This is a genomic window from Saccharothrix luteola (genome assembly GCF_020859565.1).
GTDB lineage: Bacteria > Actinomycetota > Actinomycetes > Mycobacteriales > Pseudonocardiaceae > Actinosynnema > Actinosynnema luteola.
The window spans coordinates 1-114,806 of sequence record NZ_JAJHUO010000025.1 but is presented as its reverse complement, the minus strand read 5'-3'; the positions used below and the strand labels follow the sequence as shown (position 1 = coordinate 114,806).

103 protein-coding genes and 1 riboswitch (1 of these 104 running past the window's edge) are annotated in these 114,806 nt (G+C 72.1%); of the genes, 37 read left to right on the top strand and 66 right to left on the bottom strand.

What is annotated here, in order from left to right; genetic code table 11:
• Positions 1-32: the final stretch of an ROK family transcriptional regulator gene (locus tag LNK82_RS31910; RefSeq protein ID WP_230570606.1), read on the top strand. The gene continues 1,141 nt to the left of window position 1, outside the view; 32 of the gene's 1,173 nt are visible here — the last part of the coding sequence; its start codon lies off the left edge, out of view; its stop codon occupies positions 30-32.
• Positions 33-104: 72 nt separating this feature from the next.
• Here the strand turns inward: LNK82_RS31910 and LNK82_RS31905 are convergent, their stop codons facing one another.
• The gene (locus LNK82_RS31905; protein ID WP_230570605.1) at positions 105-635 is read right to left on the bottom strand and encodes an AAA family ATPase; all 531 of its coding nucleotides are present in this window, start codon (positions 633-635) and stop codon (positions 105-107) included.
• Positions 636-841: 206 nt separating this feature from the next.
• On the opposite strand from LNK82_RS31905, the gene LNK82_RS31900 reads away from it, so the two are divergent.
• Together LNK82_RS31900 and LNK82_RS31895 are read left to right on the top strand one after the other, a co-directional pair.
• On the top strand, positions 842-3,484 hold the full coding sequence (locus tag LNK82_RS31900) for an nSTAND1 domain-containing NTPase (RefSeq protein ID WP_230570604.1): 2,643 nt from the start codon (positions 842-844) through the stop codon (positions 3,482-3,484).
• A 36-nt stretch (positions 3,485-3,520) separates the two neighbouring features.
• Entirely contained in the window at positions 3,521-3,919 is a 399-nt protein-coding gene (locus LNK82_RS31895; protein ID WP_443706266.1) for a LapA family protein, read from the top strand.
• A gap of 10 nt (positions 3,920-3,929) precedes the next feature.
• Here the strand turns inward: LNK82_RS31895 and LNK82_RS31890 are convergent, their stop codons facing one another.
• From LNK82_RS31890 to cobN, 7 genes are all read right to left on the bottom strand, one after another.
• Positions 3,930-6,650 carry a cellulose binding domain-containing protein gene (locus tag LNK82_RS31890; protein WP_230570603.1) on the bottom strand — a complete coding sequence of 907 codons (2,721 nt, stop codon included), beginning with the start codon at positions 6,648-6,650 and terminating at the stop codon, positions 3,930-3,932.
• Between the two features lie 543 nt (positions 6,651-7,193).
• Positions 7,194-8,225 carry a LacI family DNA-binding transcriptional regulator gene (locus tag LNK82_RS31885; RefSeq protein WP_230570602.1) on the bottom strand — a complete coding sequence of 344 codons (1,032 nt, stop codon included), beginning with the start codon at positions 8,223-8,225 and terminating at the stop codon, positions 7,194-7,196.
• Entirely contained in the window at positions 8,222-9,622 is a 1,401-nt protein-coding gene (locus LNK82_RS31880; protein WP_230570678.1) for a GH1 family beta-glucosidase, read from the bottom strand. The genes LNK82_RS31885 and LNK82_RS31880 overlap by 4 nt, the downstream gene beginning before the upstream one ends.
• An 11-nt stretch (positions 9,623-9,633) precedes the next feature.
• The gene (locus LNK82_RS31875) at positions 9,634-10,533 is read right to left on the bottom strand and encodes a carbohydrate ABC transporter permease (protein WP_230570601.1); all 900 of its coding nucleotides are present in this window, start codon (positions 10,531-10,533) and stop codon (positions 9,634-9,636) included.
• Positions 10,533-11,537 carry a carbohydrate ABC transporter permease gene (locus LNK82_RS31870; protein ID WP_230570600.1) on the bottom strand — a complete coding sequence of 335 codons (1,005 nt, stop codon included), beginning with the start codon at positions 11,535-11,537 and terminating at the stop codon, positions 10,533-10,535. The genes LNK82_RS31875 and LNK82_RS31870 overlap by 1 nt, the downstream gene beginning before the upstream one ends.
• Positions 11,537-12,832 (bottom strand): ABC transporter substrate-binding protein, encoded by a 1,296-nt coding sequence (locus tag LNK82_RS31865; protein ID WP_230570599.1) that lies wholly within the window; start codon positions 12,830-12,832, stop codon positions 11,537-11,539. The genes LNK82_RS31870 and LNK82_RS31865 overlap by 1 nt, the downstream gene beginning before the upstream one ends.
• Positions 12,833-13,386: 554 nt before the next feature.
• Positions 13,387-16,953 carry a cobaltochelatase subunit CobN gene (gene cobN / locus LNK82_RS31860; protein ID WP_230570598.1) on the bottom strand — a complete coding sequence of 1,189 codons (3,567 nt, stop codon included), beginning with the start codon at positions 16,951-16,953 and terminating at the stop codon, positions 13,387-13,389.
• Positions 16,954-16,987: 34 nt separating this feature from the next.
• Positions 16,988-17,117, bottom strand: a riboswitch (cobalamin riboswitch).
• Between the two features lie 11 nt (positions 17,118-17,128).
• On the opposite strand from cobN, the gene LNK82_RS31855 reads away from it, so the two are divergent.
• Genes LNK82_RS31855 through LNK82_RS31845 form a run of 3 tightly spaced genes read left to right on the top strand, consistent with a single transcriptional unit; the run spans position 17,129 to position 20,216 of the window.
• Positions 17,129-18,139 (top strand): ferredoxin-like domain-containing protein, encoded by a 1,011-nt coding sequence (locus LNK82_RS31855; protein ID WP_230570597.1) that lies wholly within the window; start codon positions 17,129-17,131, stop codon positions 18,137-18,139.
• Complete coding sequence (locus LNK82_RS31850; protein ID WP_230570596.1) at positions 18,136-18,762, top strand: precorrin-8X methylmutase; 627 nt, start codon at positions 18,136-18,138, stop codon at positions 18,760-18,762. Before LNK82_RS31855 ends, LNK82_RS31850 begins: the two co-directional genes overlap by 4 nt.
• A complete protein-coding gene (locus LNK82_RS31845; protein ID WP_230570595.1) occupies positions 18,759-20,216 on the top strand; it encodes a precorrin-2 C(20)-methyltransferase in 1,458 nt (485 codons plus the stop codon). The genes LNK82_RS31850 and LNK82_RS31845 overlap by 4 nt, the downstream gene beginning before the upstream one ends.
• Here the strand turns inward: LNK82_RS31845 and LNK82_RS31840 are convergent.
• Positions 20,191-20,898: a cobalt-precorrin-6A reductase gene (locus tag LNK82_RS31840; RefSeq protein WP_230570594.1), complete on the bottom strand. Its 708-nt coding sequence runs from the start codon at positions 20,896-20,898 to the stop codon at positions 20,191-20,193. The two genes, LNK82_RS31845 and LNK82_RS31840, sit on opposite strands and share 26 nt — an antisense overlap.
• A gap of 20 nt (positions 20,899-20,918) precedes the next feature.
• Here LNK82_RS31840 and LNK82_RS31835 point away from each other — a divergent pair, with 20 nt between their 5' ends.
• Positions 20,919-21,977, top strand: coding sequence for a cobalt-precorrin-5B (C(1))-methyltransferase (locus LNK82_RS31835; protein WP_230570593.1), 1,059 nt, complete (start codon positions 20,919-20,921; stop codon positions 21,975-21,977).
• Positions 21,978-21,981: 4 nt separating this feature from the next.
• Here LNK82_RS31835 and LNK82_RS31830 read toward each other — a convergent pair whose 3' ends face one another.
• Positions 21,982-22,371, bottom strand: a complete 390-nt coding sequence (locus LNK82_RS31830) for a nuclear transport factor 2 family protein (protein ID WP_230570592.1) — start codon at positions 22,369-22,371, stop codon at positions 21,982-21,984.
• Between the two features lie 98 nt (positions 22,372-22,469).
• Between LNK82_RS31830 and LNK82_RS31825 the strand changes: the two genes are divergently transcribed.
• A complete protein-coding gene (locus LNK82_RS31825; protein WP_230570591.1) occupies positions 22,470-23,237 on the top strand; it encodes a helix-turn-helix domain-containing protein in 768 nt (255 codons plus the stop codon).
• On the opposite strand, the gene cobM is transcribed toward LNK82_RS31825, so the two are convergent.
• The 3 genes from cobM to LNK82_RS31810 are packed head-to-tail and all read right to left on the bottom strand — an operon-like array spanning position 23,232 to position 25,503.
• On the bottom strand, positions 23,232-23,975 hold the full coding sequence (gene cobM / locus LNK82_RS31820; RefSeq protein ID WP_230570590.1) for a precorrin-4 C(11)-methyltransferase: 744 nt from the start codon (positions 23,973-23,975) through the stop codon (positions 23,232-23,234). The genes LNK82_RS31825 and cobM overlap by 6 nt on opposite strands.
• On the bottom strand, positions 23,972-25,120 hold the full coding sequence (gene cbiE, locus LNK82_RS31815; RefSeq protein ID WP_230570589.1) for a precorrin-6y C5,15-methyltransferase (decarboxylating) subunit CbiE: 1,149 nt from the start codon (positions 25,118-25,120) through the stop codon (positions 23,972-23,974). Before cbiE ends, cobM begins: the two co-directional genes overlap by 4 nt.
• Positions 25,117-25,503, bottom strand: a complete 387-nt coding sequence (locus LNK82_RS31810) for a pyridoxamine 5'-phosphate oxidase family protein (RefSeq protein WP_230570588.1) — start codon at positions 25,501-25,503, stop codon at positions 25,117-25,119. Before LNK82_RS31810 ends, cbiE begins: the two co-directional genes overlap by 4 nt.
• Positions 25,504-25,687: 184 nt before the next feature.
• Between LNK82_RS31810 and srmL the strand changes: the two genes are divergently transcribed.
• Positions 25,688-26,722 carry a PheS-related mystery ligase SrmL gene (gene srmL, locus LNK82_RS31805; RefSeq protein WP_230570587.1) on the top strand — a complete coding sequence of 345 codons (1,035 nt, stop codon included), beginning with the start codon at positions 25,688-25,690 and terminating at the stop codon, positions 26,720-26,722.
• Here the strand turns inward: srmL and LNK82_RS31800 are convergent.
• The 4 genes from LNK82_RS31800 to LNK82_RS31785 are packed head-to-tail and all read right to left on the bottom strand — an operon-like array spanning position 26,698 to position 30,909.
• Entirely contained in the window at positions 26,698-28,419 is a 1,722-nt protein-coding gene (locus LNK82_RS31800; protein WP_230570677.1) for an aminotransferase class V-fold PLP-dependent enzyme, read from the bottom strand. The genes srmL and LNK82_RS31800 overlap by 25 nt on opposite strands.
• Before the next feature lie 6 nt (positions 28,420-28,425).
• A complete protein-coding gene (locus LNK82_RS31795; protein ID WP_230570586.1) occupies positions 28,426-29,184 on the bottom strand; it encodes an amino acid ABC transporter ATP-binding protein in 759 nt (252 codons plus the stop codon).
• Positions 29,181-30,017 carry an amino acid ABC transporter permease gene (locus tag LNK82_RS31790; protein WP_268997376.1) on the bottom strand — a complete coding sequence of 279 codons (837 nt, stop codon included), beginning with the start codon at positions 30,015-30,017 and terminating at the stop codon, positions 29,181-29,183. Before LNK82_RS31790 ends, LNK82_RS31795 begins: the two co-directional genes overlap by 4 nt.
• Entirely contained in the window at positions 30,007-30,909 is a 903-nt protein-coding gene (locus tag LNK82_RS31785) for an ABC transporter substrate-binding protein (protein ID WP_372470698.1), read from the bottom strand. Before LNK82_RS31785 ends, LNK82_RS31790 begins: the two co-directional genes overlap by 11 nt.
• Positions 30,910-31,055: 146 nt before the next feature.
• On the opposite strand from LNK82_RS31785, the gene trxA reads away from it, so the two are divergent.
• Positions 31,056-31,418: a thioredoxin gene (gene trxA, locus LNK82_RS31780; RefSeq protein ID WP_230570585.1), complete on the top strand. Its 363-nt coding sequence runs from the start codon at positions 31,056-31,058 to the stop codon at positions 31,416-31,418.
• Between the two features lie 81 nt (positions 31,419-31,499).
• On the opposite strand, the gene LNK82_RS31775 is transcribed toward trxA, so the two are convergent.
• A complete protein-coding gene (locus LNK82_RS31775; RefSeq protein ID WP_230570584.1) occupies positions 31,500-32,426 on the bottom strand; it encodes a YihY/virulence factor BrkB family protein in 927 nt (308 codons plus the stop codon).
• Between the two features lie 83 nt (positions 32,427-32,509).
• Between LNK82_RS31775 and LNK82_RS31770 the strand changes: the two genes are divergently transcribed.
• From LNK82_RS31770 to LNK82_RS31760, 3 genes are read left to right on the top strand one after another with little or no spacing between them, the layout of a single operon-like run.
• On the top strand, positions 32,510-32,998 hold the full coding sequence (locus tag LNK82_RS31770) for a phage holin family protein (protein ID WP_230570583.1): 489 nt from the start codon (positions 32,510-32,512) through the stop codon (positions 32,996-32,998).
• Complete coding sequence (locus LNK82_RS31765) at positions 32,995-33,636, top strand: DUF3618 domain-containing protein (protein ID WP_230570582.1); 642 nt, start codon at positions 32,995-32,997, stop codon at positions 33,634-33,636. Before LNK82_RS31770 ends, LNK82_RS31765 begins: the two co-directional genes overlap by 4 nt.
• Entirely contained in the window at positions 33,633-33,920 is a 288-nt protein-coding gene (locus tag LNK82_RS31760; protein ID WP_372470697.1) for a DUF4235 domain-containing protein, read from the top strand. The genes LNK82_RS31765 and LNK82_RS31760 overlap by 4 nt, the downstream gene beginning before the upstream one ends.
• A gap of 77 nt (positions 33,921-33,997) precedes the next feature.
• On the opposite strand, the gene LNK82_RS31755 is transcribed toward LNK82_RS31760, so the two are convergent.
• The 5 genes from LNK82_RS31755 to LNK82_RS31735 form a co-directional block, all read right to left on the bottom strand.
• Positions 33,998-34,165 (bottom strand): hypothetical protein, encoded by a 168-nt coding sequence (locus tag LNK82_RS31755; RefSeq protein ID WP_230570581.1) that lies wholly within the window; start codon positions 34,163-34,165, stop codon positions 33,998-34,000.
• 28 nt (positions 34,166-34,193) lie between these two features.
• Positions 34,194-34,955, bottom strand: a complete 762-nt coding sequence (locus LNK82_RS31750) for an enoyl-CoA hydratase/isomerase family protein (protein ID WP_230570580.1) — start codon at positions 34,953-34,955, stop codon at positions 34,194-34,196.
• 225 nt (positions 34,956-35,180) lie between these two features.
• A complete protein-coding gene (locus tag LNK82_RS31745; protein WP_230570579.1) occupies positions 35,181-36,113 on the bottom strand; it encodes a hypothetical protein in 933 nt (310 codons plus the stop codon).
• A 289-nt stretch (positions 36,114-36,402) separates the two neighbouring features.
• Positions 36,403-36,867, bottom strand: coding sequence for a GNAT family N-acetyltransferase (locus LNK82_RS31740; RefSeq protein ID WP_230570578.1), 465 nt, complete (start codon positions 36,865-36,867; stop codon positions 36,403-36,405).
• Positions 36,864-37,976: an LLM class flavin-dependent oxidoreductase gene (locus LNK82_RS31735; RefSeq protein ID WP_230570577.1), complete on the bottom strand. Its 1,113-nt coding sequence runs from the start codon at positions 37,974-37,976 to the stop codon at positions 36,864-36,866. The genes LNK82_RS31740 and LNK82_RS31735 overlap by 4 nt, the downstream gene beginning before the upstream one ends.
• Positions 37,977-38,239: 263 nt before the next feature.
• Between LNK82_RS31735 and LNK82_RS31730 the strand changes: the two genes are divergently transcribed.
• Positions 38,240-40,108, top strand: a complete 1,869-nt coding sequence (locus LNK82_RS31730) for an FAD/NAD(P)-binding protein (protein ID WP_230570576.1) — start codon at positions 38,240-38,242, stop codon at positions 40,106-40,108.
• Here the strand turns inward: LNK82_RS31730 and LNK82_RS31725 are convergent.
• The 4 genes from LNK82_RS31725 to LNK82_RS31710 form a co-directional block, all read right to left on the bottom strand.
• Positions 40,080-41,033, bottom strand: a complete 954-nt coding sequence (locus LNK82_RS31725; protein ID WP_230570575.1) for an ABC transporter substrate-binding protein — start codon at positions 41,031-41,033, stop codon at positions 40,080-40,082. The two genes, LNK82_RS31730 and LNK82_RS31725, sit on opposite strands and share 29 nt — an antisense overlap.
• 12 nt (positions 41,034-41,045) lie before the next feature.
• Positions 41,046-41,810, bottom strand: coding sequence for an amino acid ABC transporter ATP-binding protein (locus LNK82_RS31720; protein ID WP_308257348.1), 765 nt, complete (start codon positions 41,808-41,810; stop codon positions 41,046-41,048).
• Positions 41,798-42,691 (bottom strand): amino acid ABC transporter permease, encoded by an 894-nt coding sequence (locus LNK82_RS31715; RefSeq protein ID WP_230570574.1) that lies wholly within the window; start codon positions 42,689-42,691, stop codon positions 41,798-41,800. The genes LNK82_RS31720 and LNK82_RS31715 overlap by 13 nt, the downstream gene beginning before the upstream one ends.
• A gap of 354 nt (positions 42,692-43,045) precedes the next feature.
• Positions 43,046-43,855 (bottom strand): lipase family alpha/beta hydrolase, encoded by an 810-nt coding sequence (locus LNK82_RS31710; protein ID WP_230570573.1) that lies wholly within the window; start codon positions 43,853-43,855, stop codon positions 43,046-43,048.
• Between the two features lie 145 nt (positions 43,856-44,000).
• On the opposite strand from LNK82_RS31710, the gene LNK82_RS31705 reads away from it, so the two are divergent.
• The gene (locus tag LNK82_RS31705; RefSeq protein WP_230570572.1) at positions 44,001-45,389 is read left to right on the top strand and encodes a WS/DGAT/MGAT family O-acyltransferase; all 1,389 of its coding nucleotides are present in this window, start codon (positions 44,001-44,003) and stop codon (positions 45,387-45,389) included.
• Here LNK82_RS31705 and LNK82_RS31700 read toward each other — a convergent pair.
• Positions 45,370-45,591 (bottom strand): hypothetical protein, encoded by a 222-nt coding sequence (locus LNK82_RS31700; RefSeq protein WP_230570571.1) that lies wholly within the window; start codon positions 45,589-45,591, stop codon positions 45,370-45,372. The genes LNK82_RS31705 and LNK82_RS31700 overlap by 20 nt on opposite strands.
• A gap of 89 nt (positions 45,592-45,680) precedes the next feature.
• On the opposite strand from LNK82_RS31700, the gene LNK82_RS31695 reads away from it, so the two are divergent.
• Together LNK82_RS31695 and LNK82_RS31690 are read left to right on the top strand one after the other, a co-directional pair.
• Positions 45,681-46,544: a helix-turn-helix domain-containing protein gene (locus tag LNK82_RS31695; RefSeq protein ID WP_230570570.1), complete on the top strand. Its 864-nt coding sequence runs from the start codon at positions 45,681-45,683 to the stop codon at positions 46,542-46,544.
• On the top strand, positions 46,541-46,729 hold the full coding sequence (locus LNK82_RS31690) for a DUF397 domain-containing protein (RefSeq protein ID WP_230570569.1): 189 nt from the start codon (positions 46,541-46,543) through the stop codon (positions 46,727-46,729). The genes LNK82_RS31695 and LNK82_RS31690 overlap by 4 nt, the downstream gene beginning before the upstream one ends.
• On the opposite strand, the gene LNK82_RS31685 is transcribed toward LNK82_RS31690, so the two are convergent.
• Positions 46,698-47,597 carry an alpha/beta fold hydrolase gene (locus tag LNK82_RS31685; RefSeq protein ID WP_230570568.1) on the bottom strand — a complete coding sequence of 300 codons (900 nt, stop codon included), beginning with the start codon at positions 47,595-47,597 and terminating at the stop codon, positions 46,698-46,700. The genes LNK82_RS31690 and LNK82_RS31685 overlap by 32 nt on opposite strands.
• A 68-nt stretch (positions 47,598-47,665) precedes the next feature.
• On the opposite strand from LNK82_RS31685, the gene LNK82_RS31680 reads away from it, so the two are divergent.
• Positions 47,666-48,199 carry a P-loop nucleotide/nucleoside kinase family protein gene (locus LNK82_RS31680; protein ID WP_230570567.1) on the top strand — a complete coding sequence of 178 codons (534 nt, stop codon included), beginning with the start codon at positions 47,666-47,668 and terminating at the stop codon, positions 48,197-48,199.
• On the opposite strand, the gene LNK82_RS31675 is transcribed toward LNK82_RS31680, so the two are convergent.
• The 10 genes from LNK82_RS31675 to LNK82_RS31630 form a co-directional block, all read right to left on the bottom strand.
• The gene (locus LNK82_RS31675) at positions 48,196-48,996 is read right to left on the bottom strand and encodes an LLM class flavin-dependent oxidoreductase (protein WP_230570566.1); all 801 of its coding nucleotides are present in this window, start codon (positions 48,994-48,996) and stop codon (positions 48,196-48,198) included. The genes LNK82_RS31680 and LNK82_RS31675 overlap by 4 nt on opposite strands.
• Positions 48,997-49,018: 22 nt before the next feature.
• Entirely contained in the window at positions 49,019-50,086 is a 1,068-nt protein-coding gene (locus LNK82_RS31670) for a type III polyketide synthase (RefSeq protein ID WP_230570565.1), read from the bottom strand.
• 10 nt (positions 50,087-50,096) lie between these two features.
• Positions 50,097-50,378 (bottom strand): hypothetical protein, encoded by a 282-nt coding sequence (locus LNK82_RS31665; RefSeq protein WP_230570564.1) that lies wholly within the window; start codon positions 50,376-50,378, stop codon positions 50,097-50,099.
• Positions 50,379-50,718: 340 nt separating this feature from the next.
• Positions 50,719-51,156, bottom strand: a complete 438-nt coding sequence (locus LNK82_RS31660) for a MerR family transcriptional regulator (RefSeq protein ID WP_230570563.1) — start codon at positions 51,154-51,156, stop codon at positions 50,719-50,721.
• Positions 51,153-51,476: a hypothetical protein gene (locus tag LNK82_RS31655; RefSeq protein WP_230570562.1), complete on the bottom strand. Its 324-nt coding sequence runs from the start codon at positions 51,474-51,476 to the stop codon at positions 51,153-51,155. The genes LNK82_RS31660 and LNK82_RS31655 overlap by 4 nt, the downstream gene beginning before the upstream one ends.
• Positions 51,477-51,516: 40 nt before the next feature.
• On the bottom strand, positions 51,517-51,912 hold the full coding sequence (locus LNK82_RS31650) for a hypothetical protein (RefSeq protein ID WP_230570561.1): 396 nt from the start codon (positions 51,910-51,912) through the stop codon (positions 51,517-51,519).
• 41 nt (positions 51,913-51,953) lie between these two features.
• Complete coding sequence (locus tag LNK82_RS31645) at positions 51,954-53,165, bottom strand: CHAT domain-containing protein (RefSeq protein WP_230570560.1); 1,212 nt, start codon at positions 53,163-53,165, stop codon at positions 51,954-51,956.
• Positions 53,162-55,444 carry a hypothetical protein gene (locus LNK82_RS31640; RefSeq protein WP_230570559.1) on the bottom strand — a complete coding sequence of 761 codons (2,283 nt, stop codon included), beginning with the start codon at positions 55,442-55,444 and terminating at the stop codon, positions 53,162-53,164. Before LNK82_RS31640 ends, LNK82_RS31645 begins: the two co-directional genes overlap by 4 nt.
• Complete coding sequence (locus tag LNK82_RS31635; protein ID WP_230570558.1) at positions 55,441-56,439, bottom strand: hypothetical protein; 999 nt, start codon at positions 56,437-56,439, stop codon at positions 55,441-55,443. Before LNK82_RS31635 ends, LNK82_RS31640 begins: the two co-directional genes overlap by 4 nt.
• On the bottom strand, positions 56,436-57,677 hold the full coding sequence (locus LNK82_RS31630; protein WP_230570557.1) for a hypothetical protein: 1,242 nt from the start codon (positions 57,675-57,677) through the stop codon (positions 56,436-56,438). The genes LNK82_RS31635 and LNK82_RS31630 overlap by 4 nt, the downstream gene beginning before the upstream one ends.
• A 120-nt stretch (positions 57,678-57,797) precedes the next feature.
• Between LNK82_RS31630 and LNK82_RS31625 the strand changes: the two genes are divergently transcribed.
• The 5 genes from LNK82_RS31625 to LNK82_RS31605 all read left to right on the top strand — a co-directional run bounded on the left by LNK82_RS31625 (position 57,798) and on the right by LNK82_RS31605 (position 64,751).
• Positions 57,798-58,892, top strand: coding sequence for a PA2928 family protein (locus LNK82_RS31625; protein WP_230570556.1), 1,095 nt, complete (start codon positions 57,798-57,800; stop codon positions 58,890-58,892).
• Positions 58,893-58,917: 25 nt separating this feature from the next.
• Positions 58,918-59,694 (top strand): hypothetical protein, encoded by a 777-nt coding sequence (locus tag LNK82_RS31620; protein ID WP_230570555.1) that lies wholly within the window; start codon positions 58,918-58,920, stop codon positions 59,692-59,694.
• Between the two features lie 120 nt (positions 59,695-59,814).
• Positions 59,815-62,136, top strand: a complete 2,322-nt coding sequence (locus LNK82_RS31615) for a Tex family protein (RefSeq protein WP_230570554.1) — start codon at positions 59,815-59,817, stop codon at positions 62,134-62,136.
• A 15-nt stretch (positions 62,137-62,151) separates the two neighbouring features.
• On the top strand, positions 62,152-63,177 hold the full coding sequence (locus LNK82_RS31610; RefSeq protein ID WP_230570553.1) for an NAD-dependent epimerase/dehydratase family protein: 1,026 nt from the start codon (positions 62,152-62,154) through the stop codon (positions 63,175-63,177).
• Positions 63,174-64,751: a phytoene desaturase family protein gene (locus LNK82_RS31605; protein ID WP_230570552.1), complete on the top strand. Its 1,578-nt coding sequence runs from the start codon at positions 63,174-63,176 to the stop codon at positions 64,749-64,751. The genes LNK82_RS31610 and LNK82_RS31605 overlap by 4 nt, the downstream gene beginning before the upstream one ends.
• 170 nt (positions 64,752-64,921) lie before the next feature.
• On the opposite strand, the gene LNK82_RS31600 is transcribed toward LNK82_RS31605, so the two are convergent.
• The 4 genes from LNK82_RS31600 to LNK82_RS31585 all read right to left on the bottom strand — a co-directional run bounded on the left by LNK82_RS31600 (position 64,922) and on the right by LNK82_RS31585 (position 68,039).
• Positions 64,922-65,359 (bottom strand): SRPBCC family protein, encoded by a 438-nt coding sequence (locus LNK82_RS31600; RefSeq protein WP_230570551.1) that lies wholly within the window; start codon positions 65,357-65,359, stop codon positions 64,922-64,924.
• A 46-nt stretch (positions 65,360-65,405) separates the two neighbouring features.
• Complete coding sequence (locus LNK82_RS31595) at positions 65,406-66,626, bottom strand: ABC transporter substrate-binding protein (protein ID WP_230570550.1); 1,221 nt, start codon at positions 66,624-66,626, stop codon at positions 65,406-65,408.
• Between the two features lie 298 nt (positions 66,627-66,924).
• Positions 66,925-67,473, bottom strand: coding sequence for a LuxR C-terminal-related transcriptional regulator (locus tag LNK82_RS31590; protein WP_053715935.1), 549 nt, complete (start codon positions 67,471-67,473; stop codon positions 66,925-66,927).
• Between the two features lie 98 nt (positions 67,474-67,571).
• Positions 67,572-68,039 carry a GNAT family N-acetyltransferase gene (locus LNK82_RS31585; RefSeq protein WP_230570549.1) on the bottom strand — a complete coding sequence of 156 codons (468 nt, stop codon included), beginning with the start codon at positions 68,037-68,039 and terminating at the stop codon, positions 67,572-67,574.
• Positions 68,040-68,115: 76 nt separating this feature from the next.
• On the opposite strand from LNK82_RS31585, the gene LNK82_RS31580 reads away from it, so the two are divergent.
• Positions 68,116-68,901 (top strand): enoyl-CoA hydratase/isomerase family protein, encoded by a 786-nt coding sequence (locus LNK82_RS31580; RefSeq protein WP_230570548.1) that lies wholly within the window; start codon positions 68,116-68,118, stop codon positions 68,899-68,901.
• On the opposite strand, the gene LNK82_RS31575 is transcribed toward LNK82_RS31580, so the two are convergent.
• The 4 genes from LNK82_RS31575 to LNK82_RS31560 all read right to left on the bottom strand — a co-directional run bounded on the left by LNK82_RS31575 (position 68,888) and on the right by LNK82_RS31560 (position 73,968).
• Positions 68,888-69,364, bottom strand: coding sequence for an SLATT domain-containing protein (locus tag LNK82_RS31575; RefSeq protein ID WP_230570547.1), 477 nt, complete (start codon positions 69,362-69,364; stop codon positions 68,888-68,890). The two genes, LNK82_RS31580 and LNK82_RS31575, sit on opposite strands and share 14 nt — an antisense overlap.
• A gap of 10 nt (positions 69,365-69,374) precedes the next feature.
• Entirely contained in the window at positions 69,375-70,883 is a 1,509-nt protein-coding gene (locus LNK82_RS31570; RefSeq protein WP_230570546.1) for a serine/threonine-protein kinase, read from the bottom strand.
• A gap of 230 nt (positions 70,884-71,113) precedes the next feature.
• Positions 71,114-73,156 (bottom strand): glycosyltransferase, encoded by a 2,043-nt coding sequence (locus LNK82_RS47945; protein ID WP_230570545.1) that lies wholly within the window; start codon positions 73,154-73,156, stop codon positions 71,114-71,116.
• 2 nt (positions 73,157-73,158) lie between these two features.
• Positions 73,159-73,968 (bottom strand): WecB/TagA/CpsF family glycosyltransferase, encoded by an 810-nt coding sequence (locus tag LNK82_RS31560; RefSeq protein ID WP_230570544.1) that lies wholly within the window; start codon positions 73,966-73,968, stop codon positions 73,159-73,161.
• Positions 73,969-74,054: 86 nt separating this feature from the next.
• Between LNK82_RS31560 and LNK82_RS31555 the strand changes: the two genes are divergently transcribed.
• Complete coding sequence (locus LNK82_RS31555; RefSeq protein ID WP_230570543.1) at positions 74,055-75,293, top strand: MFS transporter; 1,239 nt, start codon at positions 74,055-74,057, stop codon at positions 75,291-75,293.
• Here the strand turns inward: LNK82_RS31555 and LNK82_RS31550 are convergent.
• The 3 genes from LNK82_RS31550 to LNK82_RS31540 all read right to left on the bottom strand — a co-directional run bounded on the left by LNK82_RS31550 (position 75,290) and on the right by LNK82_RS31540 (position 78,790).
• Entirely contained in the window at positions 75,290-76,603 is a 1,314-nt protein-coding gene (locus LNK82_RS31550; protein ID WP_230570542.1) for a cytochrome D1 domain-containing protein, read from the bottom strand. The genes LNK82_RS31555 and LNK82_RS31550 overlap by 4 nt on opposite strands.
• Before the next feature lie 67 nt (positions 76,604-76,670).
• Positions 76,671-77,945: a hypothetical protein gene (locus tag LNK82_RS31545; RefSeq protein ID WP_230570541.1), complete on the bottom strand. Its 1,275-nt coding sequence runs from the start codon at positions 77,943-77,945 to the stop codon at positions 76,671-76,673.
• Complete coding sequence (locus LNK82_RS31540) at positions 77,942-78,790, bottom strand: glycosyltransferase (RefSeq protein ID WP_230570540.1); 849 nt, start codon at positions 78,788-78,790, stop codon at positions 77,942-77,944. The genes LNK82_RS31545 and LNK82_RS31540 overlap by 4 nt, the downstream gene beginning before the upstream one ends.
• An 82-nt stretch (positions 78,791-78,872) precedes the next feature.
• Between LNK82_RS31540 and LNK82_RS31535 the strand changes: the two genes are divergently transcribed.
• Genes LNK82_RS31535 through LNK82_RS31525 form a run of 3 tightly spaced genes read left to right on the top strand, consistent with a single transcriptional unit; the run spans position 78,873 to position 82,593 of the window.
• Positions 78,873-79,922 (top strand): glycosyltransferase, encoded by a 1,050-nt coding sequence (locus tag LNK82_RS31535; RefSeq protein ID WP_230570539.1) that lies wholly within the window; start codon positions 78,873-78,875, stop codon positions 79,920-79,922.
• Positions 79,907-81,379 carry a lipopolysaccharide biosynthesis protein gene (locus LNK82_RS31530; RefSeq protein WP_230570538.1) on the top strand — a complete coding sequence of 491 codons (1,473 nt, stop codon included), beginning with the start codon at positions 79,907-79,909 and terminating at the stop codon, positions 81,377-81,379. Before LNK82_RS31535 ends, LNK82_RS31530 begins: the two co-directional genes overlap by 16 nt.
• Positions 81,376-82,593 (top strand): rhamnosyltransferase WsaF family glycosyltransferase, encoded by a 1,218-nt coding sequence (locus LNK82_RS31525; protein ID WP_230570537.1) that lies wholly within the window; start codon positions 81,376-81,378, stop codon positions 82,591-82,593. Before LNK82_RS31530 ends, LNK82_RS31525 begins: the two co-directional genes overlap by 4 nt.
• Here the strand turns inward: LNK82_RS31525 and LNK82_RS31520 are convergent.
• Together LNK82_RS31520 and LNK82_RS31515 are read right to left on the bottom strand one after the other, a co-directional pair.
• A complete protein-coding gene (locus LNK82_RS31520) occupies positions 82,571-83,668 on the bottom strand; it encodes an acyltransferase family protein (protein WP_230570536.1) in 1,098 nt (365 codons plus the stop codon). The genes LNK82_RS31525 and LNK82_RS31520 overlap by 23 nt on opposite strands.
• 170 nt (positions 83,669-83,838) lie before the next feature.
• Positions 83,839-84,798 (bottom strand): TolB family protein, encoded by a 960-nt coding sequence (locus LNK82_RS31515; RefSeq protein WP_230570535.1) that lies wholly within the window; start codon positions 84,796-84,798, stop codon positions 83,839-83,841.
• A gap of 93 nt (positions 84,799-84,891) precedes the next feature.
• Between LNK82_RS31515 and LNK82_RS31510 the strand changes: the two genes are divergently transcribed.
• Positions 84,892-85,797 (top strand): GumC domain-containing protein, encoded by a 906-nt coding sequence (locus tag LNK82_RS31510; RefSeq protein ID WP_230570534.1) that lies wholly within the window; start codon positions 84,892-84,894, stop codon positions 85,795-85,797.
• A 2-nt stretch (positions 85,798-85,799) separates the two neighbouring features.
• Positions 85,800-87,137: an O-antigen ligase family protein gene (locus LNK82_RS47940; protein ID WP_230570533.1), complete on the top strand. Its 1,338-nt coding sequence runs from the start codon at positions 85,800-85,802 to the stop codon at positions 87,135-87,137.
• Positions 87,138-87,578: 441 nt separating this feature from the next.
• On the opposite strand, the gene LNK82_RS31500 is transcribed toward LNK82_RS47940, so the two are convergent.
• The 8 genes from LNK82_RS31500 to LNK82_RS31465 all read right to left on the bottom strand — a co-directional run bounded on the left by LNK82_RS31500 (position 87,579) and on the right by LNK82_RS31465 (position 99,637).
• Positions 87,579-88,139: an acyltransferase gene (locus tag LNK82_RS31500; protein ID WP_230570532.1), complete on the bottom strand. Its 561-nt coding sequence runs from the start codon at positions 88,137-88,139 to the stop codon at positions 87,579-87,581.
• The gene (locus LNK82_RS31495; protein WP_372470696.1) at positions 88,136-89,230 is read right to left on the bottom strand and encodes a DegT/DnrJ/EryC1/StrS family aminotransferase; all 1,095 of its coding nucleotides are present in this window, start codon (positions 89,228-89,230) and stop codon (positions 88,136-88,138) included. Before LNK82_RS31495 ends, LNK82_RS31500 begins: the two co-directional genes overlap by 4 nt.
• On the bottom strand, positions 89,227-89,880 hold the full coding sequence (locus tag LNK82_RS31490; RefSeq protein ID WP_230570531.1) for a NeuD/PglB/VioB family sugar acetyltransferase: 654 nt from the start codon (positions 89,878-89,880) through the stop codon (positions 89,227-89,229). The genes LNK82_RS31495 and LNK82_RS31490 overlap by 4 nt, the downstream gene beginning before the upstream one ends.
• An 11-nt stretch (positions 89,881-89,891) precedes the next feature.
• A complete protein-coding gene (locus LNK82_RS31485) occupies positions 89,892-94,733 on the bottom strand; it encodes a DUF4082 domain-containing protein (RefSeq protein WP_230570530.1) in 4,842 nt (1,613 codons plus the stop codon).
• A gap of 165 nt (positions 94,734-94,898) precedes the next feature.
• Complete coding sequence (locus LNK82_RS31480) at positions 94,899-96,041, bottom strand: DegT/DnrJ/EryC1/StrS family aminotransferase (RefSeq protein WP_230570529.1); 1,143 nt, start codon at positions 96,039-96,041, stop codon at positions 94,899-94,901.
• On the bottom strand, positions 96,038-97,030 hold the full coding sequence (locus tag LNK82_RS31475; protein ID WP_230570528.1) for an NAD-dependent epimerase/dehydratase family protein: 993 nt from the start codon (positions 97,028-97,030) through the stop codon (positions 96,038-96,040). Before LNK82_RS31475 ends, LNK82_RS31480 begins: the two co-directional genes overlap by 4 nt.
• Before the next feature lie 26 nt (positions 97,031-97,056).
• Positions 97,057-98,121: a Gfo/Idh/MocA family protein gene (locus LNK82_RS31470; RefSeq protein WP_230570527.1), complete on the bottom strand. Its 1,065-nt coding sequence runs from the start codon at positions 98,119-98,121 to the stop codon at positions 97,057-97,059.
• A 13-nt stretch (positions 98,122-98,134) separates the two neighbouring features.
• Positions 98,135-99,637 (bottom strand): sugar transferase, encoded by a 1,503-nt coding sequence (locus LNK82_RS31465; protein ID WP_230570526.1) that lies wholly within the window; start codon positions 99,635-99,637, stop codon positions 98,135-98,137.
• 576 nt (positions 99,638-100,213) lie between these two features.
• Between LNK82_RS31465 and LNK82_RS31460 the strand changes: the two genes are divergently transcribed.
• Positions 100,214-100,741, top strand: coding sequence for a hypothetical protein (locus tag LNK82_RS31460; protein WP_230570525.1), 528 nt, complete (start codon positions 100,214-100,216; stop codon positions 100,739-100,741).
• Here LNK82_RS31460 and LNK82_RS31455 read toward each other — a convergent pair whose 3' ends face one another.
• Together LNK82_RS31455 and LNK82_RS31450 are read right to left on the bottom strand one after the other, a co-directional pair.
• Positions 100,742-102,658, bottom strand: coding sequence for a tetratricopeptide repeat protein (locus LNK82_RS31455; RefSeq protein ID WP_230570524.1), 1,917 nt, complete (start codon positions 102,656-102,658; stop codon positions 100,742-100,744).
• A gap of 75 nt (positions 102,659-102,733) precedes the next feature.
• Entirely contained in the window at positions 102,734-102,955 is a 222-nt protein-coding gene (locus LNK82_RS31450; RefSeq protein WP_230570523.1) for an RNA-binding S4 domain-containing protein, read from the bottom strand.
• A 119-nt stretch (positions 102,956-103,074) separates the two neighbouring features.
• Here LNK82_RS31450 and LNK82_RS31445 point away from each other — a divergent pair, with 119 nt between their 5' ends.
• Entirely contained in the window at positions 103,075-103,815 is a 741-nt protein-coding gene (locus LNK82_RS31445; protein WP_230570522.1) for a DUF742 domain-containing protein, read from the top strand.
• Here the strand turns inward: LNK82_RS31445 and mug are convergent.
• The 4 genes from mug to LNK82_RS31425 are packed head-to-tail and all read right to left on the bottom strand — an operon-like array spanning position 103,792 to position 107,440.
• A complete protein-coding gene (mug, locus tag LNK82_RS31440) occupies positions 103,792-104,325 on the bottom strand; it encodes a G/U mismatch-specific DNA glycosylase (protein WP_230570521.1) in 534 nt (177 codons plus the stop codon). The genes LNK82_RS31445 and mug overlap by 24 nt on opposite strands.
• A 37-nt stretch (positions 104,326-104,362) precedes the next feature.
• Positions 104,363-106,162, bottom strand: coding sequence for a bifunctional metallophosphatase/5'-nucleotidase (locus LNK82_RS31435; protein ID WP_230570520.1), 1,800 nt, complete (start codon positions 106,160-106,162; stop codon positions 104,363-104,365).
• 27 nt (positions 106,163-106,189) lie between these two features.
• Positions 106,190-106,846 carry a copper resistance CopC family protein gene (locus tag LNK82_RS31430; RefSeq protein WP_230570519.1) on the bottom strand — a complete coding sequence of 219 codons (657 nt, stop codon included), beginning with the start codon at positions 106,844-106,846 and terminating at the stop codon, positions 106,190-106,192.
• Between the two features lie 9 nt (positions 106,847-106,855).
• Positions 106,856-107,440: a hypothetical protein gene (locus tag LNK82_RS31425; protein ID WP_230570518.1), complete on the bottom strand. Its 585-nt coding sequence runs from the start codon at positions 107,438-107,440 to the stop codon at positions 106,856-106,858.
• Positions 107,441-107,588: 148 nt separating this feature from the next.
• Here LNK82_RS31425 and LNK82_RS31420 point away from each other — a divergent pair, with 148 nt between their 5' ends.
• The 5 genes from LNK82_RS31420 (at position 107,589) to LNK82_RS31400 (ending at position 114,723) form a co-directional block, all read left to right on the top strand.
• Positions 107,589-108,329 (top strand): response regulator transcription factor, encoded by a 741-nt coding sequence (locus LNK82_RS31420; RefSeq protein ID WP_230570517.1) that lies wholly within the window; start codon positions 107,589-107,591, stop codon positions 108,327-108,329.
• A complete protein-coding gene (locus tag LNK82_RS31415; protein ID WP_230570516.1) occupies positions 108,307-109,764 on the top strand; it encodes a sensor histidine kinase in 1,458 nt (485 codons plus the stop codon). Before LNK82_RS31420 ends, LNK82_RS31415 begins: the two co-directional genes overlap by 23 nt.
• An 89-nt stretch (positions 109,765-109,853) precedes the next feature.
• Positions 109,854-111,641, top strand: a complete 1,788-nt coding sequence (locus LNK82_RS31410; protein WP_230570515.1) for an ArnT family glycosyltransferase — start codon at positions 109,854-109,856, stop codon at positions 111,639-111,641.
• A gap of 38 nt (positions 111,642-111,679) precedes the next feature.
• Entirely contained in the window at positions 111,680-112,888 is a 1,209-nt protein-coding gene (locus LNK82_RS31405; protein ID WP_230570514.1) for a bifunctional glycosyltransferase family 2/GtrA family protein, read from the top strand.
• A gap of 29 nt (positions 112,889-112,917) precedes the next feature.
• The gene (locus tag LNK82_RS31400) at positions 112,918-114,723 is read left to right on the top strand and encodes a glycosyltransferase family 39 protein (protein WP_230570513.1); all 1,806 of its coding nucleotides are present in this window, start codon (positions 112,918-112,920) and stop codon (positions 114,721-114,723) included.
• Positions 114,724-114,806: the final 83 nt, after the last annotated feature.

Genomic DNA, 114,806 nt, shown 5'->3' with positions numbered 1-114,806 from the left:
CCGACCCCTACGTCACCACCGCCCTGTCCTGAGCGTTGAACTCACCTGTTCCGAACGTAGGACACGCGCACCCTGAACGTAGGACTCTCGCGCGTGTCCTACGTTCAGGTCCCGCGTGTCGAACGCTCAGGTACCCCGAGTTCTACGTTCAGGACGGCCAGGAGCGCCTGATAGGTGTGAGCTGGGTCACCTTCCACCGAGCGGATGAGGGTGGGGTGGCGCGTGGCGATGATGGTTTGCAGGTTGTCGTACATCGCCGAGAGCTCGGCCGGGGTGGCCTGGATCGTGCCACGCTCGGTGAACCGGCGGATCGCGTTGTCCTTGGTGTCGATCAGGACGACCTCGTGGTAGGCCGCGCCCACGTCGACCGCCAGGGCGGACAGGCGGTCCAGGAACTCCGGTCGGCCGAGGAACTGGGGCACGACCACGTCGTGGCCGGACGTCAGGTGCACGCGGGCAGCGGCGACGGCGATGTCGCGCGCCAGGCGACCGGCCTCGCCGAGGTCGCCCGCGATCAGGTCGCGCACCCGGTCGACGTCCAACGCCAACGCAGGTGGGTGGTCGTCCGCGTAACGGCGCGCGATGGTCGACTTGCCGCACCCTGGCGGACCGTTCAGAGCGATCAGGCGAGGCACTCCCCCGAGCTTAGCCGCGGTGAACGGCGCCTCCGCGCACCGCAAGCACGGCCGAAGTGCTCTGGACCGCTTCACCCGAATGCAGTCACCCGAAGCGGGCCCACCGCGGACCGTCGTCTGACAGCCTGGACGGCACGTTTGTCACTGCGGACAATCGTCGTGAGACTGCCAGGGGGGTGGACCGGTTGCCGCGCGGAGAACGCCCGTTGGACGTCGGTGACAGCCCGCTGCTGAAGTTCGCCGCCGACCTGAGGTCGTTGCGGGACAAGGCGGGCGGGCAGAGCTACCGGCAGTTGGGCGCGCGCGCCCACTATTCGGCGACGACGTTGTCCGACGCGGCCGGCGGGCGCAGGCTGCCCACGCTCGCGGTGACGCTGGCCTACGTGCGCGCCTGCGAGGGCGACGTGGCCGAGTGGGAGGACCGGTGGCGGCAGGTCGCCGCCGAGGTGCTGCCCAGCGCCGACCCGCCCCCGGACGAGGGCCACCCGCCGTACGCGGGCCTGGCGGCCTACGGCACCGAGGACGCCGAGTGGTTCTTCGGCCGCGACCACCTGCTGGACGACCTGGAGCAACGGCTGGCGCACCGCCGGTTCATCGCGGTGTTCGGCGCCTCGGGCGCGGGCAAGTCGTCCCTGCTGCGCGCCGGCCTGGTGCCGCGGGTGGCGGGCCGCGTCGTGGTCACCGCGCCGAGCGAGACCGCCGACCCCGACCTGGACGCCGACCTGCTCATCGTGGACCAGTTCGAAGAGGTCTTCACGCTCTGGCCGGACACCGACCGGCGCACCGCCTACGTCGACACCCTGCTGACCGCCCGGTGCAAGGTCGTGGTCGGCGTGCGGGCCGACTTCTACGGTCACTGCGCGCAGCACCCGCGGCTGGTCGAGGCCTTGACCGACGCCCAGCTGCTGCTCGGGCCGATGGGCGCCGAGGAACTGCGCCAGGTGATCATGCAGCCCGCCGTGAAGGCGTCGTGCACGGTGGAGACGGCGCTGGTGTCCCGGCTCATCGCGGACGCCACCGGTCAGGCGGGCGTGCTGCCGCTGATGTCGCACGCGCTGCTGGAGACCTGGCGGCGACGGCGCGGCACCACGTTGACGCTGGCCGGGTACGAGGCCGCGGGCGGCGTCCAGCACGCCATCGCGCAGACCGCCGAACGCACCTACACGTCGCTGGAACGGCACCAGCGCGCGGTGGCGCGGCAGGTGTTCCTGCGGCTCACCGCGCTCGGCGACGGCACCGAGGACACCAAGCGCCGGCTGCCGCGCGCCGAGCTCGACCACGACGTGGACGTGGACGTGGTGCTCGACCGGCTCGCCCACGCCCGGCTGCTCACCCTGGACCGCGACAGCGTGGAGATCGCGCACGAGGCGCTGATCCGCTCCTGGCCGCGGCTGCGCGGCTGGCTGGCCGAGGACCGGGAGGGTCTGCGCACCATGCGCAGGCTCACCGAGGCCGCCGCCACCTGGGAATCGCTCGGCCGCGACCCGGACGCGCTGTACCGGGGCACGCGGCTGGACACCGCGGTCGAGTGGACGCGGCGCGACGGCGTGCGCACCAGCGCGCAGGAGCGCGACTTCCTGGCCGAGAGCCTTCAGGCGCGGGACCGGGAACGGCTGGTCACGCTGCGGCACACCCGCAGGCTGCGCCAGCTCGTGGCGCTGCTGGCCGTGCTGCTCCTGCTCGCCGGCACCGCCGTGGTGATCGCGATCAGCGCGCAGAAGGAGGCCGCGGCGGGCTGGAACTCGTCGGCCGGCTGGTACGTGGCCAACCAGTCGCAGAGCCTGCGCAGCAGCGCCCCGGAGCTCGCCGACCAGCTCGCCATCGTCGCCCACCGCCTCAACCCGAACGACGAGACGCGTGACGGCGTGCTCAGCGCGCGGGCGAGGAGCGAGCTCAACGAGGCCGCGCGCGCCGCCTTCGCCTCAGCCCTGGCCCGAAGCCCGGACGGCGACCGGCAGACGCCGACGCGGGTGTTCGGGCCCGCGAACGAGACCGTGACCTCGATCGCCGTGAACAAGGACGGCCAGGCGTTCGCCACGACGTTGGTGGACGGGCCCGCGAAGGTCTGGGACGTGACCGACCTGACTCCCGAGGTCATCCACGACTTCGGCTCCCCCGTCGACCTGATCGCGTTCGACCCGGCCCGCGCCCGCACGCTGGTCACCGTGTCGGAGCCGGCCGGTGTCGCGGTGTGGGACACGACCGACCCGGCCGAGCCGGTCGAGGTGGCGCGCCTGACCGACCACCCGCACCAGGTCGTCGGCGTCGCCTACAGCCCGGACGGCCGCGACGTCATCACCTTCGACGTCATGGGCGTGATCCGGCTGTGGGACGTGTCCGACCCCAAGAGCCCGAAGCCGGTCACGCGGCTGGACACCGCGCGGGACGTCACCGCGGTCGCCGTGTCGCACGACCACCGCACGCTGGCGTTCGGCACCGCGAAGGGCGAGGTCCGGCTGTACGACGTGACCGACCGGGCCAAGCCCGCGGAGCTGTGGTCCGGCCGCGCGCACCGGGGAGCGGTGCAGGCGCTCGGCTTCGACCGGTCCGGTGTCGCGCTCGCCACGGTCGGCGCGCAGGACATGGTCGCGCTGTGGGACGTGTCGGACCCGCGGCGGACCTCGGCGCGCGGCCGGATCAACGGGGTCACCGAAGGCGTCTACGCGGTGGCGTTCGACGACACCGCGACCAAGGTGGTGACCTCGAAGTCGAACGGCACGACGCGCGCGTGGGAGTTCGACTTCGACACGGCGGTGCGCGAGATGTGCGCCGGCGTCACCGCCCCCATCACCCAGGAGGAGTGGACGCTCTACGTCGGCGCGTTGGAGTACCGCCGCCCGTGCGGTTGATTGGCGGGCCGGCGCGGACGGGCAGATAATCACCGCGTGACCAGTCCGCGTGACGACGACCGCACCCAGGCGTTGCCGACGAGCCCCATCCCCGACGGTCCACCGGCGGTGGGTCTCGGCGGACCCGGCGCGGTCGAGCCCTCGGTCACCGACGTGCCGGAGCGGAAGGCCGGGCCGCAGGCCAAGCTGAAGCCGACCAGGATCAGCGGCACGTGGGTCGCCGTGCTCGCGTCGATCGTGGTGCTGATCGTGCTGCTGGTGTTCATCCTGCAGAACCTCGCCGACGCCACGATCCACTTCCTCGGCGCGGCGGGCACGCTGCCGCTGGGCGTGGCACTGCTGTTCGCGGCGATCGCCGGCGCGATCCTGGTGGCCCTGGTCGGCGCAGCCCGGATAATGCAGCTGCGCCGCCAGGCCAAACGAGGGCTGCGGTAGTCGACGGCAGTCAGCCTGCGAGGCAGGTCCTGCCGTTCAGCGTGAAGCCGGTGGGTGCGACGTTGCTGCCCTGCCAGCTCGCCTGGAATCCGAATTCCACCGTGCTCCCCGCCGCGATGGTCCCGTTCCAGCCCTCGTTGCTCACGGTCACGGCGGCGCCGGTCTGCGACGCCTTGCCGTTCCAACTGTTGGTGATCTTCTGGCCGTTCGCGAACGACCAGCCCAGGTTCCAGCCCGTGACGGCCCTGGTGTCCCGGTTGGTGATCTTCACCGAGCCGGTGAAGCCACCTCCCCACTGGGAAGCGACCCGGTACTGCACCGAGCAGCCGGGTGGCGGCTGGTCGGTGACCGTGGTCGTCCCGGAGGTGCTCGTGGTGGTGCTGCTCGACGTGGTGGTCGGGATCGTGGTGGTCGTGGTGGGGAACGGCTCGGTGGTCGAGATGTTCCCGGCCGGGTCGGCGACGAGGATGCCCCGGCCGTTGGTGCCCAGGTAGACGCGCCCGTAGACGCGCGGGTCGCCGGTGATCGCCTCGCCCATGTTGCCGTACTGCTGGTTCACCCCGGTGTTGATGTGCACGAAGCCCGCCGCCAGGCCGTCGAAGCCGAAGCCCTCCATCCGGTAGACGCCCAGGCGGCCGTCCTCGAAGGCCAGCACGGTGTACATGGCCGGGTAGGTCTTGCCCTCGGCGGCCTTGCCGAACCCGACGCTGACGGCCTTGGTGACCCACTTGTTCTTCCGGACGGTGGCGCCGGAGTCGGTGGACCGGAACAAGCCGTCACCGGTCAGCCAGAGGTCGCCCTCGTGGCCCGGCACGGCCTTGAGCTTGGTCGCCGCCACCTCGGGGCCCGCGGTGAACGTCGCCCCGCCGTCGGTGCTGGTGTAGAGCCGGCCGCCGGCCAGGCCGTAGAACTTGTTCGGGTTCACCCGGTCGGACTCCACGACGGCCCCCACCGGGATGCCGGTGGACGGCGTCCAGGTGTTGCCGAAGCCCACCGAGTGGTGCACGGCCGCGCCGGCCGGGCTCCACACGAACCGTGAGCCGTCCGCCGACGCCGCGACCGTGCCGCCGCCGGTGACGCCGCCCGGTTCCGAGCCCGCGAACCAGTTCGCGCCGCCGTCGGTGGAGAACGCCACGTGCGGCGAGCCGTCCACGTTGCCGGAGCGGACGATCACCGACGGGTTCTTCTCGGCGTAGTCCAGGCTGGTGGTCGTGGTGAAGTTGGGCTGCTGGAACATCAGCGGCGGCACCTTGGTGATGTCGGTGTGCCGGAACCCGCCGATGTCGCCGAGGCCGCTGATCAGCGGCGCGCCCGTGGGCGGGCTGATCAGGTCGAGCACCGCGGTCTCCTCCAGCCCCGCGGCGGTCGGCTTGATCGTGATCCGGCCGCCGTCGTCCCACTTGAGCAGGTCCGTCGTGCCGTAGATGGTGGCGCCGGTGCCGTACATCATCCGGTTGGAGTCGAACGGGTCGATCTCCAGCGACTCCACCATCCAGCCGAGCTTCGGCGAGGTCTCCGGCGGCTGCGGGTTCGCGCCCCAGCTCAGCCACGGCGAGGAGCTGATGTCCATGGTGTAGCGGAAGCTGCGCTCGGGGTAGCTGGTGAAGTCCCACGCCCGCGTCCACGTCGCGCCGCCGTCGGTGCTGCGGAAGATGATGACGTCCGGCCACCAGGAGATCTGGGTGGCGACCATCAGCGTGCCCGGGTCCTGCCGGTCGATCGTCAGGCCGCTGTAGCCGAAGTAGGCGTCGGAGCTGCTGGACGGGACGGGGCTGATCTGCGTCCACGCGCCGGTGGCGGTGTCGTACTTCCACACGTCGCCCTTGCCGCCGTCGTACGGGCCGCCGGTGTCGCTGGTGGCCAGGTAGAGGAAGCCGCCCTCGGCGTCCAGCTCGCCCTGGTGGGCGATGTAGCCGGTGGGCTGGCCGGCCAGCCGGGTCCAGGTCGCGCCCGCGTCCGTGCTGCGGTAGACCGTGTTCTCCTTGTCGGCCACGCCGACGTAGATCGTCTTGGAAGGGCCGCCTGCGGTCGCGGAGCGCGGGTCGTAGGTCACCCAGACCACGCCCTGGATGTCGTTGGCGTAGCCGTTGGGGTCGTTCGGGTCGGCGACGTAGTTGCCCGGGTTGGGGAAGCTCGCCACCTGCGACCACGTCACGCCGCTGTCCGTGCTGCGCCACAGGCCCTTGCCGCTGGGCGCGCCGAAGTACAGCACCCGCCCGTCGTTCGGGTCGACCGACAGCCGCTCCCCCATGCCGCGGCCCGGCATGTTGCCGCCCACCTTGAACGGCAGCTCGGTGCGCTGCCACGTGGCGCCGCGGTCGGAGGAGCGCAGGATCGCGCCGTTGTTCGGGTCCCAGCTGTTGGTGTACATGCCCACGGCCGCGTACACCTTGTCGGCGTTCTTCGGGTCCGGCGCGATGCTCGCCACGCCGTTGTAGCCCCACTTGTCCCAGCCGACCCAGTCCAGCAGCGGGATCCAGCGGCCGGTGGCCTGGTTCCACCGGTACGCGCCGCCGATGTCGGTGCGGGCGTAGATCAGGTCCTTCTCCGCCGGGCTGAACACGATACCCGGCACGAACCCGCCGCCCGCGATCTCCACGTTGCGCCAGTTGTGCGGCTGCACGATGCCCGAGGCGGACAGCGGCGGCGACGCGGGACTCGCCGCGGCGGTCACCAGCACCACACCGAGCGCGGCGACCGCCGCGGCGGTCAACGCGAGAAGCCGCTTCATGACTCCACCCCCACCTTCATGACTGGCACATCCGTGACTGGCGCGCTCGCGACTCGCCACACCCGTGGCCGGACCTGCCCGGACGCACCGGTCCCGGCCGGGTTCGCGGTCGAGGTGGCGTCCGGGTGGCCCTCGGCTCGACGGCCCGCGACTCCCACCGGGCCCGGCAGGGCCGCTGCCGCCGTGGACGGGGTGCGTCGGGCCATCGGTGCTGCGCTCCTTCGCGCGGGGTGGGAGGAGGCGGTGGGCGAGAGGGATCCGCCTCCTCCCTGGCTTGAGGAAGTCAGGGTCTGGAGGTCGTGCGTTCCGGACGCGGTGGTGGCCGTCCGTTACCAGTTCTGGGAGCGCTCCCAGAACAGGCAGGATTGGACCGTAGCCAGGCTGATCGACTGACGGCAAGGGTCGGAGCTACGCCATCCGAGTGAACTGTGGGCTCAGGCCGACCGACGTGCGTCGAACGCGTCGAACGCGACGTCGAATCGCTTCGAAATGCCGCGACCCGGACCGAGAGGCCCGGGTCGCGACACGTTCTTCGAGATCGGCTCAGGCGCTCGAACGAGTGACCATCGCGGTGGGCAGGAGCAGGAACGGCGGGAGGTTCTCCTCGCCGGCCAGCTCCGCCATGAGCCGCCAGGTCATGGTGCGCCCCAACTGCTCCACGTCCTGCCGGATCGTGGTCAGCGGCGGCACCGCGGTCGAGGCGATCATCAGGTCGTCGAACCCGACCACGGCGACGTCGTCGGGCACCTTCTTGCCGTGCGCGTGCAGGGTCTGCAACGCGCCCAGCGCCATGATGTCCGCGCCGACGAACACCGCGTCCAGGTCCGGGGCCTGCTCGAGCAGGTCGGCCATGGCCGCCGCGCCGCTCTCCGGCGTGAAGTCGCCGTACGCGACCAGGCCGGTGTCGACCCTGGCCTGGCTCAGACCGCGCTTCCAGCCCGAGAGGCGGTCCATGCCCACCGCCATGTCCCGGGGGCCGGCGATGGTGCCGATGCGCTTGTGACCCCGCGCGACCAGGTAACGAGCCGCTTCCATGGCGCCGTTGAAGTTGTCCGAGTCCACATAGGGCACCCCACCGGCGCCGAGGGGCCTGCCGCAGACCACGGTCGGCAGGCCCGCATCGGCGAGCGTGCGGGGCAGCGGGTCCTGGCCGTGGAGGCTGATGACCAGCACGCCGTCCACGTGACCGCCGCAGAGGTAGTTCACCAGGTCCTGCTCGTCGCCCTCCTTGCTCATCATGAGGACGAGCTGGACCCGCTTGCCCGCGAGCTCGGCGTGCACACCGCGGAGCACACCGGCGAAGAACGGGTCGTTCAGCACCCGGCTGCCCTGCTCGGACACGACCATGGCGATGCAGTTGGCCCGGCTGCCCGCGAGCGTCCGGGCCGCCTGGTTCGGGCTGTACCCGAGCTTGCCGATGGCCTGGTGGACGGCTTCCCGCGCTCTGGAGCTGACGTACGGCTCGCCGTTGATCACCCGGGAGACGGTCGACTTCGACACCCCGGCTGCCCGAGCGACCTCCTCGAGCCGGGTGTTGGGTCGTCGCGCCTTGGGCGGGTCAACGGCATCTGTCACGGAGCGACCGTCGCCGCGAGAACGTTGCCACGGGCAACCTGCGAGTACCACATGGCACTCATCTTAGGCGTCCGCACCTGGGTCTCGTAGTCGACATGCACGATCCCGAACCGCTTGGCGTAGCCCTCGGCCCATTCGAAGTTGTCCATGAGCGACCACGCGAAGTAACCGCGGAGGTCGACACCCGCCTCGATGGCCGCGTGCGCGGCCCTGAGGTGCGACTCGATGTAACCGAGGCGCTCGGTGTCGTTGATCGATCCATCGTCGCTGATGGAGTCGACGTAGGCCGCGCCGTTCTCCGTGACGTACAGCGGGATGCTGGGGTAGTCCTGGTGCACCCGCATGAGGACCTTGAAGAGGCCGTCCGGCTGCACCTCCCAGTCCATGTCGGTGCGCGGCAGGCCGCGGCTGGGGAACGACACGTGCTCGGCGCCCACCCACGGTGACCCGGTCGGGCGACGCCCGTTGGTCTGGACCGGTGCTTCGGGTTCTGGCGTGCCGCTCACGAAGTGCTCGGCGTAGTAGTTGACGCCGAGCTGGTCCAGCGGCGCGGAGATGATCTCCAGGTCGTTCTCGCGGATGTGCTTCGAGAAGCCGTACGGCTCCAGGTCCTCCACGATGTCCGCCGGGTACTCGCCCTTGAACAGCGGGTCCAGGAAGATCCGGTTCTGCAGGCCGTCGAGCCGGCGGGCGGCGTCGAGGTCGGCCGGGTCGTCCGGGTCCGCCGGGATGATCGGGTACATGTTGAGCGTGATGCCGATCTTGGCGTTCGGCGCCTGCTCGCGGATCGCCGAGGTGGCCAGGCCGTGCGCCAGCAGCAGGTGGTGCACGGCCGCGACGGCGGCCTCCGGCTCCTGGCGGCCGGGCGCGTGCACGCCCGCGGCGTAGCTGAGCAGCGACGAGCACCACGGCTCGTTGAGCGTGGTCCAGTTGTCCACCCGGTCGCCGAGCGCGCCGACGACCGACTCGGCGTACTCCGCGAAGCGGTACGCGGTGTCGCGGTTGGCCCAGCCGCCCTCGTCCTCCAGCGTCTGCGGGAGGTCCCAGTGGTAGAGCGTCAGCCACGGGGTGATGTTGTTCTCGAGCAGCTTGTCGACCAGCCGGGAGTAGAAGTCCAGGCCGGGCTGGTTGACGGGACCCGCGTCCGGGCGGATGCGCGGCCACGCGGTGGAGAACCGGTAGGCGTGCAGCCCGAGGTCGACCATCAGCTGGACGTCCTCGTCCACGCGGTAGTAGTGGTCGGCCGCGGGATCACCCGTGTCACCGCCCACCACCGCGCCCGGAAGCTGGCAGAACGTGTCCCAGATGGACGCGGTGCGACCGTCCGCGGTGGTCGCGCCTTCGATCTGGAACGCCGCTGTCGCGGCGCCCCACACGAATCCCTCGGGAAAGGAAATCGACTCCACAGCTACCCCTTCACAGCACCCTGCATGATCCCGGCGACGATCTGCCGACCGAGTACGAGGAAGACGATTAGAATCGGGACCGTGGCCATCGTGGTCCCGGCGAGCACGAGCGTTTTGTCGACGTAGTAGCCGCTCTGCAACTTCTCGAGGGCGACCTGCATCGTCGGGTTGTCCGCGTTGAGCACGATCAGCGGCCAGAGGAAGTCGTTCCACGACATCATGAACGTGAAGATGCCCAGCATGGCGGCGGCCGGGCGCACCGCGGGCAGGCACACGTGCCAGAACGTGCGGATCATGCTGCACCCGTCCATGCGGGCCGCCTCGATCAGCTCGTCGGGCACGGCGTCGGCGATGTACTGGCGCATCCAGAACACGCCGAACGCGGTCACCAGGTTGGGGACGATGACCGCGCCGAGGGTGCCGGACCAGCCGTACTCCGCCATCACCATGTACAGCGGGATGATGCCGAGCTGCGTGGGCACGGCGAGCGTGGCGACCACGAACACCATCAGCGGGCCGCGGCCCTTGAACCGCAGCTTGGCGAACGCGAACCCGGCCAGCGTCGAGAGCACCACCACGGAGATCGTGACCGTGCCGGAGACGATGATGCTGTTGCCCAGCGCCTTCCAGAACGGGATCGTGTCCAGCACGCGGCTCGCGTTCTGGAAAAAGTTCCCGCCCGGCAGCATCGGCGCGTCCTTGGTGAACGTCGCGTCGTCGTGGCTGGCCACCAGGAAGGACCAGTAGAACGGGAACGCCGAGCCCAGGATGAAGGCGATCAGGATTCCGTAGACGACGAAGCTCGGGCGCCGCTCGGAGAGCGACACCGCCTTCGAGCGCTTCCGCTTGACGGGCTTGGACCCGGTCGCGCTCGGCGCCGGGCGATCGGTGATGGTGGCCATCACGCCTCCCCACTGGACGCGAGCCTGCGGGTGAGCAGGAAGTTGATCCCCGCGATCGCGATGATGACGATGAACAGGACCCAGGCCATCGCCGAGGCGTAGCCGAGGTCCTGGCTCTGGAAGCCTGCTTGGTACATGTAGAGCACCACCGTCTGGTACTGGTGGGTGGCGCCGCCGTTGGCGCCCGCGGAGGGCGAGAACAGCAACGGCTCGGTGAAGATCTGCAGACCGCCGATGGTCGACGTGACGATCACGAAGATCAGGGTGGGGCGCAGCATCGGCAGCGTGATGCTGACGAACTGGCGCACCTTGCTCGCGCCGTCGACCCAGGCCGCCTCGTAGACGTCGCGCGGGATGGCCTGCATCGCGGCCAGCACGATCAGGGCGTTGTAGCCGGTCCAGCGCCAGTTCACCATCGTGGCGATGGCCACGTGGCTCCACCAGCGGTCGGCCTGCCAGTCGATCCGGTCGAAGCCGAACAGCTCGATGACGTCGTTGATGCTGCCGTACTGCACGCCGAACAGGTCGCCGAAGATGATGGTCAGGGCGACGAGGCTGGCCACGTAGGGCAGCAGCACGCCCATCCGCCAGCCGGTGCGACCGCGCAGGGCGGTGTTGAGCAGCGCGGCCAGCAGCACCGCGATGATGACCTGCGGGATCGTCGAGATCGCGAAGATGCTGAACGTGTTGACCATCGCGTTCCAGAACTGCGAGTCGGCCAACAGGGTGGTGTAGTTCTCGACGCCGATGAACGGCTGCTCGTCCGCGCCCAGCTCCCACTCGAACAGGGAGATGTAGGCCGTGTAGAGCAGCGGGAACAGGCCCACCACCGCGAACAGGACGAAGAACGGGGCGATGTACAGGTACGGCGAGAACTTCACGTCCAGGCGGGTCAACCGGTAGCGCCAGCTCAGCTTGCCCGGACCGATGTCATCGTTGTCGTCGCGCCGCGGCGGGCGGGGCTCGGCGCCCCGCCCGCGCGCGACCGAAAGCTCGGTCGTCATTACTTGGCAGCCTTCTTGGCTCCCTCGATGACCTTCGCCCACGCCTCGTCAGGCGACGTGCCCTGCTCGACCGACGCGAGCGCCGGGGAGACCACGTTGTCCTGGATCTCGCCGTCCTGCGGGCCCTTGTACTGGGCCGCCGCGACCTTGTTGGCCTGCTCGGCGAACAGCATGCCGACCTTCTCGCCGCCGAAGTACTCGCTGGTCTGGTTGAGCAGCTCCGGGGAGATCAGGGCCTCGGTCTGGCTCGGGAAGGTGCCCTTGGCCTTGAACGCCTTGATCTGCTGCTCCGGCGCGGTCAGCCACGCGGCCAGCTTGGCGGCCTCGGCCTTGTTCTTGCCCTGCTTCGGGACGGTCAGGTACGAGCCGCCCCAGTTGCCGCCGCCGCCGGGGAACGCCGCCGTGACGGCCCACTTGCCCTTGTGGTCGGGACCGGCGTTGCCCTCGATGACACCCAGCATCCAGGACGGGCAGGTCTTGGTGGCGAACGCCGACTCCTTGAAGCCGGTCTGCCACTCCGGGCTCCACGCGGCGAGCTTGGCCGACTGGCCGCGCGCGACGGCGCTGGTGACCTGGTCCCAGATCTTCTTGTCGTTGTTGCCGTTGCCGCCCTCGATCACGAGCTTGTCGTCGCGGTCGAAGTAGCCGGTCTTCTCCTGGTTGTGCATCGGGTTGAAGATCTGCGCGGCCGAGTCGAACCACGGCTTGCCGGTCTTCTGCACGTAGGTGTCACCGGCCTGGAAGTACGAGTCCCAGGTCGCGAACAGGGCCTTCACGCCCTCGGCGTCGGACGGCAGGCCGGCGGCCTCCAGCATGTCCTTGCGGTAGCACATGGCCAGCGGGCCGATGTCGGTGCCGTAGCCGATGAGCTTGCCGTCCTTGGTCGTGACGGCGTCGACCTTCCACTGCAGCCAGCGGTCCTCGCGGACGTCCTTCGGACCGATCTCCTTCAGGTCCTCGAACTGGCCCGACTTGGCCATGACCTGGCTGAGGAAGCCCTCTTCGACGGCCTCGACGTCGGCCAGGCCGGAGCCCGCGCCCAGCTTGGTGAACAGGTTCTGGTGGTGCGGCGCGCCCTGGCCGGTCTTGCGCTGCGTGACCTTGACGTTCGGGTTCGCGGCCTCGTACTCCTTGAGGAGCTCCTCGTAGCCGAACTCGTTGAAGGTCGCGATGGTCAGCTCGACCTTGCCATCTGACGACGTGCCGGACCCTCCCGAGCCACAGGCCGTGGCGACTGCGGCAAGCACTGCGGTGCAGGCCAGGACTTTGGCCAAGCCTGCTCGACGGTAGCGCACGAGAACTCCTCAGTTGATCGGCGGTGAACGTTCTGGGAGCGCTCCCAGGTTTTGGGGGAGTGTGGTTCGCGCCACGGAGTTGTGTCAAGCTCCCGTGTCCGCGCTGTTACCGACGTTGCGTCATTTGCCTTGCTGGACCGATTCTGCTAGCCGTGCGTGCAGTGGTCCGTTCAGGCACTGTTCGTAGACCGGTCGGACACGCTCGGTTCATCTCCGCGCCGAACGGCCCGAAAAGATTCCCGAGTCGCGAACCCGCTCACCCGCCACCAGTCTGCACCGGAAGTGTGCGCGTGTCCGGCAGCGCCACACCGCGAGTCGCGGACAGTCGCGCGCCGAGTCGTCCGGACGGGTAGCGCGAGTCGGCCGACCGGGTGGCGTCACCGGCCGGCCGAGTCACCGCCGGACGGCCCGCGCCGCGTGACGGGACGTCCATTCAGGACCAATGTTTCACCGAAGTGTTTCGTCACGCGCGCGGCGTCCCGGGATATAGGGGTACCCCTCATGATCGACGCGTTTCCGCGACGTTATAGACCGCGAACGGGCGGTGTGACGGCTCAGCCGCCGTCCTCCAGATCGCCCTCGGTTTCGAGGTAGGCCTTTCGCAGCGCTTCCAGCGTCTCCGGCTCCGGGTGCTCCCACATACCCCGTTCGGCCGCCTCCAGGAGCCGTTCGGAGATGCCGTGCAGCGCCCACGGGTTGGACCGGGCCAGGAACTCCCGGTTCACCGGGTCCAGCACGTAGCTCGCCACGAGCTGCTCGTACATCCAGTCCGCGACCACGCCGGTGGTGGCGTCGTAGCCGAACAGGTAGTCGACGGTGGCCGCGAGTTCGAACGCCCCCTTGTACCCGTGCTTGCGCATCGCGGCCAACCACCTCGGGTTGACCACGCGGGCGCGGAAGATCCGGTTCGTCTCCTCGTTCAGCGTTCTGGTGCGCACCGCATCGGGCCGCGTGCTGTCGCCGACATAAGCGGCGGGCGCTTGACCGGTGAGCGCGCGCACGGTCGCGATCATTCCGCCGTGGTATTGGAAGTAGTCGTCGGAATCGGCGATGTCGTGTTCACGCGTGTCGATGTTCTTCGCCGCCACCGCGATGCGCTTGTAGGCGCTCTCCATCGCCGGCCGGGCTTCGACTCCGTCGAGTTCGCGGCCGTAGGCGTAGCCGCCCCACACCGCGTACACCTCGGCCAAGTCGGCGTCGTCGCGCCAGTTGCGGCTGTCGATGAGCGGGAGCAGGCCGGCGCCGTACGCGCCGGGTTTGCTGCCGAAGATCCGCATTGTCGCCCGGCGCGGGTCGTTGTGCTGCGCCAGATCGGCTTGGGCGTGCGCCCGGACGTAGTTGTCCGAGGCCGACTCGTCCAAGTTCGCGACCAGTCGCACGGCGTCGTCGAGCAGTGACACGACGTGGGGGAATGCGTCGCGGAAGAAGCCGCTGATCCGGACCGTGACGTCGATTCGCGGCCGGTTCAACTCGGCGAGCGGGATCACTTCCAGTCCGCTCACCCGGCGCGACTGGTCGTCCCATTCGGGCCGCACGCCGAGCAGGGCCAGCACCTCGGCGATGTCGTCACCCGCCGTGCGCATCGCGCTCGTGCCCCAGACCGACAGGCCGACCGACGGTGGCCACTCCCCCGTCTCGGCGCGGTAGCGCTCCAGCAGCGAGTCGGCCATGGCCTGGCCGGTCTCCCAGGCCAGGCGGGACGGCACCGCCTTGGGGTCGACCGAGTAGAAGTTGCGGCCGGTGGGCAGCACGTTCACCAGGCCGCGCAGCGGCGAGCCGCTCGGACCGGCGGGCACGTAGCCGCCGTCCAGGGCGTGCAGCACGTTCGTCAGCTCGTCCGTGGTGCGGGCCAGCCGGGGCACGACCTCCAGCGCGGCGAACTCCAGGATCCGCGCCACGTCCTCCCGGTCGGTGAGCGTCCGGGCGGCGTTCACGTCCCAATTGGCGTCTTCCATCGCTTGGACGAGCGCGCGGGCCTGTGCCTCGACCCGGTCGGTGGCGGTCCGGTCGTCGCCGGACTCGGTCAGGCCCAGCGCCTCGCGCAGGCCGGGCAGCGCGGCGACCTGGCCGGCCCACATCTGCTTGGCCTGCAGGATCGACAGCACCAGGTTCACCCTGGTCTCGCCGGTGGGCGCCTGCCCGAGCACGTGCAGGCCGTCGCGGATCTGGACGTCCTTGACCTCGCAAAGCCAGCCGTCGACGTGCAGGATCAGCTCGTCGAACCCGTCGTCGTGCGGCCGATCGGACAGGCCCAGGTCGTGGTCGAGCTTGGCGGCCTGGATGAGGGTCCAGATCTGGGCCCGGATCGCCGGCAGCTTCGCCGGGTCCATCGCGGCGATGGTGCCGTGCTCGTCGAGCAGCTGCTCCAGCCGGGCGATGTCGCCGTAGCTGTCGGCCCGGGCCATGGGCGGCACGAGGTGGTCGACCAGGGTGGCGTGCGCCCGGCGTTTCGCCTGGGTGCCCTCGCCCGGGTCGTTGACCAGGAACGGGTAGATCAGCGGCAGGTCGCCCAGCGCCGCGTCGGGGCCGCAGCCGGCCGACATGCCGACGGTCTTGCCGGGCAGCCACTCCAGGTTGCCGTGCTTGCCCACGTGCACCACGGCGTCCGCGCCGAACTCGTCCTCCAGCCAGCGGTAGGCGGCGAGGTAGTGGTGGCTCGGCGGCAGGTCCGGGTCGTGGTAGATGGCGATGGGGTTCTCGCCGAAGCCGCGCGGCGGCTGGACCATGACCACGACGTTGCCGGAGCGCAGGGCGGCCAGCACGATCTCGCCGTCGGGGTCCTTCGACCGGTCGACGAACAGCTCGCCGGGCGCCTCGCCCCAGTGCCGCTCCATCCCGTGGCGCGTGTCCTCGGGCAGGGTGGCGTACCACTGCCGGTAGCGGGCCGCGGGCAGCCGGACGGGGTTGCCCTGGAGCTGCTCCTCGGTGAGCCAGTTCGCGTCCTGGCCGCCGGCGGCGATGAGGGCGTGGATCAACGCGTCGCCGTCGAGGTCGGCCACGCCGGGCAGCTCGTCGCCGATGTCGTAGCCGTGCTCCGCCATGGCGGTGAGCAGCCGCACGACGCTGGCCGGCGTGTCGAGGCCGACCGCGTTGCCGATGCGGGAGTGCTTGGTCGGGTAGGCCGACAGCATCACCGCGATGCGCCGTTCGGCCGGCGGGACGTGCCGCAGCCGGCCGTGGCGCACGGCGATGCCCGCGACCCGCGCCGCGCGTTCCTCGTCGGCGACGTAGACCGTGAGGCCGTCCTCGTCGACCTCCTTGAACGAGAACGGCACCGTGATGATCCGGCCGTCGAACTCCGGGATCGCGACCTGGGTGGCGGTGTCCAAAGGGGACAGCCCGTCGTCGTTCTCGTCCCAGGCGGCACGGCTGCTGGTCAAGCACAGGGCCTGGAGGATCGGCACGTCGAGGGCGGCCAGGGCGCCCACGTCCCACGCGTCGTCGTCACCGCCGGCGGACGCGGAGGCGGGCTTGGTGCCGCCGGCCGCGAGCACGGTCACCACCAGGGCGTCGGCCGTGCCGAGCACGGCCAGCAGCTCCTGCTCCGCCGTGCGGAGGGAGGCGCAGTAGACCGGCAGCGGACGGCCGCCCTTGGCCACGATCGCGTCGCACAGCGCGTGCACGAACGCCGTGTTCCCGGCCACGTGGTGGGCCCGGTAGTACAGCACGGCGATGGTCGGGCCCTCGCCCGCGTCCTGCCGTTCGAGCAGGCCCCAGGTGGGCGTCGGCGCGGGCGGCGCGAAGCCGTGGCCGGTGAGCAGCACCGTGTCGGACAGGAAGTGGTGCAGCTGCGCGAGGTTCGCCGCGCCGCCGTGCGCCAGGTAGGCGTGCGCCTCGGCGCAGACGCCGCCGGGCACGGTCGACAGCTCCATCAGCGGCGCGTCGGGGTTCTGCTCACCGCCCAGCACGACGACCGGCAGGCCCGAGGCGAGCAGCCAGTCCAGCCCTTCCTCCCACATCCGGCGTCCGCCGAGGATGCGCACGACCACCAGGTCGACGCCCTCCACCAGCGCCGGGAGGTCGTCCACGGCGGTGCGGGCGGGGTTGGCCAGGCGGTAGTCGGCGCCACTCGCGCGGGCGGACAGCAGGTCGGTGTCGGAGGTCGACAACAGCAGGATCACGTGCGGGCTCCATCCCTCGGGGGTCCTCGCCCCGGTCGTAGGGGACGGCGAGCGGAGTTCCTGACTCCCGGGGACTCCCCCGGTCACAGTGGCGGGACCGCGCCGGATTCACACCGGCTTCCTCCTGCTGCTTCGCCGTTCGGAGGTCACCCTAACGGCAGTTAGCATCCAGTCCATGCCCGCGGATCGAACTCACCCGGACGCCTGCCCCGGCGCCATCGACGTGCACCAGGCCGCCGACGGCGGGTTGGCGCGCGTGCGGGTGCCCGGCGGGACGCTGAACGCCGTGCAGGTCGACGCGCTCCGGTCCGCCGCGATCGAGCTGGGCGACGGGTTCCTCGAACTGACCTCGCGAGCGAACGTGCAGATCAGGGGCCTGGCGCCGGGTGCGGAGCACGAGCTGGGCGCACGGGTGGCCGAGGTCGGCCTGCTGCCCTCGATGACGCACGAGCGGATGCGGAACATCGTCGCCGCGCCGCTGGAGGACAACCAGGCGCTGGTCGACGCGATCGACGCGGCGTTGTGCGGCGTGCCCGAGCTGGCGTCCCTGCCAGGGCGATTCCTGGTCACGGTGGGTGGCGCGGTGAGCGGCCTGTCGGGTGACGTCGGGCTCGTCGGTGACGCGTTGTTCCTGGCAGGCCACGATTCAGGGCTGCGCGTGGCCGATCCGGTCGCGGCGGTGGTGACCGCCGCACGGCTGTTCGGCGAGCTCCGCGGCGACGCGTGGCGGCTGTCCGAAGTGGACGGCGGTGTGCGGAAGATCACGGCGGCGTTGGGCGTTCCGGGTGACGCCCGGATCGAGCAGGGTGTGACGCCCGTCGCACCGGGGACGCGCGGTTCCGTCGTCGTGGCGGGCGTGCCGTTCGGGCGATGGGACGCGCGGCTCCTGGCCGGCGTGCCGGTCCGGCTCACGCCGTGGCGCAGCGTGGTGCTGCCGGCCGGGAGCGATACCAGCGGCCTGTTCACCTCGCCGGACTCCCCGTGGCACGGCGTCAGCGCGTGCACCGGGCGACCGGGCTGCGCCAAGTCGCTGGCCGACGTGCGCGCCGACGCGACCCGCTGGCTCGACACCCGGACCACATCGGGCCGGGTGCACTGGTCGGGCTGCGCACGCCGGTGCGGCAGGCCGGCCGGCGACGTGGTGGAGTTCGTCGCGACCGGCGACGGGTACGAGGAGATCAAGTGACCAGCTACGTCAAGGACGGCGCGGAGATCTACCGCCGCTCCTTCGCCACCATCCGCGCCGAGGCGGACCTCGCGCGGTTCCCGTCGGACGTGTCCCGGGTGGTGGTGCGCATGATCCACGCCTGCGGGATGGTCGACCTGGTCGCGGACGTCGACTTCTCAGCCGACGTCGTGCGTGACGCGCGGGCGGCGCTGGTGGCCGGCGCGCCGATCCTCTGCGACGCGCAGATGGTCGCGGCGGGCGTGACGCGGCGACGGCTGCCCGCGGACAACGAGGTCGTCTGCACGTTGGGCGACCCGCGCGTGCCGGAGTTGGCGGCCGAGCTGAGCACCACCCGCAGCGCGGCGGCGTTGGAGCTGTGGCGCGACCGGCTGGCCGGCGCGGTGGTCGCCATCGGCAACGCGCCGACCGCGTTGTTCCACCTGCTGGACATGATCGCGGCGGGGGCGCCCCGGCCCGCCGCCGTGCTGGGCGTGCCGGTCGGGTTCATCGGCGCGGCGGAGTCGAAGGACGCGTTGGCGGACAACGGTCTGGGCTTGGAGTACCTGGTCGTGCGCGGTCGGCGGGGCGGCAGCGCCATGACCGCGGCGGCGCTCAACGCGATCGCGAGCGAGGAAGAATGACGGGCAAGCTGTACGGGGTCGGTGTCGGTCCGGGCGACCCGGAGCTGGTGACCGTCAAGGCGGCGCGGCTGATCGGCGAGGCGGACGTGGTCGTCTTCCACAGCGCCCGGCACGGGCGGAGCGTGGCGCGCAGGATCGCCGCGCCCTACCTGCGGGACGGGCAGGTCGAGGAGCAGCTGGTCTACCCCGTCACGACCGAGGACTCCGACGACTACCAGGGCGAGATCGACGCGTTCTACGAGGAGTGCGCGGCACGGTTGGCCGCGCACCTGGACGCCGGGCGCACGGTGGTGGTGCTGGCGGCCGGCGACCCGTTCTTCTACGGCTCCTACATGCACCTGCACAAGCGGCTGGCGCACCGGTACGAGGCCGAGGTCGTGCCCGGCGTGACGTCGGTGAGCGCGGGCGCGGCGGTGATCGGCCGGCCGCTGGTGGAGCGGGACGAGGTGCTGACCGTGCTGCCGGGGACGTTGTCGGCGGACGCGCTGGTGGAGCACCTGGCCGGCGGCGACCCGGTGGCGATCATGAAGCTGGGGCGGACGTTCCCGCAGGTGCGGGAGGCGTTGGCACGCGCGGGGCGGTTGGCCGAGGCCTGGTACGTGGAGCGGGCGACGACCGGCGCGCAGCGGACCGCGCCGCTGTCCGAAGTGGACGCCGACGGCGTGCCGTACTTCTCGTTGGCGTTGCTGCCGAGCAAGCCCGCGGCTCGTCCGGAATCCGAGGGCCGGGTGGTGGTGGTCGGGCTCGGCCCGGCCGGGCCCGAGTGGTTGACGCCGGAGGCGCGGCGGGCGTTGGCGGAGGCCGACGACCTGGTCGGGTACGTGACCTACCTGAACCGGGTGCCGGTGAACCCGCGGCAGCGGAGGCACGCGTCGGACAACAAGGTGGAGGCCGAGCGGGCGGCGTTCGCGCTGGACCTGGCCAAGCGCGGGCGGCGGGTCGCGGTGGTGTCGTCGGGCGACCCGGGGGTGTTCGCGATGGCCAGCGCGGTGCTGGAGGTGGCGACGGACGAGCAGTTCGCGGACGTGCCGGTGACGGTGCTGCCGGGGTTGACCGCGGCGCACGCGGTGGCGAGCCGGGTCGGCGCGCCGCTGGGGCACGACTACTGCGTGGTGTCGTTGTCCGACCGGCTCAAGCCGTGGGACGTGATCGAGGAGCGGCTGGAGGCGGCGGCGAAGGCCGACCTCGTGCTGGCGATCTACAACCCGGCCTCGCGCAGCCGCACGTGGCAGGTGGACAAGGCGCGCGACCTACTGCTGCGGCACCGCTCCCCCGACACGCCGGTGGTCGTCGGGCGTGACGTCGGCGGACCGGAGGAATCCGTGCGGGTGGTGCGGTTGGCGGACCTGGACGCGTCCACCGTGGACATGCGGTGCCTGCTGCTGGTCGGGTCCTCGCAGACGCGGGTCAGCGCCCGTGGCACGGTCTTCACGCCGCGCCGCTACCCCGGGTGAGCCAGTCGACGGCCTCGGCCACCGTCTCCACCAGCGGCGCCCGTGGTGGCGGTGGCCGGCGCACGACGACGACGGGGATGCCGAGGTGACGGGCCGCGGTCAACTTGGCCGCCGTCATCGGGCCGCCGCTGTCCTTGGTCACCAGGACTTCGATCCGGTGTTCGCGCAGGAGCCGGCTTTCACCGTCCACTGTGTACGGGCCACGGTCCAGGACGACGTGCAGGCGCGGGTTCGGCGGGTCGGGCGGGTCGACGGTGCGCGCCACACCGCTGGTGAACGCGGCCAGCTCCCGGCGGCCGGTGGTGATGAACGCCCGGCGGCCGGCGACGAGCGCGGCGGCTTCGGCGACGCCGTCCACGTACACCCAGTCGTCCTCGGGCGGCCAGCCGGGGCGGCGCAGCACGAGGAACGGCGTGCCGGTCGCGGCGGTGGCGGCGAGGGCGTTGGCGGTGATGCGGTCGGCGAACGGGTGGGTGGCGTCCACGACGGCGTCCACGCGTTCGGCCCCCAGGTAGGCCACGAGCCCTTCCACGCCGCCGAAGCCGCCGATCCGGACCTCGCCGTCGGGCAGCTTGGGGTCGGCCACCCGGCCGGCCAGCGACGAGATCACGCGGACGTCGGTGAGCTGCCGGGCCAGGTCACGGGCCTCGCCCGTGCCACCCAGCACCAGCACGGTCTTCACGGCTGTTGCATCCTTTTGTCGTGAGCACGAACCTGCGCTTCGGCTGGACCACCGGCGCCTGCGCCACCGCCGCGACCACGGCGGCGTACACGGCGTTGCTCACCGGCGAGTTCCCCGACCCGGTCGGGATCGTGCTGCCGAAGGGCCAGACGCCGTCGTTCGCGCTGGCCCGCGAGGAGTTGGGCGACGACCGGGCGTTCGCCGCGATCGTGAAGGACGCGGGAGACGACCCGGACGTCACGCACCTCGCGCTGGTCGGGTCCACCGTCCGGCACGGCGCGCCGGGCAGCGGCGTGGTGTTCGAGGCCGGGCCCGGTGTGGGCACGGTGACGAAGCCCGGCCTGCCGCTGGCGGTCGGCGAGCCGGCGATCAACCCCGTGCCGCGGCAGCTGATGCGCGAGCACGTCGCGCGCGTGGCCTCCGCGCACGGCGGCAGCGGCGACGTGGTCGTGTCGATCTCGGTCGAGCACGGCGAGGAGTTGGCGCGCAAGACGTGGAACCCCCGGCTGGGGATCCTGGGCGGGCTCTCGATCCTGGGCACGACGGGGATCGTGGTGCCGTACTCCTGCTCGGCGTGGATCGACAGCATCCGGCGCGGCATCGACGTGGCGCGGGCGCAGGGGTACGAGCACGTGGCCGGGTGCACCGGGAGCACGTCGGAGAAGGTCGCGGCGGCGCTGCACGGGCTGCCGGAGGACGCCTTGCTCGACATGGGCGACTTCGCCGGCGCGGTGTTGAAGTACCTGCGCCGTCACCCCGTGCCCCGGCTGACCGTCGCGGGCGGGATCGGGAAGCTGTCCAAGCTCGCGGACGGGCACCTGGACCTGCACTCGGGCCGTTCGCAGGTGAACCTGGGCTTCCTGGCGTCCCTCGTGGACGACCCGGCGCTGGCCGCGGCCGTCACCGAGGCCAACACCGCGCTCGGCGCGTTGCAGGTGTGCCAGGCGGCGGGGGTGCCGCTGGGCGACCTGGTGGCGGAACGCGCCAAGGCGACGGCGGACGACGTGCTGCGCGGCGCCCCGGTCACCGTGGACGTGATCGTGATCGACCGCGCGGGCACGGTCGTCGGCCGCGCCTGACGCCTCAGAACATCCCGTGGGGCAGCTCGGCGTCGTCCGGCACCGGCTGGACCACGTCCCAGTGCTCGGTGATGAGGCCGTCGGCGATCCGCCAGATGTCGACCACGGCCGCGCCACGTGCGCCCTCCTCCTCGACCAAGTGGTAGTGCACCACGACGTGCTCATCATCGGCGATGACGCGCTTGAGCTCCAGCCGCGCCCTGGCCACCGGGGACTCCTTGATGAACTCCACGAACGCGTCGCGACCGGACGGGTTGCCGGGGCTGTGCTCGACGAAGTCCTCCCGCAGCACGGTGCGCAGCACGTCGTGGTCGCCGGCGGCGAACCGCGCGAACGCGGTGAGGAACAGGGCCTTGTTGGCTTCGGCGGGGCTCTGGGCGGTGATGTCGGTCATGGCCCCACCGTGGCAGCGGGTGATCACCCCGTCGATTACCCGGCGGGTAATGGCGGTCCCGACGGGCCGGGACGTACCGTGGCGACGAGGTGGAACGCATGTCCCAGACCGGCACGGTCGGTGAGCTGCTCCGCGCGTGGCGGCGACGGCGACGGGTGAGCCAGCTCGAGCTCTCCGTCCAGTCGGGCGTGTCGAGCCGGCACATCAGCTTCGTGGAGACCGGCCGCACGGCGCCGAGCCGTCGCATGGTGCTGCACCTGGCCGAGCACCTCGCCGTGCCGCTGCGCGAGCGCAACCACCTGCTCGTGGCGGCCGGGTACGCGCCCGTCTACCGGGAGCGGGCGCTGGACGCGCCGGACATGGCCGCCGCCCGTGACGCCGTCCGCCAGGTCCTCGACGGGCACGAGCCGTACCCGGCCCTGGTCGTCGACCGCCGCTGGAACCTCGTCGCCACGAACTCCGCGGCCGACGTCTTCCTCGACGGCGTCGACCCGGAGCTGCTGGAACCACCGGTCAACATGATGCGCCTCGGGTTGCACCCGAACGGGTTCGCGCCCAGGGTCGTCAACCTGCCGGAGGTGCGCGCGCGGCTGATGGCCCGCCTCGCGCGCCAGGCGGGCGACCCGCAGCTGGCCGCGCTCCACGAGGAGCTGCTGTCCTACGGCCCGCCGGGCGACTACCCGCCGCCCGGCGCGCACGACATCGCCCTGCCCATCCGCATCCGCCACCGCGGGCACGTGCTGAGCTTCATCAACACGGTCGCCACCTTCGGCACCGCCGTCGACATCACCCTCGAGGAGATCGCGATCGAGTCGTACTTCCCGGCGGACCGGGCCACCGCGGAGGCGCTGGGCGCCCGGTCATGAACGGCTGCGGGCGGTCGAGTAGAGGTGGCTGTCCGGGAAGCCCTCGGCGGTGAGGACCTTGCCGACGACGATGACGGCCGTGCGCTTCACCCCGGCGGCGCGCACCTGCTCGGCGATGTCGGCGAGCGTGCCGCGCAGCACCAGTTCGTCCTCCCGGCTGGCGCGCGCGACCACGGCGACCGGGCACCCGGGGCCGTAGTTCGGCAGCAGCTCGGCCACCACCTCCTCGATCCGCTGCACGGCCAGGTGCAGCACGAGCGTCGCCCCGGACCGGCCGAGCGTCGCCAGGTCCTCACCCGGTGGCATGGGCGTGGCGCGGGCCGACGTGCGGGTCAGGACCACGGTCTGGCCGACGCCCGGGACGGTCAGCTCGCGGTTCAGCGACGCGGCGGCGGCGGCGAAGGCGGGCACGCCCGGCGTCACGTCGTACGGGATGCCCAGGGCGTCCAGGCGGCGCATCTGCTCGGCCATCGCGCTGAACACCGACGGGTCACCGGAGTGCAGGCGGGCCACGTCCCGGCCGGCGGCGTGCGCGGCGGCGAGCTCGGTGGTGATCTGGTCCAGGTCCAGGTTCGCGGTGTCCACCAGGCGGACGTCCGGCGGGCAGTGCCCGAGGACCTCGACCGGGACCAGCGCCCCCGCGTAGAGGCAGACCGGCGACTCGGCGATGAGCCGCGCCGCCCGCAGGGTCAGCAGGTCGGCCGCGCCGGGCCCGGCGCCGATGAAGTGGACGGTCACGCGTTCTCCTTGGTCACGATCCAGGTCGTCACGGGCAGCTGCGGTCGCCAGCCGGTGAAACCGCCGATCGCGGTCGCCCGGCTCACCTCCAGCCGGGTCAGGTCGCCGCCCAGCCGGCCGCGCCAGCGCGTCAGCACGGCCTCCGACTCGAGCGTGACGGCGTTGGCCACCAGCCGCCCGCCCGGTTTCACCGCGTCCCAGCAGCGCTCGACCACGCCTTCTGCGGTCAGGCCGCCGCCGATGAACACGGCGTCCGGCGCCTCAAGGTCGAGCGCCCCCGGCGACGTGCCGACGACGACCTCGATCCCCGGCACGCCCGATCTCGTCGCGTTGCGGGTGATGCGCGCGGCGCGCTCGGGGTGCTGCTCGACCGCGATGGCCCGGCAGCTCGGGTGGGTCCGGCACCACTCGACGGCGATGCTGCCCGCACCCGCACCCACGTCCCACAGCAGCTCGCCGGGGCGGGGCGCGAGCAGCGCCAACGTCACCGCGCGCACCTCGCGCTTGGTCAACTGCCCGTCGTGCTCGTACTCCTCGTCCGGCCGACCCGGCGTCGACGACGTGCCGTCCGCGCCGCACTCGATCGCGAGCACGTGCAGCGGGTCGGCGTCGTCGAGCGCGTGGTGCACCCGCTCCCCCGGCCCGCCCAGCTGCTCCAGCACGGTCAGCCGCGCGTGCGGTGCCAAGGCGGCGACCTCGCGCGGGTTCGCGCCGAGCACGAGCACGCGCCGTCCCGGGTGCAGGTGCGGTACGACGAGCGCGGCGGGCTTGCCGACCAGGCTCACCACCTCCACGTCGTGCAACGCCCACCCCAGGCGGGCGCACGCCAGCGACACCGACGACGGGTGCGGCAGGACCCGGACCCGGTCGGCGCCCAGCAGCCGCACCAGCGTGGCGCCGATGCCGTGGAACATCGGGTCGCCGCTGGCCAGCACGCCGACCCGCCGCCCGGCGTGGCGGGCCAGCAAGCCGGGCAGCGCGGGCGCCAGCGGCGACGGCCACGGCACCCGGTCGAACTCCCCCGGCACCAGGTCGAGCTGCCGGGCGCTGCCCATCAGCACCTCGCACGACGCGAGCTCGTGCCGCGACGCGTCCGGCAGGCCGGCCCAGCCGTCGGCGCCGATGCCGATGACCGTGACGCTCACACCGTCCCCAGCACGCGGGTGACGGCGATCTCGATCACCACGCGCCGCGGGTTGGGCCGGGGCGTGCGGTAGCGGTCGGCGTACCGCCGCTCGGCGTCCTCGACCACCTCCGGCTCGCGGCGGACGACCGCGCGCCCCTCCAGGGTCGACCACCGACGTCCGTCCACTTGGCACACGGCCGCGGGAGCGCCGCCGGCCGCCAGGATCTGCCGCGCCTTGTGCGAATCACCCGAGGTGATCACCCTGGCGGTGGCCGTGTCCACGTCCAGCGTGACGCCGACCGGCACGACGTGCGGCGTCCCGTCGGGGCGGATCGTGGTCAGCGTGCACAGGTGACGCTCGGTCCAGAACGCGCGGAAGTCCTCGCCCTTGCTCGACAACATGCGTGCATCATGCGGCACGCACCGGTTATCGTGGAAAACGTGACGCGCCGATTTAGCCGCCCCCGGCCGGGAGACCCGGTCGCCGGGGCCTGCGGCGTGCGCTAGTCCACGCGGTCCCGGCGGCGGACCGGCTCGGGGGATCCCCCTCCAGCCGATGTCCACCCCGTCGAAGGGACCACCCGCGATGCCTCGCGACCTCAGCGACCCCGCTTACGGGCCGCACGCCATGCAACTGCTGGTCGACGACGTCCTCGCCGCCTTGCCAGGGGAGCCGCGCGTGCTGCGCGACCACCCCGAGGTGTCGGTCGACGACAACTACACCGCGTTGGGCTACCCGCCCGACGCCATCACCCGCGACGCCCGTTACACGCGCTACACCAGCGGGAACCGCATGCTGCGCAGCCACACGACGGCGATGGTGCCGCCCGCCTTGCGGCTGCTCGGCACGCAGGACGACTGGGACGACGTGCTGCTGGCGTGCGTCGGGATGGTGCACCGCCGCGACGCGGTCGACCGGGTGCACTCGGGCACGCCGCACCAGCTCGACCTGTGGCGGATCTCCCACCACCGGGCCGACCTGGACGAGCTGATCGACGCCGTGATCACCACCGCCGTGCCCGGCCTGCGGTACCGGACGACGCCCGCGACCCACCCGTACACCACGGCGGGACGGCAGGTGGACGTGCTGGTGGACGGCGAGTGGCTGGAGGTCGCCGAGTGCGGCCTCGCGGCCAGGCACGTCCTGCGCCGCGCGTGGCTGCCGGACGACGTGCACGGCTTGGCGCTGGGCGTCGGCCTCGACCGGCTGCTGATGCTGCGCAAGGGCATCCCGGACATCCGCCTGCTGTCCTCGGACGACCCGCGCGTGGCCGCCCAGATGCTGGACCTCACGCCGTACCGGCCGGTGTCCAAGCACCCGCCGGTCACGCGGGACATCTCCGTCGCGGTCGGCGCGGACGCCGACGGCGAGACGATCGGCGACGTCGTGCGCGCGGCCGTCGGCGACCTGGTGGAGGAGGTCACGGTGGTCAGCGAGACCCCGGTGTCCGCCCTGCCGCCGGTGGCCGCGGCGCGGCTGGGCGCCCGACCGGACCAGAAGAACGTGCTGCTGCGCCTGGTCCTGCGCCACCCGACCCGGACCCTGACCGACGACGACGCCAACGCCGCCCGTGACGCCGCCGTGCACGAGGGGAGTCAGCCCCTGACCTCGTTGAGGTAGTTGTAGATCGTGTACCTGGTCACGCCCAGCACACCGGCCAGGTAGTCGATCGAATCGCGGATCAGGAACAGGCCCGCCTCGTCCAGCACCCGCACCACCTGGGACTTGTGCGACTTCTTCATCAGCTCCACGGGCACGCCGACGGCGGTCACGGCGCGTTCGACCAGGAGGCGTTGGAGGGTGTCGACGTCGCCGGGGAAGGCCTCCACCGCGGGCGCCCCCGACACCGCCGTCTCCGGGCGTCGGTTCGGACCCGGGTCGCTGTTCACGCACAGGCAGCCGACCGCCACGCCGTCGGCGTCGCGCAGGAACACGGTGGACGAGTGGATCACCCGCCCGTCCGGCGCGTAGGTCTCGTAGCCCGCCAGGTCCTGCGTCGTGCCACGGCGGACCAGGCCGAGCAGCAGGTCGGTCATCGGGCCGCCGACCTTGCGGCCGGTGAGGTCGCCCGCGATGGCGATGATCGAGTTGGGCAGGGCGCCGAGGTCGTGCAGCACGACCTCGGTGCCCGGCCCCAACGCGGTGGCCAGGCTGTTCACCGTCGGGATCAGCGCGGTGAGCACCTCGGACGTCACCGCCGGAGCGGGTGCCGGCACCTCGACGACGACCGGCTTGCGGATCTCCTTCAACGCGGTGGCGAAGCGGGCGACGGTGTCTGCGGTCGTGGAGGCGTGCGGCGACAGGCGGACGTGCTCCGGCCGCACGGTCGCGGCCACGCCCGCGTCCGCCAGCGCCGCGCCGATCACCGACGGCGCGTGCTCGGGCAGCGTGAACGCGAGGATGCCCGCACGGCGGTCCAGCGCGGACACGACCTCGCCGCCGGCCGCGCGGATCACCTCGGCCAGTTCGTCGGATCGTTCAACAACCCGAGCCTGGATGGCCTCGACCCCGGCCACCTCGACCAGCTCCAACGCCGCCGCCAGCGCACCCGAGGCGATCGGGCTCAGGTTGGTGATCGACCACCCCGCCGCCCCCTCGCCGACGGGGTGGATGCCGTTGTCGAACAACCCGGGGTCCTCGGCGCCGGTCCAGCCCGACAGCACGGGGTCCAGCCTGCTCAGCGCCCGGTCGGACAGCGTCATGAACCCCGTCGACCAGCCCGCCCGCAGCCACTTCTGCCCGCCGACCACCAGCACGTCGGCCACTTCCCACGGCTCGTCGACCACCCCGAAGCCCTGGATGCCGTCCACGACCAGCAGCCGGTCGCCGACCACCTCGCGCAACGCCGCCAGGTCGGCCCGGTAGCCGGTGCGGAAGTCCACCGCGCTCACCGACACCGCGGTCGTGCGAGGCGTCAACGCCGCCCGCACCACGTCGGCCGTCACCGGGCCGGGCGGCAGCCACGACACGTCGACGGACGGCGATCGCGCCCACGGGTAGGTGTTCGCCGGGAACTCCCCCGACGACACCAGCACCTCGCCGGTCACCCCCAGCGCCGCCTGGAACAGGCCGGTGCTCGTGTTCGGCAGCAACGTCACGTGGTCGGTGTCGCCGCGGCACAGCCGGGCCACCGCCGCCTTCGCGCGCAGCTCCTGCCGCATCAGGTCGTCCACCGTGGACGGCCCGGCCGACACCGACGCCTCCACCAGCCGCGTGGAGGCGTCCACCACGGCGAACGACGGCGGCCCGAAGCGGGCGAAGTCCAGGTACCCCTCCGGCTCGTGGAACTGGACGAGGTAGGACGACGGGATGCGCATGACCACCTAGAGCACCTTCGCGAGGAACTGCTGCGTGCGTTGCTGTCGCGGATTGTCCAGCACCTGACCCGGCGGCCCGGTCTCGACCACCGCGCCGTCCACGAGGAACACCACCTCGTCGGCCACCTGCCGGGCGAACCCGATCTCGTGCGTGACCACGATCATGGTCATGCCGTCGCGGGCGAGGTCCGCCATCACGTCCAGCACCTCGCCGACCAGCTCCGGGTCCAGCGCGGAGGTCGGCTCGTCGAACAGCATGAGCTTGGGCCGCATGGCCAGCGCCCGCGCGATCGCCACCCGTTGCTGCTGGCCGCCGGACAGCTGGTGCGGGTAGGAGTCGGCCTTGTCCGCCAGCCCCACCCGGTCCAGCAACGCCCTCGCCTCGGCCACCGCCGCCTTGCGGGGCGTCCGCAGCACGTGCACCGGGCCTTCGGCGACGTTCTCCACCGCCGTGCGGTGCGGGAACAGGTTGAACCGCTGGAACACCATGCCGACACCGCGCCGCTGCCGCGCCACCTCCCGCTCGCGCAGCTCGAGCAGCTTCCCGCCGCGCGAGGCGAACCCGACCGGCCGGCCGTCCACCCAGATCCGACCGGCGTCGATCGTCTCCAGGTGGTTCACGCAGCGCAGGAACGTCGACTTGCCCGCGCCCGACGGCCCGAGCAGGCACACCACCTGGCCCGCGTCCACGGACAGGTCGATGCCGCGCAACACCTCGGTGTGACCGAACGACTTCCGCACGCCCACCGCCCGCACGAGGCTCACCGGGCCACCCCCTTGCCGTAGTAGCGCTCCAGGAAGTGCTGCCCGACGCTCGCCACGCTGACCACGACCATGTACCACGCGGCGGCGGCCAGCAGCGTCTCCATGATCTGGAGGTTGCGCGAGGCGATGTTGTTCGCGGCGTGGATCAGCTCCAGGAACCCGATGACCGACGCCATGGACGTGCCCTTGAGCATGTTGATGAAGTTGTTGCCGGTCGGCGGGATGATCACCCGCATGGCCTGTGGCAGCACGACCCGCCGCAACGTGGTCGCGGGCGTCATGCCGATCGCCTTGGCCGCCTCGACCTGACCGTGGTCCACGCTGTTCAGCCCGGCCCGCACGATCTCCGCCATGTAGGCGCTCTCGTTGAGCCCGAGCCCGAGCAGCGCGGCCACGAACGCGGTCACCAGGACGTTGGTCTTCTCCTCGAACAGCCCGGGGATGGAGATGTTCTCGAACACCAGCGCCAGGTTGAACCACAGCAGGATCTGCAACAGCACCGGCAGGCCGCGGAACAGCCACACGTACCCGGCGGCGAACCAGCGGGCGACCGGGTTGGCCGACCGGCGCAGCAGCGCGATCAGCACGCCGAGCACGATCGCGCCCGCCTGCGCGGCCAGCGCCAGCACGACCGTGTTGACCAGGCCGCGCAGCATGATGTCGTGGGTGAAGAACCCCGGCACGGCGGCGTAGTCGATCTTCGCGTCGGCCAGCGCCCAGCCGAGCGCGCCGAGCAGCGCCAGGATCACCGCGCCGACGACCCACCGCCCCCAGTGCCGCAGGGGGACGACGACCAGGTCGTCCACGTCGTCCACGTCGTCCTTAACGGCCATTGACGGTCGCCTTCGTGACAGCGCCCTGCTCGACGTCCCAGGCTTCGAGGATCTTGCCGTAGGTGCCGTCGTCGATGAGCGCTTGCAGTGCCTTCTGCAGCGCTGCGGTCAGTTCCGGGGTGTCCTTGTTGACACCGATGCCGTACGGGCCGCCGTTGATCGGGGCCAGGTCCACGACCTCGAAGAACTCGCCGTCACCGGCGGTTTTGGCCACGTACACGGCGGTGGGCAGGTCGTTGAGGATGGCGGCGACGCGGCCGGTGCGCAGCTGGTTCTGGTTCTGGGTGTCGCTGTCGGTGGCCGTCACCCCGATGGGTTCACCGGACAGGCACTGGAACTCCTTGGCGTAGGTCTCCTGGCTGGAGCCGAGGTTGACCGCGACGGACTTGCCGCACAGGTCGTCGGGGCTCTTGACGCCCGCCGGGTTGCCCTTCTGCACCATGATCGTGATGCCGGAGGTGAAGTAGTCGACGAAGTCGATCGCCTGCTGCCGTTCCGGGGTGTCGTTCATCGCGGCCATGGTCACGTCGATCCGGCCCGCCTGCAGGCTCGTGATGAGCGAGCCGAACGCCATGTCCTGGTGCTCGACGGTCAGCCCGAGCTTGGCGCCGAGCGCCTTGGCCAGGTCGACCTCCGAGCCGACCGGGGTCTTGCCGTCGGCGGCGTAGAAGTTGTTCGGCGGGTTCTGGATGTTCGAGCCGACGCGCAGCTTGCCCGCTTGGGCGATGGCGGCCGGCAGGGTCGCGGCCAGGGCGTCGTCCTTGGTGACGGCCTCCACGATCGCCGAGGACGACGGCAGGTCGTCGCCGGACCCGACCGGCGGGTCCTCGGCGGGTGAACCGCACGCCACCAGCGCGAACAGGGACAGGGCGAGGGCTGCGGTCCTGCGCACGGGGCACCTCCTGCATTCGGGTGAACCGAAAGCTACAACGTTCTGTTGAAGGCGTCCACTGCTTGTTGAAGGGAATTGTCGGCGAGTGACCATCGTTGATCCGGGTACAAGGGGGTCGACCCCCGCGTCCACAGCAAGGAGGACCTATGGCCACCGTGGAGCTGACCGCGGAGAACTTCGACGAGGTTGTCGGCGGCTCCGAGATGGTCCTGGTCGATTTCTGGGCGGGCTGGTGCGGGCCGTGCGTCCAGTTCGCCCCGACCTACGAGAAGTCCGCCAAGAAGCACACCGACATCGTGTTCGGCAAGGTCGACACCGAGGCGCAGCAGCAGCTCGCCGCGGCGTTCCAGATCCGGTCGATCCCGACCTTGATGATCGTGCGCGACGGCGTCGTGCTGTACGCGCAGCCGGGCGCCCTGCCCGAGGCGGCACTCGAAGACCTCATCGAGCAGGCGCGCAAGGTCGACATGGAAGAAGTGCGCAAGCAGGTCAGCGAGCAGCAGGCCTGACCTCCGCCGGGCCGGGTTCCCCCCTGACCTCCACCGGTCAGGGTTTCCACCTGACCTCCGCCGGGTCGGGTCGGCGGCAGCTCAGTCCATCGCAGCCGTGTCGCGGGGCGGGGCCACCGGGTCCCGCCCCGCGGGCTGTCCGGCCTCCATCCGCCTGCCCCGCTCCAGCTCCGCGTCCAGCTCGGCGCCGAGCAGCAGGGCCAGGTTCGAGATCCACAGCCAGACCAGGAAGATGATCACACCGGCCAGCGAGCCGTAGGTCTTGTTGTAGGAACCGAAGTTCGCCACGTAGAACGCGAAGCCGAGCGATGCCGCGACCCACACCACCACGGTCAGCAGGCCGCCGGGCGTGATCCACAGGAAGCTGGGCTGCCGCACGTTCGGCGAGGCCCAGAACAGCAGGCCGATGGCCAGGCTCGCGAGCACGAACAGCACCGGCCACTTCGCGACGTCCCACACCGTGACGAACGTCGAGCCGAGCCCGAGCACCTCGCCCAGCCACTCGGCCACGCCTCCGGTCAGCGTCACGCCGAGCGCGGTGAGCGCCAGCAGCACGACCACGCCGATGGTCAGGCCCAGCCGCAGCGGGATGACCTTCCAGAACGGCCTGCCCTCCTCGACGTCGTAGATCGAGTTCGACGCGCGCATGAACGCGCCCACGTAGCCCGAGGCCGACCAGAGCGCCGTCACCAGGCCGACGATCGCCAGCAGGCCGCTGGCCTGTGACTTCTGCAGGTTCTCGATCGCGCCCGCGATGGTGTCCTTGGCCTCGCCGGGTCCCAGCGCGTCCAGGCTGTCCACAATGGACTGGGTTGCGTCCGGCCCGAGCAGCCCCAGCAGCGCGGTCAGCAGCAGCAGACCGGGGAACAGCGACAGCACCGCGTAATAGGTGAGGGCGGCGGCCCAGTCGGTGAGGTTGTCTTCGTTGAACTCCTTGACCGTCCTCTTCAGCACGGCCCACCACGAGCGCCTCGACAGCTGGGTGGGCGCCTCCGGTGCGTGCGCCATGGGCGACGGGTTTCCCCCGAACACCGTGCGTACACCCACGCGTTTTCGGGTAGTCGGAGGGCGAGTGGAGAGAGGAGACGGCCATGAGTCACGTCGCCGCCACCCGCGCGGCTGACACGGGCACCGATCGGGTTACGGACCGCGTCACCGCGGGCGCGACCCCGAGCGCCCCCACGCGCGTCACCGAGCGGGAACCGTCCACCGCGGAACTGGTGAACAGGCTGTCCGAGCAGGTGAGCAGGCTGGCCAGGGACGAGATCCGGTTGGCCGTGTCCGAGATGCGCACGAAGGCCAAGCGCGTCGGCACGGGGGCCGGGCTGCTCGGCGGCGCGGGCGTGCTGGCCTGGTTCGGCCTGATGACGGTGCTCGCGGGGCTGGTGCTGCTGCTGGCGACCGTCATGCCGGCGTGGATCGCGGCGTTCGTCGTCGCGGTGGCCGTGCTCGTCGTCGCGGGCGTGCTCGCGCTGATCGGCCGCAAGCAGCTCGAACGCGGCACCCCGCCGGTGCCGGAAGAGGCCATAGCGGGTGTCAAGCAGGACATCGCCACCGTGAGCGAGAGGGCACACCGATGAGCGGCAAGAACGGCCCCACCGACCCGGACGAGTTGCGCGCCGACGTCGAGAAGACCCGGCGGGAGCTCGGGGACACCGTGGAAGCGCTCGTGCACAAGACCGACGTGCCCGGACGGGTGAAGGACAAGGCGCATGAAGGAGTGGAACAGGTGAAGGAGACCGCTACGCGGGCCAACGCGGCGGTGTCGGCGGCGGCGGGCAAGGCCACCGCCAAGGTGAGCCACGCGACCGACAAGGCGGGCGAGCAGGTCGGCAAGGCGGGCGCGGCGGCCGGCGCGGCCGGTGCGGCCGTCGGCGAGAAGGCCGCCGTGATCGGCGAGAAGGCGGGCGCCGTGGCGTCCCAGGTCAGCCACAAGGCCGGCGAGGTGGCGGAGCAGGTCGGCCACAAGGCGAGCGAGGTGGCCGGGCAGGTGAGCCACAAGGCGAGCGAGGTGGCCGATCAGGTCAGCCTCAAGGCCGGTGTGGTCGCGGAGCAGGTCGGCACGAAGGCCGCGCAGGCGGTCGAGTCGCTGCCGCCGCCCGTGCAGCAGCGCGTCGAGCAGGGCGTGCAGCAGGCTCGTCGGCACCCGGCGGCGGTCGCGGCAGGGGTCGCGGCGGTCGTGCTGGTGCTGTGGAAGCTCCTGCGGAGGGGGCGGTGAACGTGAACAAGCTCCTGTACCGGCCCCTCGGCATGCTGTTCGGCGTGCTCGGTGGTCTGGCCGCCAGCGCGTTGTTCGGCCAGGTGTGGAAGCTGATCACCGGCACCAAGGAGGCGCCGACCCCGACCCAGAAGGACCGGAGTTGGGGCGAGGTGCTCCTGGCGGCGTCCATCCAGGGTGCGATCTTCGGCCTGGTGAAGGCCGCGATCGACCGGGGCGGGGCGACCGGCTACGACCGGCTCACCGGCGAATGGCCCGGTGACACGAACAAGTACGACGACTGACCCTCCCCAGAGGTCCTCTCGTCTTGAGAGGACCTCGTCCCGGAGGACCCTCTCGGCCTCGGCGCGGGAGGGTCCTCTCAGGAGGGCGGCTCGTCTTCCTGTCCGCGCCGCTCGCCCTCGGCGAGGAACCGCTCCGGGTCCACGTCGAGGTCGGGCGGTTCAGGCGTGCCCGGCGAGTGCGGCGGGTCGGGGTTGATGTGCTGGTCCGGGTCGTTCGGGTCGCCCTCGAGCGGGTGTTCGGTCATGCGGTCGAGGTACCCGCGTGCCGGGGGTTCAGAACCTCGGCGTCCGCTTCTCCAGGAAGGCCGCCACGCCCTCCGCGTACTCCGGGCTGTGCACGGCTTCGTCGTACAGCGCTCGCACGGCGTCGTCCTCGTCGTGCTGACCGTCGGTGATCCGGTTGACGATCTGCTTCGCGCCCCGGACGCTGACCTGCGCGCGTGCCGCGATGGTCTCGGCCAGCTGCTCGACCCTGGCGTCCAGGTCGTCGGCCGGGTGGACCTCGTTGACCAGGCCGATGCGCAGCGCGGTGGCGGCGTCGACGATCTCGCCGCTGAACAGGATCTGCTTGGCCCAGGCCGGGCCGACCACGTCGACCAGCTGCTTGGTGGACGTGAAGTTGTAGACGATGCCGAGCTTGGCGGGCGTGATGCCGAACCGGGCGTCGGCCGCCGCCACGCGCAGGTCGCAGGCCAGCGCGATCTCGCAACCGCCGCCGATGCAGAAGCCCGTGATGGCGGCGATGGTGGGCTTGCCGAGGGTGGCGATGGCGCGTTCGCCGTTGTGGACCGCCTCGCCGTACCTCGCGGCGCCGTCCGCGCCCTTGCGGAGGGTGGAGAACTCGCTGATGTCCGCACCGGCCGAGAAGTGCTCGCCGCCGCGGACGACGAGCAGGCGCACGTCGTCGTCGTGCCGGACCTGGGCCAGCAGGCCGGGCAGCGCCGACCACATGTCGTAGCTCATGGCGTTGCGCTTGGCCGGGCGGTCGATGGTCAGCGTGGCGACCGGGCCTGCGGTGTCGAGCCTCAGCGTCATCACCGGAGGGTAAGTCTTCGGCGGCGGCGACCGGGCGTAACCACGCTCACACCACCGTGCGTGTCGAACCTCCAGGACCCGCGTGTCGAACCTCCAGGACCCCCGAGTTCAACACTCGGCACCGCCGCCCGTGTTCTGAGCGTTGAATTCGGGGGTCCTGAACGTAGGACACGGTGGTCCTGAACGTTCGACACGCGGGACGCGGAGGTTCGACACGCGCGGGGGTTAGCGGTAGGAGTTGCGGGTGTAGGTCAGGCTGAAGGTGCCGCGGTTGGCGAAGTAGACGGAGACCAGGTAGGCCGGGTCGGTGGCCAGCAGGCCTCGTTGGAGGTCGCTGCCGTCATTGCCGTCGTCCCAGCCCCACGCGCTGTTCGCCGAGTTGTCCTTGCCGTTGTCGCCCCGGAACGTGCCCCAGCTCGCGAACGTCGTGGAGCTGTTGCGCTGCGCCCACAACCCGCCCGCCGCGAAGGTGTCCACCAGCCGGTACCCGACCGAGCGGTCGTTGCCGCCCGACGGCACCTCGCCCGTGGCGCTCGGCACGTACACCACGCCGTCACCACCTGGGAACTCCGCCCCGTTCCACGCGTACAGCCCGTGCCCCTTCGCCTCCTGGCGGGTGGTCGGCCGGGTGCCCGACAGCCGCAGCGTGCCGTCGATGCCCTCACGCCCGGACGTGAACGTGCTGCCGGCCGGCACGTACGAGTAGAAGTCGCTGTGCGCCACCGTGATCACCGCTTCGAGCCTCCCGAACGTCGAACCGTCCTTGCGCACGGTCGCCAGCAGGCCCTCCATGTCGTTCTCGTGCGTGAACTGCTCGAACGGGTCGGCGAAGTCCTCCCAGTCACGCGGGTGGTAGAAGCTGTAGACCAGGAACCAGTGCGTCGACGTCTCGACGACCGAGTAGTACGCCGCACCGGCGAGACGCGCCACCGAGTCGTCCTGCGCCTCCCAGTTGTCCAACGTGTTCCACTCGCCGTCGAAGTCCACAGTGGACAGGTAATCGGCGTCGTAGTCGGACGAGTCGGTGTCCTGGTAGTGCACCGGCGCCCAGTGGAACGCGAGTTCGGCGTCGGTCGCCGCGTGCGCGGGGGTCGTGAGGAACACCGAGAGCGTGGCGGCCGCGAATAGGGACGCGGCGATCTTGCGTGCAGGGGACATGCTCCACCTCCGTCAGGGTTGCCCGTCGGAGCCAACGGGCCGCGCTGAACCCTGGGGTGAAGCAGTGGTCGACACAAGGGGTGAAACAGGTGACCATTACCTTGGAGGCGCCTCCGAAGTGCCCCGGAAAGCCCGCGAGGCCGTGGATACGCTTCGGGACACCGCAGGCGGGCGGACGGGGGATGTCGAAGAACCCCGGTCCACCCGCGATCGCGGCCCGCCCGGGTCACCCCGAGACGACGAGCGCGAGCACCGAGGTCAGCAGCAACAGGCAGCGCGTGCGCACGGGTCACCTCAAATCCTTCTCGAACGGCAGGAGCGGAAGGGCTTCCGCGGTCAGGTCGAACAGCGGCGTGTACCCGGTTGCCAGGTACAACGCGCGGGCCTCCGGTTGCCGAGGCCCCGTGGTCAGGTAGAGCCGCGCGTAACCGAAGCGGACGGCTTCACGCTCGAGCTCCGCGAGCACGCGGCGGGCAAGGCCGCGACGGCGGTGCCGCGAGTGGGTCCAGATCCGCTTCAACTCGGCGGTGCGCCGGTCGTGGCGCATGAACGCACCGCCCGCCACCGCCGCGCCGCCCTCGAACAGCAGCACCAACGTGCCGTGCGGCGGGGAGAAGACGGCCGGGTCGTACCGCGTCAGCTCCGCACGGGCGGCGTCGCCGTAGCGGGACACGTACTCGTGCGTCAGCTCTTCCCTCAACGGCGACGTGGCCGGGTCCTCCCAGCCGACCCGGCGGGCGACGAGGGTCGTCACGCCACCACCGCTGCGGCGCGTTCCCGGTCCCTCTTGGCCACTTCCTCCCGCACGATCGGGATCACGTGGCGACCGAAGTCGATCGTGTCGTGGACCATGTCGTAGCCGCGCGCGGACATGATGTCCACGCCCAGGTCGTAGTAGTCCAGCAACGCCTGCGCCACGGTCTCCGGCGTGCCGACGAGCGCGTTGGAGTTGCCCGCGCCACCGGTCGCGGCGGCGGTCGGCGTCCACAGGGCGCGGTCGAAGCGATCACCGCGCCCGGCGATCTCCAGCAGCCGCTGCGAGCCCGCGTTCTCCGGGTTCTTCAGCGGGTGCCTGCGGGTCAGCGGGTTCGCTCCCCCGGTGCGGGACTTGATCGCGTCCACCGTCCGGTGGGCCTTCTCCCAGGCCAGCTCCTCGGTCGCGCCGAGGATCGGGCGGAACGCCACCTGGATGCGCGGCACGTCCGCCCGACCCGCGTCCCGCGCCGCCCGCCGCACGGACTCGATCTGCGCGGCCGTGTCCGCCAACGGCTCGCCCCACAGGCAGTAGATGTCCGCCTCCGCGCCGCCTGCCTTATAGGCGGCGGGCGACGAGCCACCGAACGACACCCGCGGCCGGGGCTGCTGCACCGGGAACACGTCGCTCACGAAGTCGGCGAACTTGTAGTGCGCGCCTTCGTGGTCGAACGGTTCCCGTGACGTCCAGGCCTTCTTGACGATCCGGATGTACTCCTCGGTGCGCGAGTACCGCTCGTCCTTGGTCAGGTAATCGCCTTCGCGCTGCTGCTCGTGGTCGGTGCCGCCGGTGATGAAGTGCACGGTCAACCGGCCGTCGCTGATCTGGTCCAGGGTGGCGAACGTCTTCGCGGCGAACGTCGGGTAGGACACGTTCGGCCGGTGCGCCAGCAGGATCTGGAGCTTGTCCAGCTTGGTGGCGACGTACGCGGCGGCCTGCGCGGGCTCGGGCGAGCCGGAGCCGTAGGCGAACAGCACCCGGTCCCAGCCGTGCTCCTCGTGCGCGCGGGCCAACCGCAGGGTGTAGTCCTTGTCGAACGACCCGCCGCTGCGCGGGTGCGTCTCGGAACCGTCGTTGGTGCCGCCGATCCCCAGGAACTCAACGGGCACGTCAGTACCTTCCGTCAGAGGGTGGAGACGTCGACGCGCACACGACGTTGAGGGAGACGCGCGGGGTCGACGGGAAAGCCTTGCTGCGGCGTGGATTCCACGAATCCCAGTGGAGCAGCGACCGCGGCGGCGCGTCAACGACGGCCCGGGGCCGTCCAGATGCCGGAATGCCTTGACTCGCCTCGCCGACGCGCGCATACGATCACCGCGCGGCGTTGAGGGACGCGGCGGTCGTCGTGATCCCTCCTGCCCTGGAGCAGCCGATGAACGTGCTCGTCCTGGTCGGCGCCGGCCCGCGTGCCTCGGGAATCCTGGAACGCCTCGGCGCCAACGCGCCGGAGCTGTTCGACGGTCCGCTGGAGGTGCACCTGGTCGACCCGTTTCCGCCGGGCGCGGGGCGGGTGTGGCGGCACGAGCAGTCGCCGTTGCTGCGGATGAACTCCATGGCCGAGGACGTCACGGTGTTCACCGACTCGTCGGTGACGTGCGAGGGTCCGATCCGGCCCGGCCCGTCGCTGGCGGAGTGGGCGCGGACGCACCTGTCCGCTGTGGAGCTGGAGCCGTCGGTCCGGGACGAGTTGGTGGCGACGGAGCCGACGTCGTTCCCGAGCAGGCGGGTGCAGAGCGCCTACCTGAAGTGGTTCCACGAGGTCGCGGTGTCGTCGCTGCCCGACGGCAGCTCGGTCTCGGTGCACTCGACGAAGGTGGTGCGGATAGCCGGATCCGCCCGGGAGCGGCAGCGGGTGTGGCTCGCCGACCGCGTCGAACCGCTGGTGGCCGACGTGGTCCTGCTCGTGCTGGGGCACTTGGACGCCGTCGTCGCGCCCGAGCACCGGGAACTCGCCGAGTACGCCGCCGCGCACGGTTTGACGTACCTGCCGCCGGACTACACGGCGGACACCGACCTGTCCGCGGTGCCCGCCGGCGAGGACGTCGTCGTGCGGGGCATGGGGTTGGCGTTCGTCGACCTCGCGGTGTTGCTGGGCGAGGGTCGCGGCGGTCGGTTCGTGCGGGTCAACGGGAGGGTGGAGTACGTCCCGTCCGGCCGGGAGCCCCGGCTGCACGTCGGGTCGCGCCGCGGCACGCCGTACCACTCCAAGACCGGCTACCGGCTTCGCGGCGCGGCGCCGGAGCCGCCGCGGTTCTTCGTCGCGTCGGAGCTGCTCGCACGGCCGGGAGAGGTCGACTTCCGGCGGGACGCGTGGCCGTTGATGGCCAAGGAGATCGCCTACGGCCACTACCGCGAGCTGTTCACCGGACACCCGTCGCGGGTGCGGTCGTCGTGGGAGGTGTTCTCGGCGCGGTTCGCCGAGCTGGACTGGTACGGCGACGGGATGCGGGCGCTGGAACGGGCCGCCGTGCCCTCGGAGGCGGACCGCGTCGACTTCGAGCGGCTGGACCGTCCGATCGACGGCTTGAGGTTCTCGTCGAGCGAGGGCTTCCAGCAGTTCCTGCGGGACCACGTCGCCGCCGACCTGGCTCGGCGGTCGGACCCGGCGCACAGCGCGGACCTGGGGGCGTTCCTCGCGATGCTGGGTGTGTACGGGCAGTTCGCGGTGCTGTCCGCGTCCGGCCGCCTGCGCGGGGACGACGGCTGGTGGCACGGGTTCTTCAGCTCGATCGCGAGCGGGCCGCCGCCGGACCGGTTGGCGGAGCTGCTGGCCCTGTCGCGGGCGGGTGTCGTGCGGTTCCTGGGCGCCGACACGTGGGTCCGGGCGAGGGACGGGGCGTTCCTCGCCGGCAGCTCCAGCGTGCCGTCGCACGTCGTCCGGGCGACCGGCCTGATCGAGGCACGCCTGCCCGTCCACACCCTGCCGCACACCGCCGACCCGCTGCTGAGCTCGATGGCCGCGGCCGGTGACGTGACCGACGTCGACGGCCTGGTGCTGGTCGACCCCGTGGACAGCCGCGTCGTGGACGTCACCGGAGCGCCGCACCCGCGCCGCTTCGCCGTGGGGCCCTACACGACGCGCAAGGCGTACGCGGCCTTCGCCCGACCGAACACGAACGCGCCGAACTTCCGGCAGAGCGACGAGGTCGCGCGGGCGGTCCTGCGCTTCCTCGCCGCCTCCGGCCACCGCGCGGAGTCGCCGCGTCGAGCGGTCACGACCTGGGCAGGCCCGGCGGGTTGACCTCGCTCCGCTCGACGGCCTCGTCACCCAGGCCCCACCGGTCGAGGACCTCGGCGTACTTGCCGGTCGCGATCAGGTGGTCGAGGGCCTCGGCGATCGGTTCCACCAGGCCGCTGCCCTTCTTCGTGGTGGCGGCGATCTTGCCGACGATCGCACCGCCGCCGGAGAACGTGCCGATCACCTCGGTCTTGCCGGACGTGGCCACGTGGTAGGCCGAGGTGGGGTTCGGGCCGAGGAAGGCGTCGATCCGGCCCGATTCCAGAGCCAGGTAGTAGTCCGAGGCGTTCTGGAAGTACTTGATGTCCGTGGCGGGCAGGCCGCGCGCCTCGTTGGACCTGCTCCAGTCGACGAGGATCTTCTCCTGGTTGGTGCCCGACCCGACCGCGACGATCTTGCCGGCGACGTCCTCCGGCTTGGTGACCCGCCAGTCGCCGCCCCGCTTCGCCTCGAACGCGAGCGTGTCCAGCCGGTAGGTGGCGAAGTCGTACTTCTCCTTGCGCTCCTCGGTCACCGTGATGTTCGAGAGGCCCACCGGGTACGCGCCGCTGTCCAAGCCGATGAACAGGTTCTCCCACGACGTGGTCTCCAGCTGCGCTTCCAGCCCCAGCACGCCCGCGATCAGCACCGCGAGGTCGGTCTCCACCCCGATCGGTGTCTTGTCGTCGGTGGCGAAGAAGCGCAGCGGCGGCGCGGTGGACACCGATCCGCCGACGACGAGCTTGCCGCCCGCGCGGAACCGCTCGGGCACCTTGGCGGCTATCGAGTCCACCTTGGCGGCCGTCACGCGCTGTTGGTCCGGGCCGAGGTTCACGGTCTTGCCGGCGGCGACCACCTGGTTCTCGGTGGTGCCACCGTCGGCGGTCCCGCACGCGGCCAACGTCAGGGCAACGGCGGTGACCGCGGTGGCGATCTTCAGTGCGGACAACGGGTTCTCCTCTCAGAGCACCTTGGACAGGAAGGCGCGCGTGCGCGGGTGCTGGGGGTCGTCCAGCACCTGTTCGGGTGGTCCTTGTTCGACCACGACGCCGCCGTCCAGGAAGACCACGGTGTCGGCGACGTCCCGGGCGAACCCGATCTCGTGGGTGACGATGATCATCGTGGTACCGCCGCGCGCCAGGTCCCGGATCACGTCGAGCACCTCGCCGACCAGCTCCGGGTCCAGGGCGGACGTCGGCTCGTCGAACAGCAGGACCTTCGGCTCCAGCGCGAGGGCGCGGGCGATCGCGACGCGCTGCTGCTGACCGCCGGACAGGTGCCTCGGGTAGGCGTCCTCCTTGTCGGACAAGCCGACCAGGCCCAGCAGCCGAGCGGCCTGCGCGCGTGCTTCCGCCGTGGTCCTGCGCTTGGTCGAGACCGGCGCCTCGACGAGGTTCTCGGTCACGGTCAGGTGCGGGAAGAGGTTGAAGTTCTGGAAGACGAAGCCGACGTGCGCGCGTTGCCGGAGGACCTCGCGCTCGCGCAGCTCGTAGAGCTTGTCGCCGCGGCGCCGGTAGCCGATCAGGTCGCCGTCGACGCTGACCAGGCCGCGGTCGGCCTTCTCCAGGTGGTTGATCGTGCGCAGCAGCGTCGACTTGCCCGAGCCGGACGGCCCGAGCACGACCACCACCTCGCCCGCGCCGACCCGGAGGTCGACGCCGCGCAGCACCTCGTTGTCGCCGAAGCTCTTGTGCACGCCTCGGACGTCCACCATCACCTGGCCCATTTCCACCCGTCCCCGTGCCTGGTCGCGCCCTTCGCGTAGTGCTTCTCGACGTAGTGCTGCACGATGGACAGCAGGGTGGTCAGGGCGATGTACCAGGCGGTGGCGACCATGAGCAGCGCGACCACCCGCGCGTTGCGGCCGTAGATCACCTGGACCTGGTAGAACAGCTCGCCGATCGCCACGACGGACACCACGGACGTGCCCTTGAAGAGGCTGATCACCTCGTTGGTCGCGTTGGGCAGGATGGAGCGCATGGCTTGCGGCAGCACGATCCGGCGCAGCTGCCGCGACCGGGGGATGCCGAGCGCGGCGGCGGCTTCGAGCTGGCCGTGGTCGACGGAGATGACGCCGGAGCGCACGATCTCCGCCGCGTAGGCCGCTTGGTGCAGCGCGAGCCCGAGCACCGCCGCGCCCATCGGGCTGATCAGGTCCTTGGTCTCGACGCCGAAGAACGTCGGGCCGAACGGGATGCCGAAGTTCAGCTCGTCGTACAGGTAGGAGATGTTGAACCAGAACAGGAGCTGGACGATCAGGGGGATCGAGCGGAACGCCCAGACGTAGGTCCAGCTCACCGTGGCCAGGAAACGGCTGCGGGACAGGCGCATGAGGGCGAGCACGATGCCGAGGGCGAAGCCGAGGACCGTGCCGTAGAGGGTGAGCTCCAGGGTGACGACGACGGCGTCCAGGACGGATCTCGCGGTGACGAAGCGGGCGAAGGTCGCCCAGTCCCAGCCGGGATTGGTCACCAGGCCGTGGACGAACTGGGACAGCAGGATCAGCACGACGGCGACACCCACCCACCGCCACGGGTGGCGGGTGGCGACGACCTTGGGCGCCGGTGAGTCGAGGGCACGCGGGCGCGCTCGCGCGGACACGCTCATGGCGAAGTCCTTCCGGTGGCTGGAATTGCCGTGCGGCGGCGGAAACGTAGCCACTTCGCCGGCGCGCGAACAAGGGCGCCCACGTGTTGAACCCTGTGGTGGAGGTGGTTGACAAACCGCTTCCGCCACCCGGATCGAGCAACGTCCGGTCCACAGAGGAATGTCGTGGTCCGAGGTTCAGCGAGGCGATCGCGCGGGGCGGCGGTGGGTGGGCGCGGGCGGCGGCAGGTCACGCGGGCGCGGGGTGGTGGCGGGCGCGGGTGATGCCGGGTGGGGGTGGGTGTGTGGCGGGTTGCGGGCGCGGCGGGGTTCGGAGCGGTTGGGGGTGGTGCCTTCGGTCGGTTCGGGTTGGGGTCAGGCGGCCGGGAACATCCGGGACATCCCCGGCGGCGGGGTGAAGGGGCGCCAGCGGTTCTGGCGTTGGGCGAGGCGGTCGGCAATCAACCAGAGGACGGTGGCGTTGTAGCCGTAGCCGAGGTGGCTGGAGGTGACGGCGACGTTCTCCTGGCGGGCCGCCGGGGTGCAGACGCAGGTCTGCCAGGCGACGATGCCGTCGGACTTCGAGTAGACCGACGTGGAGGGGACCGGGAAGGGTGGCCGGGTGTGCTCCGGTGGCGGCATGTCCGCGCCGGCGACGTAGAACCGGGCCAGCAGTCGGTACACCGGGTTGACCCTGGTCTGGCGGAGGTCGGTCATCGCGTAGGGGCTGCCCAGCGTGATCACTTGGCGGACCATGCCTGCGTGTTCACGGGCCAGTTCGCGGGCGAAGATGCCGCCCAGGGACCAGCCCACGATGCTCACCTTGCCGCTCACGGCCAGTTCACGCAGCAGGTCGCGCATGCCGCTCACGACGCCGACCGACGGGCCGATGTTCAGGCCGAGTCCCCAGCCGTGGACGTCGTAGCCGAGACCCGTGAGGAACTTGCGCAGCGTCGCGGTCGAGGCGTCGGTCGCGCCCAGGCCCGGCAGCACGAGGACGGTGTGGCCGTCGCCGCTGGGAGCGGCGCGCAACAACGACCGGGTGGCCGCGAACTGGCCGATGGCGACGGCGGTGCGGGTCGGTTCGGTGAGGTACCAGAGCAGGCCCGGCGCCGGACCGGGCTCGGACGACGGCTCTTCACGCAGGTCAGAGTGATCCGGTGGGACGTGCGGCAGTGCTGACATGGCCCCTCCCCCGCTCCGCGTCGAGCGCGAACCCCAGGTAACCATGATGTTTCGTGGCGGTTGATTCCGCCAGTACCGGCAAGTCTCGATTCTTGCGCGGTCGCCGTCCTGGACCACCGGGTCGGTACAGGCCTACGGTCGGGCGATGGACCGGATGAGCGCGATCGACGCGGGTTTCTTCTTCATCGAGGACGAGAACGTGCCCATGCACGTCGGGTCGGTCCTGGTGTTCGAAGGTCCGGCTCCGTCGTACGGCGACGTGGTGCGGTTGTTCGCGGCCAAGTTGGGCACCGTGCCGCGCTACCGGCAACGGGTCAAGGCGCTCCCGCTGCACGTCGGCCGACCGGTGTGGGTGGACGACGAGCACTTCCAGATCCTCTACCACGTCCGGCACACCGCCGTGCCGTCGCCGGGCGCGGACGACCAGCTCCGCAACCTCGCCGGACGGCTCTTCGCGCAACGCCTCGACCTGGCCAAGCCGTTGTGGGAGGTCTGGTTGGTCGAGGGCCTGGAAGGCGGTCGGTGGGCGATCATCTCCAAGGTCCACCACTGCCTGATCGACGGCATCGCGGGCAGTGATCTCATGCAGGTGCTGCTGGACTGGCGCGAGGACGCGCCCCTGCCCGAGCCGGTGCGGTGGCAGCCCGCCGCCGGCCCGTCGACCCTGGACCTCGTCGTGGACGGCGTGCGCGACGCGGTGCTGACGCCGGTCACGCACCTGGCCAAGTTCCCGGCGCTGGCCAAGCGGTTGCGCAGCGGCTCGGAGGTGCTGGACGTCGGCCGTGCCGTGCTGGGCAGCCTGCCGACGACCGCCCGACGACTCGCCGTCGGCACCCCGAAGACCTTGAACGGGCCGATCGGACCGCACCGGCGCTGGGTGTGGGCCCGCGCGGACCTCGCCGAGATCAAGGCCGTCCGCCGGGTCACCGGCGGCACGGTGAACGACGTCATCCTCGCGGCCGTGACACGCGGTTTCCGCGACCTGCTCGCCAAGCGCGACGACCTGGCCGACGGTCAGGTGGTGCGCAGCATGGTGCCGGTGTCGATGCGGTCGTCCGCCGAGCGCGGCGTGCTGAACAACCGCGTCAGCGCGGTGCTGGTGAACCTCCCCGTCAGTGAGTCGGACCCGTTGGCACGACTGGCGTCGATCCGGGAACAGATGGACGACCTCAAGAGCAGCCGTCAGGCGGCCGGCGCGGACGTCCTCACGAACCTGTCGAACTTCGCCGCACCCACCCTGCTCGCGCTGGGTTCACGCACCGCCATGCGCTTCCCGCAGCAGCTCTTGCAGACGGTCACGACGAACGTCCCCGGCCCCCGCATCCCCTTGTTCATGCTGGGCAGGCGGCTGTCCGAGATCTACCCGTACGTGCCGATCGCCAGCACCATCCGCATCAGCGTCGGCATCTTCTCCTACCTCGATCAGATCACTTTCGGCATCAACGCGGACTTCGACGGCGTGCCGGACGTCCAGGTGCTCGCCGACGGCATCCGCGCGGGCTTCGACGAACTGGTCACCTCGACCGCGAGCTGAGGTGGTCGGCCGCCACCGCGCCCGCCAACTCCGCCGCCTCCGCCGCCACCTCACTGATCTTGGTCAAGGCTTTCGGGTCGATGAACAGCTCCACGTCCTGACCGATCTTGAACACCACCGCCCCTCCGCCCGGCTCCACCTCGTAGTTGATCCACACATCGCCCGGCACCTGCGCCCACAGGTGAACTTGGGACCGACTCATTCCCGCCTCCCACACTCGACAACATCCGCTGCTACCATGGTGGCTGGAATTGGTGATATCAGCAACAGGCTTCACTCGATCGGGGCGACATGGCATTCTCATCACCCACGGTGGCGGCGTGGGAACTCGGACTGCGGCTTCGAGAGCGCCGCGAACTCATGGACATCACGGCGGCGTCGGCGGCGAAGGCCATCGACACCGGTCAGTCGTTCGTGTCGGGCGTCGAGACCGGCCGCGTCAAGATCAACGCCCGGAAGCTGGCCGAACTCGCCGCCGTCCTCGACTTCGACGAAGGAGAGGCCGAAGAGCTTCAGGAACTCCGTGAGGCTGCAGGCAAACGCGCCTGGTGGAGCCCTTACTCCGCCATGTTCAGCTCGGAAGTCTTGCGGTACTTCGGCTTCGAGGCAGGCGCGGAGAGCATCCGCGCCTACAGCGCGGGCATGATCACCGGACTGCTCCAGACCCGGGACTACGCGATGGCCATCATGAACGGCGGCGCGCCGAGCATCCGACTGGCCGAGGCACACCGCCGGGTCGAAGTGAGGATGAAGCGGCAAGAGCGGTTGGAGGGCGACGACCCGCTCCGGCTCACCGCGGTGATCACGGAGTCGGGACTGCGGCAGATGGTCGGCGGCCGGGAGGTGATGGCGGCGCAGCTCAAGCACCTGGCCGCCAAGATCGACCAGCACCCGGAGACGCTCGACGTGCGGGTCGTGCCGTTCAGCGCCGACTACCACAACGCCATCGGCGGGTCGACCTTCTACCTCCTGGGTTTCGCCAGCAGCAGGCTGCCCGACCTGGTGTGGCAGGAGACGGTGTCGACCACCGATCTGATCGATCAGCCCATGCGGATCCGCGAGTACAGTCTGGCCCACAGCCAAGCGATGGATTTCGCGCTCGACCGGGTCGAATCACTGGGTCTGATCGAGCAGATCGGCAAGGAGTTGGAGTGAGCGACCGCACCGACTGGTTCAAGTCGAGTCGCAGCGCCGAGAACCCCGCGTGCGTCGAGGTCAGGTTCGTGCCCGACGCGATCGACGTCCGCGACTCGAAGAACCCCGCTGGGCCGATGTTGTCCTTCCCGCGCCACGCCTGGGCGAAGTTCCTCAACCGCCCGGGTTCGTCAGCCAGTCCTTGATCCGCGACGCCACCAGCTCCGGCACCTCCAGCTGAGGCACGTGGCCGACGCCCTCCAGTACCTCGAAGCGCCACGACGGGTTGCGGCGCGCCGCTTCCCGGGAGGACGCCACGGGAACGAGCCGGTCCTTGTCGCCCGCCATCAGGTACACCGGCACGCGCACCCTGCTCATCGCCGCGTAGTACCGCCGCCTGGTGGCGCCGGTCCACACGACCGAGCGCGCCGCCGTCAGGAACGCCTCGTCCAGCCCCGGGATCTCGGCGCGCTGCTCCAGCAGCGACATCGAAGCCAGGACCATCTCCTCCGGCACCGACTTCGCGTTCGCGCACACCAGGTTCAGCACCCGCTTGACCTGCCGTCGCGTCGACACCCCGGTCCGCGACTTCGTCAGGAACCACTGCCCCAGCCCCGGCACGGCGTACATCGCGAACGCCGCCGTCACCTGCGGGTCCAACCGCGCGCCCAACGCCAGCGGCACGGCGGGGTCCAGCAGCGCCAGCGCGGTCACGGACGCGGGACGGCGGGCGGCGTGCAGGATCGCGATCATTCCGCCCATCGAGTTGCCGACGAGCACCGCCGGCTCGCCGACCACCTCGGCCAGGAACCGTTCCAGCAGCCGCGCGTTCGCGGGCACGGTCGTGGCACGTCCCTCGGGGTGGGTGAGCCCGAACCCGGCCAGGTCGACGGCCAGCACGCGGTACCGGTCGACGAGGTGGGGTGCGATCAGGCACCAGTTCAGGTGCGAGCCGCCCAGGCCGTGCACGAGCACCATCGGCGGTCCGTCGCCGCCGAAGTCGACGTAGTGCACGCCGGCACCGTCCAGGTCGACGTGCCGGCTCGTGCCGCCCCAGTGGTCGAGTGTCGTCATACCGGTCAGTATGTCCCGGCCGGGCCCGCCTCCGGACGGGGGTCCGAAGTCACGTATATCTTGTGAACATGATCGTGTGGATCAACGGCGCGTTCGGCGGTGGCAAGACGACCTTGGCCGAGGAGCTGCGCCGTCGCCTGCCGGACGCGCTGTCGTTCGACCCGGAGCACGTCGGCTACCTGCTCCAGGTGTCGGCGCCCCCGTCGGGGACGGGCGACTTCCAGGACCTGCCGCCGTGGCGCAAGCTCACCGCCGAGGTCGCGATCACCCTGCACCGCGAGTACGGGCGGCACCTGATCACGCCGATGACCCTGGTCGAGCCGGCCTACCGGGAGGAGATCTTCGGGCTCCTCGCCGCCGCGGGCGTCCCGCTCCGGCACGTCTTCCTGGACGTGCCCGCCGACGAGCTGCGCCGCCGCATCGACAACCAGGTCATGGACCCGCACAACCCGGACGCCGACGCCCAGGCCCGCGCCTTCCGCCTGCGCAACGTCGACCGGTGCGTCGCCGCACGGGCCGGCCTGCCCCCGGACACGCTCGTCCTCCGAGGCGACCTGCACACCCCGGAGCAGCTGGCGGACCAGGTCCTCGCCGCGCTCTAGGACGACGGCGGCCCGGCGGCGATCCGGTCGCGCACGGCGTCGACCGTGGTCTCCCAGTCCGACTCGACCCACCAGGTCGCGCCCGCGTCGGCCCACTCGCCCACGCTCGTCGCCACGCCCTCGGCGATCACGTCGAAGCCCTCCCACGGCAGCCCGAGGGACGTGCGCAGCTCCCTCGCCTCCGCCACGATGGCCGCCATCTCCGACGGGTTCGCCGGACCACGCGCCTCACCGCCGTCGATCACGTTCGGCAGCAGCCCGTCCCACGCCACCGCACGCCTCATCGACACGGGGCGGCCGTGCGCGCCCACCACCCACACCGGCACCCGTGGCCGCTGCACGGGCGGCGGCGGTGGGTAGGAGTCCGTTTCCCGCACGTCGTAGCGCTGCCCGCGGAACGAGAACGGCTGCCCGCGCATCAGCCCGTCGTACACCGCGAGCCCTTCGTCCAGCAGCAACGCCCGTGCCGCCCGGCTCGTCGGGCGCTCGAACGCCGTCCACCCGGGGTCCAGCGCGCCCAGCCCGACCGACAGCTGCACGCGCCCACCGGACAACCGGTCCAGCGTCGCCGCCTTGGACGCCACGTCCCACGGCTTGAACCGCGGCAACGGCGTGAGCATCGTGCCCAGCCGCACCGACGACGTGCGCATCGCCGCCGCCGTCAACGCCACCCAGGCGTCGACGCCCCACATCGCCTCGGCCAGGAACACGCCGTCCCAGCCGCACTCCTCGGCCAACGCCGCGCACGACGCCACTTCCGGCGCGTCGAAGAACGGCAGCACGATCCCGCAACGCATGCCGGCAGCCTCCCACACGCGATCACGTCTCCCCCGCCGGCGGTGACGCGCTCCAGGTGCCGAGGGAGATCTCCGCCGTGATGCCGGGGCCGAACCCGGCGATGACGCCGCGCGCGCCGTGCTCGGCCCCGCCGTCGGCGAAGAACCGTTCGAGGGCGTCGAAGATGACGACGCTGGCCACGTTGCCGCGTTCGGTGAGCGTCATCCTGCTGTACCGGAACGTCTCCGCCGGCAGCCGCAGGTGCTTGCCGAGGTCGTCCAGGATCCGCGGCCCGCCCGCGTGCACGATGTAGAAGTCGAGGCCCGCGATGTCCCAGCCGTGCGGTTCGGCCGTCTCCCGCATGGCGGGCGCGAGCATGGACATCGTGCCGGGCACCCGCTTGTCCAGCAGGAAGTGGAACCCGGTCTCGCGGACCTCGTAGGCGATCCAGTCCTCGGTGTCGGGCACCAGGCGGGAGCCGTTCCGCTCGACGCGCACCCCTTCACCGCCCTCGCCCCGCATCACGGCCGCGGCCAGCGCGTCGCCGAACAGGCCGTTGGACAGCAGGTTGCCGACGCCGAGGTCGGTCGGCTGGTACAGCAGGGAGCAGAACTCGCACGCCACGATCAGCACGTTGGACCGGGGGTAGGCGGTGCAGAAGTCGTGCGCGCGGTTGATCGCCGCACCACCCGCGGCGCACCCGAGTTGTGCGATCGGGAGTTGGCGGGTCGACGACCGGAACCCCATCGTGTTGATCAGCCAGGCCGTCATCGACGGCATCATGAAACCGGTGCACGAGACGTACACGATCAGGTCGATCTCGGCCGCCGACAGGTCGGCGTGCTCCAGCGCCCGTCGCACCACTTCCGGCACCCTGGACTTGGCCTCCTTCTCGTAGAGGGCGTTGCGCACGGCGAAGCCGGGGTGCCTGAGGGTGTCCTCGATCGGCTGGAGGATGTGCCTGGTCTGGACGCCGGTGTTGCCGATGAGCCGCAACGCGAGGTCGAGCTGCGGGTGGTCGCGGTGCAGGGCCCTGGCCAGTTCCAGGGTCTCCTCACGGGTGATGAGGTGCTCGGGCACCGCGATGGCGGGTCGGCACAGCGTGGCCACGACCCCGCCCTCACCAGGTGACGGGCAGCGCGAGCGGGCACCGCCAGATCGAGACGGTGTTCCACCGCACGTCCCGCGTCGGCATGGCCACCCGCAACCTCGGGAACCGGGCCGCCTCGCGCTGGGCGATGGGGGCGGGGGTGATGCGGGGGAAGTCCCGGTCGACCAGCGCGGCCCGGCTGAACCGCCGGTCCGAGGTGACCGCGCGGACGTCGTCGTGGCGGGTGACCAGCCACGCGTCACCCTCTCCGTAGGGCAGGCGGGCCCTGGCGACCGGCGACTCGGTCCTCATCCGGGTCAGGAAGGGGTCGGGCGCCAGGGCCTCGTCGTGACGAAAGGGGCAGTTCGGCACGGCCCTTCGGTCGTGCGTCCGGACGTTCACAACGACGTTCCCCTCTGCGGCGGCCTGCGGCTGTCTGCGGCGAAAACTCATCCTTCCCATCGAACACGCCGCTGTGCCGCCATGTCCCGACCCCGGGCGCGGTTTCATCAGTTGTCGCGGTTCTCCCACCGGTTCGTGACCGGTGATCGCGCGCCCACTAACTCTCCGAGCCGGCCCTTTCCACTCATTCAGGCGCTCAAACGCCCTCCATGGAGCACAGGGCCGGTGCGCCACAACCGCTCAAAGTAGGTCAGCACGTCCCGCAGCTGGCCTCGTCGGTGGCTTCCGGGAGCAGGACGGGGCAGGACGGCGCGTGCGCGCAGGTGATCAGGTCGTCGCAGCCGTAGTCAAGGGCGGAGCGCAGCATGTCGCGGATCACCTCCAGATCGGCGATCCTGGCCTCCACCTCGGCGAGCTTGACCGCGACCCGGTCACCCAACCCCTGCTCACGGCGTGAGCTGAGCCGTCGCCGGGCGACGAGCAGGTCGGAGATCTCCTCCAACGTGAACCCGAGCCGCTTGGCCGCCTTGATCATCCGCAGCACGGTGAGCGCTTCCGGCGGGTAGACGCGGTGGCCGCCCGGCGTGCGCTCCGGTTCGGACAGCAGGCCGCGGCGCTCGTAGTAGCGCAACGTCTGGTGGTTCACCCCGGCGGCCTCGGCGAGCTGCCCGCTGCGCAACCCGGTCACCTCGCCCCACCCGCCCGCTGCCGCAGGGCGTCGAGCACGTCGACGTGCTCGTCCGTGACGGTGACGTCCAGCCGCACCCGGCCGGCCGAGGCCACGACGGCGAACGTGAAGAACGAGCAGCACGCGGTCTCGCGCACGGCCAGCGCCGCCGCCCGTGCCGCCGTCTCCGGCGTCGGGTCGAGGGTGATGCGCAAGTGGGTCGGGTCCGGGCGCTCCACGCCGCCGGTGGTGAACAGCTCGTCGAACTCCGCCTCGCGCAGCGGGCGTTCGGCGGTCGGCAGCGTGCACGCCGCCGGCGCCCAGCGTTCGTTCGTGGTCATGGCGCCACGGTAAGCCTGTACCGCGGTACCGGTTGCAACGTCAGGACATGGGCGTGAAGACGCACTCGAAACCGGTTTTCAACCCCGCTTTGTGCGTGGCGGCCATCCAGAACTCCCCGGGACGCACGACGCCGCCCAGGCAGCAGCTGCTGACGTAGCCGATGCTGGTGGTGGGAGGGCTCTGGGGCCCGACCAGCAACCGCACCCGCGCCGTCCGGCCGGTGATGAAGTGCACGGACACGTACCCGAACGTCCTGGCCTGGTAGACGGTGTCCAGCGCGGCTTGGAAACGCGGTTCGGCGGTCCGCGCGGGCCGCTCGCCGTGCCCGGTCAGCTCGCCCAGCAGGCCGGTCAGCTGCTCGACGCGGCCTTCCAGCTCCTGGATCCGTGCGTACAGCGCTTCGTCCCTCGGTATTTCACCCCTCGGCGCGGACACGTCCTCACCCCCTGTCGCGTAGCGGGAACACCTCGATACCGCTAAGACGCGGACGACGCCCTGCCGTTCCCACGTCCGCCGCGCGGTGGCGCCCAGGTGGTGGTGAACGCGGCCCACACGAGCGGTGAGCAGGTGAGGTCGCCCGTTTCCTCCCATCGGGTGGCCGCGGCGCGTTGCCAGTCGTTGAGCGCGGTCACCGGGTCGGGCGCGCGGTGGGCGGCGTCGATGGCGACGACGGTGGGCGCGAGGACGGGGGTCGGCGGGAAGCCGGGCACGAGGCGGCGCAGCCCTTCGTCGGTCGGCAACGTCCACCTCGTCGCGGTCACGTGCTCCGCGCCACCGTGCACCATGGCCGTGACCAGGCCGGACGGTTCGGCGAAGCGGACGTCGCCGCCGCTCTCGCAGGCCACCAGGGCGACCCGGGCGGGTATCCGCCACGGGCGCACCGGGCCGGGTCGGTGACCGAGCACGATGTCGGCGGCGGCCAGGGGGCGGTGCGCGCCGAGCGGTGCGGCCCGGCCCGTGGTGTCGGCCGTGCAGGACAGGTGCAGGCGTGCGTCCAGGCCGTGCCCGCCGGTGGTGACGTGCCCGACGTAGAGGAAGCGAGAGGCGGTGGCCAGCGCCCGTTCGAGGTGGTCGCGGTCGATGTCGTCGCGGCGCAGGCCGCCGGGTGCGAGCGCGGTCAGCTCGGGGGTCGGGTGGCCGAGCACCGAGCCGAGGCCGGACGCGTCGGGGAAGCCGGGCACGACGGGGTCCAGCACGCTGACGACGGGTCCTCGCGGGTCGAAGGCGTGCACGCGGCGTTCCGCGGCGTTGCCGACGGTCGCCGGGGGCAGCACCGAGATGGTGGCGTCGTGCACCGCCCGAAGGCCTTCGTCGACCCGCAGCGCTTCCCAGGGCACCAGGGCGGTCGACGGGGACGGCTGGACGCGCAGGTGCGGCCGGATCCCCTGGGCCAGCCAGGAGTTCAGCTCGGCCGCCAGCCGGTGCGGCACCAGGGCGCGCGCCATCCGGGTCGCCAGGTCGCGTTCGCGCGTGTGGTCCACGAGCGGGCCGTTCGTGAGCGCGCGCCGCAGCGCCTGGTCGGCGGTCTCGCCCGGCAACGGCGACGGCACGGCCGCCGCCCACTCGTCCAACGTGGCCCGCACGAGGTCGCGCGGCACGGCGATGACGCGGGGTTCGGCCGGTTCGTGCTCCCACCGCCACGACACGTACAGGTCGCCCGCGTCCACGAACTTGAGCTGCACGGTCACCACGACTCCACCGCCCGTTCCGACCGCACCGCGAACCCGTACCGCTGCTCGGCCACGTCGATCCAGGCGTCCAGGGCGGTCGGCGTCGTGGGGTCGAGCCGGACCCTCGGCGGCAGTTCGAAGCCGGTGGAGGGGAAGTCCGGGTCCGTGCCCGTGGCGAAGCCGGAGGCCGCGTAGGGCAGGTGCGTTGCGGCGGTCGGTGGTTCGGGCAACCCGATCAGGTCACCGCGTTCCACCGGTGGTGTGACGCCGTCCGCGTGCAGGGACACCGCACCCGCGACGTGGTCGATGTACTCCGCCGCCAACGTCGAGTTACCGAGCGCACGGATGGCCAGGAACGCCGACCGGGTGGCGGGTGCGGAGGCCAGCGCCACCCACCGCTCGCGCAGGGGGCCGTGCGGGAACCGTTGTCGGATCGCTTCGGAGGCCAGCGCGGCGGGCAGCGCCAGGTCCAGTGCCCGGCGGCCGAGCCGCTGCCGTTCGTCTCCGGTGGTGGAGGCGGCGCGGCGGATCAGGGCGTCCGCGCGCCACCACGCCATGCCCAGCGCGACGTGCCACAGGCCGGCCGCCTCGGACAACGCCGCCGCTTCGGCGTAGCAGGACTCGGCCTCGGCGAACTCCTGCGCCGCCTCGAACGCCGAGCCCCGCACTTGGTGCAGGGCCAACGACTCCAGCGGGGTCGCCGTGCCCAGGAGCGCGAGTGCCCGGTCGGACAGCGCGAGGGCTTCCCGGGGCTCACCGCGCAGGACCGCGACGGCGGCGCGACCGTGCAGGCAGGCGGCTCGTCGGCGGGGGTCGTCGGCGAGGAGGGCTTCCGCCTCGTCGTACAGCGCGTCCGCCCGGTCGGGGTCCGAGGCGAGGTAGGCCAGGCGGGCGGAGCTGATCAGGGCGGTGGCGACGCCGGCGACGTCGCCGGTGGCGGCGCTCAGGTCGCGGGCGAGGGCGAGGTGTTCGACGGCGCCGGGGAGGTCACCGGTGGCGCTCGTGATCTCGGCCAGCGTGGCGTGGACGGACGCGGCCATGGCGGGGGCGGCGGTGTAGGCGAGGTCCAGCGCGGTGCGCGCTTCGTCGGCGGCTTCGGCGAACCAGCCCCCGGTGGCGAGCACGCGGGCGCGGGTGGCGCGGACGGTGGCTTCGACGGGTTCGGCGTGGTCGGCTCGCGTCACCAGGTCGAGGGCTTCGTCCAGGTCGGTGAGGGCGTCGGGGAGGTGGGTCTGGTCGAGCCGTGCGACGGCTCGGGAGATCAAGGCGTTGACCAGGACGCCGGCGGAGCCGTAGGCGTCGCCGACGATCGTGAGCGCCGTTCGGGCTGCTTCGACGGCTTCGGTGCTCCAGCGGACGGCTTCTCGGGGGTGGTCGGCGACTCCGGCCAGGTTGCCCGCGACTCCGGCGCGGCAGACCAGGGCTTCGACGTCGTCCGCGCTGGTCGGGTCGGTGGTCGAGGCTGATCGCTTCGCAGAGGTCCCCGCCAAGGGGACCCCTGTTTTTATTGTCCCAGAAGGGTCTGACAATTCCGGGGCTTCGCCGTGCGCCGACCCGGGTGCTTCCCGGTGCGGGACTTCGAGCGCCTGCCGGTGCGGGACTTCGGTTGCCTCGCGGTGCGGGACCTCGAGCGCCTCCCGGTACGCGGCCTCGAAGGAGGCCCTGGCGGCGGCACGGTCGCCCGACGACAGCAGCACCGCGCCCTCCGCGTTCAGCTCCACGAACCGCCGCCACCGGGGACCGAGCGGCTTGCGGCCCGGGTTGTCCGCCAGCACCCGGTACATCGTCGCGCGCCCCTCGTCCCCCGCCTCGTCGGCGAGGAGCGCCAGGTTCGTGTAGAGGTGCTCCAGGTACTCGGGCGCGTGCGTCCCGGCCAGCTCGACCGCCTCGACGGCCTCCGCCTCGGCCTCCGCGAGGTGACCGGCCACCATCAGCAGCCCGACGCGCGTGGTCCGCAGCACCACCTGCTGCGACGGCTCGGCGTCGACCAGCGCCTCCTCGACGTCCCGCCACCCCTCGTCCCACCGGTCCAGCCAGGGCAGCAGGTCCGCGCGCGCCGCGATGGCCGTCAGCCTGACCGTCCCCTCCCCCACCGCGATCGCCTCGGTCAGCAGGTCCACGGCGCGCGAGCGCTCGCCGGCCATGTCCACCACGTGCGCCAGGTTCACCAGGACCTGCGCGCGGTCCTCCGCTGAGGACGCCGCGAGCGCGGCTTCGAGCGCGGACCGCGCGCCGGCCAGGTCACCGGCGCCGGCCAGTCGCACGCCTTCGTCGTTCAGGTCCGAGGGGTCGGTCACCGCGCCGTCCGCTCGGTCAGGGTCGCGGTCGGCGAGCCGATCCGGGACCGGGCGTAGGAGATGATCGCCGCACGGCGCGGCCCGGCGTCCGGATCAGGCGCGGTCGGCTCGGCGAAGTCCGGCGCGTAGACGGTCAGCGCGCGCCGGTCCGGCGGCAGCAGCAGCACGGCCGCCGACACCGGCGCGGACCCGGTGAACCACCCCGTCGCGTCGATCTCCAACGGCACCTCGACCTCGCCGAACCGCGCCGCCAACCGCGGCCCCGGCGTGGGTCCGGGCACCACGGACACCTCCAGCACCGTGCTGCCCTGCCGCCGCACGAGGGCCCACCGGGCGGGCGCGGCGGCGTCGACCACGCCTTGGGGCACCAACGCCCAGTCCACAGTGGATGATCCGGCCAGGGCCGTCACGGCGGAGCCCTCCACGCCTCCGGCGGCCAACGCGAACCCCGCCTTGCTCGGCACCTCCGCCGGCCACGGCTCGACCCCGTAGTCCTCGGCCAGCTCCGCGACGCGGTCGGCCAAGGCGGCCAACTCGGGATCGGACACGTCGAGGGCCACGACCGAGGCCAACGCCCGCTCGACCGCGTCCGGGTCGTCCAGCAGGTGCTCCACAGTGGACACGGCGACCGCGCGTTCGGCGTTCAGCACGGCGGGATCCAACGCGGGCACACCGGCCGTGACCGACGCGGGCCACCACGCACGAGCCCAGTTCAGCTGCGCCACCCGGCGGCAGGCGTCGCGGACGCGCCAATCACCGCCATCAGGCACGTCCACCTCCGCCGCACCACCGAGGATCGCCTCAGCCGCGTCGCCGTAGACCTCCCACAGCCACTCGGACGCGCGCTCCGGGTCGTGCACGCGTGCGGCGGGCACGGCGGCGTCGGCCAGGACGTCCCACGCGAGCGTTGCGCCCGAGCCTTCGAGCAGCGCCACGACCTCGGGCGACGTGGGCCAGTCGCCGACGACGAGATCGGACGCGCGCGTCACCTTCACGCCACCGCCTCCCGCTCCAGCGCGGACCGCAACCGGTCGCGCTGGTCGAGGATCACCGATCGCAGCACGCCGTCGAGCACGTCCCACACCTGGTCGAACGCCACGGTCTCGTGCCGCAGCTCCCGGCCGTGCACGCGCACCCACAACCGCCGCAGGTACGCCTCCCGCACACCGCGCACGTCCGCGCGCACCTCCGGCGGCGCGGCCGACGGCATCCGCAGCACGCGGTGCACGTACGCCTCGCGTTCCCACCTCGACCGCAACCTGGCCGCCGCCGAGCCCGGTCCACCCGCCGGCGGGCCCGCGAGGTCGGCGGACGCGTCCCGGCCCAGCACCACGACGAGCCTGCTCTCCTCCTCGGCGAGCTGCCACGGCCCGGCCGATCGGGTGATCTCCCGCCGCACCAGCGTCGGCACGTCCGCCAGCCCGGCCCGCTGGAACGCGTTGGTCAGCGGCACGAACAGGCGTTCCACGATCGACCGGTCGAACGGCCTCGGCAGGTTCGCCTTCGACGCGGTGCGCCCCAGCTCGGGTCGCACGGGCCGGTCACGCGAGGTCAGCCCGTGCGCCAGCGCCACGCCCGGCCGGTCGAGGTCCGCCGCGCCCGCGCTGCCCGCCGAGCCCGTGACCAGCGCCTCGAACAGGGTCCGGTCGGGCGTGACGGCGCAGGTGGCCAGGAACTCCGAGGTCGCCGGCGACACCGCGGCGGCGGGACGGGGAGCGGCCCACGCCTCGTCGAGCAGCCGGGTCAGCTCGGCCGCGTTGACCGGGTCGGTCACGAAGTCGCGCAGCGCGGCGACGGTCGGCCCGTCCTGCTCGTGGACCTCCTCCAGGACGGCCCCGGCGACGTCGGCGGCGTCCGGTCCCGGTTCGCCGTGCGCGGTGGCCAGCTCGAAGCAGCGCTGGAAGTAGAGGTCCTGCGGGTTGCCGTCGGTGATCCACCGGCGGCGGCGTTCCTTCTTCAGCACCGCGAACCAGCTCGCGGTCGCGGCCAGCACGGGGCCCGCGTCGGCGATGCGGGAGGTCAGGGCGTCGGCGTGCTCGGCGGCGATCGCGCCCGCCGCGAACTCCGGGTTGAGCACGGGCCGCAGCACGAGCGGGTCGAGGATGAGCTTCACCGTGCGGGTCAGCGGGCGGCCCGCCGCGTTGCTCAGCGGAGCGACCGCATCACCCAAGGCGGCCCACGCCCGGGCGACCAGCGCACCGCGCGGAAGCGTCGCGGCTCGGACGGTGCTCACCGGCCCGAGCCTAGTCGAACGCGATCACCGCTGGTGGCGGACTCGCGCACCCGGTTCCTGGGACCGGTAGGCGAGGTGCCCGGCCGAAGCTCACCCCGTCACGACCGAACGGGGGAACCGGTGTACCAGACGCCGCAGCAGTACTCGCCGATGATGCCCTACGACACCCCGTCGCCTCGGCGGCGACGCGTCCTCCCGCTGCTCCTGCTGCCGCCGGTGCTGTTCGCGCTGCTGTTCTTCGGCGGGTCCTACGCGGTCTCGCCGGAGCCGGACGTCGAGGTGCAGGCCGGTTTCGCGTTCGCCGAGATCGACGGGCGGGACGTGGTGCTGGCGCCGTACGCGCGGCACGGCGTGCGCGGCATGTTCCAGATGATGACGCAGGACCTGTTCCAGGTGCGGCTGGCGGCCACGGACCCGACCACCGGCGAGGTGCTGTGGGACACGCAGCTGTCCGACCGGCTGGTCTGGGAGGCGTCGGTGCTGGCCGCCGGGCAGCGCTACGCGTACCTGGCCACGGACTCCGGGCTGATCGTGGTCGCGCTGGCCGACGGGTCGGTGGTGGCCGAGGGCGCGGGCGTCCAAGGGCTCGGCGACGCGTTCGCCACGGCGCGGACCGCCTACGCGTACGACCGGGAGAACAGCCGCTTGATGGCCATGACCGCCACGGGAGGGGTGGTGGCGGTCAGGCTGGACGAGGTGGTGGCCGAGCCCGTCGACCCGGAGACGGCCGCGGCCTGGTCCGGTCGGCTGTCCGTGCAGCGCGGCCCTGGTGCGCCGACCGCGGCGACCGGCGCCGAAGCCGCCTTGGCCGGCGGTGAGCGGATCGCGCTGCGGCAGGCGCCGGGTGGTGTGCCGGGCAGCGTGCTGGTCCGCGTCACGGCCGACGGTCACGAGGTCCCGGTGGGTGCGACCGCGTTCCACGACGGCCGGCTGGTGGTCGACGGGGTGACCGCCGTGGCCGCCGCCACCGGGCACGTGCTGGTCGAGCACCAGCGCTCGGTGAACGACCCCGGCGTCGCGCTGAGCCTGGTCTCCCTGGCCACCGGGCAGGTCACGGCCACGCTGGCGGTGGACTCGCGGGTCGGTCGCGCGCTCGTCGGCCCCGACGGGGTCACGGCGCTGGCGGCGGGCGAGGTGATCGCCGCCGTCCGCGGTGACGGCCGGGTCGTGTCCCTCGACGTCGGCCTGGCCGACTTCTTCGGCGCCCACCGCTGACCCTCCTCTTGGAAAGGACGAGACCATGAAGGTGTTCACCTGGCTCGGGCTCACCGCCGGGCTCGCCCTCACCGCGGCCTGGGTCGCGGGCGGGCTGGCCGGCGACGACGTGTTCGCGTGGCTGAACGGCTGGCTGGTGGGCCCGATGATCCTGCTGTTCGTCGTGCCGACGCTGTTCTCGCTGGACAAGCTGCTCGACGGCGGCCTCGCGGGACTGACCGGCGGGGTGCCCAAGGCGTTCCGCGGCGCGCCGATCGGCGTGGGCACGGTCGTCGGCGTGGCGCGGACCGGTCTGAGCGTCAACGACCAGCCGCAGTTGGACATCCGGCTGGAGGTCGACACCGCGGACGGCCGCACGTTCCCCGCGACCGCGCGGCAAGTCGTCGACATCACCGAGCTGTCCCTTCTGCGACCGGGCGCGATCCTGCCGGTCCGCTACCTGCCCGACGGGCGCGCGGTGTTGGCCACCGACGCGCCGCAGCACGAGCTGCAGGCCGCCCTCGACCGCGTGCACTTGGCGAAGGGCCACGTGACGCCGCACCAGCTGCGCATCACCGAGCAGGGTGTGGACGCCCGTGCCGTCGTGCTGGACATGGTCCCGACCGGGCAGACGCCGGACGGCCGCACGGCACTGCGCCTGAGCCTGCGCGTGGCCCGGCCGGACGGCAGCACGTTCGACGTGACGCAGGACAAGAAGATGCTGCCGGTGTCGATCCCGCAGGTGCAGCGGGGCATGGTGGTCCGGGTGAAGTACCTGCCGAACGACGAGTCGGACGTCGCCGTGCTCACCACGTTGGCGTGACGGCTCAGGACACCCTCACCCCCGGTTGCTCCGGCCGGGCCGGCGGCTACCGACCGATCGGCGGCCGACCGGGTCGGGGTGCCCGAACGTGGACCGGCGGGCAGGGCACAATGGCTCGCTGTGACCACAGCCATTCACCAGAGGATCGCCGACGAGCTCGGGGTGCGGGCCGGGCAGGTCAGCGCCGCCGTCGACCTGCTCGACGGTGGTTCCACCGTTCCCTTCATCGCCCGCTACCGCAAGGAAGCGACCGGCGCGCTCGACGACACCCAGCTCCGCACGCTGGAGGAACGGCTTGGCTACCTGAGGGAGCTGGAGGACCGCCGGGCGGCGGTGCTCGAGTCCATCCGGTCGCAGGGCAAGCTGGACGAGGCGCTGGAGGCGTCGATCCTGGCCGCCGACTCCAAGGCCCGGCTGGAGGACCTCTACCTGCCGTTCAAGCCGAAGCGGCGGACCAAGGCGCAGATCGCGCGCGAGCAGGGCCTCGAACCGCTCGCCGACGGCCTGCTGGGCGACCCGACGCAGGACCCGCAGGAGGTGGCGAAGGCGTTCGTGACCGAGGAGGTCGCCGACGTCGCCGCCGCGCTGCTGGGCGCGCGGGCGATCCTGGTCGAGCGGTTCGGCGAGGACGGCGACCTCATCGGCGAGCTGCGCGAACGCATGTGGGCGCAGGGGCGGCTCGCGTCCAAGGTCCGGGAGGGCAAGGAGGAGGACGGCGCGAAGTTCGCCGACTACTTCGACTTCTCCGAGCCGTTCACGAAGCTGCCCTCGCACCGCATCCTCGCGCTGCTGCGCGGCGAGAAGGAAGAGGTGCTCGACCTCCAGTTCGACCCCGCCGACGAGGACGAACCCACCGGGTACGAGGCGCGCATCGCGTCCCGCTTCGGGGTGGACGACCAGGGCCGGCCCGCCGACCGCTGGTTGGGCGACACGGTCCGCTGGGCGTGGCGCACCCGGATCCTGGTGCACCTCGGCATCGACCTGCGGTCGCGGCTGCGGGCGTTCGCCGAGGACGAGGCCGTGAAGGTCTTCGCGTCGAACCTGCGCGACCTGCTGCTGGCCGCGCCCGCCGGCACCCGCGCCACGATGGGCCTGGACCCCGGTTTCCGCACGGGCGTGAAGGTGGCCGTGGTCGACGCGACCGGCAAGGTCGTCGACACGGACGTGATCTACCCGCACGTGCCCGCGAACCGGTGGGACGAGTCGATCGCCAAGCTGGCCGTGCTGGCGCGCAAGCACGACGTCGAGCTGATCTCCATCGGCAACGGCACCGCCTCGCGCGAGACCGACAAGCTGGCCGCCGACCTGCTCAAGCGGCACCCCGAGCTGAAGCTGACCAAGGCCGTGGTGTCGGAGGCGGGCGCGTCGGTGTACTCGGCGTCCGCGTTCGCGTCGGCCGAGCTGCCGGGCATGGACGTGTCGCTGCGCGGCGCGGTGTCCATCGCCCGCCGGCTGCAGGACCCGCTGGCCGAGCTGGTGAAGATCGACCCGAAGTCGATCGGCGTCGGCCAGTACCAGCACGACCTGTCCGAGACGAAGCTGTCGAAGTCGTTGGACGCGGTGGTCGAGGACTGCGTGAACGCGGTCGGCGTCGACCTGAACACCGCCTCCGCGCCGCTGCTGACCCGCGTCTCCGGCATCACCGCCGGGCTGGCCGAGAACATCGTGCAGCACCGCGACAGCAACGGCCCGTTCCGCTCGCGGCGCGCGTTGAAGGACGTGGCGCGGCTGGGCCCGAAGGCGTTCGAGCAGTGCGCGGGCTTCCTCCGCATCCCGAACGGCGACGACCCGCTGGACGCCTCCTCCGTGCACCCCGAGGCGTACCCGGTGGTGCGGCGGATGCAGGAGCGCGCGGGCGGTGAGCCGCTGATCGGCAACACGGCGGTGCTGAAGTCGCTGCGCCCGCAGGAGTTCGTGGACGACACGTTCGGCCTGCCGACCGTCACCGACATCCTGCGCGAGCTGGAGAAGCCGGGACGCGACCCGCGGCCCGCGTTCAAGACGGCGACGTTCGCCGAGGGTGTGGAGAAGATCTCCGACCTCAAGCCCGGCATGGTGCTGGAGGGCGTGGTGACGAACGTGGCCGCGTTCGGCGCGTTCGTGGACGTCGGCGTGCACCAGGACGGCCTCGTGCACATCTCGGCGCTGTCCAACACCTACGTCAAGGACCCGCGGGACGTCGTCAAGTCCGGCGACGTGGTGCGGGTGAAGGTGCTGGAGGTCGACATCCCGCGCAAGCGGATCGGGTTGACGCTGCGGCTGGAGGACGAGCCGGGCCGCAAGCCGCCCCGCGAGCAGCGCGAGCCGCGTGGCGGTCAGCGCGGCGGTGGGGCGCCCCGCGGTGGGAGCGGTGGAGGCAAGCCCCGTCAGCAGGAGCGCCCGCCGGCGAACGGTGCGATGGCCGAGGCGCTGCGGCGCGCGGGGCTTGGCGGCGCGAAGTAGGGGTACCCGGCGGCCATGAGGGTCGTCGTCACGGGTGCCAGCGGCAACGTGGGGACGGCCCTGCGCCGGGTGCTCGCGGAGGCGGGCGACCCGGTGGTCGGCATCGCGCGGCGGATACCCGTCGGTTCACCCGGGTGGGTGAGTTGCGACGTGGGCGCGCCGGCCGCCGAGGTGGTCTTGGGCAGGGCGTTCGAGGGTGCGGACGCGGTGGTGCACCTGGCGTGGGCGGTGCAGCCCACGCCGGGTGAGCCCGCCATGCGGCGCACCAACATCACCGGCACCGCGCACGTGCTGCGTGCGGCGGAACGCGCCGGTGTGCCGCACGTGGTGGTGTTGTCCTCGGTCGCGGCGTACACGCCCGCTCCCGCGCCGGTGGACGAGTCGTGGCCGTGCGGCGGGGTGCCCGGCAGCGCGTACAGCGCGCAGAAGGCCGAGCTGGAGCGGTTGGTCGCCGGTCGTCCCGGGGTGGCCGTGCTGCGGCCGTGCGCGATCGTGCAGCCGGACGCGGCCGGCGAGCTGGGTCGGTGGGTGTTGAGCCCGGTGGCGCCGGTCCGGGTGCTGGGGCGGCGGTGGCTGCCGGTGCCGTTGTGGCGGGGGTTGCGGGCGCAGGTCGTGCACGCGGAGGACGTGGCGCGGGCGATCCGGGTGGTCCTCGCGCGGCACGCCTTGGGTGCGTTCAACGTGGCCGCCGACCCGCCGTTGGGCGCGCGTGAGCTGGCCCCGTTGTTCGGCGGGTTCCTGGTGCCGGTGCCGTTGGCCCTGCTGCGGGCGGCGGCTTGGTCGACGTGGCGGCTGGGTCTGCAGCCCGTGCACCCCGGGTGGTTGCGACTGGCGGATCAGGTGTCCGTTGTGGACAGTTCACGGATGCGGGCGCTGGGGTGGGCTCCCGAGCACCCGCCGCGGGAGGCGTTGGCGGAGTTCGTGGTGGCGGTCGCCCAGGGGCGCGGCACGTGGGGTCCGCTCGCGCCGCGTGATGTGGGACGGTGGCACGGGCTGCGGTTCGGCCGGCCGGTGCAGCAGAGCCAGGGAGACGTGCGTTGAGCGAAGTCGTGGACGCGGTGGTCATCGGTTCCGGTCCGAACGGGCTGGTGGCGGCGAACCTGCTGGCCGACGCCGGCTGGGACGTGCTGGTGCTGGAGGCGGCCGACGAGCCCGGTGGGGCGGTGCGGACGGCCGAGTTGACCGAGCCGGGGTTCCGGCACGACCTGTTCAGCGCGTTCTACCCGCTGGGCGCGGCGTCGCCGGTGATCACCGGGTTGGACCTGGGTCGGCACGGGTTGCGGTGGCGGCGGGCGCCGGAGGTGCTGGCGCACGTGCTGTCGGACGACCGGGCCGTGGTGCTGTCGCAGGACGTGGACCGGACGGCGGCGTCGGTGGAGGCGTTCGGCGCGGGTGACGGTGACGTCTGGCGGGCGGAGTTCGCGTTGTGGCAGCGGGTCCGGGCGGAGCTGGTCGAGGTGTTGATGCGGCCGTTCCCGCCGGTGCGCGCGGGCGCCGGGTTGGTGGGCGCGTTGGGCGCGGGTGGGGCGTTGCGGCTCGCGCGGTCGTTCCTGCAGTCCGTGCGGGCGTTCGGGGACGAGCGGTTCTCGGGTGAGGGCGCGCCGTTGTTGTTGGCGGGCAACGCGATGCACACCGACCTGGGGCCGGACCAGGCGGGCAGTGCGGCGTTCGGGTGGTTGCTGTCGATGTTGGGGCAGGACGTGGGGTATCCGGTGCCGGAGGGCGGTGCGGGTGCGTTGACGCGGGCGTTGGTGCGGCGGCTCGGCGGGGTGGTGGAGTGCGGCCGGGCGGTGGAGCGGGTGGTGGTGGCCGGTGGGCGTGCGCTGGGGGTGCGTGACGCGGCGGGCGGGTACGTGCGGGCGCGGAAGGCGGTGCTGGCGGACGTGCCGGCGCCGGCGTTGTACCTCGGGTTGGTGGGGGCGGAGCACCTGCCGTCGCGGTTGGTGTCGGACCTGGCGGCGTTCGAGTGGGATGACGCGACGATCAAGGTGGACTGGGCGTTGGACGGGCCCGTGCCGTGGACGGCGGATGGGGTCGGGGGTGCGGGGACCGTCCATTTGGGAGGGGATTTCAACGCGTTGGCCCTGTTCAATGCGGAGATCGCGTGCGGGCGGGTGCCGGGGACGCCGTTCGTGATCATGGGGCAGATGACGACGACGGATCCGAGCCGTTCACCGGTCGGCACGGAGACCGCTTGGGCGTACACGCACGTGCCGCGGGGTGAGCAGTGGTCCGCCGACCGGGTGCGCCGCCGTGCCGACGGGGTGGAGCAGCTGATCGAGCGGCACGCGCCGGGGTTCCGCGACCTGATCCGCGCCCGCGTGGTCCACGGCCCGTCCGACCTGGAGACCCGCAACCGCAGCCTGGTCGGCGGTTCGATCAACGCGGGCACCGCCGCCATCCACCAGCAGCTGGTCTTCCGCCCGACCCCGGGCCTGGCGCGGGCCGACACCCCCATCGACCGCCTGTACCTGACCTCAGCCTCGGCCCACCCGGGCGGCGGCGTCCACGGCGCACCCGGCGCCAACGCCGCCCGTGCCGCCCTGACCCGCAACGCCCTGGCCGGCGACGCCTACCGCCTCCTCCTCCGCACCCTCCACCACCACCTCTACTAACCGGCGTGTCGAACCTTCAGGTCCCGCGTGTCGAACGCTCGCGTCCCGCGTGTCGAACGTTCAGGACCGTCAAGTTCTACGTTCGCGTCGTGCCGAGTGGTCCTGAGGGTGGAGTTCGGGGGTCCTGAGTGTTCGACACGCGGGACCTGAGTGTTCGACACGCGCGGGGGTCAGGTGGGTTTGCGGGTGGCGCGGGCGGAGAGGCGGGCCAGGGTTTCGCGGTTGCGGGGGGTCAGGAAGACGGATTGGGCCGGCTCGGGGAGGAGGGAGAGGGGGCCCTTGATCGCCTCTTCGAGCATGGTGACCTCGCAGCCGTCGGAGGTGGCCTTCAGGTCGAAGCGGATGCGGGCCGCGCCCAGGGGCCACAGGCGCGCCTCCAGCTCCAGCACCCGGGGCGGGTCGACGTCCAGCACCGTGGTCACGTCCTGCACCGCCAACGGCCACGCGCCGACGCTGTGGTGGATCCGCGTGCCGGTGCCCGGCCACCCCGCGTCCACCTCGCGGATGTGCGCGGCACCGACCACCCAGCCCGCGTAGGACCAGCCGTCGGCCAGCACCGCGAACACCCGCTCCACCGACGTTGGCACCGCCAAGCGCACCTCGATCATGCGCCTCGGATTCCCCGCGCGGACCGGCGGAAACTACCCGCCAGGGCTACTTGGCGCGCGTGCCCTTGAGCTTCACGAGGTCCGACTCGAACAGGTTGGCGACCACGGCCAGCCCGCCGGGTGTCGCCGGGTCGGGCCGCGCGATGTAGGACTGCGTCGCCGACGGCCGCCCCACCAGCGAGAACCGCAACTGCCCGGTCAGGCTCTTCGTGTCCACCTGGTTGGTGTCCTGGAACGCCCGCAGCACCCCGTCACGGGTCAGGTCACGGGCGCCGCACGCCTTCTCCAGGATCGCCGCGAACGCCACCCCGATCACGTAGCCGTGGTCCACCGACCCGGTCGGCTCCAGGTCCGGGAACTTGCGCGTGAACGCCTCCGCCACCGCGCGCGGCCCCGGCAGGTCGGTCGCGAACGGCGCGATCGGCGACACCACCTGCACCCGCTTCACCACGGCCGCCGCCGCGGGCGACTGGAGGATCAACGGGTCGTACCCCGCCGCGTTGACCAGGAACGGCACGTCCCAGCCGAGCCGCTCGGCGGTCGCGACGGCGGTCGCGGTCTGCTGCGGCGACGTGCTCAGGAACACCGCCTTCGCCCCCGCCGCACGCAGCTCGCCGACCTGCGCGGCCACGTCCGCGGTCTCCGGCACGGCCTTCGCCACCAGCTCCATGCCCCACTGCTCGGCTGCGAACGTGCTGCCTTCCAACGCGTTGAGGCCGTAGTCGCTCTCGACGTGGATGTGCCCGATGGTGTCACCGGCGCCGATCAGGCCCTCGCGCTTGACGTGGTCCAGCCCGTTGATCACGTCGAGGTCGTACGTCGTGCCGACGATGACCATGTGCGGGTTGCCGAGCAGGCTCGCCGACCACGACGCGGGCGCGGCGATGGCGCGGGTCTGCATCAGGTCCGGTTCGATGGCTTCGGTCATCGGCGCGCCGGTGACGTCGATGAACCCGAGCACCTCCGGCTCCAGCTCGAAGTACGCCTGCAACGCCCGGTCGACGTCGTAGCCGTGGTCGGCCTGCTTGAGCTCGACCTTGCGCCCGCAGATGCCGCCGCGCTCGTTCAGCTCGGCCAGGAACAGCTCGTAGCCCTTGATCCGGATGAGCGACGTGGCCGAGAACGGTCCCGTCATGTCGGTCAGCACGCCGAGCGAGATCGTGTCGTCGGTGACGCCGGGTCCGGTCTTGACCGGTGCGTCCTCCTCGGCGCCGCACCCGGTCGCGAGCAGGGCGAGCACGGCAGTTCCGACAACCAGGTTGCGCACCACGGGACTCCTCACGTTACCGACGAGTAAGGAGTATTGACAGAAGTCGCCCGCAGTGCCTAATCCTGTGACATACCGCACGGTCGGTAACCATTTCCCGACACGGTCTCGCCCAGCCGGTCCGGATTGCCACCCGGACAGCCCAATAAGCCGTCGCGCATCGCACATGACCGCCCCGGGACGTGGGGGGGGGGGGGGGGGGGGGGGGCCCCCCCCCCCCCGCCCCCCCCCCCGCCCCCCCCGGGGCGGCGGGGGGGGCGGGGGCCGCCCCCCCCCGCCCCCCACGACAGGACGCGCACTAGAGGTAGGAGCGCTGGCCCCACGGCATCGCCGCGGCGAGCTGCGCCCGCCTGCCGATGTCGAGCTTGCGGTAGATGCGGGTGATGTGGAGTTCGACGGCCCGGGTCGACACCGAGAAGTGCTCGGCGATCTGCCGGTTCGTCATCCCCTCCAACATCATCAGCGCGATCCGGTGCTCGTGCGGCGTCAACGGCTCGCGCGAGCGCGCCTCGGCGCTCTGCCCGTCACGCGGCCGGACTATGCCCGGCACGCGCTCACCTTCCGGCACACCCAGCAGCACGTGCCACTGGCGTATGCGCACCTCCGCGATCGACTGCGATCGCACGTACGGGTCACCGCGCACCAGGTCCCGGGCCGCGGCGTCGTCGGGCACCTGCACGATGAGCAGCACGCCGGAACCATCGGCCCACGGGCCGGTTCCGACGAGCACGCCCTGCTCGGCGAGCGGACGCCAATATTCCCGGTGTGCGAGATGAATGGATCTCCGCACCTGGCGCGCATCACGAAATGTCAACTCAACGGCGAAAGCCACTGGACTGATCCCCATTTCATTCCGCGGCCGACTTTCGCCACATACTCAACTGTGACGTTTATTCAGTGTCAAGTGAGACACATCACAACGGTGATATGGGAACCCAATGGCCCCTATAGCCGCTTTTCGAACCAGTGCTCCGCATAGCGGTCGTCGTTGAACGCGGGCACCTCACGGTAGCCGTGCCGCGCGTACAACGCCCGCGCTTCGACCAGGTCAGTACGGGTGTCGAGGCGAATGGCCGCAGCACCAAATGAGACAGCCGCGTCCTCGACCGCCGCGAGCAGCGCCGCTCCCCCGCCGGTGCCGCGAGCCGCCGGATCGACGAACATCCGCTTCATCTCCGCCATTTCGCGGTCAACCATGCGGAAGCCGACGCATCCTCGCACCGCCCCGTCGCGGCGCCCGACGAAGAACCGCGCCAGGTCGTCGGTCGGGTCATCGGCGATCGCCTGGTCGACCTCCGCGGGCACGGCCGGACGGCCGTAGTAGCGCGCGATGATGTCGGCCAAGTAGGTGCGGATCACCGCGACCGCGGTCGGGCTGTCAACCAGTTCGGGCTGAACGGTCCAGGAACTCATTGGCAGATTCTCACCCGCGTTGGGCCATTCGGACACGTGGTTTTCGGCATTCCGGACGCGTGTAAAGTCCCCGCCCGTGGCAGCGCAACAGGTCCGGCTGGAGCGGGACGCCGTGGGGCTCGCGGTGCTCACCGTGGACGCTCCCCCGCTGAACCTCTACACCGCCGGGTTGCACGACCTGCTGGAGGCGGCGGTCGAGGACCTGGAGGAGCGGCCCGCGCGGGCGCTGCTCATCCGCTTCGAGGGCAAGGTCGTCAGCGGCGGCGTCGACGTGGGGCTGTTCGCCGCGCAGGAGACGTCCGCGCAGGCCAAGGCCCAGCTCGACCAGATGCTGGAGCTGACCGAACGGGTGGCCGCGCTGCCGTTCCCGACCGTGTTCGCCGCGCACGGGCTGTGCCTGACGTGGGCGTTCGAGGTCGCGGTGGCGTGCGACCTCGTCCTGGCCGCGCGGCGGGCGACGTTCGGGTTGGTGGAGAAGGTCGTCGGGCTGACCCCGACCATGGGCGGCACGCAGCGGCTGGCCGCGCGGGCGGGCGTCGGTCGGGCCAAGGAGCTCGTGATGACCGGCGAGCGCTACGACGCGGCCACGCTGGAACGGTGGGGCGTGGTCAACCGCGTGCTGCCGGACGAGGGCTTCGACGACGCGGCGCTGGAGTTCACCGCGGCGCTGGCGACCGGGCCCACGGTGGCGCACGCGGCGACCAAGCGGGTGCTGGCGCACTTCGAGAGCGGCGGCGTGGCCGAGGCGAACGAGCACGTCACCGCGATCGCGGCCGCGCTGTTCGAGACCGAGGACCTGCGCGGCGCGGTGCGGTCGTTCCTGGCCGACGGTCCGGGCAAGGCGACGTTCAGCGGTCGCTGATCCGCCGGAACTCGACCCACCGGGTGCTCTGGCGGTCCCAGATCGCCTGGTACTCGGCGAACATCTCCGCGACCTTGGCGGGGTCGACCCGGTCGCTCGGCGTGGCCGCGAGGTAGTGGCTGACGTCGTCGTGCAGCCGGTGGAAGCGGGAGATGGACTCCTCCATCAGCACCCACAGGGGCCGCCACGCGAAGTACGGCTCCAGCACGGCGAACACCGTGGTCAACGCCACCAGCGAGAACGCGAGGCCCGTCCAGAAGTCCAGGTCCTGCCAGCCCAGGATGATCGTCGCGGTCGCGGACATGGACAACAGGCCGACCTTGAGCGCGGTCGCCCGGCGGCTGAACCTGGCCGCGCGCACCCGGCCGTAGTCGCGGGCGCGGTCGATGCGGCCCAGCAGGTCCAGCGCCAGCTCGTGCGGGCTCAGGCCCGACTTCACCGGCTGCTCCTCAGGCTCTTCCACGGCGGGCACCCTATCGGGGGTCGTAGGCGGCGGAGCCGTACCAGGCGAGGGCGGAGCGCAGCTCGACCACGTCCCGGTCGCGGCGCTTGCGGTAGCGCTCGTGCGAGATCGGGTAGACGCGCAGGCCGCCCTTGTGCTTGGTGAAGCTGCCGCGTCCCAGCGTCTCCGGTGTCTTGGCCGCGGCGACCAGCCAGACCACGAGCCACGGACGGGCGTGGTGCGCCTCCACCTTGACGCGGGCGATCGCGTACCACGGGAGGCGGCGCGACTCCTCGCCGTTGGACAGCGTGATGCCGTCGGGGCCGACGTCGAGGGTGAGCGGCGAGCGCGCGACGCCGATCAGGAGGCGGATGCCGGCCAGCGCGAACGCCAGGAACGCGAGGAAGGCCGCCGCTCGCACGGCGTCGGGCGCGCCGGAGGCGACGTCGGCGATGGAGCCCGTCACGACGGCCGCCAGCGCGTTCGCACCGGCCCAGCTCAGGCCGACGGCGCGGGAGGTCTTGAACCGGACGCCGGTGGGGCGGACCTCCTTGGGCGCGGGGTCGACGCGGACGGGGGTCCTGGGCTGCGCCGGCGCGGGGGCGACGAGGGTCGGCGGTTTGGGCGGTGGGTCGTCCACCAGCACGCGGGTCGGCGGCTTGGCGGGCAGCTTGCCCAGCTCGGTGTGCCGCTGCTCGACCATGGTGCGGACGCTCGCGGGGAGCCAGGACGGTTCGGCGGACGGCGGGCCGATGGCCTCCAGCAGCCGTGCGGGCGTCGGGCGGTTCGCCGGCTCGCGGACCAGGCAGGGCACGATCAGCGGCACCAGGCCCGGCGGCACGCGCGAGAGGTCCGGCTCCTGGTGGACCACGCGGTAGACCAGCGCGGACGTGGCGCCCTCGCCGAACGGCCCACCGCCCGTCGCGGCGTAGACCAGCACCGAACCCAGCGCGAACACGTCACTCTGGGTGGTGATCTTCTGGCCGACGACCTGCTCGGGTGACAGGTAGCCGGGGGTGCCGAACACGATGCCCGCTTCGGTGAGCGCGGAGTGCTCCAGGGCGCGGGCGATGCCGAAGTCGATCACGCGGGGGCCGTCGTCGGCCAGCAGCACGTTGGACGGCTTGAGGTCGCGGTGCACCAGGCCCGCGCCGTGGATCGCGACCAGCGCTTCGGCCAGGCCGCCGGCGAGGCGGCGCACGGCGCGTTCGGGCAGGGGGCCGTGGTCCTGGACGGCCTGCTGGAGGCTCGGGCCGGGGATGTACTCGGTGGCCATCCACGGCCGGTCGGCGTCGGGGTCGGCGTCCACCACGGTGGCGGTCCAGAAGCCGCCGACCGCGCGTGCCATCTCGACCTCGCGGCGGAAGCGCTCGCGGAACTCGGGGTTGTCGGCCAGCTCGGCGCGCGAGACCTTGACCGCGATCGGCCGCCCGCCGCGTGACCGCGCCAGGTAGACCGACCCCATCGCGCCGCGGCCGAGGGCGGCGAGCAGCGTGTAGTCGCCGATCCGCGACGGGGCGTTCGGGGGCAGTGGCTGCACGACACCCACACTAGATGCGCCGGCCACCCCGCTTGGGCAAGACGGCGAGGTTCGCGGTGCAGACCACAGCGACGCAACCTCGGGCGCGGATGTGGAGTCGAGGGTGGCTCAAGGACCGGTCAGCGACCGGTGAGCGGCCCGTCAGCGCGTCCTGAGCGTTGAATTCGGGGTACCTGAACGTAGGACACGGTGGTCCTGAACGTAGGACACGCGAGGGCTGGAGGTAGGACTCACGGGGTGGTGAGGGTCAGGAGGGTCAGGGTGCGGGCTTGCCAGGAGTGCGGTTCGACGGAGGCGCGGAGGGTGCGCGGCGGGAGGAGGGGGCCGCTGGCGAGGGTGGTGCGGAGGTGGTCGACGAAGTCGGCGTGGGTGCGGGCGGCGCGGACGCGGTCGGTGTAGCCGGCCAGCTCGGCGAAGTCGGTGCTGACCACCGGCAGGCCCAGGGCCAGGTACTCCTTCAGCTTGATCGGGTTGGACCGCTTGATCCAGTCGTTGTCCTGCCACGGCATGATCGCCACGTCGAACGCCGAGCCGTAGGCCGGGATGGTGGTGTAGGGGCGGAAGCCCAGCCAGTGCACGTTGGGGTACTTGTCGAAGCGCTCCATCGGGTGGGTGGCGTCGCCGATCAGCACCAGGGACGCGTGCGGCAGCTCGGCGGCGACGCGTTCCAGCAGGTCGAAGTCCACCACGAAGTCGTCCAGGGCGCCGAAGAAGCCGATGCGCGGGCCGGGGATCGCGCGGACGTCGTCCGGCCACTCGTGCTCCGGCCGCGCGGTGAAGTGGTCGACGTCCACGCCGTGGTCGAGGAAGTGGGCGCGGGAGCCGGTGCGCGGCAGCTCCTCGTCCATCAACGCGTGGCTGACGTAGACGACGTGGTCGGCGTTGGCCAGGAGCTGGTCCTCCAGCGCCTCGATGGACGCCCGGTCGGCCTCGGGGAAGTCCGAGTGCCGGTCCGAGCGGTTGAACACCAGGCTGTGCCGGCGCATCGGGGCTACCACGTCCCAGGCGGTGGGGATCGTCACCATGATCACCGGCGTGCGCAGGCCCAGCGCGAGGGCCACCAGCCGCACCTGGGCGCGGACCAGGACGGCGTTGACCTTGCGCAGGAACGGTGAGCCGTAGAACGGCAGCGGCAACGGCGACATCACGTAGAAGTCCGGCATCGGCCGGCGCACGAACTTGGCCACGCTCCGCAGCTTGCGCAGGATGCGCCGGGCGACGTGCGTGCTGTTGCCGCGGGTCGGCATCCGCATGCCGATGCTGTTGACCACGAGCACCCTGCGGTGCGCGGCCATCGACCGCATCAGCTGGAAGTCCGAGTGCGCCCGGTTGTGGTACCACCAGTCCTGCGCGGAGAAGCACACCCAGCCGGGTTCGGGGCCCGCGCCGGGGCGGGCCGGCCACCGTCGCCAGCGCAGCAGGTCGCCGACGGCCTTGCGGTGCTTGGCGCCGCGCGGCACGCGCAGCAGCTCGTTCAGCAGCACGGCGCACCACATCGCGAACGCGGCCATGCGGCCGTTGCGCTCGCGGACCGCCCGGACCCGGTTCGTGGTGGCCATCGACCACAGCACCGGCGACGTCGACTGCTCGCCGCCGAGGTGCACGGCACGTGCCCGCGGTTCGTAGCGGATGGCGTAACCGCGCTTGCCCGCGCGCACCATGTACTCGGTCTCCTCCGAGTACAGGAAGTACCGCTCCTCCAGCACGCCGGTCGCCTCGCGCGCCTCGCGGGAGATCAGCCACGCCGCACCGGTCGCCCAGTCCGCCGTGCCGGCCGTCTCGTACCGGAGGGGGTCGACCACCAGCTCGCCGAGCGCCTCGGACCGGCCGGCCCGCGTGCCGCCGAGGAGCGCTTCGCCCAAGGCGCGCAACGGGTTCGGTGCCCGGCGCAGCGATAGTTGAGGTGCCCCGTCCGGGCCCGCCAGCCGGGGCACCGCGATGCCGGTCCCGGGCAGCGCGAGCGCGGCGCTGAGCAGCGTGACGGCGTCGCGGTGGAGCCGGATGTCCGGGTTGAGCACCAGCACGTCGCAGTCCGGCGCGGCGGCGAACCCGGCGTTGACGCCCGCCGCGAAGCCGTCGTTGGACGTGCGGGCGACGACCTGGGCGCGCGGCGCGACCCGTGCGACGACCGCCAGGGTGTCGTCGGTGGAAGCGTTGTCCACCACGATGACCCGGCTGTCCGGAATGGACTCCAGCGCGACCGCGACGGACTTCAGGCAGTCTTCGACGACATCGGCGCTGTGGTAGGTCACGACGACGACGGCAAGCGGCACGTCTACTCCCCGGTCTGGGTGCCGACGCCGTCGGCGGTAGGGCGGCGGAACCGGGTGCGCAGCGCGCCCCCGAGCAGGCGGAACGCGAACGGCAGGTCGTCGCGCAGGTAGCGCTTGGCCAGGCGGCGCGGTTCGAGCGCGAGGCGGTGCAGCCACTCCGCGCCGAGCTTCTGCACCACGCCCGAGGCACGCCGGAACTCGCCCGCGGCCATGGGGATGCCCGCGCCGCAGCCGAGGAACCAGGACGCGGGCAGGTCGGCGCGCAGGAGTCGGATCAGGCGTTCCTGCTTGGGGAAGCCGAGGCCGACGAACACCAGGTCCGGCTTGGCCTCCACGACCTTGGCGACGGTCTCGGCGGTGGCGTCGGCGGAGGTCTCGAACCCGAACGCCGGCGAGTCCGTGCCCACGACGCGCAGCCCGGGGTACCTGGCGCACAACACGTCGGCGGCCTTCTCCGGCACGCCCGGCTCACCGCCGAGCAGGTAGAGCGAGCGGCCTTCGCGGGCGGCGGCTTCGGCGAGGGTGAACACCAGTGACGACCCGGTGACCCGTTCGGGCACCGGGACGCCCGCGAGCCTGCCGGCCCACACGACCGGCATCCCGTCGGCGACGACCAGTTCCGACTCGGCGATCAGCGCCGCGAGCTCGGGGCTGCGGGTGGCCGCGCGCACGATGTCCACGTTGGCCGTGACGATCGCGCCGCCCTCGGCCCGCCGCCAGGCTTCGGCGACGTGGTCGGCCACACCGGACTCGCGGACGGACCACACGTCGACGGCGCCCACGCGAACGCGGGCCTGCGCAATGTCCGGCATACCCGCGTCATCGGGTTCCGGGTGGTCCCCGTTACGGCGTGCCCGGACGGCGGTAACGGTTACCGCACGTGACCGATATCGGGTGCATGTACGTTGCGTCCGTCCGGCCCGGCGAGCGGGTGAGGGGCCGGGTTCCCGGCACGGTCGTCGCGCTGGGCGCGGTGAGCCTGCTGACCGACGTCTCGGCCGAGATGGTGACCGCGTTCATGCCGGTCTACCTGCTGTTCACGCTCAACATGAGCTATGCGCAGTTCGGCGTGCTCGACGGCCTGTACACCGGCGCGACGGCCGTGCTGAGGCTCGTCGGCGGGCACCTGTCGGACCGGACGCACCGGCACAAGGCGGTCGCCGCGGTCGGTTACGGGCTGTCGGCGGTGACGAAGCTCATCTTCCCGCTCGTGGGCGCGTCGGCGTTCGGGATCGGCGCGACCATGGCGGCGGACCGCGCGGGCAAGGGGCTGCGCACCGCGCCGCGTGACGCCCTGATCTCGTTGGCCACGCCGCCGGACCGGTTGGGCGCGGCGTTCGGGCTGCACCGGAGCATGGACACGGTGGGTGCGCTGCTCGGGCCGTTGGTGACGTTCCTGCTGCTGTACTGGGTCGGCACGGTGGCGGGTCCGGTGTTCGTGGTGAGCGCCTGCTTCGCGGTGGTGGGGCTGATCGTGCTGGTGGCGTTCGTGCGGGAGAACCCGCGGCCGGTGTCGACCGGGCCGCGTCCGTCACTGCGCGCGGGGTTCGCGTTGCTGCGGGAGGCGGGGTACCGGCGGCTGGCGGTCGGGGCGGCGGTGCTGGGGCTGGCGACGTTGTCGGACGCGTTCGTGTTCATCCTGGTGCAGAAGGCGACGAACGCGCCGCTGCACCTGTTGCCGTTGTTGCCCTTGGGGACGGCGCTGGTGTTCCTCGTGGCCGCCGCGCCGGTGGGGCGGTTGGCGGACCGGGTCGGGCGGTGGTGGGTGTTCCTCGGCGGGCACGTGCTGCTGCTGGGCGTGTACGTGCTGCTGGTGGCTCCCGGCACCGGTTACTTCGGGGTCAGTGCGGCGCTGTTGCTGCACGGGCTTTTCTACGCCGCGACGGATGGCGTGCTCTCGGCACGGGTGAGCGCGCTCGTGCCGGAGTCGTTGCGCGCGTCCGGGTTGGCGGTGGTGCAGACGGGGCAGGCGTTGGCGCGGCTGGTGTCGTCCGTGGCGTTCGGCCTGCTGTTGCAGTTCGCCGCCTTCGGCACGGCGGTGTACGCGGCCATCGGCTCACTTCTCGTCGCCGTGGCGGTGGCGTGGCGGCTCAACAAGCAGGCCGGCCCCCGTGAAGGGGCCGGCCTCACCTCCTAGAGCAGGCCGATCGAGCCGTGTGCCACCGAACGGCCATGGGTCAGGTCGCCCGGGTGGCTCGCCGTGTAGCCCTGGAGGAGGGTGGCCAGGCCCACGAGGAGGGGGACGTTGGCGTCGCACTGGGCCTTGCCGTAGGCGTTGGTGGTGGCGGTGCAGAGGGGGTGGCCCTTGGTGGTGCGGAAGGTGATTTGTTTGCCCGCCACCGGCTTGCCCGTGTGGGACTCGGTGAGGGTGGCGTCCAGGCCGCGTGCGGTGAACCCGAGGAGGCGCAGTTGGAGTTGGGCGTGGCCGGCGGTGAGTTCGGTGGGGGCTGGGGGGACGGCGTGGATCGCGATGCCCACCGGGCTCACGCCCACGGGGATCGAGGTGACGACGGACAGGGTGGTGGTGTCGACGATGGACACCGTGCCGCTGTTGAAGTTCGTCACGTAGGCCTTGGCGCCGTCCGGGGTCAGGGAGACGCTGATCGGCCTGCTGCCCACGGGGATCCGGGCGACCGGGGTGAGGGTGGTGATGTCCACGACGGACAGGCTGTGTCCCTCGCTGTTGGTGACGTAGGCGCGTGTGCCGTCGGGGGAGATCGCGACGCCGTGCGGGATGAAGCTGACCGGGACCGTGCCGATCACGGCGTTGGAGGTGGTGTCGACGACGGACACGTTGTTGGACAGCTTGTTGACCACGACGAGCTTCGCGCCGTCGGGGGTCACGGCGACAGCGGTCGGGGTGTTGCCGGTGGGGATGTCGGCGATCTTGGCGTTCGTGGTGGTGTCGACGACGGAGACGGTGCCGGGGCCTGCGACGTCGTGGGCGACGTAGAGCCGCTTGCCGTTCGGCGTGATCGCGATGCCGTCGGCGTTCGCGCCGACCGGGATGGTCTCGGTGGTCGTCGTGGTGGCCGCGTCCACCACGGACACCGTGCCCGCCAGGTAGTTCGAGACGTACACGTGCCCACCGGACGGGGACACGACGACGCCGGCGGGGCCGTCGCCGACCGGCACGGACGCGTCCACGGTGTTGGTCGGCGTGTCGATGATGGTGAGCGTGTCGTCGCGAACGTTCGTCACGTAGCCGCGCGTGCCGTCGAACGCGACGCCGACGCCGTAGGGCGAGTCGCCGTTGGAGTCGATGAGCGTCGAGGTGACGGCGTTCGTCGCGGTGTCCAGCACCGACACCCCGCCGCCGTTGTTGGCGACGTACCCGAGCACGCGCACGGGATCTGCGACGGCCGTCCCGGTCGGCGCGAGCAGCAGCGCCGCCCCCAAGGCGACCGCGCCGCACACCGCCGGCGTCTTGCGGATCTGTCTGAGCACGATCGGCCTCCGTGGGTTCGGGTCCCGCACTGCCCCCATCGCTGGCCGGCTCCGCGCCGTTAGCCCGTCAGAACCGGTACACGTGAACTTCGTACGGGCCGAAGTCGTCCACGATCCGGCCGTCCACGATCGGCACGGTCCGGTCCTCGTCCACCACCGTGGCCGTGCCCGACGACACCGGCACGGTGAGCGTGACGCGAGCGGCCAGGCTGCGGGGGTGGTCCTTGGTGCCGTCGGTCTGCGCCAGCACCCAGCGGGTGTCGCCGAGCTGCTTGTGCACGCCCGGATCCTTGTGGAGCACCGCGACCGGGATGCCGTTGTCGCTCGACGCGGTCACGCCCGGCGCGTTCGGCGCGTTGAGCACCGGCGCCAACGACTTCAGCCGCGCGTTCACGGCGGCGACGCGGGCGGTGATCTCCGGGCGGGTCAGGACGCTGGAGTACTCGCCCGTCCCGTCGGTGTAGAAGCTGTGCGCGAAGTAGTTGATGCCGGTGGCGCCGTGCAGGATCGTGTTCCACACCGCCGATTCGAGCTGGTCGGCGTCGATGATCTCGCCGCGGTCGTGCGGGTGACCCGTCTCGACGAACCCGTACAGCGGCTTGTCCGGGCCGCACCACTTGCGCATGGTGTCGATGACCTGCCCGTAGCTGTACGCGCCGACGGTGTGGTTGCGGTCCGGGTGGGTCCAGCCGTAGTAGTCGGCCGACGCGATGTCCGCGGCCGAGCAGTAGGTCCGCATGTCCTCTTCGTACGACTCCTCGATGTAGCCGTAGCCGATCTCGCCGGTCGGCGTGCCCATCCACGGGCTGAAGTTGAGGTACGTCGGCCGGGACGGGTCCTTGGCGCGCACCGCGTCGGCGGCCTTCACGATCGCCGACGGCTGCATGTCCGGGTGGAACACGTCGCCGTAGACCTTGGTCATGTCGGGCTCGTCGGCGATCAGGTAGCCGACGTAGTTGCGGGCGTGCGCGGTGTCGGCCAGGACCTCGTCGACGCGCGTGCCGTCCACGTACACGCGCCAGTCGGTCTCGTGGAGCCCTTCCTGGCGGAGGTACCACCACTCGTCCTCCCAGAGCCCGATGCCGAAGTCGACGCCGATCTCCGGGAACGCCCGGCCGAGCTTCTTCCCGTTCTCGACGCCGGACGGGTCCTGCATCCAGACGTTGATCGGGAACACGGCCGGGTCGCCGGTCGGGTTGGGCCCGTTGGCCCACCGCTCGTAGTAGTCGACGGACGGGCCGGCGGGGACGGGCGCGGGCGTCGGGTCGGCCGGCCGGCGGGCCTCGGCCGTGCACGCGGTCAGGACGAGGACGGCGGCCAGCACCGCGCGGGTCCCGATCACCTCGACGCCCGCGCGGCCAGCACTCGTTTCGCCTTCTCGAAGCCGTCCGGGCCGAGCAGCCGCATCGCCGCGGTCTTGGCCACGTACCGGGCGCCGTCACGGGCCGACCGCAGCGGGTGACCGATGAACCGGTCACGGGCCAGCACACCGCCGGCGGGCTCCGGCACGTCGTCCAGCGCCGCGCCGAACCGCGGCCGGTGCGGCGCGGGCGCGACCAGCCTGCCGCGGGTGCGATTGCTCACGTTCCCGCCGTGCACGACCTGGAGCCAGCCGGGCGGTCCGCCCAGCGACACCACCTCGGCGTGCCGGTGCAGCCGGGTGTGCCAGTCGGCCCAGCACGTCACCGGCGCGTCCCAGCTCTCCCGCATCGAGGCGAACGCGTTGTCGCGGTCGTGGTGCGCGAACAACCCGGTCGGGCTCTTGACCAGCCCGTTCGCCAGGTAGAGGGCGGTGCGGCGGCCGGTGGACCGCTGGGCCTGGAGCCGGGCGACGAAGTCCGCGGCGAGGCCGTCGTCGTTGTCCAGGTTGGTCGTGATCAGCTCGTCGCCCTTGACCGGGAAGAGCTTGGCGATGTCCTCGATCAGCTCGTCGCGGCTGACCTGCGTGCGGAACACCGGTGTGTACGCGTCGCCGTGCGCCTCGATGCGGTCCTTGAGCCACCGCGGGCTCTCGGGGTCGAAGTAGATCAGCCACCGGAAGTCCGAGGACGTCTGCGCCGCGACGGACGGCAGGCAGTACCGCTCGAACAGCGCGACGCGTTCGGTCAACCACCCCTCCCGCGCCCGCACGACGCTCTCCGCGCCGACGGACGGCAGGTTGAAGCGCGTCAGCACGACGTGGTCCATGGAACCCCTCCCCGTATCTCCTCCTACATCGGGATCGGGGCCGCGCCGTTAACGATCCGCGGTCGAACACGATGAGTAGAGCGTGACTGAGCCCCCGGCACGACCAACGGTCGACGTCGTCATCCCGTGTTACAACTACGCGCGATTCCTGCGCGCGTGCGTGCAGAGCGTGCTCGACCAACCCGGTGTCGACGTGCGGGTGCTGATCATCGACGACACGTCGAGCGACGAGACGCCCGAGGTCATGGCCGAGTTGACGCAGGACCCCCGGGTCGAGGGCCGCCGGCACGAGGTCAACCAGGGCCACATCGCGACCTACAACGAGGGTCTGCTGGAGTGGGCCAAGGCCGACTACACCGTGCTGCTGTCCGCCGACGACCTGCTCGCACCGGGCGCGCTGGCCCGTGCCGCCGAGGTCTTCGAGGCTCACCCGAACGTCGGCATGGTCTACGGACGTGTTGTTTATTACACCGACCACGACCAGCTGCCGTCCGTGGTCGCTCCGCCGGGCGGTCGCACGGTCTGGTCCGGTGTGGACTGGATCGAGGCGCGGTGCCGCACCGGGCAGAACGTGCTGTCCTCGCCCGAGGCCGTGGTGCGCACGTCGGTGCAGCAGGAGGTCGGCGGCTACCGGCCGGACCTGCCGCACGCGGGCGACCTGGAGATGTGGATGCGCATCGCCGCGGTGTCCGACATCGGCTACGTGCGCGGCAAGCCCGCCGCGTACTACCGCGTGCACCAGCAGAGCATGATGCGCACGCAGTTCTCGTCGCTGTTCGCCGACCTGGAGCAGCGGCAGGCGGTGTTCGAGCGGTTCTTCGCCGAGCACCCCGACCTGCCGGCACGGCTGCGGGTGCTGGCTGACCGGTCGATCGCCAAGGACGCGTTGTGGCGGGCGGTGCGCGCCTACGACCGGGACAAGCTGGACGAGATCCCGGTGGACGAGCTGGAGGCGTTCGCCCGGCGGGTGTTCCCCGACGCGGCGCGGCTGCCCGAGTACCGGGCGTTGCGGCGGCGGCGGGCGCTGGGGCCGAAGGTGTGCAGCCGCACGCAGCTGTTCGTCGGCAGCCACCTGGTCAAGCGGGGCGTCGGCGTCGTGGGCAAGCAGGTCTGGAAGTGGCGCGGCCAGTGACCGCCGAGGTGGAGCCGACCCCGACCGGGCGGCCGGAGCTGCGGCGCAAGGTCGGTTCGGCGATCCGGTGGAGCGTGGTCAACAGCCTGGTGCAGCGGTTGGGCCAGGTGGGTGTCGGCGTCCTGCTGGCCCGGCTCATCGCGCCCGAGCAGTTCGGCGTGTTCGCCGTCGCGCTGGTGGTGCTCAACATCGTGATGAGCGTCAGCGAGATGGGGGTGAGCGTCGCCCTGGTGCGCAGCGAACGGCCGGTCGAGGAGCTCGCGCCCACGGTGACGACGCTGTCCATCGCGTCCGGCGCGTTGTTGGCGCTGCTGTGCGTGCTCGGCGCGCCGTGGTTCGCCGAGGTGATGGACACGCCGCAGGCGACCGGCGTGATCCAGCTGATGTCGCTGTCGCTGGTGATCGCGGGCGCGTCGGCGGTGCCGGGCGCGGTGCTGCAACGCGAGTTCCGGCAGGACCACAAGTTCGTCGCGGACACGTCGGCGTTCGTCGTCGGCACGGCCGTGGTGGTCGTGCTGGCGATGCTGGGCTTCGGCGCGTGGAGCCTGGCGTGGTCGCGGATCGCCACCAACCTGGTCGCCGCCGTGGTGATGTTCGCCTACACGCCGACGCGCTACCGGCCGGGGTTCGACGCGGTCCGGGCACGGGAGGCGCTGGCGTTCGGGCTGCCGTTGGCGGGCGCGAGCCTGCTCGTGTTCGGGGTCCTCAACGTCGACTACATCATCGTCGGCAGCGTGCTCGGCACGGTGCCGCTGGGGTTCTACCTGCTCGCGTTCAACCTGGCGAACTGGCCGGTCGGCGCGTTCTCGCAGCCGGTGCGCAGTGTGTCGCTGGCGACGTTCTCGCAGGTCAGAGATGATCCAGAGCTGTTCGCTCGGACGTTCTCGCGCGCGTTGCGGCTGCTCGCGCTGGTGACGGTGCCCGCGTGCGTGCTGCTGGCGGCGCTGGCCGACCCCCTCGTGCGCACGGTGTACGGCGAGCGGTGGGCCCCGGCCGCGCAGGCGTTGGCGCTGCTGGTGCTGCTGGGAGCGCTGCGGGTGGCGTTGGAGCTCGGCTACGACTACCTGGCCGGCGCCGGGCGGTCGCGCGCGATCCTGGTGATCCACCTGGTGTGGCTGGCCGCGCTCGTGCCGCTGCTGGCGCTGGGCGCGCACCTGGACGGCATCCGGGGCGTGGCGCTGGCGCAGAGCGTGGTCGTGCTCGTGGTGATCGTGCCCGCGTACCTGATCGCGTTCCGGCCCTACGGGCTGCGGGCGCGGGAGTTGGGCGCGGCGGTCGCGCGGCCGGTGGCCGGCGGTGTGGTGATGGTCCTGGTGGCGTCGGGCGTCCAGTGGCTGGTCGACGGCGCCCTGTGGCGGCTGCTGGTGGGCGGCGCGCTGGCGTCGCTGGCGTACGCGGCCGTGGTGTTCCCCCTGCGCCACGAGGTGCTGGGCCTGTTGCGGAGGAGTGGCGCGTGAGGGTCGTCCAGCAGTTGCGACGACGGGCGCACCAGGTCACGCGCATCATGCGTGAACAGGGTGTGCGTCAGGTGGGCGCCCGTGCGCTCGGGCGTGCGGCACGGCGGTTCGGCGCGGACGCCGAGGTGTTCCCGGTGCGCTTGGAGGACGTGCGCGCGGCGGACATCGGCGTGCGGCGGCCGGTGGTCGTGCCGCCGGTGCCCGAGGACGGGCGGTTGACGGTCAACTGGGTCAGCACGCCGCCGTCACCCGGCTCCGGCGGGCACACCACGATGTTCCGGCTGATCGAGCACCTGGAGTCGGTGGGCCACACGTGCCGGCTGTACCTGTACGACGTGTACGGCAGCCGTGCGGCCGACCACGAGCGGGTGATCAGGTCGGCGTTCCCCGGTTTCCGCGGGTCGGTGCACGACGTGGCGGACGGGATGGCCGACGCGCACGCCGTGTTCGCCACCGCCTGGATGACGGCCTACCCGGCGTTCAACGACCCGTGCGCCGGCAAGCGGTTCTACCTGGTGCAGGACTACGAGCCGTGGTTCTTCCCCGTCGGCGGGCTGTCGGCGTTGGCGGAGAACACCTACCGGATGGGGTTCCACGGCTTCACCGCCGGCCGGTACCTGGCCGACAAGGTGCGGGCCGAGACGGGGATGGCGGCCGACTTCTTCGACTTCGGCTGCGACGCGGACCGCTACCGCCTGACCGAGGGCGTGCGGCGGGACGGCGTGGTGTTCTACGCGCGTCGGCTGGCGCCCCGGCGGGCGATCGAGATCGGGTTGCTGGCGTTGGAGATCTTCGCCGAGCGGCACCCGGACGTCGCGATCCACACGTACGGCGAGAAGATCGGGTCGCTGGGCCCCCGGCACGTCGACCACGGGCTGGTCACGCCCGACCGGCTCAACGAGATCTACAACCGGTGCTACGCGGGCCTCACGCTGTCGATGACGAACGTCTCGCTGGTGCCGCACGAGATGCTGGCCGCCGGGTGCCTGCCGGTCGTCAACGACGCCGTGCACAACCGGGTCGTGCTGGACAACGACCACGTCCGGTACGCGCCCGCGACGCCGCACGACCTGGCCCGCGCGCTGTCCGAGGTGGTCACGTCGCCCGATTTCGACGCGCTGGCGCGGGCCGCGTCCGCCAGCGTGACCGGCCGGTCGTGGGACGCGGCCGGGCACGAGCTGGAGAAGGTGCTCAGGCGGGAGCTGTCGGCCTGAGCAGGCGGCGCTGCGCCGGCCGTTCGACGAGCCGGTGCAGCAGCCACGCCAGCCCGAGCGAGACGCCCAGGAGGGCGACGGCGATCCCGATCGCCCCGGCCAGGTCGACGTCGTGCGGTCCGAACGCCTCCGCCGCCCGCATCACCACCTGGTGCACCAGGTAGAAGGCGAACGAGACCTCGCCGAGGAACACCGCCGTGCGGTTGCGCCACGGTGACCGCGCGCCGGTGACGTCGGCGACCGCGGCGGCCGGGATCAGCAGCGCCAGCGGGACAACTGTGCCCGCGACGTAGCCGAACGTGCCGGGCAGGTGGCCGGAGACGACGTACCCGGCGACCGCCAGCGCACCCGCCTGCCACAGCGGCAGCCGGATCCAACGGCCCGCGCGCACGATCCGGGCCAGCGCCATGCCCAGCACGAACTCCAGCGCGCGGGTCACCGGGAAGACGTAGACGAACCAGTACTCCAGGCCGTCCGGCAGGGGCAGGGCGACCGCGGGGACTGCGATGACGGCGGCCATGAGGCCGACCGCGAGCGCCCAGAGCCGCCGGTGCGGGACGCGGTCCACCAGCGCCAGCAGCCAGGCGAACGCCGCGTAGAACGCCGCCTCGCACGACAGCGACCAAGCCGGCGTGTTGACGCCGAAGTAGATCGACTGCACCGGGACCCAGGCTTGGAGCAGGAACAAGCCCACCACGCCCGCGAGGACGGACGCGCCGCCCAGCCAGGCGAGGCCCGCGAAGACGACCACCCAGACCACCACGTGGTTGGGCAGGACCCTGGCCGCCCGGCGCCGCCTGCCGACGTTCGCCGGCAGGCCTTCGCGCGCGGACCACGTGAGCACGAAACCGGACAGGAGGAAGAAGAACCCGACCCCGGTCGCACCCTGCCCGAACACCACCTCCAGGACGCCTTCCGCGCCGGTGCCGGTGAACAGGCCGCCGGCGTGCAGGTGGAAGCCGAAGACGACGAACGCGGCGAGGAAGCGGAGCCCGGTGAGCGAGGGCAGCCGGACCGGCGGCAGTGGCGGGATCGCCGGGGCGGACGACGGGAGCGGTGCCGGCGCGCTCGTCATCGGCGCTTGGCCCGACCGGCGGAACGGGCCGCGCCACCGTTGCCGCGTAATACGATTCTTGCGGTCGGGTATTCGATTCCGGCCAGGAATAACAACTTCCGCCTCCGATGCAGCAGGATTTCCTTCGACCACAAGGAAATCGCGGTGCCGCGAAGGGCGTTAGCCGAAGATCAGCGCGGGGACGGCGAGGTGGCTTCGGGGATCACGAGCACGGCGGCGGCCGAGCCGTCGGCGGGCACGACGTGGATCGACGCGAGCTTGGCGTCCTTCGGCACGGCGGCGAACGCGAGCCGCTCGTCGTCCAGCCAGGTGGCCTGGTCGTCGACCCCGGCGGTGCCCGGGAGCCTGCGCTCCTCGCCGGTCTCGAGGTCCAGCACGGCCAGCTCCCACGGCCCGAGCCGACCGATGCGCTTCTTGTAGGCGACCTTCGTGCCGTCCGGCGACAGCGACGGGCACTCCGCGTCACGCCGCAGCGACTCCAGGCGACGTTCGACCAGGTCGCCCTTCACCAGCCAGGTGTACCCGCCCGAGGCCAGGGTCGCGTAGAACGTCCGGTCGTCGGCGGCGACCGTCAGACCCCAGTAGTTCACGTCCTGCGCGGCGTGCGGCCGCCCCTCGACCACGGCGGCGAAACCCTCCAGCGACTCCACCGCCTCGCCGGACCGCAGGTCCAGGTACCCGGTCCGGGTGGAGAACCCGCCGGGCACCGAGTACGAGTCGCCGGTCACGAACGACGTCCACGTGACCACCTGCCCCGACGCCGACACCTTCGCCCGGCTCGGCACCCCGGGCAGCGGCACGGTCCGCGCCACGCCGCCGTCCCGCGTCACCTCGGCCGCGTACGTCGGGCCCGGCCCGGCCAGCCCCAGGCACACCGTCGTGCCGGCGGCCCGGTACACCCGCTGGCACGTCATCGGGGTCGCGCTGCGGGCGGCTGGATCGGCGAGGCGCACCTGCTCGACCCGGCCGCGCCCGTCGGCGAGGGCCACGAACATCAGGTCACCGTCGACCGCGGCCACCGGCACGGGTGAGGTGTCGCGCACGACCGACGTCACGTACGCCGCCGAGGCGCCGACGACCAGTACGATGGCCAGGACGGCGAACACCACGCGCCGGTGGGTCAAGTCCATCACCACCTGTAACGACTGGGCGCGAGTCGGCCGATTTCAGAGTAACAACACCCCGCGCGCACGCCCGCGGGTAGGACGTGGATCGGGGAGCGGATGGACTTCTGGGGCGCCGTGCGAACGCTGCGCAGGCGGTGGTACATCGCCCTGCCGGCGGCGATCACGGCTGTCGCCGTGGCCGCCGGCGTGTTCCTGTCCATCCCGACGCGCTACCAGTCCACCGGGGTCATGGTGCTCACGTCGCCGTCGGCCGGTGGCACGTTCTCGGAGAAGCTCTCCCCCGAGGACGCGGTGCAGGTCAACCCGCTGCTGGCGTTCGACGGCAGCCTGACGACCACCGCGCAGATCCTCGCGCAGATCCTGGCCGACCCGAAGACCCGCAAGGAGTCGCTCGGCCTCGACAAGGACTCGACGGAGAACTTCACCGCGGCCGGCGGGGGCATGAGCGGCCCGTTCCTGTTCGTGACCGCGGACGGCAGCACCCCCGAGGCGGCCGAGCGCCTGGTCACCACGGTGATGGAGTTCGCGACCAAGGAGCTGGACGAGCAGCAGACCGCGTTGAAGGCGCCGGCGTCGACGTTCATCACCTCGCAGGTGATCGTGAACCCGACCGAGGCGGAGGCGCAGATCGGCGGCAAGGTCCGGTACGCGGGCGCGGCGTTCGTGCTGCTGATGCTGTTGACGACGGCGGCCACGTTCGGCGGCGACAGCGTGCTGAACCACCTGCGGCGGCGCCGTGAGGCGCGTGAGGGTGGTGCAGCGGACGACGCCGCCGTGACGCCGCCCGCTTCCCCGCCGCCTGTTTCTCCGCCGCCCGCTGCTCCCCCGTCTGCTGCTCCCCCGCCGTCGCCCAATGGCGCGCCGCGCCGTCCGCCCGGCCCACCGGTCCGCCGACCGCAGCCGACGGCCAGCGAGCAGACGGTGAAGATCGCCGCGCCGGGCCCGCGCAACCCCGGCAACACCGGGGCTCCGGCGTGGCCGACCAGCGACGACAAACCCTGACCGTGACCGAGCGGTTCCTGCCGGAACGGCCCGTGCGGCGGCGGGCGGACGGCGCCACGGTGATGAGCGTGTTCCTGCTCGCGCTGCTGATCATCCCGGCCCGGCTGGTGCTGTCGTTCGTACCGATGACGCTGCCGCCCGCGCTGGTGGTGGCGTTGCTGCTGGGCGTGCTGTGGGTGTCCGGGCAGATGGTGGACGACGTCGGCATGGGCAAGGGGCGCAACGTCGTGCGCACGGCCGTGGCGCTGTACCTGGCGTCGCAGCTGGCGACCTACGGCGTGGCGACCCGGCGCTGGCTGCCGACCGACGAGCTGACCGTGGCCGACAGCAGCATCATCCGGATCACGTCGATGATCGCGGTCGCGGTGTTCGTGTGCGACGCCGTGCGCACGAAGGAGCGGCTGGACCGGGTGCTCAAGCTGCTGCTGGGCTGTGCGGCGGTGATCGCGTTCGTGGGGCTGGTGCAGTTCGGGCTCGGGGTGGACCTGGCCTCGTACGTGTCGCTGCCCGGGCTGCGGGTGCAGGACAACGGGTACTCGGCGATGGAGGCGCGGTCGATCTTCCGCCGGCCGACCGGCACCACGAACCACCCGATCGAGTTCGGCCTGGTGTGCGCGATGGCCGTGCCGCTGGGCGTGCACTACGTGTTCAAGGCGCGGGACGACGGCACGCCGCACGTGCGCTGGTTCGTGTGCCTGGCGCTGGTGGGGCTGGGCGCGTTGCTGTCGTTGTCGCGGACGGCGCTGCTGTGCATGGCGGTCGGCGCGGTGATCATGATCATCACGTTGCCGAGGCCGCGCAAGATCGCCACGGCGGTGGTGGGCGGCGGGTCGTTCCTCGGCGCGACGCTGGTGGTGCCGGGGCTGTTCGGGACGTTGCGCGGGATGTTCTCCAACATCGAGGACGACCCCAGCGTGAAGGCGCGCACGGCGGACTACGAGGCGGCGTGGGAGCAGATCGACCTGAACCCGTTGCTGGGGCGCGGGTTCGGCACGTACCTGCCGACGAAGTACACGATCCTGGACAACCAGTTCCTGCTGACGTTGATCGAGAACGGCTACCTGGGGCTGTTCGCGTTGATCGGGATGTTCCTGGCGGCGGCGTTCGCGGCGGTCCGGGTGCGGATGATCAGCGAGGACGAGCAGCTGCGGAGCCTGGCGAGCGCGCTGGTGGCGGCCGTGGTGTCGGGTGGGATCGCGTCGGTGACGTTCGACCTGCTCGGCTTCGGCGTGGCGACGGGGCTGGTGTTCACCATGATCGGCGCGACGGGGGCGTTGCTGCGGGTGGCCAAGGAGCAGCGGCGGCGTGCGGCGGAGGAGCCTGCGCCCACGGAGGCGTGAAGGCGCAGGTCAGAGGTCGGCGCGTTCGCCCATGACGCCGAGGAGCAACTCCTCCATGCCGCCGACGTGCGCGCTGAACCTCATCAGGAAGTCGGCGACGACGTAGAGGAACGGGTCGAGTTCGAACGGCTCCTCGGCGGAGGTGATCCCGGTCCGCCGATGTCGAACGCCAAGCCGCCGAACTCACCGAGGAACCGCTGGGCCGGCTCCGGGTACCGACCGGCTGCGCGCAGGGCTTGTTCGGCCTCCGTCGGCCGCAGGTCCACCGCTTCCCTCTCACGTACGGCCCTCGGCGACTCAGGAGGCGTGGAAACCGCAGGTCGCGCGTTCTGAGCGTTGAACTCGGGGGTCCTGAACGTAGGACACGCGGGACCTGAGCGTAGGACACGCGCGTGCTGAACGTAGGACACGCGGGACCTGAGTGTTCGACACGCGTGGGGGTCAGGGGGTTGGGGTCAGGCCGGTGTCCGTGGTGGTGTGGGTGGTGTGGCAGTCGGGGCAGGTGAGGGTGGGGTCCAGGCGTTGGCCGCACGCGCAGACCCAGCCCTTGTGGGTGGCCGGATTGCCCGCGACGAACGCGTGGGCCGGGACGTCCTTCGTGATCACGGAGCCGGCGGCGGCGAAGGCGTGCTCGCCGATCTCCACCCCGCAGACGACCACGGTGCCGGCGCCCAGGGTCGCGCCGCGACGGACCACTGTGGACAGCAGGGCGTCGCCGGTGCGCTTGATCGCCGCACGCGGCCGCAGGTCGTTGGTGAACAGCACGTTCGGGCCGAGGAACACCTCGTCCTCGCACACCACGCCGTCGAACACGAGGGTGCCGTTCTTCACCGTCACCCGGTCGCCCAGCACCGCGCGACCCTCCACGAACGCGCCGTCGCAGATGTTGCAGTCCTGGCCGACCCGCGCGCCCGGCAGCACGTGCGCGAACGCCCACACGCGCGTGCCGTCGCCCACGTCGGAGCTCTCGCACAGGCCGTTCGGGTGGACGTGGACGCTCATCGCACCGCCTCGGTCAGGGCCGCCACCACGCGCTCCTGCTGCGCCGCGGTGATCTCCGGGAACAGCGGCAGGGACACGATCTCCCCGGCCACCTCCTCGCTGACCGGGAAGTCACCCGGCACGTGGCCCAGGTGCGCGTACGCGCCCGTCAAGTGCACCGGCGTCGGGTAGTGGATGCCCGCGCCGATCCCGGCCTCGTGCAACGACGCCAGGACCCGGTCCCGGGACGCCACCCGCACGACGTACAGGTGCCACACCGGCACGTTGCCCGCCAGCACCACCGGCAGCGTCACGCCCGGCACGTCGGCCAGCAGCGCCGAGTAGCGGTCGGCCGCCGCGCGGCGCAGCTCGTTCCACCCCTCCAGCCGCCGCAGCTTCGCGGACAGCACCACGGCCTGGAGCGTGTCCAACCGGCTGTTGAAGCCGATCACCGAGTGCTCGTACTTGCGCGGCGACCCGTGCTCGCGCAGCAGCCGCACCGCCGAAGCCAGCTCGGCCGACGTGGTCAGCACCGCGCCGCCGTCGCCGTACGCGCCGAGGTTCTTGCCCGGGTAGAAGCTGGTCGCCGCGATGTCGCCGAGCCCGCCGACCGGCACGCCGTGCCGCCGCGCGCCCTGCGCCTGCGCCGCGTCCTCCACGATCGGCACGCCGAACGACTTCAGCTCCTCGACCGGCGCGGCCTGCCCGTACAGGTGCACCGGCAGCAACGCCTTGGTGCGCGGCGTCACCGCCTCCGCGACCTGCGCCACGTCGATCAGGCCGGTGTCGGCCACGCAGTCGACGAGCACCGGCGTGGCCCCCGTCCGCGCCACCGCGCCCGCGGTCGCGATGAACGTGTTGGCCGGCAGCACGCACTCGTCGCCCGGCCCGATGTCCAAGGCGCGCAACGCCAGCTCGATCGCGTCGGTGCCGTTGCCGACGCCGACGCAGTGCGGCACCTCCTGGTACGCGGCGAACTCCGCCTCGAACTCGGCGACCTGGCGGCCACCGACGAAGGAGGTGTTCTTGAGCACGTCGGCCCAACCGTCGGCTACCTCGTCGGCCACCTGGTCGTGCTGCGCGCGCAGGTCGACCAGCGGGATGTCGATCACGAACCGTTCCCCTCTCGCAGTCGCCGGGCGGGGTTGCCCGCCCAGACCTCACCCGCGGGCACGTCGGCGAGCACCACCGATCCCATGCCCACCACCGCCCCTGCGCCGATCGACACGCCCTCGCGGACCGCACTGCCCTGCCCGAGGTACGCGCCCTCCCCCACCCGCACCGACCCGCCCAGCGACGCGCGGCCGGCGAACGTGACGCCGTCGCCCACCTCGTCGTCGTGCGTGATCAGCACGTGCGGCATGGCCACGACGTGCGCCCCCAAGCGCAACGGCGCCGTCACCACCACACCGGCCAGCAGGACCGTGCCCGGCCCCACCTCCGCGCCGACGGCCACCGAGGCCGCCGGGTGCACCACGGTCGCCCACCGGTCCTCCGGCAGGCCGAGCCGCGCGACGACGTTCAGCCTGCCGAGCGGCCGGTGCGCGTTGGCCACGCACACCACCACCGCCGCGTCCGTCGAGCGCACGAGGTCCGTGCCGCCGAGGACGGGCAAGCCGTCGAGGTCCGCGCCGTGCCGGGCCGGGTCGTCGTCCAGCGCGCCCACGGGTCGCCACAGGGCCGGCAGGAGGCGGACGGCCGCGAGGACTTCGCGGGCCAGTCCGCCGCCACCCACCAGCAGCAGCGGTCGGGGTGCGTTCATCCGGGCGTCGCTCATCCGGTGGTGAACACGACGTCGACCCAGTAGTTGCTGCCCGCGTAGGACGACTCCGGGAACCCGGGGCCGGCCCGGTAGACGCCGTTGCGGACGCCCTCGGCCGTGGCCGGCGCGCTCAGCGGCGGGCTGGTCACGGCGTTGCCCATGAAGTACCCGGTGTCCACGGAGTACCGGCCGTTCGGCGCGGTGTAGGACGCCACGTAGGTGGTGCCGGCGATCACGGTCACCGGAGAGGAGAACGTGAGCGACTGCCAGCCGGTGGCCGTCTCGTTGGCGAACGTGCCGGTGACCAGCGGGTTGCCCGCCGCGTCCCACAGCGTGCCGGTGTGCGTGCCGGTGTTGCCCGCGCCCTTGTAGAACTTCACACCCGTGACCGACCCGCTCACCGACGGCACGAACCGGACGCCGAGCTCGTAGGAGCCGGTGTCGTCGGCCGCGGGCACGGTGGGCACGGTCGCCGCGCTGAACAGCGAGCACGGGCAGTTCCCGGCCGTGGTCGTGGTGAACGACCAGGTCGTGGGCGAGGTCATCAGGTTGCCGTAGACGTCGGCGATGCGCAGGCTCGCGGTGTAGGTCATGCCGCCGCCCAGCGGCGCGGCCGGCGTCCAGGTCACCTGCTGCTGGTTGGCCGACAGCGACAACGTGCCCGCGATCTTCGCGCCGCCGGAGTCGGCGAGCGCGAACTGGGCCGTGCTGAGGTCCACCGGCTCGTCGAACGCCGCGGTGAGCGGCGACGTGCGGGCCACCTCGCCCGCGCCGTCGAGCGGCGTGCGCCCGTTGACGACCGGCGGGGTGTTGTCGTCGTTGGGCAGGAAGACGACGTCGACCCAGTAGTTGCCGCCCGCGTACGAGTTCGTCGGGTGGCCCGCGCCGGCGCGGTAGACGCCGTTGCCGCCGTCCAGGCCCGACGGCGCGCTCAACGGCCCGCTGGACACCGAGTAGCCGTCGAAGTACCCGGCGTCGACGGCGTAGTGGCCGGTGGTCGTGGTGTACGAGGCGGTGTAGGTCTGGCCCGCGGACACGAACACCGGGGTGGCGAAGGTCAGCGTCTGCCAGCCGGAGGCGGTCTCCCCGGTGAACGTGCCCGTGGCCAGTTGTCGACCGCTCGGCGACCACAACGTGCCGGTGTGCGTGCCGGTGTTGGCCGCACCCTTGTAGAACTTCACGCCGGTGATCCGGCCGCCCGCGGTCGGGGTGAACCGCACGCCCAGCTCGTACGGGCCGCCGTCGTCGGCCGAGGTGACCGTGGGCACGGTCGCCGAGCTGAACAGCGTGCACGGGCAGATCACCACCATGGTGGTGGTGAACGACCACGTCACCGGGTCGGGCATCGGGTTGCCGTTGACGTCGGCGATCAGCACGCTCGCGGTGTACCGGGTGAACGGCATGAGCTTGCCCGACGGCGTCCACGTGACGGTCCGCTGGTCGCCGGACAGCGACACCGAGCCGGTCAGCTGCGCGCCGCGCCGGTCGGTCAGCCAGATCTGCGCGCTGGCCGGGTCGACCGGCTCGCTGAACGTCACCGTCACCGGGCTGCCGGCCACCACGTCCGTCGCGTCCGGGGCCGGCGTGCGGCCGGTGAGCGCCGGCGGTGTGGTGTCGCCGTTGAGGCCGTTGCGGTAGACGACGTCGACCCAGTAGTTGGTCGCGTTGTAGGTCGAGGTCGGCGCGAAGCCGCCGCTGCCGTAGCGGTACACGCCGTTCGGCCCGTCGACGCCGTCGGCGAGGGCGCGCAGTCCCGCGTAGCTCGCGCCCTTGCCCGCGAAGTCACCGGGGCTGACCGCGTAGCGCCCGTTGGGCGCGTGGTACGACACGATGTAGGTGGTGTTCGCCTGCACGACGACCGGTGAGGCGAACGTCAGCTTCTGCCAGCCGCTCGCGCTCTCGTTGGTGAACGTCCCGGTGGCCAGGAGCAGGCCGGTGGACGACCACAGCGAGCCGGTGTGCGTGCCGGTGTTGCCGGGGCCCTTGAAGAACCGGACGCCCAGCACCTCGCCCTTGCCGTTGAAGCGGACCTTGGTGCCGACCTCGATCGGCGCGGTGTCGCCCGCCGAGTACACGGCGGGCCGGGCGAAGTCGTCCCAGATCGTGCAGGGGCACGTCGCGGGCCGGGTCGCGCCGGTGGTGAAGGACCACGTCGACTGCGGCGTCTGGTTGCCCGCCGCGTCCGACACGCGCAGCGCCACCGTGTAGCCCGTGTTCGGGGCCAACGCCTGGCTCGGCGTGAACGTGACGGTCTTGTTCTCGTTCGACAGCGCCGTCGAACCGGACAGCGCGCCGTTCGGGCCGGTCAGGGTGAACTGGGCGGAACCGGGCGCCACGGCCTCGTCGTAGGTGGCGGAGATCGCGGGGGTGAGCGCGACCGTGCCCTCGCCACTGACCGGCGTGGTGGACGCGAGCAGCGGCGCGCGCTGGTCGGGGCCGGGGTCCGGCGCCCACACCACGTCCACCCAGTAGTTGCTGCCCCAGTGGGACTGGGTCGGGAAGCCGGGGCCGCCGAACCGGAACAGGCCGTTCGGGCCGTCCTCGCCGTTCTTCGGGCCGGTGAGCGGTTCGAGGTAGCGGGGCCGCTGGAAGAAGTACTCCAGGTCGTAGGAGTAGTGGCCGTTGGGCGCGAAGTACGACACGACGTAGGTGACACCCGCCGACACCGGCACGGGCATCGCGAAGGTCAGCGTCTGCCAGCCGCTCGCGGTCTCGTCGGTGAACGTGCCGGTGGCGATCGGGGTGCCGTTCTTGTCCCACAACGTGCCGGTGTGCGTGCCGGTGTTGCCCGGCCCCTTGTAGAACCGCACGCCGCGCACGTAGCCGTCGCTGTTCGCGCGCCACTTCACGCCGAGCTCCAACGGCGACGCGTCACCGCTGTCGGGCACGTCGGGCGCGTCGGCGTTGGTCCACAGGCCGCACGGGCAGGTGCGCGGGTTCACCCCCGGCGTGGACACCACCGGGGTGGACAGGTTCGCCGAGTCGTCCACGGCGCGCACGCGCAGGCTCGCCGGACCGGACTTGCTCGGGGTGTAGGTGTAGCTCCACGCCACCTGACCGGCCTGCCACACCGCCGGGTGCCAGCGGTCGCCGCCGTCGGTGGACACCTCGACGCCGCCGACCTGGCCGCCGATGTCGACCACGGTGCCGGAGAACGTGTACGCCGTGCCCACGTTCGAGATGGGTGGCACGCTGGTGAACGCGACCGTCGGAGCTTGGGTGTCAGTGCTCTTCGTGGCCGGCTCGAGACCAGGCTGCAACGTTGTCGGCTGCACGCCCATGTCGGCGAGGAAGTTGACCGTGGCCTGCTTCATCCGCACGTCGGAGGTCGGCGTGTTGGTGAGGAACGCGTGCTCGTCGTCCACGCCCCACGCCCACTGGACCGTGCCCGCGCCGAACACCAGCGACCCGCTCGAGTGCCGGTAGTAGGTGATGGCGTGGGTCTTGGTGTCCGGGGTGTAGAGGTCGCCGTGGTTCTGCAGCACGTACGGGCCGTCCGGCATGTTCACGGTGGTGCGGGACAGCTGGGCCACGCCCGGCGGCTGGAAGCCGTTGTCCTCCACCGAGTTCCACTCGTATCCCAGCGTGCCGGGCTGGAACGTGTACGTGGTGTCGGCGGCCATGCTCTGGAGGTCCGTGTGCCGCCACAGCCGCATCTTGCCGTAGGCGGCGGGTACCTGGAGCGAGTCCTCGCGGCGGCCGTTGACCGTGAAGATGTTGCCGAGCAGCGCGTTCTCCGGATTGCCACCGTCCTGATCGGGGTAGCGCGGGTCTCGCCAGGTGCCGGTCCAGTCGCTCAGGTGGTCGTTCTGGGTGCCCTTGGTCTCCTTGTAGCAGGCGATGGTCCGCCAGTCGGTCTGGGAGGAGTCGATGCTCTTCTCCCACCGGTGCTTCCAGAAGATCTCGTTGCCGGTGAGGAACGCCAGGTGCACGCCCGCGTCCCGGGCGGCCTCCACGTTGGCGCGCTGTTCCTCGGACCAGTACTCGTCGTGGCCGACGGCCATGAACACCTGGTGGTTCTTGATCAGGTGGCCACGCCGGGCGGAATCGGCGTCCGTGGTGTAGCTGACGTCGTACCCGTTGGCCTCCATGAAGCGCAGCATCGGGTACTCGGCGTTGAAGATGAAGTTGTCGTCGCCGTCACCGCCGGTGTACGGCCGGTTGTAGCTGACCTTGTACGCCTGCCCGCCCTGGCCGGGGCCGTCGCCGAAGTACAGGCTGTTGCCGCCGTAGCGGTTGTAGGCCACCCAGGTCGAGTCCGAGGTCTGGAACAGGACCTTGGAGGTGCTGGTGTCGTCGCGGACGACGAACACGATCTCGTTCTCCGCGCCGTTGTCGTTGCGGTGGGTACGCGCGTAGTAGAGGCCCGAGACCGCGGTGGGCGGCACGTTCCAGCTCAGCGACACCTGCCAGTTGCCGCAGTCGATCAACGCGCTGCCGTCCGTGCCCCGCATGCACGGGTCCTGGTTCTGCGCGCCGTTGCGGGTGATCCGCTCCTGGAACCGCGCGCCGACGCCGCCGTAGTAGCCGAGCCGGTAGATGTCGATGTAGTAGGAGGACGCGCTGGTGAGCATCTTGAAGTCGACCCGGCCGCCGGGGGTGGCGCTGATGTCGGTGGTGAAGCCGAGGATGCCGTCGTCCCGGTAGGACACCTGCCAGTCCGGCGTGCCCGGCTTGGTGTTCTCGCACGCCACCTTGTTGACCACGGGCGCGTCGCACGGAGCGGCGGTGGCCTCGGGGGCGCGCAGCAGACCGACGACCGCGATGGTGGACGCCACGAGGGCGGCCACCACCGCCAAGCGCAGCAGGGTCACCGCGAGAACGGGTCTGGCCCGCTTCCGGTCGGCGGTCATGGTTACACCTTTCGAACACAAGCTGTCGTGACGGGTGGTGATCGCGTGCGCACTGCTTCGACCAGCGGAGCCTCGTTGCTCCGATCGTCGCTGGAAGCCGGCTTCGCGTTACACCACAACGGAAGGATCCGTACCGCCGAACGCACGCTGTGTCGGGCGCACTCCCTAATGGGAGGCGAGCGGCAACCGCAGCGCCGCCCTGAGCTCCTCCGCCACGGTGTCCTGCTGCGCTTCCGTGAGGTCGTGGTAGAGCGGGAGGATCAACGACCTGGTGGTGAACGCCTCCGTCGCCGGGAGGTCGAGGTGCGGGTGCCCCGCGTACGCCGGTTCCAGGTGCGCGGCCATGATCCCGCGCCGCGCCGACACGCCCCGCTCCGCCAGGCGGGCAAGGACGTCGTTGCGCGACACCGCGACCTCGTCGGGCAGCACGACCCAGAACGACTGGTAGTTCGTCGTGCCGTGCTCGGGGTCGCGCACCGCGCGCAGCCCCGGCACGTCGGCGAGCAGCTCGTGGTAGCGCGCCGCCAGCGCGCGCCGGCGACGCACGATCGCGTCCAGTTTGGACAGCTGCACCAGGCCGACGGCGGCCTGGATGTCGGTCATCCGGTAGTTGAACGCGGTCTCCTGGTAGCTCTCCACGACCGCGCCGCCACCGCTGTGCCGCTCGGCGGCGCTCACGCTCATGCCGTGCTCGCGCAAGCGCTTGGCACGGGCCGCCCACTCGGGGTGGTTCGTGGTGAGCATCCCGCCCTCACCGGTGGTGATCAGCTTGCGCGGGTGGAACGACCACGCGGCCATCTCGGCGTCCGCGCCGACCGGCACACCCCGGTAGGTCGAGCCGGCGGCGCAGGCGGCGTCTTCCACCACCGTGACGCCGCGCGGTCCGCACAGCGCGCGGATCGCGTCGACGTCCGCGGGCACACCGGCCTGGTGGACCAGGATCACCGCGCGCGTGCGCTCGGTGAGCACCGCCTCCACCGTGGCCGCGGACAGGTTGCCGGTCTCCGGCTCCACGTCGGCGAACACCGGCGTGGCACCGCAGTAGCGGACCGCGTTGGCGGTGGCGATGAACGACAGCGACGGCACCACGACCTCGTCACCCGGCCGCACGTCGAGCAGGTGCAGCGCGACGTGCAACGCGGTCGTGCACGACGACACGGCGACGGCGTGCAGGGCGGCGACGCGGCGGGCGAAGGCGTCCTCGAACGCGGCGACCTTCGGACCCTGCGCGACCCAGCCGGACAGCACGGCGGCGGACGCGGCCTCGGCCTCCTCCGCGCCGAGCCACGGCTTCATCACCGGGATCACGGCGACACCTCGGCCATCGCCGACCGCCACCACGAGACCAGCCCGCGCAGGCCGTCCACGAGCTCGATGTCGGGCTTCCAGTCGAGGTCGCGCGCGGCGGCGGAGATGTCGGCGAGCCGGCGCGTGACGCCGTTGACCGCGCGCTCCGGGCCGTGCTCCAGCGGCAGGTCGGAGTCCATCGCGACGAGCAGGGCGTGGGCCAGGTCCTTGAGGCTGGTCTCCCGCGCGCTGGCGATGTTGTAGACCTCGTCGGTGACGGCGGCCTTCGCGGCCAGGACGTTCGCGCGGGCGATGTCGTGCACGTGCACGAAGTCCATGGTCTGCGCGCCGTCGCCGAAGATCAGCGGCGGCTTGCCGTCGGCGATGCGCTCCATCCAGCGGATCAGCACCTCGGTGTACTTGCCGTGCGCGTCCATCCGCGGCCCGTAGACGTTGAAGTAGCGCAGCGCGACGTAGTCCAGGCCGTGCATGGCGTGGAAGCTGCGCAGCATGCCCTCGTTGAACGCCTTGGCCGCGCCGTAGAACGTGTCGTTGTTGTACGGGTGGTGCCGCTCGGTGGTCGGGAACTCCTCGGCCAGCCCGTAGACCGACGCCGACGAGGAGGCGATGACCTTCTTCACGCCCGCCGCGGCGGCCGCCTCGATCACCGTGAAGGTGCCGTCGACCAGGCACTCCAGCGCGAGCCGCGGTTCCTCGGCGCACTGGGTGATCCGGATCGCGGCGAGGTGGAACACCAGGTCGGTGCCCGTGCTCAGCTCCGCCAGCAGCGCCCGGTCGTTGATGTCGCCCTCGACCACGGTGAGCCGGTCGCCCGCGAGCGCGGCGGCGTCGGCGAGGTTCTCCCGGCGGCCGCGGACGAAGTTGTCCAGCACGACCACCTCGGCGGCGCCGGCGGCGAGCAACTGGTCCACCACCGCGGAGCCGATGGTGCCCGCCCCTCCGGTGACGAGGGCCCGTTGGCCGGTGATCGGCTGAGCCGCGTCCGACATGGTGCTTGTTCCTTCCATCTGCTGGATCACGCGGTGACGAGCTGGAGCGCGGTCGGCTCGTCGACGCGCGCGACGGTGACGAACTCCCCGCCCGCGGCGAGGCTGGCGGAGGCGGCTTCGAGGGTGGCCAGCACGCGCAGGCCCGCCCAGCCGTCGGTGAGCGGCGGGCGCTTCTCGGTGATCGACGCGGCGAACTCCGCCATCATCCCGCGCAACGCCTCCTTCTCCGGCAGCGCGGGCGCCACGGTGTCGCCGCGCCGGTAGGAGATGATCGCCTGGCGGCGGTCCTCGTCGTCCTCGATCCGGTCGGCGCCGCGGTCGTGCACCGACAGGCGCTGCACGGCGTTCACGTCGTCCCACACGACCGTGCGGCGGGAGCCGCCGACGATCATGGTGCGGATCTTGCTGGGGGACAGCCAGTTCACGTGCACGTGCGCCATCACGCCGTCGGACAGCTCCAGCGTGAGGTGGCCGACGCACGCGCGGCCCGCGCCGATCGGGTCCGAGCCGTGCGCGGCGACCCGCGTCACCCGCACGCTGTCGGGCAGGATCGCGTCGAAGATCGACAGGTCGTGCGGCGCGAGGTCCCAGAACACGTCCACGTCCGGCTGCACCAGGCCCAGGTTGACCCGCACCGAGTCGAGGTACTGCACCGTGCCGATCTCCCCGCCGCGCACGAGCTGCCGCAGGTGCTGGACGGTCGGCGTGTAGACGAAGGTGTGGTCGAGCATCAGCGTGAGGCCCCGGGCCTCGGCCTCGCGGACGAGTTCGAGGCCGTCGGCGTAGGTCGCCGCCAGGGGCTTCTCCACCAGCACGTGCTTGCCCGCGCGCAACGCGGCCAGCGCGACCGGCAGGTGCGTGGCGGCCGGGGTGGCGATGGCGACCGCGTCGACCGCCGGGTCGGCGAGCACGTCGTCCAGCGAGCCGGACACCCGGACGGTGGAGTAGTCGCCCAGCACGCGCCGGGCCCGTTCCACGTCCAGGTCGCACAGGTAGCGCAGCTTCAGGCCGGGGGTGGCCTGTGCGTTGCGCACCAGGTTCGGCCCCCAGTAGCCGGCGCCGATGACGGCGATGCCGATCGGCTGGTCCATCTCGTCCCTCATCTCAGTAGGCCCCCTGGCCGCCGAACACGGCCCGGAAGGTCTTCCACAAGATCAACGCGTCCAGTGCGAGCGACCACTCCTCCACGTACCGGAGGTCGAGCCGCACGGACTCCTCCCACGACAGGTCGCTGCGCCCGGAGACCTGCCACAACCCGGTCAGGCCCGGCTTGACCAGCAGCCTGCGGCGCATGTCGGGGCCGTACTTCGCGCTCTCCTCCGGCAGCGGCGGCCGGGGGCCGACCAGCGACATGGCGCCGGTGAACACGTTGAACAGCTGCGGCAGCTCGTCGAGCGAGTAGCGCCGCAGGAACCGGCCGACGGCGGTCACGCGGGGGTCGCGGCGCATCTTGAACAGCACGCCCGCGCCCTCGTTCACCGCTTGGAGCTGGGCGCGCAGCGCGTCGGCGTTGGTGACCATGGTGCGGAACTTCAGGATGGTGAACGGCGCGCCGTCCTTGCCGACGCGGCGCTGCCGGTAGAGCACCGGTCCCCTGGTGTCGACCATGATCGCCACCGCGACCGCCAGCAGCACGGGGCTCAGCAGGGCGACCAGCAGCAGCGAGCCGACCTTGTCCACGGCCGTCTTGACCACGCGGCGGAAGCCGGTGAACGACGGCTCGCTCACCCTCAGCAGCGGCATCCCGAGCACGCCGGTGACGTGCAGCCGGGGTCCGGCGAAGTCCATCAGGGCGGGCGCGACGACCATCTCGGTGCCGGTGCCCTCCAGGTCCCAGGCGAGCCGCTGGAGCCGGCGCGGCGTCCAGTAGGCGTCGGCGGTGACCGCGACGATCCGGTAGCCGCCGCGGCGGACCTGCTCGCCGAGGTCGCCGAACCGGCCGACGACCGGCACGCCGTCCAGCTCGAGGCCGATCTCGGCGCGGCCGTCGACCGTGCACACGGCGTCCACGCGCCAACCCAGGTGGGGCGCGCGGCGGGTGCGGCCGATCAGGTCGGCGACGGTGTCGATGTTGCCCGCGGCGAGGACCGGCAGCAGGCAGCGGCCCTCGCCCCGGGCGCGGTGCAGCGGGCGGCGCAGCAGGTAGCGGACCGGGAAGGCGACCAGCGCGACGGCGGGTCCGACCACGAACACCCACAGGCGGGCGCCCGGCAGCCCGGCCGCGAGCGCGCCGAGGCCCAGCGCGACGACGGACCCGAACAGGCCGCGGCCGAGGCGGCGGAACTCCTCCGCGCCCTGGCCGAGCACCATCGGGTTCCAGACGCGGCTGAGGAACAGCGATCCCACGATCACCGCGACCGTGACCGCTTGCAGCCCTAACAGGGACAGCGGGCCGACCGAGGCGTGGCGGGCGGACAGGGCGAAGCCCGCGAGCACGACGACCAGGACGGTGCAGAGGACGTCGGCGGCGATGACGCCGTAGCGGTAGGCGGGTTCCCAACTGCCGACGGTGGGGCTGGTGGTGCGCTGAGCGGTGGGCTCGGCGCGCTGGTCGGTGCCGAGCCCCGCGACCGGCCTGCGTCGCGTTGGCTGGACCTGCTCGCTCATCGTGGTACTCCCCCCGGGTGGGCCGGTTCGGACGTTGCACGTTCGCAGGGCATCCCCGACGGACCCGCGTGGTGTACGGCAAATGTTCGGCCGGCGATTTTTCTCGCCTCGCCAAACCGTCATTCGTCGCACCGACGGCGCGCGTTACACACGGTGCGCGTCGACCGGACGGTCATTCCTCGGCGCGACAGTCGACGCACACCCAGAAGGGTCATCGAGTGACTTCGGGTCACCGACCCGTTCTGCGGAAAAGGCTTGCCCGACCACCGGGACACCTCGGTCCACAGTGGCCGGTGGCCGCTCCGCGCGCACGCGGGTCACGTCCATCGGATCTGGGACGGCTTCCGTTACAGCGAGTTTCCACGCGGGGTCCGAGCCGAGCCGGAATACGTCCGAATACGGACTTGAGACCCTGCCCCGGGACCGCACCGTGGCGGGCTGCGATCACCCATTCACAGTGCGGTAGCAGCTATTCGGCGCAACGGACCGGGCACTTCGGGCCAGGAACTGTTCGACATTTACCGAAGTCCGTCGTGCGAGAGTGACCACGGCCACTTTTCGGGTGACAATGCTCCGGTGGTCGTCGTGTGGGTGATCGGCGGGCTGCTGGGCGCGTTCCACTGCGCGTGGGCGTGGCGCACCCGGCTGTACCCGCGCGGTCCCCGCGGTGCCGGGCTCGCTGTGGTGGACGCCACGTGGAGCCTGCCGAACACGGTCGCGGGGGCGGCGTTCCTGGCGTACGCGCTGGCGCGCGGCAACCGGGTGGACGTGGCGTTCAGCAGGCACCGCGGCACGCTCGGCCTGCGCGACGGGGTGATCAAGGGCTTCGCCACCACGGTCGGCCCGGTGCAGGCCGGCATCGCGATGGGCGTGGACGACCACGAGGCCGTGCACGTGTTCCAGGCGCGCCTGTTCGGCCCGTTCTACCTGCCGCTGGTCGTGGTGAACTGGATCGTCGCCACCGTCCTGCCCTACTGGCTGCTCTACCACGACCGGGCGAGCGCGCCGATCGACGGCGTCGCCGCCTACTTCCGCCGGGGCGTCTACCCGCACTGCTGGCACGAGGAGTGGGCCTACCGCCGCCAGGGCTCCCCGCCGCTGTGATCAGCGATGGTCCTCGACCAGGACCTCGAGGTTGGCGCGGATCGTCCTGGTCGTCGGGTGGTCGGGCCCCAGCACCCGCTCGGCATCGGCGAGTGCCGCCTGTTGGAGCGAGATCGCCCGATCCCGGTCACCGGCGGACCAGGAGGCGTGCGCGAGGTTGTTCCGCGACCGCAAGGTGTCCGGGTGATCGCGACCCAGCACCCGGTACTGATCCGCCAGCGTCGACTCGTACAGCGGCAGCGCCCGGTCCAGGTCACCGGCCGACTCGTAGGCGTAGCCGAGGTTGTTCCGCGAGCTCAGCGTGTCCGGATGAGCGAAGCCCAACACGCGTTCCCGATCCGCCAACGTCGCCTCGTACAGCGGGATCGCCCGCTCCAGATCACCCATGGACTCGTAGGTGCAGGCCAGGTTGTTCCGCGATCGCAGGGTGTCCGGGTGATCCGGGCCCAGCAGCCGTTCCCGATCGGCCAACGTCGCCTCGTACAGCGCAACCGACCGCTCCAGGTCACCCAGTGAGTCGTAGGCACCGGCCAGGTTGTTCCGCGTGATCAGGGTTGCCGTGTGGTCGGGGCCGTGGACGTGCTCGCAGCCGTGCACGGCGCGGGTCAGCAGTGCGATGGCCGAGGTCGTGTCGCCTTGCCCCTTCAAGTACCAGCCGAGCTGGTTGGCGAGGAAGCACAGCGCGGGTGTGTCGAGGTCGGTGTGGTCGAGCAGTGCCTGCGCGTGGGACAGCACCATCCGGAAGGCGGGCCAGTCCGCGGGCAGGTCGGGTTCGGTTCCCCCCAGGGCTCCGGCGAAGACGTCGGCGGTGGCGTCGCGGGCGGCGGTGATGTCGTCGGGTCGGCGGTGGGGGTCGTCGGGGTCGGGCGTGCGGGTGACGGCCTGGACCAGCCGGTGGACGCTGATCGCGTCGGCGGTCAGCGTGATCATGCTGTAGGCGGCCAGCCTGCCCAGGGCATGCACCACGTCGGGGTCGTCGCCGAGCAGGTGGCGCGGGATGTCATCGGGGGCGTACCAGGCCAGGCGGCGCAGCAGGTCGCCCGCCGACGGGGTGTCCGCGAGGCGGTCGAGGGTGACGTGCCAGACGCGGGCCGCGGTGCGCTGGGCGTCGCCGCCCTCGGCGGTCGCGGTGAACATCCGGGCCGGGTAGCGGCGGAGCAGGTCCAGGAAGGCGGTCGGGGTGATGCGGGTCTGGGACAGGTAGGCGCCTGCCTGTTCGATGGCCAGGGGCAGCCGGCCGAGCTCTTCGCACAGCCGCGAGGCGTCGGCCAGGTCGGCGTCGGGCCACCGGTCCCGCACGAGCCGGGTCAGCAGTTGCGTCGCCTCGGCGGGCGGCAGGACGTCCACCGCCACCGTGGAGGCCGCGGTCCAGCCTCCCGCGTGGCGGGACGTGATCAACACCGTGCCGGTGCGCACGCGCTCCAGCAAGGCCGCGGCGTCCGCCGGACCCGTCACGTTGTCCAGGACGAGCAGCCAGCCGTCGTGCGAGGCCAGCCAGCGCACGGCCAGCTCGACCCGTTGCTCCAGGGTCAGCTCGGCGGTCCCGGGTGCGAGGGCGACGGCCAGGTCCGCCAGCCCGGTGTCCAGGGCGGCGGGTGAGTCGGCGGTGATCCACCAGACCGGGGCGAACCGCTCGGCGTGCGAGGCGAACCGGGCCGCCAGGGTGCTCTTGCCGACTCCGCCCAGCCCGTGCACGGCCACCACGACCGCCCGCCCACCCGGGGCGACCGCCGCGGCCAACCGGGCGAGCTCCCCCGTCCGGCCGACGAACGACCCGGGCACGAGGGGCACGCGCCGAACCCACGACCCGGCGACCAGGGACTCCATCACCGGCACGACCGGGGCGGCGCGCACGGTGACGTCGCGGCCGGCCTGGTAGAAGGTCGAACCGCCGTGCGCCTCACCGGTTTGGCTCATCGCGACTCCAAGCCCACGACTCCAGTCGGTCCGCACCCCGCGCACAACGCAGAACTGCGGACAACCGGCGGAACGCTAGCGATCGGTAACCAGGCGGGCCTTCTCCCCGCCCACGGCGATCACGTCGCCGTGGTGCAGCTGGGCGCCACGGCGGGTCTCCAGGCGGCCGTTCACCGTGACCTCCTCGGATTCGACCAGGTCACGGGCGTGCGCGCCGTTGTCCGCCAAGCCTGCCAGCTTGAGGAACTGTCCCAACCTGATCATGTCGTCGGAGATCTCGACCTCGCGGATGCGCATCGTCCCATCATCCTCCAGCGTGCACGGGCGTCCGCACGTGCCGCGGTTAACAAGGTTTGCACGGAGTCGAAACACGCCCGACATCATCCGAACGCGGTTCGGTCTACGGTTCCCGGAATGTGAGCACAGGCAGCTCTGACCCGGAGCCGACCGGCGGCGAGCGCAGACGCCGCCGGTCCCTGCGCGGGAACGTCGGCACGACCGGCGCCCGGTTCGGCTCCCCCGCGTTGCAGCGCAGTCTCGACGAAGAGCCTACGGAACAGCCCAAGCCGCCTCGCCGGCGGAGGTCGTTACGGGGCGAGGTCGGCGCCACGGGCGCGCGGTTCGGCTCGGCCGCGCTCCGGCGCAGCCTGGACGAGCAGCCGGACGACCCCCTCGAGCAGACCGCGCCGTTCGACGCCCCGTACGACTACGTCGAGCCGACCGCCCGGCCGCCCGAGCCCCGGCCCGACCACCAGCCCTGGCCCGACCACCAGCCCTGGCCCGACCGCGAGCCGGAACCCGCCGTCGAGGAGTTCTCCGGTCCCCTGGTCCGCCCCTACGCCTGGACGGGTGGCCGCACGGCGTCCGACTACGACCTCAGGCTGGAGACGCTGGTCTCGCTGGAGCGGGACGGCATCGCGATCGCCATGCGGGAGAGCACCGCGGAGCAGCGGTCGATCGTCGAGCTGTGCGCCAACTACCCCAGGTCGGTCGCCGAGGTCTCCGCGCTGCTGGCCGTGCCGCTCGGGGTGGCGCGGGTGCTGCTCGGCGACCTCATCTCGATGGGCGTGGTCGCCATGCACGACAACGCCGCCGCGGCCACCGGCGCCGACTTCACGCTGCTGGAACGGGTGCTAGTCGGCCTGCGCAACCTCTAGCCGCAACCGGCCGAAGACCTCGGCCAGCGCGGGCAGCTGGTAGTGCGCGTTGAGCCCGCTGGGGTTCGGCAGCACCCACAGCCGCGACGACGCGATCGTCTCCTCCTGCGGGCCGATCGCCGCCCCCTTGCGCCCGAACGCCGCCCGGTACGCCGTCACGCCGACGACCGCCACCACCTTCGGCCGGTGCCGCCGCGCCAACGACGTCAGCCGCACACCGCCCGCCCGCAGCTCCTCGGCCGTCAGCTCGTCGGCCCGCGCCGTCGGCCGGGCGACCAGGTTCGTGATGCCCAACCCGTACCGCGGCAGCTCGTCCTGCTCGGCGGGCGCCAGCAGGCGGGGCGTGAACCCGGACAGGTGCAGCGCGGGCCAGAACCGGTTGCCCGGCCGGGCGAAGTGCTGCCCCTTGGCCGCCGACAGCAGGCCGGGGTTGATGCCGCAGAACAGCACGTCCAACCCCGGCCCGACGATGTCCGGCAGGTGCGGTGGCACCGGTCGCCCCTCGCTCATCCGCCGCCGTCCGCGCGGCCGCGGCCACCCGGCGCGGTCACCCGACCACCACCGGCGTGCCGTCGACGACCAGCCGCCAGTCGACCCGGTGGAACGCGGCCGGGTCGATCTCGCCGCGCTCGCGCACCCAGTCGATGATCAGCTGCCGGATCTCCAGCTGCCGGTTGTGCAGCACCGGCGCGGTCGCGATGTGCGGGAAGTTGCCGCCGCCGGACTGCCGGTAGTTGTTCACCGCCACCGCGAACGCCTGCTCGGCCGTCACCGCGACGCCCGCGTAGGCCAGCCCGGTGATCCGCTGCCCGACCGGCCGCGCCAGGTCGATGTCGTAGGTCAGCGGCGCGTCGAGGCCGGCCGCCACGTCGTAGAGGTAGTCCGGCGTGCCGCCCGCGTTGGTCAGCGCGTCCGGCTGGTGCGGCCCGGGCGTGCCCACCGCCTTGAAGTAGCTCGCCGACCGCTCCAGGTAGTCCTTGAGCTGCGCGCCGGTGAGCCGCACGCCGAACAGCGTGTTGTCGAAGACGTAGAGCCCGGCCACGTCGCGCACCGACACGTCGCCGGCCGGGATCGCCGCCGCCTTGTTGAACGGCGAGGCCAGCGACAGCACCGGCAGCGCCTCGGTCAGCGACGCCTTCAACGCCACGCCCTGCACGAGGTTGACGAAGTCGAGCGCGGCGGTGTCCTCGTACCGCGCGGTCGCGGCGGACATCGCCGACCTCGACGTGCCGATCTTGGAGTTGACGTAGGCGACCACCTTGTCGTGGTCGTCGCGCAGCCGGCGCACGATCGCCGGGTCCTCGGGCACGGTGTTGGTGTTGAGCACCTGCGAGCGGGACGCCTCCGTCCGCCAGCCCCGCCCCGGCGACCACGCCAGGTCGAACTCCATCAGGCTCAACCGCTTGCCCCAGAACAGCGGCTCGGTCAGCAGCACCTGCTTCCCGGTGGCCTTGTTCGTGACGAACCGCTGCGCGATCTCGGTGTGAGCGTGGCCGACGAGGATCGCGTCGATGCCCGGCACCTCCTCCGCGACCAGGGCGGAGCAGTTCTCCGGGAAGGGCAGCAGGTCGCCGAGCGACGACGACAGGTCCGCGCCGGAGTGCGCGGCGACCACCACGAGGTCCGCGCCCGCCGCGCGCACCTTCGGCACCCACTCGCGGGCCTGCTCCAGCACGCCGGGGAAGGTCATCTTCCCGTCCACGTGCGCCTTGTCCCAGATCGCGATGCCGGGGTTGGTCAGGCCGAGGATGCCGACCCGCAGCGGCGCCGCGCCGGTCCGCCACACGGTCTTGACCACGTACGGGCGGAACGCGGGCTCGCCGGTGGCCGAGTCGATGGCGTTGGCGGCCAGCAGCGGGAAGTCGAGCTGCTTCTCGAACGCCCGCAGCAGGGGGATGCCGTAGTTGAACTCGTGGTTGCCGAGCGCGGCGGCGTCGTAGCCGAGCTCGTTCATCGCGGCGGCCATCGGGTGCACGCGGCGACGGCCGATGGGCTCGACCTTGGCGTAGTAGTAGGCCAGCGGCGTGCCCTGGATGGTGTCGCCCGCGTCGACCAGCAGGGTGCGGTGCGCGCCGCGTTCCTCCCGGACGGCCTTGACCAGCGTGGACAGCTTCGCCAGGCCCACGTCGTTGTGCCCGCTGTCGTCGAACTCGCGGTCGGCGAAGTAGTCCCAGTTGAAGACGTTGCCGTGCAGGTCCGTGGTGCCGAGGACGGTGAGGGTGAACCGTCGCCCGCCAGCCCGGTCGTCCGGTGCGGCGTGTGCCGCCGTGCGGAACCCGGCCGCGGCGAGCACGGCCGCGGCGCCGCCCGCGAGCAAGCCGCGGCGGTGCAGGGGAGATCCGGTCATGGGGCGACCGTAGCCATTGACCGTTGACTACTCGGCCGGCTTCCCGGCGTCGTCGCCCTTCGCCCGCCGGTTCAGGGCGACGCCGACCACGATGCCGACCACCGACAGCACCGCCGCGATCAGGATCCACACCCACAGCGGCACGCCGCCGCCGTCGTCGTCCGGGCCGGAGGTGGCGGCCGGGGTGGTCGACTGGGTGAGCGTGGCCACCGAGCCGGTGGCGGCGGCGGTCGACGAGGTGGTGGGAGCCTCGCCCGCCGACGTCACGGCGGGTGGCGCGGCGGGCGTCGTGGCGGCCGGCGGCTGCTGCGCCGCCGGCGGCGCGGTCACCGTGAAGGCGAACGTGCCGTCGACGAAGTCGCCGTCCAGCGACTCGACCCGCCACGACACCGTGTGCTGCCCGGCGGGCGACGAGGACTCCAGCAGGGGCACGGTCAGCTTCACGCCGTCGGCGGTGACCTGGCCCGTCGGCCAGGCGCTGCCGTCGGCGGCCAGGACGGTGACCTCGGCGCTCTCGGCGGGCACCGGCTCGGTGAACGTCAGCGTGAGCAGCGTGGGCCGCTGCGCCAGCGACGCGCCGCTCGCCGGGTCGCTCGAGACCAGCTCGGTGTGGGCGTGCGCGTGGGGCGACGCCCCGAACAGGACCAGGGTTGCCAGCAGTGCCGAGAGCGCCAGTCGGGTCATGCGGTAGTTCTACCGGGTCGGCGGGGTCCCCTGCTGGTCGGTCGGGCCGCCCTGCCTGGCGGGCGGCTGGCCGTTGCCCTGCTTCTGCTGCGGCCCGCCGCGCATCATGTTGCCCTCCATGATGCTGTCCGCGGTGGCCTTGCCGTCGGCGGACTCCGCGGACCCGCCCGCGATCACGGTCACGACGTCGCCCGCGGCGATGTCGTCGAGCGCGCCCTGACCGCCGTTGACCTGCGTGTCGTCGTCGACCAGGTAGGTCGCGCTGAACCCGTCGCCGCTCTTCACCGTGATGGACGAATCGCTGACCTCGGTGACCTCGCCGTTCTGGAACTCGCCGTGCTGGGTGTCGCCGAACGGGCCGCCCATCACCACCAGGCCGCCGTTGGCCCGGCCGTACCCGCCGGGCCCGCCCATGCCCTTGGCCGCGTCGGAGTTGCTCGCGGCGTAGATGACACCACCGCCGACGGCGGCGATGCCGAGGGCGATCGCGACGGCGGCGAGGCTCTTGCGGCCGTTCCAGCCGGTTCCCGCAGCGGCGGCCTGCGGCGGCGGCTCTTCACCCCAGGTCGGGTGCTGCTCGGTTTCGGTAGTCATGGCGACCACGGTCCCGGGCGAGCCTGTGAGCCGGCTGTGCGGCCGTTGGGCGCTGCCTGTGCGTGCGCCACGACCGGTCGGGTGGCTTCACAGGTGGTACACAGGATCGGCACAGGTCCGGCTCAACCGCCGGGTCCAGGATCGGAGCATGCGACCGGTGTCCGCTTCGGGGACGTCCCCTGAGCTCCGCCGCCCGGACGGGAGTCCGGTGCGGGTCCTTGTGGTGGACGACGAGTCCACGTTGGCCGAGCTGATGTCCATGGCGTTGCGGATGGAGCGCTGGGAGGTCCGCACCGCGCTGGACGGCACGTCCGCCGTGCGGATCGCGCGCGACTTCCGGCCCGACGTGGTGGTGCTGGACGTGATGCTGCCCGACTTCGACGGGCTGGAGGTGCTGCGCAGGCTGCGCGCGGACCTGCCCGGGCTGCCGGTGCTGTTCCTCACCGCCAAGGACGCGGTGGAGGACCGGATCGCCGGGCTCACCGCGGGCGGCGACGACTACGTGACCAAGCCGTTCAGCCTGGAGGAGGTCGTGCTGCGGCTGCGCGGCCTGCTGCGCCGCACCGGCGTCACCGAGGCCGGCGCGGGCACCGAGCTCGTGGTCGGCGACCTGGTGCTGGACGAGGAGACGCGCGAGGTGCGCCGCGGCGGCGTCGCGATCGACCTCACCGCCACCGAGTTCGAGCTGCTGCGGTACCTGATGCGCAACCCCAGGCGGGTGCTGTCGAAGGCGCAGATCCTGGACCGGGTGTGGAGCTACGACTTCGGCGGGCAGGCCAACATCGTCGAGCTGTACATCTCCTACCTGCGCAAGAAGATCGACGCGGGCAGGACGCCCATGATCCACACGATGCGGGGCGCGGGCTATGTCCTCAAGCCCTCGTCCTGAGCGCCCGTCGCGGACGGCGGGCTGGCCGCTGCGGACGAAGCTGGTGGCGGCCCAGGTGGTGCTGCTGGCGGTCGTGTGCGGGATCATCGGCGTGGCGACCGGGTTCGCGCTGCGGGACTCCCTGATCGCCCAGTTGGACGGCCAGTTGCGCGAGGCGGCGGCGAAGGCGCGGCCCGACGGTCCGCCGGTGCCCAGCGGCTTCCCCAACCCGCTGGACGGGCCCGGGTTCCCGCCCGGCACCCTGATGTTGATCAAGCACGACGACGGCGGCACCAACGCGGAGCGGCTGACCAGGGGCAGCGGTGACCGGGCCCGGCTGTCGGCCGAGGTCACCGAGCGGGCCGAGGCCGTCCCCGCGGACGGCAGGCCGCGCACGGTGTGGCTGGGCGACGAGCTCGGCGACCACCGGGTCATGGCGTTCACCACGCCGTTCGGGACCAAGGTGATCACCGGCCTGCCGATGGCCGACGTCGACAGCACGGTGTCGCGGATGGGGTGGATCGTCGGCGGGGTGGCGCTGGCCGGGCTGGTCGCGGTGAGCCTGGCCGGCGCGCTGATCGTGCGCCGCACGCTGCGCCCGCTGGAACGGGTGGCCGCGACCGCGAGCCGGGTGGCCGAGCTGCCGCTGCACGAGGGCGAGGTGGCGCTGGCCGAACGGGTGCCCGACGAGTACGCCGACCCGGGCACCGAGGTCGGCCAGGTCGGCCTGGCGCTCAACCGGATGCTCGGGCACGTCGGCAGCGCGTTGGAGGCCCGGCACGCCAACGAGACCAGGGTCCGGCAGTTCGTCGCGGACGCGAGCCACGAGCTGCGCACGCCCCTGGCCGCCATCCGCGGGTACGCCGAGCTGACCCGCCGCACGTCCGACGAGGTGCCCGAGCAGATCGCGCACGCGATGCGACGGGTGGAGTCCGAGGCGGTGCGGATGACGTCGCTGGTCGAGGACCTGCTCCTGCTGGCGCGGCTGGACGCCGGGCGTCCGCTGGCCCGCGATCCCGTGGACCTCTCCCGGTTGGTGGTCGACACGGTCAGCGACGCCCGCATCGCCGGGCCGGACCACGAGTGGCGGATGGAGCTGCCGCCCTACGCCGTCGAGGTGACCGGTGACGCGCACAAGCTGCACCAGGTGCTGGCGAACCTGCTGTCCAACGCCCGCACGCACACGCCGCCCGGCACCACGGTCACCACGACGCTGTCCACTGTGGAGGGCGGGGTGCGGGTGTCGGTGAGCGACGACGGCCCCGGCATCCCGGCCGGGTTGCAGGGCGAGGTGTTCGAGCGGTTCAGCCGGGGCGACACCTCGCGGTCGCGGGCGGCGGGCAGCACCGGGCTCGGCCTGTCGATCGTGGCCGCCGTGGTGGCCTCCCACAACGGGTCCGTGCGGCTGGCGAGCGCGCCCGGCCGGACCACGTTCACCGTGCACCTGCCGCGCTGACCGCAGGGTGATCCGCGGGGTGATCGCGCACAGCCCGCTCACAGCCGGGGCACAAGGACCGCCCAGGGTTCGCCGACAGGCTCGACCCCATGCGAGCGCGACTTCCCCTGTTGCTGTTGTTGGCCGGGACGGCGGTGCTGTACCTGTGGCGGTTGGGCGACTCGGGGTGGGCCAACGCCTACTACTCCGCCGCCGCCCAGGCCGGCGCCGAGAGCTGGCACGCGTGGTTCTTCGGCGCGACCGACCCGGCCGGCGCGATCACCGTCGACAAGACACCCGCGGCGACCTGGGTCATGGGTCTGTCGGCCCGGCTGTTCGGCGTCAACGCCTGGAGCATCCTGGTGCCGCAGGCGTTGATGGGCGTGGCGAGCGTGTGGCTGCTGCACGCCGCGGTGCGCCGCGCGGCCGGTGAGGCGGCCGGGCTCATCGCGGGCGCGGTGCTGGCGCTGACGCCGGTGGCGGTGCTGATGTTCCGGTTCAACAACCCCGACGCCTTGATGCTGCTGCTGCTCGTGGCGGGCGCTTACGCCACGGTCCGCGCCACCGAGAAGGCCTCCGTGCGCTGGCTGGTCCTGGCCGGCGTGGCGGTGGGGTTCGCGTTCCTGGCGAAGATGCTCCAGGCGTTCCTGGTGCTGCCCGCGTTCGGCCTGGTGTACCTGGCGTTCGCGCCGGCCCCGCTGCCGCGCAAGGTGCGGCACCTCGGCGCGGCGTTGGGCGCGGTGGTCGTCGCCGGTGGCTGGTGGGTGCTGGCCGTGGAGCTGACGCCCGCCGGGTCGCGGCCCTACATCGGCGGTTCGCAGGCGGACAGCGTGCTGGAGCTGGCACTGGGGTACAACGGTCTCGGCCGGTTGACCGGTGAGGAGATCGGCAGCGTCGGCGGCGGCGGTCGGGGCTCGGGCGGGTGGGCCAGGCTGCTCGGCGACGAGATGGGCGGTCAGATCGCCTGGCTGCTGCCGACCGCGCTGGTGCTGCTGGTCGCCGGGTGGTGGGCCGGCCGCGCGGCGGAGCGGGTCGGGCTCGCGCTGTGGGGCGGTTGGCTGGTGGTCACCGCCGTGGTGTTCAGCTTCATGAACGGCATCATCCACGCCTACTACACGGTCGCGCTGGCGCCCGCGATCGGCGCGCTGATCGGGATCGGCGCGGTCGCGTTGTGGCGCAAGAGGCAGGAGCCCGTCGCGGCGGCGGCGCTGTCCGGCGCGCTGGCCGTGACCGCGCTCCAGTGCTACCTGCTGCTGCTGGACTGGTCCGCCCCGCTGGCGGCCGTCGTGCTGGTCCTCGGCCTCATCGCGGCGGTCGGGCTGTTCCTCGCCGCCTCCGCGCCCGCCGCGGTGGTCGTGCCGGTCGCGGTCGTCGCCGCGCTGCTCGGGCCGGGGGCCTACTCCGTGGCCACGGCGGCGACACCGCACTCCGGCGCGATCCCCAGCGCCGGTCCGGCGCTGTCGAACCGCCCTGGCGGGCTCGTGCTCATGGGGCCCGGCGGCACTGTGAACAACGTCGGCGGCGCGCGGATGGGCGGTCTGCTCAGCGCGCCGGAACCGGGCGAGGAGCTGGTGGCGCTGCTGCGCGACAGCGAGGGCTTCACCTGGGCGGCGGCGGCCGTCGGCTCCAACAACGCGGCCGGCTACCAGCTCGACAGCGGCGCTCCGGTGATGGCCGTCGGCGGGTTCAACGGCACCGATCCCGCGCCGACCCTGGAGGAGTTCCAGGAGTTGGTCCGAAGTGGACAGGTCCACTACTTCCTCGGCGGGGCCCTGATGCCCGCGGAGACGGGCAGCGACGCGTCCCGGCGGATCGCCGAGTGGGTGGCGGAGACGTTCACCGCGACGACCGTCGACGACGTCGAGGTCTACGACCTCACAGCCGGCGCACAGCGATGACACACGAGCCGCCCAGCCAAGCGCCCGAGGGTGAGCTCATGACCACGCTCACGACGACCACCGTGCTCGACGTGGTGGTGCCCGTGCATAACGAACAGCGCGACCTCGCGCCCTGCGTGCGCAAGCTGCACGCCGACCTCACGCAGACGTTCCCCTATACGTTCCGGATCACCATCGCGAACAACGCGAGCACGGACGGCACGCGCGCCGTCGCCGACGAGCTGGCCCGCGAGCTGCCCGGCGTGGCCGCGGTCCACCTCGCCGAGAAGGGACGTGGCCGGGCGCTGAAAGCGGTCTGGACCGCGTCGGACGCCGCCGTGCTGGCGTACATGGACGTGGACCTGTCCACCGACCTGGCCGCCCTCGCGCCGCTGGTGGCGTCGTTGATCTCCGGGCACTCGGACCTGGCGATCGGCAGCCGGCTGGCCCGCGGCGCGCGGGTGGTGCGCGGGCCCAAGCGCGAGTTCATCTCCCGCTGCTACAACCTGATCCTGCGCGGCACGCTCGCCACCCGGTTCACCGACGCGCAGTGCGGGTTCAAGGCGATCCGGGCCGACGTCGCCCGGCGGCTGCTGCCGCACGTCGAGGACACCGGGTGGTTCTTCGACACCGAGCTGCTGGTGCTCGCCGAACGGGCCGGCGCGCGCATCCACGAGGTCCCGGTGGACTGGGTGGACGACCCGGACAGCCGGGTGGACATCGTGTCGACCGCCGTGGCCGACCTCAAAGGCGTCGTCCGGGTGGCCCGCGGCCTGGTGAGCGGGCGGATCCCGATCGGCGAACTCCGCGCGCAGCTGGGGAGGGAGCCGTTGGAACCTCGGACGCCGGGCGTGCCGGCCGGGTTGTTCCGGCAGCTGGTCCGCTTCGCCGCGGTCGGCGTGATCAGCACGCTGGCCTACCTGCTGCTGTTCGTGTCGCTGCGCGGCGGGCTCGGCGCGCAGGGCGCGAACCTGGTGGCGCTGCTGGTCACCGCCATCGCCAACACCGCGGCCAACCGCCGCTTCACCTTCGGCGTGCGCGGCCGGCGCGGCGCGGGCCGCCACCAGTTCGAAGGGCTGCTCGTGTTCGGCCTCGGCCTCGCGCTGACCAGCGGCTCGCTGGCCCTGCTGCACCTGTTCGCGGCGCCCGGCGGCCCGGCCGAGCTGGTCGCGGTCGTCGGGGCCAACCTCCTCGCCACCGTGCTGCGCTTCCTGTTGCTGCGCAACTGGGTCTTCCGGCCGCGCCGCGCCGTGACGACCGCTCCATGACCACACCGTCGACCCTAGGGAACCCTTCCATGACCACCGCAACCCTGACGGCGCCCGCACCCACCGCCAAGGCGCCGCCGCCGGGCCGGAACTGGACCACGCCCGCGCTGGTCGTGCTGCTGGCCGGCACGGCGGTGCTGTACCTGTGGAACATCACCGCGTCCGGTTGGGGCAACTCCTACTACGCCGCCGCGACCCAGGCCGGCGCGCAGAGCTGGACCGCGTGGCTGTTCGGCGGCCTGGACGCCGGTGGCGTGATCACGGTCGACAAACCGCCCGCCGCGCTGTGGGTGAGCGGGTTGTTCGCGCGCGCCTTCGGGTTCTCCAGCTGGACCGTGCTGGCGCCGCAGGCCATCGAGGGCGTGCTGGCCGTGTGGCTGTTGTACGCCACGGTCAAGCGCACGTCCGGCGCGGTGGCCGGGCTGATCGCGGGCGCGGCGCTCGCGGTGACGCCGGTGGCCGTGCTGATGTTCCGGTTCAACCTGCCCGACGCGCTGCTGGTGCTGCTGATGGTGGCCGCCGCGTACTGCACCGTGCGCGCGCTGGAGAAGGGTTCCGGCCGGTGGCTCGCGCTGGCGGGCGTCGCGGTCGGGTTCGCGTTCCTGGCCAAGATGGGGCAGGCGTTGCTGGTGCTGCCCGCGTTCACCGCCGCCTACCTGCTCGCCGCGCCGACCACGCTGCCCAAGCGGTTGCTGCACCTGCTCGGCGCGGGCCTCGCCGTGGTCGTGTCCGCCGGGTGGTTCATCGCGCTGGTCGAGCTGTGGCCGCGCGAGTCGCGCCCCTACATCGGCGGGTCGGACAACGACTCGCTGTGGGAGCTGGCCATGGGCTACAACGGCCTGGGCCGGATCTTCGGCGGACGCGGCGGCGGCGGTGTCATCGCGGGTGGCGGCAACGCCAACCTGGGCTTCGGCGGCGAGACCGGCATCGGCCGGCTGTTCGGCGCGAGCATGGGCGCGGAGATCTCGTGGCTGCTCCCGGCCGCGCTCGTCGGGATGCTCGCGGGGCTGTGGTTCACCCGCCGGCTGCCGCGCACCGACCGCACCCGCGCGGCACTCGTGCTGTGGGGCCTGTGGGTGCTGGGCAACGGGGTCGTGTTCAGCTTCATGAGCGGCATCACCCACCCGTACTACACCGTGGCCGTCGCGCCGGGCGTCGCCGCGCTCGTCGCCATCGCCGGCCGGGAGATGTGGCGTGGCCGCGAGCACCTGCCGGTGCGCGTCGCGCTGGCGACGATGGTCGCCGCCGCCGGGTTCTGGGGCTTCGCGCTGCTCCAGCGGTTCGGCGAGTGGCTGCCCGCGCTGCGCTGGGTCGTGGCGGCGCTGACCGTGCTGGTGGCCACGGCGGTCGTGATGGGCGTGCGCCGGGTCGCCGCGCTCGCGTTGGCCACCTCGGTGCTCTCCACCGCGGCCTTCGGCGTGGCCACCGCCGCCACACCGCACGGCGGCTCGATCCCGATGTCCGGTCCCCCGTCCTACGCGGGCGACGGCGGCATGGGCGGCGGACCGATGGGCGCGACGTCCGCCGAGCTGACCGACCTGCTGAAGGCCACCACCGGCACGTGGGCGGCGGCGACGATGAGCGCGCAGGGCGCGGCGAACCTGTCGCTGGACTCGGGCAAGGCCGTGATCGGCATCGGCGGTTGGAGCGGTGGCGACCCGGCGCCCACGCTGGAGGAGTTCCGGCAGTACGTGGCGGACGGCCGGATAGGCTACTTCGTCTCCGGCGGCGGCATGGGCGGCGGCCCGCGCGGCGACAGCGAGATCACCGAGTGGGTCGCGGCGAACTACGAGGCCACGACGATCGGCGGGGCGACGGTCTACAAGCTCGGCTGACGCCACCCGGGCGGGTCGACGACGTAGCGCGGCGGCTCCGGCAGCCCCGCCCAAGAGCGGTACATGATGGTGGCCGCGTACGG

Coding starts and splice junctions, on each gene's coding strand:
- LNK82_RS31750 (WP_230570580.1), bottom strand. CDS start 34,955: ATGACGCTGAGGCTCGACACCGCAGGCCCGGTCGCCACGCTGACCATC.
- LNK82_RS31665 (WP_230570564.1), bottom strand. CDS start 50,378: ATGAGGACCGAGTCGCCGGTCGCCAGGGCCCGCCTGCCCTACGGAGAG.
- LNK82_RS31455 (WP_230570524.1), bottom strand. CDS start 102,658: ATGAGCCAAACCGGTGAGGCGCACGGCGGTTCGACCTTCTACCAGGCC.
- LNK82_RS31845 (WP_230570595.1), top strand. CDS start 18,759: ATGACGGGCAAGCTGTACGGGGTCGGTGTCGGTCCGGGCGACCCGGAG.
- LNK82_RS31610 (WP_230570553.1), top strand. CDS start 62,152: ATGAGGGTCGTCGTCACGGGTGCCAGCGGCAACGTGGGGACGGCCCTG.
- LNK82_RS31405 (WP_230570514.1), top strand. CDS start 111,680: ATGACCACGCTCACGACGACCACCGTGCTCGACGTGGTGGTGCCCGTG.
- LNK82_RS31710 (WP_230570573.1), bottom strand. CDS start 43,855: ATGTCAGCACTGCCGCACGTCCCACCGGATCACTCTGACCTGCGTGAA.
- LNK82_RS31475 (WP_230570528.1), bottom strand. CDS start 97,030: ATGTCGGACGCGGCTCAGCCGATCACCGGCCAACGGGCCCTCGTCACC.
- LNK82_RS31415 (WP_230570516.1), top strand. CDS start 108,307: ATGTCCTCAAGCCCTCGTCCTGAGCGCCCGTCGCGGACGGCGGGCTGG.
- LNK82_RS31500 (WP_230570532.1), bottom strand. CDS start 88,139: ATGAGCGTCCACGTCCACCCGAACGGCCTGTGCGAGAGCTCCGACGTG.
- LNK82_RS31620 (WP_230570555.1), top strand. CDS start 58,918: ATGAAGGTGTTCACCTGGCTCGGGCTCACCGCCGGGCTCGCCCTCACC.
- LNK82_RS31790 (WP_268997376.1), bottom strand. CDS start 30,017: ATGGCCGTTAAGGACGACGTGGACGACGTGGACGACCTGGTCGTCGTC.
- LNK82_RS31770 (WP_230570583.1), top strand. CDS start 32,510: ATGAGTCACGTCGCCGCCACCCGCGCGGCTGACACGGGCACCGATCGG.
- LNK82_RS31470 (WP_230570527.1), bottom strand. CDS start 98,121: ATGGACCAGCCGATCGGCATCGCCGTCATCGGCGCCGGCTACTGGGGG.
- LNK82_RS31420 (WP_230570517.1), top strand. CDS start 107,589: ATGCGACCGGTGTCCGCTTCGGGGACGTCCCCTGAGCTCCGCCGCCCG.
- LNK82_RS31450 (WP_230570523.1), bottom strand. CDS start 102,955: ATGCGCATCCGCGAGGTCGAGATCTCCGACGACATGATCAGGTTGGGA.
- LNK82_RS31800 (WP_230570677.1), bottom strand. CDS start 28,419: ATGCGCATCCCGTCGTCCTACCTCGTCCAGTTCCACGAGCCGGAGGGG.
- LNK82_RS31705 (WP_230570572.1), top strand. CDS start 44,001: ATGGACCGGATGAGCGCGATCGACGCGGGTTTCTTCTTCATCGAGGAC.
- LNK82_RS31890 (WP_230570603.1), bottom strand. CDS start 6,650: ATGAAGCGGCTTCTCGCGTTGACCGCCGCGGCGGTCGCCGCGCTCGGT.
- LNK82_RS31695 (WP_230570570.1), top strand. CDS start 45,681: ATGGCATTCTCATCACCCACGGTGGCGGCGTGGGAACTCGGACTGCGG.
- LNK82_RS31675 (WP_230570566.1), bottom strand. CDS start 48,996: ATGCGTTGCGGGATCGTGCTGCCGTTCTTCGACGCGCCGGAAGTGGCG.
- LNK82_RS31810 (WP_230570588.1), bottom strand. CDS start 25,503: ATGTTGTCGAGCAAGGGCGAGGACTTCCGCGCGTTCTGGACCGAGCGT.
- LNK82_RS31700 (WP_230570571.1), bottom strand. CDS start 45,591: ATGAGTCGGTCCCAAGTTCACCTGTGGGCGCAGGTGCCGGGCGATGTG.
- mug (WP_230570521.1), bottom strand. CDS start 104,325: ATGAGCGAGGGGCGACCGGTGCCACCGCACCTGCCGGACATCGTCGGG.
- LNK82_RS31775 (WP_230570584.1), bottom strand. CDS start 32,426: ATGGCGCACGCACCGGAGGCGCCCACCCAGCTGTCGAGGCGCTCGTGG.
- LNK82_RS31715 (WP_230570574.1), bottom strand. CDS start 42,691: ATGAGCGTGTCCGCGCGAGCGCGCCCGCGTGCCCTCGACTCACCGGCG.
- LNK82_RS31755 (WP_230570581.1), bottom strand. CDS start 34,165: ATGACCGAACACCCGCTCGAGGGCGACCCGAACGACCCGGACCAGCAC.
- LNK82_RS31870 (WP_230570600.1), bottom strand. CDS start 11,537: ATGACGACCGAGCTTTCGGTCGCGCGCGGGCGGGGCGCCGAGCCCCGC.
- LNK82_RS31430 (WP_230570519.1), bottom strand. CDS start 106,846: ATGACCCGACTGGCGCTCTCGGCACTGCTGGCAACCCTGGTCCTGTTC.
- LNK82_RS31400 (WP_230570513.1), top strand. CDS start 112,918: ATGACCACCGCAACCCTGACGGCGCCCGCACCCACCGCCAAGGCGCCG.
- LNK82_RS31515 (WP_230570535.1), bottom strand. CDS start 84,798: ATGGACTTGACCCACCGGCGCGTGGTGTTCGCCGTCCTGGCCATCGTA.
- LNK82_RS31875 (WP_230570601.1), bottom strand. CDS start 10,533: ATGGCCACCATCACCGATCGCCCGGCGCCGAGCGCGACCGGGTCCAAG.
- srmL (WP_230570587.1), top strand. CDS start 25,688: ATGCCTCGCGACCTCAGCGACCCCGCTTACGGGCCGCACGCCATGCAA.
- LNK82_RS31555 (WP_230570543.1), top strand. CDS start 74,055: ATGTACGTTGCGTCCGTCCGGCCCGGCGAGCGGGTGAGGGGCCGGGTT.
- LNK82_RS31730 (WP_230570576.1), top strand. CDS start 38,240: ATGAACGTGCTCGTCCTGGTCGGCGCCGGCCCGCGTGCCTCGGGAATC.
- LNK82_RS31655 (WP_230570562.1), bottom strand. CDS start 51,476: ATGACCACGAACGAACGCTGGGCGCCGGCGGCGTGCACGCTGCCGACC.
- LNK82_RS31680 (WP_230570567.1), top strand. CDS start 47,666: ATGATCGTGTGGATCAACGGCGCGTTCGGCGGTGGCAAGACGACCTTG.
- LNK82_RS31540 (WP_230570540.1), bottom strand. CDS start 78,790: ATGGACCACGTCGTGCTGACGCGCTTCAACCTGCCGTCCGTCGGCGCG.
- LNK82_RS31720 (WP_308257348.1), bottom strand. CDS start 41,810: ATGGGCCAGGTGATGGTGGACGTCCGAGGCGTGCACAAGAGCTTCGGC.
- LNK82_RS31765 (WP_230570582.1), top strand. CDS start 32,995: ATGAGCGGCAAGAACGGCCCCACCGACCCGGACGAGTTGCGCGCCGAC.
- LNK82_RS31600 (WP_230570551.1), bottom strand. CDS start 65,359: ATGATCGAGGTGCGCTTGGCGGTGCCAACGTCGGTGGAGCGGGTGTTC.
- LNK82_RS31485 (WP_230570530.1), bottom strand. CDS start 94,733: ATGACCGCCGACCGGAAGCGGGCCAGACCCGTTCTCGCGGTGACCCTG.
- LNK82_RS31410 (WP_230570515.1), top strand. CDS start 109,854: ATGCGAGCGCGACTTCCCCTGTTGCTGTTGTTGGCCGGGACGGCGGTG.
- LNK82_RS31435 (WP_230570520.1), bottom strand. CDS start 106,162: ATGACCGGATCTCCCCTGCACCGCCGCGGCTTGCTCGCGGGCGGCGCC.
- LNK82_RS31490 (WP_230570531.1), bottom strand. CDS start 89,880: ATGAACGCACCCCGACCGCTGCTGCTGGTGGGTGGCGGCGGACTGGCC.
- LNK82_RS31520 (WP_230570536.1), bottom strand. CDS start 83,668: ATGACGAGCGCGCCGGCACCGCTCCCGTCGTCCGCCCCGGCGATCCCG.
- LNK82_RS31825 (WP_230570591.1), top strand. CDS start 22,470: ATGTCCCAGACCGGCACGGTCGGTGAGCTGCTCCGCGCGTGGCGGCGA.
- LNK82_RS31830 (WP_230570592.1), bottom strand. CDS start 22,371: ATGACCGACATCACCGCCCAGAGCCCCGCCGAAGCCAACAAGGCCCTG.
- LNK82_RS31560 (WP_230570544.1), bottom strand. CDS start 73,968: ATGCCGGACATTGCGCAGGCCCGCGTTCGCGTGGGCGCCGTCGACGTG.
- LNK82_RS31510 (WP_230570534.1), top strand. CDS start 84,892: ATGGACTTCTGGGGCGCCGTGCGAACGCTGCGCAGGCGGTGGTACATC.
- LNK82_RS31425 (WP_230570518.1), bottom strand. CDS start 107,440: ATGACTACCGAAACCGAGCAGCACCCGACCTGGGGTGAAGAGCCGCCG.
- LNK82_RS31685 (WP_230570568.1), bottom strand. CDS start 47,597: ATGACGACACTCGACCACTGGGGCGGCACGAGCCGGCACGTCGACCTG.
- LNK82_RS31745 (WP_230570579.1), bottom strand. CDS start 36,113: ATGTCCCCTGCACGCAAGATCGCCGCGTCCCTATTCGCGGCCGCCACG.
- LNK82_RS31855 (WP_230570597.1), top strand. CDS start 17,129: ATGCCCGCGGATCGAACTCACCCGGACGCCTGCCCCGGCGCCATCGAC.
- LNK82_RS31590 (WP_053715935.1), bottom strand. CDS start 67,473: ATGGGGATCAGTCCAGTGGCTTTCGCCGTTGAGTTGACATTTCGTGAT.
- LNK82_RS31585 (WP_230570549.1), bottom strand. CDS start 68,039: ATGAGTTCCTGGACCGTTCAGCCCGAACTGGTTGACAGCCCGACCGCG.
- trxA (WP_230570585.1), top strand. CDS start 31,056: ATGGCCACCGTGGAGCTGACCGCGGAGAACTTCGACGAGGTTGTCGGC.
- LNK82_RS31465 (WP_230570526.1), bottom strand. CDS start 99,637: ATGAGCGAGCAGGTCCAGCCAACGCGACGCAGGCCGGTCGCGGGGCTC.